Source organism: Streptomyces sp. NPDC002386 (assembly GCF_053593175.1).
The window spans coordinates 1-110,908 of record NZ_JBSFBX010000013.1 but is presented as its reverse complement, the minus strand read 5'-3'; the positions used below and the strand labels follow the sequence as shown (position 1 = coordinate 110,908).

At 72.0% G+C, this 110,908-nt stretch carries 105 protein-coding genes and 4 pseudogenes (1 of these 109 cut by a window edge); 53 read left to right on the top strand and 56 right to left on the bottom strand.

Features of this window, described 5'->3' with window-relative positions:
* The 3 genes in view from ACWCPN_RS25255 to ACWCPN_RS25245 are tightly spaced (at most 56 nt apart) and all read left to right on the top strand, a layout consistent with a single transcriptional unit that may run on beyond the window.
* Nucleotides 1-1,360, top strand: the 3' portion of a protein-coding gene (locus tag ACWCPN_RS25255; protein ID WP_451210220.1) for a phytoene desaturase family protein. It extends 260 nt beyond the left edge of the window; 1,360 of the gene's 1,620 nt are visible here — the last part of the coding sequence; the start codon falls outside the window, past its left edge; its stop codon occupies nt 1,358-1,360.
* A 56-nt stretch (nt 1,361-1,416) separates the two neighbouring features.
* Nucleotides 1,417-1,872: a hypothetical protein gene (locus ACWCPN_RS25250; RefSeq protein ID WP_199209285.1), complete on the top strand. Its 456-nt coding sequence runs from the start codon at nt 1,417-1,419 to the stop codon at nt 1,870-1,872.
* Nucleotides 1,869-2,771 carry an SDR family oxidoreductase gene (locus ACWCPN_RS25245; protein WP_451210217.1) on the top strand — a complete coding sequence of 301 codons (903 nt, stop codon included), beginning with the start codon at nt 1,869-1,871 and terminating at the stop codon, nt 2,769-2,771. The genes ACWCPN_RS25250 and ACWCPN_RS25245 overlap by 4 nt, the downstream gene beginning before the upstream one ends.
* A gap of 105 nt (nt 2,772-2,876) precedes the next feature.
* On the opposite strand, the gene ACWCPN_RS25240 is transcribed toward ACWCPN_RS25245, so the two are convergent.
* Complete coding sequence (locus ACWCPN_RS25240; protein WP_451210214.1) at nt 2,877-4,160, bottom strand: glycosyltransferase; 1,284 nt, start codon at nt 4,158-4,160, stop codon at nt 2,877-2,879.
* A gap of 219 nt (nt 4,161-4,379) precedes the next feature.
* The gene (locus tag ACWCPN_RS25235) at nt 4,380-5,573 is read right to left on the bottom strand and encodes a cytochrome P450 (RefSeq protein WP_451210211.1); all 1,194 of its coding nucleotides are present in this window, start codon (nt 5,571-5,573) and stop codon (nt 4,380-4,382) included.
* A gap of 237 nt (nt 5,574-5,810) precedes the next feature.
* On the opposite strand from ACWCPN_RS25235, the gene ACWCPN_RS25230 reads away from it, so the two are divergent.
* The 9 genes from ACWCPN_RS25230 to ACWCPN_RS25190 all read left to right on the top strand — a co-directional run bounded on the left by ACWCPN_RS25230 (nt 5,811) and on the right by ACWCPN_RS25190 (nt 13,266).
* Entirely contained in the window at nt 5,811-7,271 is a 1,461-nt protein-coding gene (locus ACWCPN_RS25230) for an MFS transporter (protein WP_451210208.1), read from the top strand.
* Nucleotides 7,272-7,393: 122 nt separating this feature from the next.
* Nucleotides 7,394-7,627, top strand: a complete 234-nt coding sequence (locus tag ACWCPN_RS25225; RefSeq protein ID WP_199209281.1) for a hypervirulence associated TUDOR domain-containing protein — start codon at nt 7,394-7,396, stop codon at nt 7,625-7,627.
* Nucleotides 7,628-7,661: 34 nt separating this feature from the next.
* The gene (locus tag ACWCPN_RS25220) at nt 7,662-8,150 is read left to right on the top strand and encodes an MSMEG_6728 family protein (protein WP_451210205.1); all 489 of its coding nucleotides are present in this window, start codon (nt 7,662-7,664) and stop codon (nt 8,148-8,150) included.
* Nucleotides 8,151-8,214: 64 nt separating this feature from the next.
* The gene (locus tag ACWCPN_RS25215; RefSeq protein ID WP_451210541.1) at nt 8,215-9,036 is read left to right on the top strand and encodes an oxygenase MpaB family protein; all 822 of its coding nucleotides are present in this window, start codon (nt 8,215-8,217) and stop codon (nt 9,034-9,036) included.
* A gap of 209 nt (nt 9,037-9,245) precedes the next feature.
* A complete protein-coding gene (locus tag ACWCPN_RS25210; protein ID WP_451210202.1) occupies nt 9,246-10,841 on the top strand; it encodes a PP2C family protein-serine/threonine phosphatase in 1,596 nt (531 codons plus the stop codon).
* The gene (locus tag ACWCPN_RS25205; protein WP_451210200.1) at nt 10,838-11,935 is read left to right on the top strand and encodes a cobalamin B12-binding domain-containing protein; all 1,098 of its coding nucleotides are present in this window, start codon (nt 10,838-10,840) and stop codon (nt 11,933-11,935) included. The genes ACWCPN_RS25210 and ACWCPN_RS25205 overlap by 4 nt, the downstream gene beginning before the upstream one ends.
* On the top strand, nt 11,932-12,324 hold the full coding sequence (locus tag ACWCPN_RS25200) for an STAS domain-containing protein (protein WP_365128406.1): 393 nt from the start codon (nt 11,932-11,934) through the stop codon (nt 12,322-12,324). The genes ACWCPN_RS25205 and ACWCPN_RS25200 overlap by 4 nt, the downstream gene beginning before the upstream one ends.
* 44 nt (nt 12,325-12,368) lie before the next feature.
* Entirely contained in the window at nt 12,369-12,728 is a 360-nt protein-coding gene (locus ACWCPN_RS25195) for an STAS domain-containing protein (RefSeq protein ID WP_365128408.1), read from the top strand.
* Between the two features lie 64 nt (nt 12,729-12,792).
* The gene (locus ACWCPN_RS25190; protein ID WP_451210197.1) at nt 12,793-13,266 is read left to right on the top strand and encodes an ATP-binding protein; all 474 of its coding nucleotides are present in this window, start codon (nt 12,793-12,795) and stop codon (nt 13,264-13,266) included.
* A gap of 177 nt (nt 13,267-13,443) precedes the next feature.
* Here the strand turns inward: ACWCPN_RS25190 and ACWCPN_RS25185 are convergent, their stop codons facing one another.
* From ACWCPN_RS25185 to ACWCPN_RS25175, 3 genes are all read right to left on the bottom strand, one after another.
* A complete protein-coding gene (locus tag ACWCPN_RS25185) occupies nt 13,444-14,289 on the bottom strand; it encodes a DUF1206 domain-containing protein (RefSeq protein WP_451210194.1) in 846 nt (281 codons plus the stop codon).
* An 88-nt stretch (nt 14,290-14,377) separates the two neighbouring features.
* Nucleotides 14,378-15,598 (bottom strand): phospholipase D-like domain-containing protein, encoded by a 1,221-nt coding sequence (locus ACWCPN_RS25180; RefSeq protein WP_451210191.1) that lies wholly within the window; start codon nt 15,596-15,598, stop codon nt 14,378-14,380.
* A gap of 144 nt (nt 15,599-15,742) precedes the next feature.
* Complete coding sequence (locus tag ACWCPN_RS25175; protein WP_451210188.1) at nt 15,743-16,156, bottom strand: SRPBCC family protein; 414 nt, start codon at nt 16,154-16,156, stop codon at nt 15,743-15,745.
* 259 nt (nt 16,157-16,415) lie between these two features.
* Between ACWCPN_RS25175 and ACWCPN_RS25170 the strand changes: the two genes are divergently transcribed.
* Entirely contained in the window at nt 16,416-18,140 is a 1,725-nt protein-coding gene (locus tag ACWCPN_RS25170; protein WP_451210185.1) for an LCP family protein, read from the top strand.
* 104 nt (nt 18,141-18,244) lie between these two features.
* Nucleotides 18,245-18,937 carry a GAF and ANTAR domain-containing protein gene (locus ACWCPN_RS25165; protein WP_392294639.1) on the top strand — a complete coding sequence of 231 codons (693 nt, stop codon included), beginning with the start codon at nt 18,245-18,247 and terminating at the stop codon, nt 18,935-18,937.
* On the opposite strand, the gene ACWCPN_RS25160 is transcribed toward ACWCPN_RS25165, so the two are convergent.
* From ACWCPN_RS25160 to ACWCPN_RS25145, 4 genes are all read right to left on the bottom strand, one after another.
* Nucleotides 18,882-19,535, bottom strand: coding sequence for an ATP-binding protein (locus ACWCPN_RS25160; RefSeq protein ID WP_451210182.1), 654 nt, complete (start codon nt 19,533-19,535; stop codon nt 18,882-18,884). The genes ACWCPN_RS25165 and ACWCPN_RS25160 overlap by 56 nt on opposite strands.
* Nucleotides 19,536-19,657: 122 nt before the next feature.
* Nucleotides 19,658-20,542, bottom strand: a complete 885-nt coding sequence (locus ACWCPN_RS25155; protein WP_451210179.1) for a CAP domain-containing protein — start codon at nt 20,540-20,542, stop codon at nt 19,658-19,660.
* Nucleotides 20,543-21,004: 462 nt separating this feature from the next.
* Complete coding sequence (locus tag ACWCPN_RS25150) at nt 21,005-21,292, bottom strand: DUF1905 domain-containing protein (RefSeq protein ID WP_365128422.1); 288 nt, start codon at nt 21,290-21,292, stop codon at nt 21,005-21,007.
* Between the two features lie 95 nt (nt 21,293-21,387).
* Nucleotides 21,388-22,692 (bottom strand): MFS transporter, encoded by a 1,305-nt coding sequence (locus ACWCPN_RS25145; RefSeq protein WP_451210176.1) that lies wholly within the window; start codon nt 22,690-22,692, stop codon nt 21,388-21,390.
* A 57-nt stretch (nt 22,693-22,749) separates the two neighbouring features.
* Here ACWCPN_RS25145 and ACWCPN_RS25140 point away from each other — a divergent pair, with 57 nt between their 5' ends.
* Nucleotides 22,750-23,733 carry an ArsR family transcriptional regulator gene (locus ACWCPN_RS25140; RefSeq protein WP_451210173.1) on the top strand — a complete coding sequence of 328 codons (984 nt, stop codon included), beginning with the start codon at nt 22,750-22,752 and terminating at the stop codon, nt 23,731-23,733.
* Between the two features lie 25 nt (nt 23,734-23,758).
* On the opposite strand, the gene gap is transcribed toward ACWCPN_RS25140, so the two are convergent.
* The 3 genes from gap to ACWCPN_RS25125 form a co-directional block, all read right to left on the bottom strand.
* Nucleotides 23,759-24,757, bottom strand: a complete 999-nt coding sequence (gap, locus tag ACWCPN_RS25135) for a type I glyceraldehyde-3-phosphate dehydrogenase (RefSeq protein ID WP_199209268.1) — start codon at nt 24,755-24,757, stop codon at nt 23,759-23,761.
* A gap of 101 nt (nt 24,758-24,858) precedes the next feature.
* Nucleotides 24,859-25,821, bottom strand: a complete 963-nt coding sequence (locus tag ACWCPN_RS25130; RefSeq protein ID WP_392294643.1) for a GlxA family transcriptional regulator — start codon at nt 25,819-25,821, stop codon at nt 24,859-24,861.
* An 86-nt stretch (nt 25,822-25,907) separates the two neighbouring features.
* Nucleotides 25,908-26,063 (bottom strand): DUF6131 family protein, encoded by a 156-nt coding sequence (locus ACWCPN_RS25125; RefSeq protein WP_451210168.1) that lies wholly within the window; start codon nt 26,061-26,063, stop codon nt 25,908-25,910.
* 28 nt (nt 26,064-26,091) lie between these two features.
* On the opposite strand from ACWCPN_RS25125, the pseudogene ACWCPN_RS25120 reads away from it, so the two are divergent.
* From ACWCPN_RS25120 to ACWCPN_RS25105, 4 genes and pseudogenes are all read left to right on the top strand, one after another.
* Nucleotides 26,092-27,270 (top strand): annotated as a pseudogene (locus tag ACWCPN_RS25120) (arabinofuranosidase catalytic domain-containing protein).
* 242 nt (nt 27,271-27,512) lie between these two features.
* Nucleotides 27,513-28,643, top strand: a complete 1,131-nt coding sequence (locus ACWCPN_RS25115; protein ID WP_392294826.1) for a S8 family peptidase — start codon at nt 27,513-27,515, stop codon at nt 28,641-28,643.
* Between the two features lie 295 nt (nt 28,644-28,938).
* Nucleotides 28,939-29,541, top strand: a complete 603-nt coding sequence (locus ACWCPN_RS25110) for a lamin tail domain-containing protein (protein WP_451210165.1) — start codon at nt 28,939-28,941, stop codon at nt 29,539-29,541.
* 150 nt (nt 29,542-29,691) lie between these two features.
* On the top strand, nt 29,692-30,717 hold the full coding sequence (locus ACWCPN_RS25105; RefSeq protein WP_451210162.1) for a hypothetical protein: 1,026 nt from the start codon (nt 29,692-29,694) through the stop codon (nt 30,715-30,717).
* A gap of 52 nt (nt 30,718-30,769) precedes the next feature.
* Here ACWCPN_RS25105 and ACWCPN_RS25100 read toward each other — a convergent pair whose 3' ends face one another.
* Nucleotides 30,770-31,924 carry a glutathione-independent formaldehyde dehydrogenase gene (locus tag ACWCPN_RS25100; protein WP_451210159.1) on the bottom strand — a complete coding sequence of 385 codons (1,155 nt, stop codon included), beginning with the start codon at nt 31,922-31,924 and terminating at the stop codon, nt 30,770-30,772.
* Nucleotides 31,925-32,186: 262 nt separating this feature from the next.
* Between ACWCPN_RS25100 and ACWCPN_RS25095 the strand changes: the two genes are divergently transcribed.
* Complete coding sequence (locus tag ACWCPN_RS25095) at nt 32,187-33,083, top strand: restriction endonuclease (RefSeq protein ID WP_451210156.1); 897 nt, start codon at nt 32,187-32,189, stop codon at nt 33,081-33,083.
* Between the two features lie 47 nt (nt 33,084-33,130).
* On the opposite strand, the gene ACWCPN_RS25090 is transcribed toward ACWCPN_RS25095, so the two are convergent.
* Nucleotides 33,131-33,346: a hypothetical protein gene (locus tag ACWCPN_RS25090; RefSeq protein ID WP_351663698.1), complete on the bottom strand. Its 216-nt coding sequence runs from the start codon at nt 33,344-33,346 to the stop codon at nt 33,131-33,133.
* 521 nt (nt 33,347-33,867) lie between these two features.
* Here ACWCPN_RS25090 and ACWCPN_RS25085 point away from each other — a divergent pair.
* Together ACWCPN_RS25085 and lpdA are read left to right on the top strand one after the other, a co-directional pair.
* The gene (locus ACWCPN_RS25085) at nt 33,868-36,087 is read left to right on the top strand and encodes an FUSC family protein (protein ID WP_451210152.1); all 2,220 of its coding nucleotides are present in this window, start codon (nt 33,868-33,870) and stop codon (nt 36,085-36,087) included.
* Between the two features lie 143 nt (nt 36,088-36,230).
* Nucleotides 36,231-37,643 carry a dihydrolipoyl dehydrogenase gene (gene lpdA, locus ACWCPN_RS25080; RefSeq protein ID WP_451210149.1) on the top strand — a complete coding sequence of 471 codons (1,413 nt, stop codon included), beginning with the start codon at nt 36,231-36,233 and terminating at the stop codon, nt 37,641-37,643.
* Between the two features lie 55 nt (nt 37,644-37,698).
* On the opposite strand, the gene ACWCPN_RS25075 is transcribed toward lpdA, so the two are convergent.
* The gene (locus tag ACWCPN_RS25075) at nt 37,699-40,047 is read right to left on the bottom strand and encodes a GH92 family glycosyl hydrolase (protein ID WP_451210146.1); all 2,349 of its coding nucleotides are present in this window, start codon (nt 40,045-40,047) and stop codon (nt 37,699-37,701) included.
* A 289-nt stretch (nt 40,048-40,336) separates the two neighbouring features.
* Here ACWCPN_RS25075 and rox point away from each other — a divergent pair, with 289 nt between their 5' ends.
* A complete protein-coding gene (gene rox / locus ACWCPN_RS25070) occupies nt 40,337-41,764 on the top strand; it encodes a rifampin monooxygenase (RefSeq protein WP_451210143.1) in 1,428 nt (475 codons plus the stop codon).
* Here the strand turns inward: rox and ACWCPN_RS25065 are convergent.
* Nucleotides 41,757-42,473 (bottom strand): DinB family protein, encoded by a 717-nt coding sequence (locus ACWCPN_RS25065; protein ID WP_451210141.1) that lies wholly within the window; start codon nt 42,471-42,473, stop codon nt 41,757-41,759. The genes rox and ACWCPN_RS25065 overlap by 8 nt on opposite strands.
* 138 nt (nt 42,474-42,611) lie before the next feature.
* Nucleotides 42,612-43,094: pseudogene (locus ACWCPN_RS25060) on the bottom strand (YhjD/YihY/BrkB family envelope integrity protein); the annotation flags it as partial.
* 194 nt (nt 43,095-43,288) lie between these two features.
* Here ACWCPN_RS25060 and ctaD point away from each other — a divergent pair.
* Both ctaD and ACWCPN_RS25050 read left to right on the top strand, forming a co-directional pair.
* Entirely contained in the window at nt 43,289-45,019 is a 1,731-nt protein-coding gene (gene ctaD, locus ACWCPN_RS25055; RefSeq protein ID WP_451210138.1) for an aa3-type cytochrome oxidase subunit I, read from the top strand.
* Nucleotides 45,016-45,393 carry a hypothetical protein gene (locus tag ACWCPN_RS25050; protein ID WP_365128454.1) on the top strand — a complete coding sequence of 126 codons (378 nt, stop codon included), beginning with the start codon at nt 45,016-45,018 and terminating at the stop codon, nt 45,391-45,393. The genes ctaD and ACWCPN_RS25050 overlap by 4 nt, the downstream gene beginning before the upstream one ends.
* A 52-nt stretch (nt 45,394-45,445) precedes the next feature.
* Here the strand turns inward: ACWCPN_RS25050 and ACWCPN_RS25045 are convergent, their stop codons facing one another.
* The 5 genes from ACWCPN_RS25045 to ACWCPN_RS25025 form a co-directional block, all read right to left on the bottom strand.
* On the bottom strand, nt 45,446-45,841 hold the full coding sequence (locus ACWCPN_RS25045; RefSeq protein WP_451210135.1) for a GNAT family N-acetyltransferase: 396 nt from the start codon (nt 45,839-45,841) through the stop codon (nt 45,446-45,448).
* Between the two features lie 43 nt (nt 45,842-45,884).
* Nucleotides 45,885-47,339, bottom strand: a complete 1,455-nt coding sequence (locus ACWCPN_RS25040; protein WP_451210132.1) for an FAD-dependent oxidoreductase — start codon at nt 47,337-47,339, stop codon at nt 45,885-45,887.
* A 32-nt stretch (nt 47,340-47,371) separates the two neighbouring features.
* Complete coding sequence (locus tag ACWCPN_RS25035; protein WP_451210128.1) at nt 47,372-48,526, bottom strand: MAB_1171c family putative transporter; 1,155 nt, start codon at nt 48,524-48,526, stop codon at nt 47,372-47,374.
* Between the two features lie 76 nt (nt 48,527-48,602).
* Nucleotides 48,603-49,778 (bottom strand): MAB_1171c family putative transporter, encoded by a 1,176-nt coding sequence (locus tag ACWCPN_RS25030; protein ID WP_451210125.1) that lies wholly within the window; start codon nt 49,776-49,778, stop codon nt 48,603-48,605.
* Entirely contained in the window at nt 49,775-50,335 is a 561-nt protein-coding gene (locus ACWCPN_RS25025) for a hypothetical protein (RefSeq protein WP_451210123.1), read from the bottom strand. The genes ACWCPN_RS25030 and ACWCPN_RS25025 overlap by 4 nt, the downstream gene beginning before the upstream one ends.
* Before the next feature lie 679 nt (nt 50,336-51,014).
* On the opposite strand from ACWCPN_RS25025, the gene ACWCPN_RS25020 reads away from it, so the two are divergent.
* Together ACWCPN_RS25020 and ACWCPN_RS25015 are read left to right on the top strand one after the other, a co-directional pair.
* On the top strand, nt 51,015-52,298 hold the full coding sequence (locus ACWCPN_RS25020; RefSeq protein WP_451210537.1) for a phosphatase PAP2 family protein: 1,284 nt from the start codon (nt 51,015-51,017) through the stop codon (nt 52,296-52,298).
* A gap of 145 nt (nt 52,299-52,443) precedes the next feature.
* Entirely contained in the window at nt 52,444-52,614 is a 171-nt protein-coding gene (locus tag ACWCPN_RS25015) for a hydrophobic protein (protein WP_199209256.1), read from the top strand.
* Nucleotides 52,615-52,715: 101 nt separating this feature from the next.
* On the opposite strand, the gene ACWCPN_RS25010 is transcribed toward ACWCPN_RS25015, so the two are convergent.
* Nucleotides 52,716-53,348, bottom strand: coding sequence for a glyoxalase (locus tag ACWCPN_RS25010; protein WP_451210120.1), 633 nt, complete (start codon nt 53,346-53,348; stop codon nt 52,716-52,718).
* Between the two features lie 182 nt (nt 53,349-53,530).
* Here ACWCPN_RS25010 and ACWCPN_RS25005 point away from each other — a divergent pair, with 182 nt between their 5' ends.
* Complete coding sequence (locus ACWCPN_RS25005) at nt 53,531-54,778, top strand: NAD(P)/FAD-dependent oxidoreductase (protein WP_451210117.1); 1,248 nt, start codon at nt 53,531-53,533, stop codon at nt 54,776-54,778.
* Between the two features lie 14 nt (nt 54,779-54,792).
* On the opposite strand, the gene ACWCPN_RS25000 is transcribed toward ACWCPN_RS25005, so the two are convergent.
* Entirely contained in the window at nt 54,793-56,289 is a 1,497-nt protein-coding gene (locus ACWCPN_RS25000; protein ID WP_451210114.1) for a cryptochrome/photolyase family protein, read from the bottom strand.
* A 984-nt stretch (nt 56,290-57,273) separates the two neighbouring features.
* Complete coding sequence (locus tag ACWCPN_RS24995; protein ID WP_451210111.1) at nt 57,274-57,690, bottom strand: hypothetical protein; 417 nt, start codon at nt 57,688-57,690, stop codon at nt 57,274-57,276.
* Nucleotides 57,691-57,977: 287 nt separating this feature from the next.
* On the opposite strand from ACWCPN_RS24995, the gene ACWCPN_RS24990 reads away from it, so the two are divergent.
* On the top strand, nt 57,978-58,823 hold the full coding sequence (locus ACWCPN_RS24990; RefSeq protein ID WP_451210109.1) for an RNA polymerase sigma factor SigF: 846 nt from the start codon (nt 57,978-57,980) through the stop codon (nt 58,821-58,823).
* Nucleotides 58,824-58,907: 84 nt separating this feature from the next.
* Here ACWCPN_RS24990 and ACWCPN_RS24985 read toward each other — a convergent pair.
* The 4 genes and pseudogenes from ACWCPN_RS24985 to ACWCPN_RS24970 all read right to left on the bottom strand — a co-directional run bounded on the left by ACWCPN_RS24985 (nt 58,908) and on the right by ACWCPN_RS24970 (nt 61,065).
* Nucleotides 58,908-59,004: pseudogene (locus ACWCPN_RS24985) on the bottom strand.
* Between the two features lie 139 nt (nt 59,005-59,143).
* Entirely contained in the window at nt 59,144-59,557 is a 414-nt protein-coding gene (locus ACWCPN_RS24980) for a cytidine deaminase family protein (protein ID WP_451210106.1), read from the bottom strand.
* A 113-nt stretch (nt 59,558-59,670) separates the two neighbouring features.
* Nucleotides 59,671-60,402 (bottom strand): dienelactone hydrolase family protein, encoded by a 732-nt coding sequence (locus tag ACWCPN_RS24975; protein WP_451210103.1) that lies wholly within the window; start codon nt 60,400-60,402, stop codon nt 59,671-59,673.
* Nucleotides 60,403-60,678: 276 nt separating this feature from the next.
* Nucleotides 60,679-61,065, bottom strand: a complete 387-nt coding sequence (locus ACWCPN_RS24970; RefSeq protein WP_451210100.1) for a VOC family protein — start codon at nt 61,063-61,065, stop codon at nt 60,679-60,681.
* 71 nt (nt 61,066-61,136) lie between these two features.
* Here ACWCPN_RS24970 and ACWCPN_RS24965 point away from each other — a divergent pair, with 71 nt between their 5' ends.
* Complete coding sequence (locus tag ACWCPN_RS24965; protein ID WP_451210098.1) at nt 61,137-62,087, top strand: helix-turn-helix transcriptional regulator; 951 nt, start codon at nt 61,137-61,139, stop codon at nt 62,085-62,087.
* A 141-nt stretch (nt 62,088-62,228) separates the two neighbouring features.
* On the opposite strand, the gene ACWCPN_RS24960 is transcribed toward ACWCPN_RS24965, so the two are convergent.
* The 5 genes from ACWCPN_RS24960 to ACWCPN_RS24940 form a co-directional block, all read right to left on the bottom strand.
* Nucleotides 62,229-63,440 (bottom strand): PP2C family protein-serine/threonine phosphatase, encoded by a 1,212-nt coding sequence (locus ACWCPN_RS24960; RefSeq protein WP_451210534.1) that lies wholly within the window; start codon nt 63,438-63,440, stop codon nt 62,229-62,231.
* Between the two features lie 107 nt (nt 63,441-63,547).
* Nucleotides 63,548-64,669, bottom strand: coding sequence for an aminotransferase class V-fold PLP-dependent enzyme (locus ACWCPN_RS24955; protein ID WP_451210095.1), 1,122 nt, complete (start codon nt 64,667-64,669; stop codon nt 63,548-63,550).
* A 237-nt stretch (nt 64,670-64,906) separates the two neighbouring features.
* Nucleotides 64,907-66,640: a SpoIIE family protein phosphatase gene (locus ACWCPN_RS24950; protein WP_451210092.1), complete on the bottom strand. Its 1,734-nt coding sequence runs from the start codon at nt 66,638-66,640 to the stop codon at nt 64,907-64,909.
* Between the two features lie 187 nt (nt 66,641-66,827).
* A complete protein-coding gene (locus tag ACWCPN_RS24945) occupies nt 66,828-67,664 on the bottom strand; it encodes a hypothetical protein (protein WP_451210090.1) in 837 nt (278 codons plus the stop codon).
* A 155-nt stretch (nt 67,665-67,819) separates the two neighbouring features.
* Nucleotides 67,820-68,860, bottom strand: coding sequence for a GlxA family transcriptional regulator (locus ACWCPN_RS24940; RefSeq protein ID WP_451210087.1), 1,041 nt, complete (start codon nt 68,858-68,860; stop codon nt 67,820-67,822).
* 130 nt (nt 68,861-68,990) lie between these two features.
* Between ACWCPN_RS24940 and ACWCPN_RS24935 the strand changes: the two genes are divergently transcribed.
* Nucleotides 68,991-69,914, top strand: coding sequence for an NADP-dependent oxidoreductase (locus ACWCPN_RS24935; RefSeq protein ID WP_451210084.1), 924 nt, complete (start codon nt 68,991-68,993; stop codon nt 69,912-69,914).
* Nucleotides 69,915-69,969: 55 nt separating this feature from the next.
* Here ACWCPN_RS24935 and ACWCPN_RS24930 read toward each other — a convergent pair.
* Nucleotides 69,970-70,066, bottom strand: a pseudogene (locus ACWCPN_RS24930).
* Nucleotides 70,067-70,297: 231 nt separating this feature from the next.
* Between ACWCPN_RS24930 and denD the strand changes: the two are divergent.
* From denD to ACWCPN_RS24905, 5 genes are all read left to right on the top strand, one after another.
* The gene (denD, locus tag ACWCPN_RS24925) at nt 70,298-71,302 is read left to right on the top strand and encodes a D-erythronate dehydrogenase (protein ID WP_451210081.1); all 1,005 of its coding nucleotides are present in this window, start codon (nt 70,298-70,300) and stop codon (nt 71,300-71,302) included.
* 92 nt (nt 71,303-71,394) lie between these two features.
* Nucleotides 71,395-71,952 (top strand): DinB family protein, encoded by a 558-nt coding sequence (locus ACWCPN_RS24920; protein WP_451210079.1) that lies wholly within the window; start codon nt 71,395-71,397, stop codon nt 71,950-71,952.
* Nucleotides 71,953-72,068: 116 nt separating this feature from the next.
* Nucleotides 72,069-72,572 (top strand): DUF1877 family protein, encoded by a 504-nt coding sequence (locus tag ACWCPN_RS24915; protein ID WP_451210076.1) that lies wholly within the window; start codon nt 72,069-72,071, stop codon nt 72,570-72,572.
* A gap of 419 nt (nt 72,573-72,991) precedes the next feature.
* Nucleotides 72,992-73,513 carry a transglycosylase SLT domain-containing protein gene (locus ACWCPN_RS24910; RefSeq protein WP_365128496.1) on the top strand — a complete coding sequence of 174 codons (522 nt, stop codon included), beginning with the start codon at nt 72,992-72,994 and terminating at the stop codon, nt 73,511-73,513.
* 153 nt (nt 73,514-73,666) lie between these two features.
* Nucleotides 73,667-74,050, top strand: a complete 384-nt coding sequence (locus tag ACWCPN_RS24905) for a VOC family protein (protein WP_451210072.1) — start codon at nt 73,667-73,669, stop codon at nt 74,048-74,050.
* A 69-nt stretch (nt 74,051-74,119) separates the two neighbouring features.
* On the opposite strand, the gene ACWCPN_RS24900 is transcribed toward ACWCPN_RS24905, so the two are convergent.
* Nucleotides 74,120-74,947, bottom strand: coding sequence for a maleylpyruvate isomerase family mycothiol-dependent enzyme (locus tag ACWCPN_RS24900; protein WP_451210069.1), 828 nt, complete (start codon nt 74,945-74,947; stop codon nt 74,120-74,122).
* Between the two features lie 186 nt (nt 74,948-75,133).
* Here ACWCPN_RS24900 and ACWCPN_RS24895 point away from each other — a divergent pair, with 186 nt between their 5' ends.
* Nucleotides 75,134-75,688 carry a GNAT family N-acetyltransferase gene (locus ACWCPN_RS24895; protein ID WP_451210066.1) on the top strand — a complete coding sequence of 185 codons (555 nt, stop codon included), beginning with the start codon at nt 75,134-75,136 and terminating at the stop codon, nt 75,686-75,688.
* Between the two features lie 53 nt (nt 75,689-75,741).
* Here ACWCPN_RS24895 and ACWCPN_RS24890 read toward each other — a convergent pair whose 3' ends face one another.
* The 3 genes from ACWCPN_RS24890 to ACWCPN_RS24880 form a co-directional block, all read right to left on the bottom strand.
* On the bottom strand, nt 75,742-76,782 hold the full coding sequence (locus ACWCPN_RS24890) for a vWA domain-containing protein (protein ID WP_451210063.1): 1,041 nt from the start codon (nt 76,780-76,782) through the stop codon (nt 75,742-75,744).
* A 126-nt stretch (nt 76,783-76,908) separates the two neighbouring features.
* On the bottom strand, nt 76,909-77,301 hold the full coding sequence (locus tag ACWCPN_RS24885; RefSeq protein WP_451210060.1) for a thiol-disulfide oxidoreductase DCC family protein: 393 nt from the start codon (nt 77,299-77,301) through the stop codon (nt 76,909-76,911).
* 46 nt (nt 77,302-77,347) lie between these two features.
* Nucleotides 77,348-77,593, bottom strand: a complete 246-nt coding sequence (locus ACWCPN_RS24880; protein WP_451210057.1) for a DUF5133 domain-containing protein — start codon at nt 77,591-77,593, stop codon at nt 77,348-77,350.
* A 366-nt stretch (nt 77,594-77,959) separates the two neighbouring features.
* Here ACWCPN_RS24880 and ACWCPN_RS24875 point away from each other — a divergent pair, with 366 nt between their 5' ends.
* Nucleotides 77,960-78,898 carry a L,D-transpeptidase gene (locus ACWCPN_RS24875; RefSeq protein WP_451210531.1) on the top strand — a complete coding sequence of 313 codons (939 nt, stop codon included), beginning with the start codon at nt 77,960-77,962 and terminating at the stop codon, nt 78,896-78,898.
* Between the two features lie 129 nt (nt 78,899-79,027).
* On the opposite strand, the gene ACWCPN_RS24870 is transcribed toward ACWCPN_RS24875, so the two are convergent.
* A complete protein-coding gene (locus ACWCPN_RS24870; RefSeq protein WP_365128505.1) occupies nt 79,028-79,306 on the bottom strand; it encodes a GlsB/YeaQ/YmgE family stress response membrane protein in 279 nt (92 codons plus the stop codon).
* A 350-nt stretch (nt 79,307-79,656) separates the two neighbouring features.
* On the opposite strand from ACWCPN_RS24870, the gene ACWCPN_RS24865 reads away from it, so the two are divergent.
* Complete coding sequence (locus ACWCPN_RS24865) at nt 79,657-79,992, top strand: STAS domain-containing protein (RefSeq protein WP_451210053.1); 336 nt, start codon at nt 79,657-79,659, stop codon at nt 79,990-79,992.
* A gap of 250 nt (nt 79,993-80,242) precedes the next feature.
* Here ACWCPN_RS24865 and ACWCPN_RS24860 read toward each other — a convergent pair whose 3' ends face one another.
* The 8 genes from ACWCPN_RS24860 to ACWCPN_RS24825 all read right to left on the bottom strand — a co-directional run bounded on the left by ACWCPN_RS24860 (nt 80,243) and on the right by ACWCPN_RS24825 (nt 87,548).
* Complete coding sequence (locus tag ACWCPN_RS24860; protein WP_451210050.1) at nt 80,243-81,586, bottom strand: MFS transporter; 1,344 nt, start codon at nt 81,584-81,586, stop codon at nt 80,243-80,245.
* Nucleotides 81,583-82,248, bottom strand: coding sequence for an ArsR/SmtB family transcription factor (locus ACWCPN_RS24855; RefSeq protein ID WP_451210047.1), 666 nt, complete (start codon nt 82,246-82,248; stop codon nt 81,583-81,585). Before ACWCPN_RS24855 ends, ACWCPN_RS24860 begins: the two co-directional genes overlap by 4 nt.
* A 296-nt stretch (nt 82,249-82,544) precedes the next feature.
* Nucleotides 82,545-82,772: a hypothetical protein gene (locus tag ACWCPN_RS24850; protein WP_451210044.1), complete on the bottom strand. Its 228-nt coding sequence runs from the start codon at nt 82,770-82,772 to the stop codon at nt 82,545-82,547.
* A gap of 271 nt (nt 82,773-83,043) precedes the next feature.
* Complete coding sequence (locus ACWCPN_RS24845) at nt 83,044-83,688, bottom strand: hypothetical protein (RefSeq protein ID WP_451210041.1); 645 nt, start codon at nt 83,686-83,688, stop codon at nt 83,044-83,046.
* A complete protein-coding gene (locus tag ACWCPN_RS24840; protein WP_451210038.1) occupies nt 83,685-85,031 on the bottom strand; it encodes a DUF58 domain-containing protein in 1,347 nt (448 codons plus the stop codon). Before ACWCPN_RS24840 ends, ACWCPN_RS24845 begins: the two co-directional genes overlap by 4 nt.
* Complete coding sequence (locus tag ACWCPN_RS24835) at nt 85,028-86,035, bottom strand: AAA family ATPase (RefSeq protein ID WP_451210035.1); 1,008 nt, start codon at nt 86,033-86,035, stop codon at nt 85,028-85,030. The genes ACWCPN_RS24840 and ACWCPN_RS24835 overlap by 4 nt, the downstream gene beginning before the upstream one ends.
* A 65-nt stretch (nt 86,036-86,100) precedes the next feature.
* The gene (locus ACWCPN_RS24830; RefSeq protein WP_451210032.1) at nt 86,101-86,598 is read right to left on the bottom strand and encodes a hypothetical protein; all 498 of its coding nucleotides are present in this window, start codon (nt 86,596-86,598) and stop codon (nt 86,101-86,103) included.
* Nucleotides 86,599-86,633: 35 nt separating this feature from the next.
* Nucleotides 86,634-87,548 carry a DUF4129 domain-containing protein gene (locus tag ACWCPN_RS24825; RefSeq protein WP_451210528.1) on the bottom strand — a complete coding sequence of 305 codons (915 nt, stop codon included), beginning with the start codon at nt 87,546-87,548 and terminating at the stop codon, nt 86,634-86,636.
* Nucleotides 87,549-88,339: 791 nt separating this feature from the next.
* On the opposite strand from ACWCPN_RS24825, the gene ACWCPN_RS24820 reads away from it, so the two are divergent.
* Nucleotides 88,340-89,413, top strand: coding sequence for a zinc-binding dehydrogenase (locus ACWCPN_RS24820; protein WP_451210029.1), 1,074 nt, complete (start codon nt 88,340-88,342; stop codon nt 89,411-89,413).
* An 81-nt stretch (nt 89,414-89,494) separates the two neighbouring features.
* On the opposite strand, the gene ACWCPN_RS24815 is transcribed toward ACWCPN_RS24820, so the two are convergent.
* Nucleotides 89,495-90,040, bottom strand: a complete 546-nt coding sequence (locus ACWCPN_RS24815; protein ID WP_451210026.1) for a hypothetical protein — start codon at nt 90,038-90,040, stop codon at nt 89,495-89,497.
* A 141-nt stretch (nt 90,041-90,181) separates the two neighbouring features.
* Between ACWCPN_RS24815 and ku the strand changes: the two genes are divergently transcribed.
* From ku to ACWCPN_RS24790, 5 genes are all read left to right on the top strand, one after another.
* A complete protein-coding gene (gene ku, locus ACWCPN_RS24810; RefSeq protein ID WP_451210023.1) occupies nt 90,182-91,150 on the top strand; it encodes a non-homologous end joining protein Ku in 969 nt (322 codons plus the stop codon).
* 292 nt (nt 91,151-91,442) lie between these two features.
* On the top strand, nt 91,443-92,612 hold the full coding sequence (locus ACWCPN_RS24805) for a sensor histidine kinase (protein WP_451210019.1): 1,170 nt from the start codon (nt 91,443-91,445) through the stop codon (nt 92,610-92,612).
* The gene (locus ACWCPN_RS24800; RefSeq protein ID WP_451210016.1) at nt 92,609-93,268 is read left to right on the top strand and encodes a response regulator; all 660 of its coding nucleotides are present in this window, start codon (nt 92,609-92,611) and stop codon (nt 93,266-93,268) included. Before ACWCPN_RS24805 ends, ACWCPN_RS24800 begins: the two co-directional genes overlap by 4 nt.
* A 200-nt stretch (nt 93,269-93,468) precedes the next feature.
* A complete protein-coding gene (locus tag ACWCPN_RS24795) occupies nt 93,469-94,107 on the top strand; it encodes a GOLPH3/VPS74 family protein (RefSeq protein ID WP_451210013.1) in 639 nt (212 codons plus the stop codon).
* 20 nt (nt 94,108-94,127) lie between these two features.
* On the top strand, nt 94,128-95,840 hold the full coding sequence (locus tag ACWCPN_RS24790) for a carboxylesterase/lipase family protein (protein ID WP_451210010.1): 1,713 nt from the start codon (nt 94,128-94,130) through the stop codon (nt 95,838-95,840).
* A gap of 280 nt (nt 95,841-96,120) precedes the next feature.
* Here the strand turns inward: ACWCPN_RS24790 and ACWCPN_RS24785 are convergent, their stop codons facing one another.
* Complete coding sequence (locus ACWCPN_RS24785; protein ID WP_392294697.1) at nt 96,121-96,444, bottom strand: UBP-type zinc finger domain-containing protein; 324 nt, start codon at nt 96,442-96,444, stop codon at nt 96,121-96,123.
* Nucleotides 96,445-96,617: 173 nt separating this feature from the next.
* Here ACWCPN_RS24785 and ACWCPN_RS24780 point away from each other — a divergent pair, with 173 nt between their 5' ends.
* Together ACWCPN_RS24780 and ACWCPN_RS24775 are read left to right on the top strand one after the other, a co-directional pair.
* Nucleotides 96,618-97,568 (top strand): phosphotransferase family protein, encoded by a 951-nt coding sequence (locus ACWCPN_RS24780; protein ID WP_451210007.1) that lies wholly within the window; start codon nt 96,618-96,620, stop codon nt 97,566-97,568.
* A gap of 231 nt (nt 97,569-97,799) precedes the next feature.
* Entirely contained in the window at nt 97,800-98,213 is a 414-nt protein-coding gene (locus ACWCPN_RS24775; RefSeq protein WP_451210004.1) for a hypothetical protein, read from the top strand.
* Here ACWCPN_RS24775 and ACWCPN_RS24770 read toward each other — a convergent pair.
* Nucleotides 98,200-101,469 carry a TIM-barrel domain-containing protein gene (locus ACWCPN_RS24770; protein WP_451210001.1) on the bottom strand — a complete coding sequence of 1,090 codons (3,270 nt, stop codon included), beginning with the start codon at nt 101,467-101,469 and terminating at the stop codon, nt 98,200-98,202. The genes ACWCPN_RS24775 and ACWCPN_RS24770 overlap by 14 nt on opposite strands.
* Nucleotides 101,470-101,747: 278 nt before the next feature.
* Here ACWCPN_RS24770 and ACWCPN_RS24765 point away from each other — a divergent pair, with 278 nt between their 5' ends.
* Complete coding sequence (locus ACWCPN_RS24765; RefSeq protein WP_392294701.1) at nt 101,748-102,041, top strand: hypothetical protein; 294 nt, start codon at nt 101,748-101,750, stop codon at nt 102,039-102,041.
* Nucleotides 102,042-102,087: 46 nt separating this feature from the next.
* Here the strand turns inward: ACWCPN_RS24765 and ACWCPN_RS24760 are convergent, their stop codons facing one another.
* Nucleotides 102,088-102,960, bottom strand: coding sequence for an AraC family transcriptional regulator (locus ACWCPN_RS24760; protein ID WP_451209997.1), 873 nt, complete (start codon nt 102,958-102,960; stop codon nt 102,088-102,090).
* 154 nt (nt 102,961-103,114) lie between these two features.
* Between ACWCPN_RS24760 and ACWCPN_RS24755 the strand changes: the two genes are divergently transcribed.
* The 3 genes from ACWCPN_RS24755 to ACWCPN_RS24745 are packed head-to-tail and all read left to right on the top strand — an operon-like array spanning nt 103,115 to nt 106,226.
* Nucleotides 103,115-103,855: a VOC family protein gene (locus ACWCPN_RS24755; RefSeq protein ID WP_451209994.1), complete on the top strand. Its 741-nt coding sequence runs from the start codon at nt 103,115-103,117 to the stop codon at nt 103,853-103,855.
* Nucleotides 103,798-105,537: an MFS transporter gene (locus ACWCPN_RS24750; RefSeq protein WP_451209991.1), complete on the top strand. Its 1,740-nt coding sequence runs from the start codon at nt 103,798-103,800 to the stop codon at nt 105,535-105,537. The genes ACWCPN_RS24755 and ACWCPN_RS24750 overlap by 58 nt, the downstream gene beginning before the upstream one ends.
* 32 nt (nt 105,538-105,569) lie before the next feature.
* Nucleotides 105,570-106,226 carry an HD domain-containing protein gene (locus ACWCPN_RS24745; protein WP_199209209.1) on the top strand — a complete coding sequence of 219 codons (657 nt, stop codon included), beginning with the start codon at nt 105,570-105,572 and terminating at the stop codon, nt 106,224-106,226.
* 85 nt (nt 106,227-106,311) lie between these two features.
* Here the strand turns inward: ACWCPN_RS24745 and ACWCPN_RS24740 are convergent, their stop codons facing one another.
* The 3 genes from ACWCPN_RS24740 to ACWCPN_RS24730 form a co-directional block, all read right to left on the bottom strand.
* Nucleotides 106,312-106,767 (bottom strand): hypothetical protein, encoded by a 456-nt coding sequence (locus tag ACWCPN_RS24740; protein WP_451209987.1) that lies wholly within the window; start codon nt 106,765-106,767, stop codon nt 106,312-106,314.
* Between the two features lie 326 nt (nt 106,768-107,093).
* A complete protein-coding gene (locus ACWCPN_RS24735) occupies nt 107,094-107,495 on the bottom strand; it encodes a VOC family protein (RefSeq protein ID WP_451209984.1) in 402 nt (133 codons plus the stop codon).
* Between the two features lie 53 nt (nt 107,496-107,548).
* Nucleotides 107,549-107,908, bottom strand: a complete 360-nt coding sequence (locus ACWCPN_RS24730; protein ID WP_392294713.1) for an excisionase — start codon at nt 107,906-107,908, stop codon at nt 107,549-107,551.
* A 68-nt stretch (nt 107,909-107,976) separates the two neighbouring features.
* On the opposite strand from ACWCPN_RS24730, the gene ACWCPN_RS24725 reads away from it, so the two are divergent.
* Complete coding sequence (locus ACWCPN_RS24725) at nt 107,977-108,957, top strand: Clp protease N-terminal domain-containing protein (protein WP_451209981.1); 981 nt, start codon at nt 107,977-107,979, stop codon at nt 108,955-108,957.
* 9 nt (nt 108,958-108,966) lie between these two features.
* Here the strand turns inward: ACWCPN_RS24725 and ACWCPN_RS24720 are convergent, their stop codons facing one another.
* Nucleotides 108,967-110,055, bottom strand: a complete 1,089-nt coding sequence (locus ACWCPN_RS24720; RefSeq protein ID WP_451210525.1) for a MerR family transcriptional regulator — start codon at nt 110,053-110,055, stop codon at nt 108,967-108,969.
* A gap of 190 nt (nt 110,056-110,245) precedes the next feature.
* On the opposite strand from ACWCPN_RS24720, the gene ACWCPN_RS24715 reads away from it, so the two are divergent.
* Nucleotides 110,246-110,779: a hypothetical protein gene (locus ACWCPN_RS24715; RefSeq protein ID WP_451209977.1), complete on the top strand. Its 534-nt coding sequence runs from the start codon at nt 110,246-110,248 to the stop codon at nt 110,777-110,779.
* Nucleotides 110,780-110,908 lie beyond the last annotated feature (129 nt).

The window sequence follows — 110,908 nt, the reverse complement described above, 5'->3', positions numbered from 1 at the left end:
CGCCCATCCGCTCACCGACGGCGGATGCGCGGTGCTGCACCGGCGGACCGACGACACCGCGGCCTCCCTCGACACCTTCGCGGACGGCGACGGAGCCGCCTGGCACCGGCTGGTCGAGCTGTGGCGGAAACTGCGCCCCGGTGTGCTGGGCGCCCTGTTCACCCCCTTCCCGCCCGTCAGGTCCCTCGCGAAACTCGCCCTCGACCTGCGCGCCTCGGGCGGCCTGCGCGTGGCGCGCTCCCTGCTCCTGCCGGTGCGCCGCATGGGCGAGGAGGAGTTCCGCGGCGAGGGCGGCCGGCTGCTGCTGGCCGGCAACGCGCTGCACGCCGACCTCGCCCCCGAGTCCGCGGGCAGCGGAGGCTTCGGCTGGCTGATGTCCATGCTGGGACAGACCTACGGCTTCCCCGTGCCGTCGGGCGGATCCGGAGAACTCACCGGCGCGCTCGTGCGCCGGCTGCTCAGCCGTGGGGGAGAGCTGCGCTGCGGGCGGCGCGTCGAGCGGGTGGTCGTACGCGGCGGCCGGGCGGTGGGGGTCCGCACGGCCGACGGACAGGCGCTGCCCGCCCGGCGCGCCGTGCTCGCCGACGTCGCGGTGCCCGCCCTGTACGAGGACCTGGTCGGTCCCGAACACCTGCCCGCTCAGATGCTGGAGGACCTGCGGCGCTTCCAGTGGGACTTCGCCACCTTCAAGGTCGACTGGGCGCTCGACGGCCCGGTGCCGTGGCAGGACGAGCGGGCCGCCGGCGCCGGGACCGTCCACCTGGCCGACGGCATGGACGAGCTGACCCGCTTCGCCGCGCAGATCGCCATGCGCCAGGTGCCCGACCGCCCCTTCTCCCTGTTCGGCCAGATGACCACGGCCGACGCCACCCGTTCCCCCGAGGGCACCGAGGCGGCCTGGGCGTACACGCACATCCCGCACGACATCCGCGCGGACGCCGGCGACGAGGGCATCACCGGGAAGTGGGGCCCCGACGACCAGGAGCGCATGGCGGACCGGGTCGAGCGCCAGGTCGAACGCTTCGCGCCGGGCTTCCGGTCCCGCGTCCGCGCCCGGCGCATCCTGGCCCCGCCCGCCATGGGGTCACTCGACGCCAACCTGTTCGGTGGTGCCATCAACGGCGGCACCACCGCCATGCACCAGCAACTCGTCTTCCGCCCGCTGCCCGGCACCGGACGGCCGGAGACCCCCGTACCGGGTCTCTACCTGGCCTCGGCGGGCGCCCACCCCGGCGGCGGCGTCCACGGAGCGTGCGGGGCGAACGCGGCCCGGGCCGTGCTCCGCGGGGACCGGACCAGGGCCCTGGCCGGCGCCCAGCGGATGCTCGCCCGGCGCGACCGGACCGGCCGCCGGCGCTGACGGCCGGCACCGGCGAACGGCATGACGGCCGGCAACAGCGAACCGCAGGGAGCGGCATGAGCGAACACCACCAGGACGGTCCCGACCTCCGGCACCGGCGCCCGGAAGGTGTCGACGACAAGACGGTCGAGGCCCTCGGATCACTGTCGAAGGCCCTGGAGACGACGGAACGGGCCCGCGGCAGCCTCTACGACTTCCACCAGCTCACCGGCGGCGCGGATCTCGAACTGGACCGTGCGGTCAGCCTGTTGCGGGAGGCCGGGCACCCGGAGTGGGCCGACAAGGTGGAGACGGAGATCCTGGGCCGCAACGTCATCCCCGGCCACTGGACCTTCCAGATCATCGAGGCCTACGACCGGACCTACTACCAGCCCTTCCGGGAGCTCGAGCGCAGCGCCGTCGACGAACTCGCCCAGGGACGGGACCACTTGTACGAGGCGGAGATGAAGGAGGCCCGCCGCACCGCCGGGCACCCGGACCACACGGCCCGCCCGGGAACGGAGGAGCCATGACGCGCCCGGGCGGCAGCCCCCTGCGGGGCCGGGTGGTCGTGGTGACCGGTGCGGCACGCGGCCTGGGCGCCGCGCTCGCCCACGCGGTCGCCCGTCGCGGTGGTGTGCCCGCGCTGCTGGGCCACGAGCCGGCCCTGCTGGCGGAGGTCGCCGGCCGGCTCCCCGGCCCGGCCCTGGCCCACGAGGTCGACGTCACCGACGCCCCCGCGCTGCGGGCCGCCGCCGACGAGGTGCGCCGGCGTCTCGGGCGCCCGTCGGCCGTGATCGCCAACGCCGGTGTCGCCGAGGGCGGCCCCTTCGTCTCCTCGGACCCCGCCGAGTGGCGCCGGGTGATCGAGGTGAACCTCGTCGGCAGCGCCCAGACGGCCCGGGCCTTCCTGCCGGACCTCGTGGACACGGCGGGCTACTACCTGCAGATCGCCTCGCTGGCGTCGATGGGTGCCGCGCCCATGATGAGCGCCTACTGCGCCTCCAAGGCGGGGGTGGAGGCCTTCACCCACTCACTGCGGGCCGAGGTGGCCCACCGCGGGGTCGGCGTGGGCATCGCCTACCTCAACTGGATGGACACGGAGATGATCCGCGACGCCGACCAGCACGCCGTACTGCGGGAACTGCGCGGCCACATGCCGCCGCCCGCCCGCCGGACGTACCGCGCCGACGACGTCGCCGAACGAGTCGTCCGCGGTCTGGAACGACGCCGGACCGCGTTGTACGCGCCGGCCTGGCTGCGGCTCGTCCAGCCGGTGCGGGCCGCCCTGCCCCCGGTGGTCCTGCGGCTGTCCCGCCGCGAGCTGCCCCGTCTGGAGGCGCGCGAACCACTCCGGCACACCGGGCTGCTCGGCGCCGGCGGCGACGCCGACCGCGCCGCGGCCGGGACCGGGCGGCCGGACGCCCGGTGACGACGGCAGGGGGGATGGGACGGGAAGCCGCGCCGGGCCGGTGCCCGCCGGTGCCGGGAGCCGCCGGCGGGTGCCGCGGCGTGGGCCGCGGCACCCGCCGCGAGGTCAGGCCCGGTCGGCGAGCTTGCCGATCAGGTTGACCGCCGTGCCCACGCCGTCCTCCTTGCGGAGCCGTTCGCCGATGGCCGCGGCGCGCTCGCGCAGGTCGTCGCCGACCAGCCGGTCCAGCACACCCACCAGGTGCTCCAGCCCGAACTCCTGGAAGTTCGCGTACCCGCCGACGCCGAGGCGGGCCACCCGCTCGCCCCAGAACGGCTGGTCGCTGAAGACGGTGTAGATCCAGGTGGGCAGCCCGGCCGTCAGGCCGGCGGCCGTGGTGCCGGCCCCGCCGTGGTGCACCACGGCCCGGCAGCGCGGGAACAGCCAGTCGTGGTCGACGGCGCCCACCAGCCGCACGTTCTCCGGCAGGTCGCCGGTCAGGCCGGACAGATCCGACCAGCCCACGCCGACCAGCAGCCGCAGCCCGGTCCGCCCGGCGGCGCTCACGATCAGGTCGACCAGCTTCTGCGGGTCCAGCACCGGCATGCTGCCGAAGCCGAGGAACACCGGCGCCGGGCCGTCCGCGAGCCAGTCGGCCAGCCCGCCGGGGACGACCGCCTCCCCCACCCGTTCGCGCACCGCGTGCGGAAGCCGCCAGAAACCGGTGACCGTGTTCTGCGGCGCCCAGTCGTGCGGGCGCGGGACCACCTGCTCGCTGAACGCCTGGAGTGTCGGCAGGCCCAGGTCCACGGTCCAGGTCAGCGCCGCGCCGGGGGCGGGCGGCAGGCCGAGCGAGGCGCGGAACTCGTTGATGTCGTCCTTCTTGCCCTGCCAGTAGACGTCCTCGGCCACCTGGTGGGTCTGGAGGTGGTACTGCTCGGCCGGAACACCGTCCGGTACCGCCTGCGGGGTCAGCGGCTGCGGGAACTCGTCGGTCATCAGCCACGGCGTCAGGTGTCCGAGGACGACAGGCGTGCCGCGCGACTGGGAGACCGCGAGCGCGTAGTCCTCGGTGTTGACGCCGGTGACCAGGACGTCGGCGCCCTCGGCCGCCGCCAGCACCGCCGCGCCGATGGTGTGCCGTGCCTCCGACAGCATCTTCGTGATGCCCGCGAGGTACGCCTCCACGTTCCCGGCGGCCAGCCAGCGCCTGCCCTCCTCGGAGCGCAGCACCTCGCGGACCTCCAGATCCATCTCGACGAACTCGGCGTCCGTCCCCGCGACCAGGCCGCGGGCGTCGCGGGGCGCGGCGAACACCACCTCGTGACCGGCGTCGATCAGGCCCTGGGTGAGGGCGACGTACGGTTCGAAGTCGCCGCGGCTGCCGGCCGTGGACACACCGATCCTCATGCCGCCACCTCCGTCCGGCGGGATACGGCGGTGGTGCGCCGGGCCGTTGGCTGTTCCATCTGGTACCTCACTTCGTGGGGTGCGGCTTTCGCACGGTTGGCGGATCCGGGGGGTTGCGGGGCGAGGGCGCCCGACGACAGAGGTGGGAGCGCTCCCATCTGCCTCCGGCGCGTGAGCGTGTGCTCGTGACGTCCGTGGGGCCTCACCGGCGGGCTGGAGCTACCAGATGACCGGCAGACTCCTCAGGCCGTAGACGAGGGTGTCGGTGCTGGCGGCGACCTCCTCACGGGGTACGGCGAGCCGCAGTCCGGGCAGGCGGCGGAAGACCGCGCCGATGGCCACCTCGAGTTCCATGCGGACCAGCGGGCCGCCGGGGCAGAAATGCGCACCGTGCCCGAAGGCCAGGTGGTGGCTGTTGTCCCGGTGGATGTCGAAGTCCGTCGCGGCGGCGAACACGGTCTCGTCGTGGTTGGCGCCCGGGATGGAGATGATCACGGCGTCCCCGGCCGCGATGCGGGTGCCGCCGATGGTCAGTTCCCTGGCGGCGACCCGGACAACGTTATCCTGGGCGATCGACCAGTAGCGCAGCAGTTCGTCGACGACCTTCGGCAACAGGCCTGGATCGGCGTGGAGTTCGGCGAGCACGTCGGGCCGGTCCAGCAAGGTGTAGACGCTGAGCGCGATCTGGTTGGCCGTCGTCTCGTGCCCGGCGATGAGCATCAGCCTCACCAGCGCCACCAGGTCCTCGCCGGAGAGCAGGCCGGTGCGGACGTAGTCGACGGTCAGGCGGCTGAGCAGGTCGTCCCGCGGTTCGCCGGCCCGCGCCTCGGCCAGCCGGGCGAGGTACTCGGTGGTGGCGATGAACGCCTCGATCGCCTTCTCCGGTTCCGCCTGGTTGAGTATGGCGCTCGTACTCGCCTTGAATTCGTTCATGTCCTCGTCCGGAACGCCGAAGATCCGGGCGATCACGGTGCAGGGGAGAGGCAGCGAGAAAGCCGCGTGGAAATCCACGGGGCCGGTCGCCCTGGTCATTTCGTCCAGTAACTCGTCCGCCACCGCCTCGATGAGCGGACGGAGGATCTGGGTGCGGTGTGCGGTGAATTCCGGGGCCACCATTTTCCGGTATGTGCCGTGTTCGGGCGGATCCATGCGCCAGAAGGAAACGGCTCTCGGAGGTACCGGGAACAAGAGTCGATTGGGCCAGTTCGGGTGCTGGTCGTCGACGCTCAGCCGGGGTTCGGCGAGGGCTTGGCGCACGTCCGCGTGACGGGCGATCAGCCAGGCGCGCCGCCCGTCCCGGAGCTGGACCTCGCGGGGCGGGCCGTCGCGGTACTCGGCCAGTGCCGGGGGCTGGGACATCGGGCACGTGCGCGGGAGCGGCCACTCCATGGGGGTCGCCTCAGCGTGGATCATGATTCCCTTTCTCGTTGCGCGGTCGGCTTGGATAGCGCTTTCTCGAAGGGTGTCCAGGTGGTTCCCACCCAGCTTGAGCAGGCCCGCTGACGCGGCGCTGACATGGCCGATTTCTTTCCATGGGTCGTATGTCAAGATGCTCTCGGTGGCCTGACTTCCAGAAAACCGCGAATAGCTGTGCACGTGACAACGCATGCCATTTTAAACGTAGTGGGATAAATCCCCGAGGGGGCATTCATGGCAACCGAGGAGTTGTCCGGATCGGAGCTGAGGGAGGCGCCCGCCGCGCCCTCCGCGGAGCCGCCGCGCTGGAGTCCGCTCGTGCTGGTGTCGCTCGGCACCTTCATCACGGTCCTGGACTTCTTCATCGTGAACGTCGCCGTGCCCGACATCCAGAGCGAGCTGCACGCGAGTTCCGTCGCCGTGCAGTTCGTCCTCGCCGGATACGGCCTGCCGCTCGCCACGTTGATGATCACGTCCGGGCGGATGGGCGATCTCTACGGCAGGCGGCGGCTGTTCGTGCTCGGGCTCGCGCTGTTCACCGCCGCGTCCGCGTGTGCCGGTCTGGCCCAGAACCCCGGACAGCTCGTGGCCGCCCGGGTGTTCCAGGGGGTCGCCGCCGCGCTCGTCACCCCGCAGGTGCTGGCTCTGCTCGGCGCGATGTACGAGGGGCGGGCGCGGACGGTCGCGTTCAACGTGTACGGCCTGGCGATCGGCATGGCCGCCGTGTTCGGGCAGCTCATCGGCGGCTCGCTGATCGCGCTCGATCCGGGCGGCCTCGGCTGGCGGGCGATCTTCCTGGTCAACGTGCCCATCGGGCTGGTCGCGGTGGTGCTGGTGCCCCGGCTGGTCCCCGAGTCGCGCGGCGGCGGCGGCCCCGGCCTGGACGTCGTCGGCATGCTCCTGGTCATGCTCGGCCTGGTCGCCGTCGTCCTGCCGCTGACCGAGGGCCGCGAACTGGGCTGGCCGCTGTGGTCGGTGCTCTGCCTCGTCGCGGCGGTGCCGGTACTGGGGGCGTTCGCGCTGCAACAGCACCGCGGCACGGTCCGGGGCGGCTCACCCCTGGTCGACACGACGCTCTTCCGCTCGCGGACGTTCTCCGTCGGTCTGGTGGCCATGATGTTCTACTTCGCCACCATGGGCGCCTGCTTCCTGGTGCTGTCGCTCTATCTCCAGCAGGGACGTGGCATGTCGCCGCTGGGTTCCGGCCTGATGTACCTCCCGATGGGCGCCGGCTTCTTCGGCGCCACCGCCCTCGGCGGCAGGGCCGTGAGCCGGCTGGGCCGGTGGGCCCCGGCGGCCGGTGCCTTCCTGGTCGCCCTCGGCTACGGCGGGCTCGCCCTCCTGGTGCGGGAGATCGGCGCGGGCGGCGAGGCCGCCCTGCTCGCCCTGCCGCTGCTGGTGGCCGGCGTCGGTATGGGCCTGACGATGGCGCCGCTCTCGGCCATGGTCCTCGCTCCGGTGGGTCCCGACCACGCGGCCGCCGCATCCGGCATGCTCACCACCGCCCAGGAGATCGGCGCGACGGTGGGCACGGCCCTGACCGGCAGCATCTTCTTCCGGCTGGTGTCCGACCACTCCGGCCCGGCCACGGCCCCCCACGCCTTCAGCGTCTCCCTGACGGTCCTGGTCGCCTTCGACCTGCTGGTCGTGGCGCTGGTGGGCCTCATGGGGCGGGACAAGGAGGGCGCGGTGTGACCCGGAGCCCGTTTCGTCGCGTTCGTCCCTCAGGTGCGGGGTACACGGGAGCGCGGGGGCGGCGCGGGACCGGCAGGACCCGCGACCACGACCGGGGGGCCGCGACGAAGGGACCGACGACCATGGCCGGCAGCAAGCGACAGGGTTCCGGCAAGGACCTCGCCAAGGGCGACACGGTGGCCTGGAAGAGCCACGGGAGCACCACGGAGGGCGAGGTCGAGCGGAAACTCACCAAGCGCACCGAGGCCGCCGGACGCACGGTGGACGCCTCGCCCGACGACCCGCAGTACGAGGTCCGCAGCGCCAAGTCCGGCAAGCGGGCGGTGCACAAGCCGTCCTCGCTGCGCAAGAAGTGACCGCGGACCACCGCGGGAGGCGAGGACCGCCCCCATGCAGACATTCCTGCCCGATCCCGACTTCCACCGCTCCGCCCTGATCCTGGACCGCAGACGCCTCGGCAAACAGCGTGTCGAGGCGCTCCCAGTCCTGCGCGGCCTGACCGTCCCCGGCTACGGATGGCGCCGGCACCCCGCCGTGCGCATGTGGACCGGATACGAGGAGGCCCTGGTCCGCTACGGCCTGGAGATCTGCCGGGTCTGGCGGGACCGGGGCCACCAGGACAGCTGCGCCGCCTCCCTGGTCGCCGGTCTCGCGGCGGAGCGCCCCGGCGCGCCCGTGCGCGACCAGCAGGCTCTCGCGGCCGCCGGCGAGCTGCCGCCCTGGCTCGGGGACGAGGACTTCCACCGCAGTCACCGCTCCGCGCTCGTCCGCAAGGACCCGGACGCCTACGGCCGGACGTTCCCCGGCGTACCCGACGACCTGCCGTATGTGTGGCCGCGGTCCGACCGGGAACGAGAGGGGGTGTCCGCCGGTGAGTGACGCGGGCGGCCGACGGGAGACGGGAGAAGCCGTGCTGCCGGACCTGCGCGCCCAACTCGGCGCGATGCTCTTCCGCCGGGTGGCGGGCCCCGACGGAGGCGAGATCCGCGCCCGTATCCACGGCACCCCGGGCCCCCGCTGGTTCGGGCCCGACCGGCCCATCCGGACCGTCCACGGCGACGCCTCGATGTTCATCGGCGGAGTGAGCGCCCTCCTGCTGCAGTCCCTGCATCCCCTCGCCATGGCCGCCGTCGACGCCCACTCCGGCTACCGCGGCGATCCGTGGGGCCGGCTGCAGCGCACCAGCGCCTTCCTGGCCGTCACCACCTACGGCACGGCGGCCGACGCGCAGGCGGCCGTCGACCGGGTCCGCGGCATCCACGCACAAGTGCGGGGGCACACCCGGCAGGGTGAGCCCTACCACGCCGCCGACCCCCATCTGCTCGGCTGGGTGCACACCGCCGAGACCGAGTGCTTCCTGCGCGCCCACGAACGCTACGGGGCCCACCGTCTCGACCGGGCGGGCTACGACGGCTACGCCGCGGACACCGCGACGGTCGCCGAGGCCCTCGGGGTGACCGACCCGCCGCGCGACCGCGAGGCCCTGTCCGACCGGCTGGAGCGCTACCGGCCGGAACTCGGGGCCACCCCCGAGGCGCGTGCCGTGGCACGCTTCCTGCTCCTCGAACCGCCCGTTCCGCTCGCCGCGCGCCCCCTGTACGGCGCCCTGGCCGCGAACGCCGTGAACCTCCTGCCGGACTGGGCCCGCGCCCTGCTGCGGCTGCCCCGGGTGCCGCTGGTCGAGGACCTCACGGTGCGCCCGGCCGGTCACCTGCTCACCCGCACCATCCGCTGGGCCATGGCGCCGCCCCCGAAGCCGTCCTGACGGTGGGCGAATGCCTGGGGGCGGCTTGCTTCCGGGCGGTGGATGCGGGACGGTTGCCAAAGGACAACATCCCCTGAGGCAGGAAGGTGGTGGGGCGCGCGGCTCGCGTGCCCCCGCGTGTGTGCGCTTCCCCGAGTTCTTTTGCCGACCCGCGGGACGCCGGCGTCAACGTCGGCGCGACCTGGGGTGATGCCCCCTACCCGGTCCTCGTGATCGACCGGAACGGCGGTCTCGTCGGCCTGAACGCCGCCGCCCGCCGGCTGCTTCCGCACGGGAACGGCGACGGCGAACGGCAGCACCTCGTGCCGTCCTGGCTGTCCGCCGCCCACCGGCGCCTCACCGAGGGAGCGGCCGGCGCTTTCACCGGCCCCCTCACCGGAGAGATCGAGGAACGCCGCTACGAGGCCCATGCCACCCCGTCGGAGGACGGCACCGTGGTGTGGTGGCTCATCGACGACACCGACCGGCGTGTGGCCGAGACCGCCCTGCACAGCTCGCAGGAACGGGTGGCCGTCCTGTCGGCCGTGTCCAGCAGACTGCTGTCCACCCTCAACGTGCCGCGCTGCGCGGAGGCGACCGTCGGCATGGCCGCGGAGCACCTCGCCGAGGCCGCCGTGCTCGTGCTTCCCCCGCAGGGGCGCCGGCACACCCTGACCTACGCCCAGCGGGGCCGGCCCGTCCAGCGGGCCGTGCGGCAGATCGACCCGCGCGCCGTGCACGGCCTGGCGGAGGCCCTGCAGGGGTTCCCGCCGGTCCCGGCCCGGTGGATCGACCCCGACGGCCTCCCGGGCTGGGCGGTCCCGGAGGGCTTCGCCGGGCCGGTCGGCTCGGTGATCGTCACCCCGCTGCCCGGGCACGGCGTCCCCGCCGGTGCCCTCATCCTGCTCCGCTCCGGCACCGAGCGCGTCTTCACCGAGGGCGAGGAGGTCTTCGCCCGGCTGTTCGCCGCCCGGGCCGGAGCCGCGCTGTCCGCGGCCCGCCTGTACACCGAGCAGACCGCCATCACGGCCACGCTGATGCGCGAACTCCTGCCGCCCGCCCTGCACACGGTCGACGGGGTCGAGTACGCCGGGCAGTACCGTCCCGCCGGGGACGAGGAGCGGGTGGGTGGTGACTTCTACGACTTCCACCCCGGCGCCGAGGCCTCCCAGGAGACCCTCGTCGTGCTCGGTGACGTCGCCGGCAAGGGCCTGGACGCGGCCGTGCTGACCGGCAAGATCCGCAACACCCTGCACGCCCTGCTGCCCCTGGCCGGAAACCACGACGAAGTGCTGAGACTGCTGAACGGCGCCCTGCTGACCACTCAGCACACCCGCTTCGCCACCCTGGTGCTGGCCTCCGTGCGCCGCCGTGACGACCGGGTGCACGTACGGCTGACCAGCGCCGGGCACCTGCCGCCGCTGATCGTGCGCCGTGACGGCAGCGTGGAGGAGGTGCCCACCCAGGGCACGCTGGTCGGCGCGCTGCCCGAGATCAGCTCGGTCGGCGCCGAGGCGGTGCTCGGCCCCGGGGAGACCTGCCTGCTGTACACGGACGGCATCACCGAGGCTCGCGGCGGTCCGCTCGGGGACGAGATGTTCGGCGAGCGGCGGCTGCGGCGGACCCTGGCCGAGTGCGCCGGGCTGCCGGCCGAGGCGGTCGTGGAGCGCGTGCAGATGCTCGCCGCCCAGTGGATCGGCGGCGGCCGCCACGACGACATGGCGACCGTCGCCGTCAGCGCCCCGGCGAAGGGTGCCCCGGCGAAGGTCCCGCCGGGAGCCCCGGACCGCGACGGCGCGGGCGAGCGTGAGGGGAGGCGCTGGTGAGCGTTCCCGTACAGGTGAGCCGGATCGAGGACCGGCTCTGGCAGGCCGTCGTGGACGGCGACGAGTACAGCGCGGTCGGCATCGTGCACGGCGCGCTCGCCGAGGGCGTCGTCGACGAGGAGACCCTGCTGCTGGACGTCATCGCCCGGGTCCAGGAGAAGATCGGCACCGAATGGGCCGCCAACCGCATCAGCGTGGCCCAGGAACACGCCGCCACCGCCATCAACGAGCGGGTGGTCGCCGCGCTGGCCCACCGTCAGGACGGCGGCCCGTACGCGGGTGCGTACCGCGGGCGGGTGACGGTCGGCTGCGTGGACGGGGAGTGGCACGCCTTCCCCGCCCGGCTGGTGGCGGAGATACTGCGCCTGCGCGGCTGGCAGGTCGACTACCTCGGCGCGCAGACGCCCACCCCTCACCTCGTCGCCCACCTGCACCGCACCAATCCGCGGGCGGTGCTGCTGTCCGGGTCGATCCCCACCCACCTGCCCACCGCGCACGCGGCCATCACGGCCTGCCAGGCCGTCGGCGTGCCGGTGCTGGCCGGAGGCCGCGCGTTCGGCCCGCAGGGCCGCTACGCGTTCGCGCTCGGAGCGGACCGGTGGGCGGCCGACGCCCGCGGCGCGGCGGCGGCACTGGAGGCCGACCTGCCGCACCCGGACCCGGCCGCCGCCCGGCAGATCGTGGACGACCTGCCGCACCTGGCCGACCAGGAGTACACGATGGTCGCCCAGTCGCGCGGCACGCTCGTCAAGCAGACCCTGCTGGACCTGGAGGACCGTTTCCCCGCGCTGCGCGCGTACAGCGACGAGCAGCGGGAGCGGACCGCCGAGGACATCGCGCACATCGTCGACTTCCTGGCCACGGCGCTCTACGTCGACGACATCGAGGTGTTCACCGGCTTCCTCCTGTGGACCGCCGAGATCCTCGAGGCGCGGAGCGTACCGGCGATCTCCCTGGTCAGCGGCCTGGACGCGCTGTCCGACCGGCTGCGCGACTTCCCGCGTACCATGAAGATGCTCCGTGAGGGCGCCACCGCCCTGCTCGAGCGTGCCCACTCGCCCGCGCACGGACCCGGACCCGACCTGCACGTATGACCCAGCACTCTGCCACCGAATTCAGCCTCACCACGGACAACGCGCCGTCCACCCTGACCGTGCGCGTCGCCGGGGAACTCGACTACGACACCTGCGACGAGCTGGTGGACACCGTGGTCGCCGGTCTCGCCGGCCCTCCGGCCCCCCGCCACGTGCGCCTGGACTTCGCCGCGCTCACGTGGATCGACTCCATGGGACTCTCCGCGCTGCTGATGATCCACCGGCACACCTGTGCGGTCGGCGCCGTACTGCACCTGGACAACCGGCCCGACGCCCTGGAGCGCATGCTGCGTCAGACCAACGTGCTCGGACACCTCACGGCACCCGTCGCGGCGGGCGAACCGGCCCCGCCGAATGAGGGCGGAGTCACCGGGGCGGTGGTCTCGTGACACCGGCCTCGCCTCCCCCCGACCGCGGATGGCAGGATGACGTCATGCGGTGGGGATCCGAGACAACAGTGCAGGTCGCGCGGCACGCGCGCGTCCTGGAGATCAGGGTGCGCGGTGAGATCGACTTCGACGAGTGCGACCTGCTGCGCGCCGCCTGGGCCGAGGCCGACGAGTCCGACGTCCCGACCACCGTGGTGGACCTGTCCGGGGTCACCTTCGGCGACAGCCAGTTGCTCAGTGCCCTCCTCGACGCCCAGCGGCGCCACCGCGCGCGGGGCCGTGAGTTCGTCATCCTCGGCCCGCTGCAGGAGGGACTGGTCCGGCTGCTGACCATCAGCGGCACCCTCGGACACTTCACCATCACCGACTCCCGCGACAGCGCGCTGCGCAGCGACACGTCCTGAGCCGCGGCGCGCCACCGGGAGGGACGGGAAGGATGACGGGAACACCGAGGGGGACGGATTGTCCGTGACGCATCAGAGCGAGGGCGGCCCGGGGCCGCACACGACGGCGGGCCCACAGAACGGCCTGCCCGCAGCCGGGCCGGCCGACGTGCTCCGCTTCAGCGGGACCTGGGCCGAAGGCGCCCTGCGCATCGCCGACGCGCGTGCAGCCGTCCGCACCCTGCTCGCGCGAGCCGGTCACTCACCCACCCAGCGGGCCGGCCAGGACGCGCAGCTTGTGGTCAGCGAGCTGATCACCAACGCGCTGCGCCACGCTCCCGGCCCCTGCGGCATGCTGCTGGAGCTCGCTCCCGGCCGGCACGAGCTGCGCGTCACCGTCTCGGACACCTCCCAGCGCGCTCCCGTCGTGCGGCCCGTGGACGCCGAGCGGATGGGCGGCCGCGGTCTGCACCTCGTGCTGCGGATCTGCGGCCGCCTGCGCGTCACCCGGCACGCCCAGGGCAAACAGGTCTCGGCCACGGTGCCGCTGCCCGGCTAGTGCTGTGGCCGGAAAGGTTCACCGGCTCGCGACGCCCGGCACGGCACCTCGCCGCGTTGTCGCATCACCCGAGTACATCCAGTACGCGGGCCATGCTCCGCCTTGCGATGCACCGCACCGGACGCCGCGAGCATCCCGGCAAACCTTTCCGGCCACAGCACTAGACCGGGGACCCGCTCAGACCTCGCGCCAGCGGGCGTTGCACCAGGAGAAGACGCCGAACGCCGCCAGGCCGAGGGCGATGAGGGCGAGCAGCCACGGACCGGCCGGCAGATCGCGGAACGAACGCAGCGTGTCGTCCATGCCCTTGGCCTTGCCGGGCTGGTGCTGTACCGCGGCGACCAGCGCGAAGACACCGGCGACGGCGAAGACGAGGCCCCGGGCCGTGCCGCCGGCGATCCCGAAGAAGTCGGTGAACCGCCTGGCCTTGTGCGACATCTCCGCGGTCCGCAGGTGCTTGCGGAACTTCTTCATCACCGCCCGGACGGCGATCCACAGTCCGGCGCCCACCACAACGGCCCCGGCGAGACCGACGATCCACTGTCCGCCCGGCCACTTCAGCACGGTGGCGGTGATGTCGTCGGTGTTCCGGTCGGAGGAGCCGCTGCCGCTGCCCTTGTCCCCGGCCGCGTACGACAGGACCGAGAAGGACAGGAAGGCGTAGAACACAGCCCGGGCCGCGGCCATGGCCCGCTTGGACGGCTTCCTCCCGTCCGCGCCCGCGGCGCCGAACGCCGCCTCCGACAGGCGCCACAGCGCCATGCCGGCGAGGGCGATGCCGACGATCCACAGCATCGCCGAGCCGAACGGCTTGGACGCGAGTTCACCGAGCGCGCCACCGCGGTCGGCCTGCTTGCCGCCGCCGTCACCGCCGAACGCTATCTGCAGGGCTATGACGCCCACCAGCAGGTAGATCAGTCCACGGGCGGCGAATCCCGAGCGGGCCGCCGCGGCCATCGCCGTGCTGTCGGCCGCGCGGCGGGCGTGGCCCCGTCCTCGCAGGGCCCATGACTGTGCATCCATACTGCGCCGATTCCCCCCAACCCGGTTTCGACACCTGCCCGGCGGGGCCGCCTGTCCCGCCGCGCCGGGCGGGACAGGACGAACTCCCCTACAGGAACCTGCGGATCGGGGCGACCGAGAGCTCGCGGGCCCGCTGGAGCACCGGCCGGCGCTGCCAGCGCACGGGGTCGACCGGCTCGCCGCGCTTCAGGTCCTCGTCGAAGTCACTGTCCAGGCCGGCGGTGAACTCCTCGTCCAGCACGGCGAGCATGACCTCCTCGTCGTGCTCCATGGAGCGCCGGTTGAAGTTCGTCGAGCCGATCAGCGAGGCGACCGAGTCGACTGTGATGATCTTGGTGTGCAGCATTGTGGGCTGGTACTCGCGGATCTCGACGCCCTCGTCCAGCAGCCGCTGGTAGTGGTGCTGCCCGGCCAGCCGGCAGGCCCGCTGGTCGGTGTGGGGGCCGGGCAGCAGGATCTGCACCTGCACGCCGCGCCGGGCGGTGGCGGCCAGCAGGTCGACGAAGTAGTCGTCGGGCGCGAAGTACGCCGTGGAGAGGCGGAACCGCTCCTGTGCGGACGTCAACACGACCCGGATGAGCGTCTGCATGTCCTGCCAGCCGAAGCTGGCCGACCCCCGGACCACCTGCACGACCGCCTGGCCCGGCTGCTCGTGCTCGACGAAACGGTCCCGCTCGTCGTAGAGGGTGTCATGGCACTCGGCCCAGTTCTGCGCGAAGGCGGCCGCTATGCCGTCCACGGCCGGTCCGCGCACCTCCACGTGGGTGTCCCGCCACTCGCCGGGACCGCGGGCGTCCCCGCACCATTCCTCCGCGATGCCGACGCCGCCGGTGAAGGCGACGGTCTCGTCCACGACCAGGGCCTTGCGGTGACAGCGATGGTTCTGCTTCAGCGGGGACAGCCGCACCGGCTTGCGGAACCAGGCGACCTGGACCCCCGCCTCGTCCATGGCGTCCAGGAGACGCGGCTCGATCTCCTTCGCCCCGAACCCGTCCAGCAGCAGGCGCACCCGCACCCCCGCCCTCGCCCGGTCCGCCAGCGCGTTGGCGAACTCGTGCGCGATCTCGCCGCGCCAGTAGACGAAGGTCATCATGTCGATGGTGTGCCGTGCCGAACGGATCGCCTCGAGCATGGCGGGGAAGATCGCGTCGCCGTTGCGCAGCCGCGTGAGCCGGTTGCCCTCCGTCGCGGCGATGCCGAGCAGCCGCTCCAGCCGTCTTCGCAGCCGCTGCTTGCGGACCTCCGTGTCCTCGGCCACCGTGACACCCGTGTCGGGGTGCCCGTCCTCCTCCGCCGTCCGCTGCAACATGCCCTGCCTCCCCTGTCATGGCCCGCCCCCCTCACCATGGCTTCGGGGCGGGCGCCGGATCCGCCGGGCGTACGTATACCCGCAGGGCGCGGTGCATGCCTTCGGACGGCGTCCGGTGACCGGACACACAGGCCGGCGGCGGGCTCACCCCGCCGTGTTGTCGACGCGCAGCCGTACCTGCTCCTCCAGGCGCCGCAGGCTGTGGTCGAGGGCGTCGTTCACCTGCCGCTCGCCCGGATCGTGGCTCTCGTCGAAGAAGGACAGGTGCACGGTCACCTCGCTGGCGCCGCTTCCGATGCCCGCCACCTGGAGCCAGCCCGCGTAGTCGCCCTGCTCGCGGGTGCCCCACTCGATGCGCATCTGGTCGAGTTCGGCGCGCATGAGGGCCGCCGTGTCCTGGCCGGTGCCGTCCTCGTGGACCGTGACGGCCGGCGGATCCTCGACGCGCACGTGCAGCTCCCGTGGCAGCCAGGCGTCGAGTTGGCCGGCGTTGGCCGCCTGGTCGAAGACATGCTCGGGCTGTGCGGGCATCGTGCGGGAACGCTCGTACTCGGACATCGGGACACCGCCCCTCCGGTCGGAACACGTACCCCGCACGCGTGCCCCTTTCACGCCGGCCGAAAAGCCCCGTTTCGTCCCGGCGCCGGGCAGTTCCGGCAGCCCGTCTTGCCGAGCTCTCACCTGTGAATCGCCCCAGGATCTGTGCCTTTCGCGCCATGGGTTTGTTAGATTTCGCAACCGAAGAAGCCCAGGTGAAGCCCGCTCGTGCACCCGAACGGTCCGGCCTGCCGGGCGCGATCGTTCAGGGGAGTGGAAGATGAGCGACCCGTGGGACGGTCCGGGCGGCCAGGTCACGCGCGGCACGGCCCGGGTGCCCGCGCAGCGCACCGACGAGTCCGGCGCACCGCGGCCCTCCGGCGGCCGCAGCGCCGCCCGCCAGGCGGCACGGGAAGCCGGGCCGCCGCGCGGCGCACGGGCGCGGCGGAGCCGGCCGGTCCGGCGCGGCAGGCGCGCGCTGCGGATCGCCGGAATAGGCCTGTCGCTCGCCGTGCTGGTCACGGCCGGTGCCGGCTGGTGGTTCTACGAACATCTGAACGGCAACATCCACAGCGTCTCGCTCGACGGCAAGGGCGGCACCGAGAAGGCCGACGCGTTCGGCCGCACCCCGATCAACATCCTGGTGATGGGCTCGGACGGCCGCACCAGCAAGGCGGACTGCGAACTCGGCGGCGGCTGCTCGCGCACCGGCGTCCAGGACGGCAGCAACGCGGACGTGCAGATGGTGGTGCACATATCCGCCGACCGTTCCAACGCCACCGTGATGAGCATCCCCCGCGACACCATGACCAAGGTCCCGGCCTGCAAGGACAGCTCGACCGGCCGGTCCACGGGCGGCTACTACGGCCAGATCAACAGCGCGCTGCAGTACGGCCCCGCCTGCCAGGTGGCCACCGTGCACCAGCTCACCGGCATCCCCATCGACCACTTCGTCAAGCTCGACTTCTCCGGCGTGGTCAAGATGTCGGACGCCGTCGGCGGGGTCTCCGTCTGCGTCACGGACGACGTCTACGACACGTACTCGCATCTGAAGCTGTCCGAGGGCGGCCACACCCTCAAGGGTGTCGCGGCCCTGGAGTTCGTCCGCTCCCGGCACGGCTTCGGCGACGGCAGCGACCTCGGACGCACCATCTCCCAGCACATCTTCCTCGGCGCGATGATCCGCAAGTTCAAGAGCGCGGGCACGCTCACCGACCCGGGCGCGGTCTACGACCTCGCGGACGCGGCCACCAAGGCGCTGACCGTGGACGACGGCCTCGGCACCGTGAAGAAGCTGATCGGTCTCGCCACCGACGTGAACAAGGTCCCCACCAAGCGGATGACCTTCACCACCATGCAGACGGGCGCCGACCCGGGCGACAGCAACCGGGTCGTGGTGGGCTCTGGTGCCAAGGCGCTCTTCTCCGCCATCGCGAGCGACCGGTCCCTGACCACCGGTTCGGGCGGGAAGTCCGGGGCGGCCCCGGCGACCGCCGGGGCGAAGGCCACGGCTTCGGCCGTGCCCGCCTCCGAGATCGCCGTCACGGTGGAGAACGGCACCGCGATCACCGGCCGTGCCTCCGCCGTCGCCGCCGCCCTCACCGCCAAGGGCTTCAGCACCGGTACGACCACGGCCAACGCCCCGAGCCCCGCCGCCGGCACCACGCTCACCTACGGCGCGGGCCGCAAGGCCGAGGCGCGGACCGCCGCCAAGGCCCTGGGCCTGCCCGCCTCGCATCTGAAGCAGGGCGGCGGCAGCGGCCTCACCCTGGTCGTCGGCGCCGACTGGCCGAGCGGCACCAGCTGGCCCGGCGGCTCGTCGGCGGCCTCGCCGGCCCCGGCCGACGCCAAGGCCGCCGTCTCCAACGCCCACGCCCAGACCGCCGACCAGGCCAAGACCTGCGCCAAGGTCAGTCCCTACAAGACGGTCAGCCTCAACGGCGTGCCCATGACACCGGCGCAGGCGTACGCCGCCGCGCGCGGCAAACCCGACTCCGACGACTGAGCCGTCGCTCAGGACCGCCGCGCCCGGGCCGGAGCCGGAGGCGCGGAGCCCGCCGTGGCGGCGCTACTGTTGATCGAACCGGTGAGCGAGACGGGTGGTGGCGAATGGAGTGGCGGGAGTACGCGGAGGCGATGGCCCGGCTCGCCAGGGACCTGCTGGAGCAGGACTCGGTACAGGCGACGCTGGACGCGATCTCCGCCGCGGCGGTGGAACTCGTCGACGGCTGTGAGTCGGCGGGCATCCTCGCGGTGCGCAAGGGCAAGGCGGTCACCCTGTCCGCGACGCACGACATGGTCCGCGAGTGCGACCGGCTCCAGGGCGAGCTGGGGGAGGGGCCCTGCTTCGACCTGGCCCGGCGCAAGAGCGGCGACCGTGTCTACCGCATCCCCGACATGAGTGCGCCGCAGCCCGACTGGGAGAGTTTCGCGGCGGCGGCCCGCGGACTCGGTGTGTGCAGCATGACGGGGGTGCTGCTGTACACGGACCAGGAGGACTTCGGGGCGCTGAACCTGTACAGCTCCCGTCCCGGGGCCTTCGGCAAGGACATCGAGACAGCCGGCTGGCTGCTGGCCTCGCACGCCGCCGTGGCGCTGGCCAGCGCGCGCACCATCGACCAGCTCGAGCACGGGCTGCAGAGCCGGCACGCGATCGGGGAGGCGATGGGCATTCTGCGCGAGCGCCACCGGCTGAGCGAGGAGGACGCCTTCAACGTGTTGCGGCGCATCTCGCAGGAGCACAACGTCAAGCTGCGCGACATCGCCGAGCGGGTACGCGACGACCGTCCGGGGCCGGTCTGACCGGCTCCGCGCCGGGCGCCGTCCGTCCGGGCGGGGATCCGTCGCGTCTCGGTGGCGGGCCGTTCGGCGGATCCGCCCGGGTCCGATCGCCCGGCGCCCGGCGCAGCGGATCCGGGTCCGCCGGACCCGCGGGGCCGCGCGCGCCGGGCAGCAGGAGCGACACGTCGACGTGCTTGCCCTCGTCCCGTGCCGTCACGGACAGCGTGTGGCTGATCGCCTTGACGATCTCGAGCCCGTGGCCGCCGATCCGCTGACCGTCGTGGGACCGGACCTCGGGCATCCGGTGGGAGGAGTCCCACACCGAGATGCTGAGACGGTCGCCGTCGGGTGACACCTCCAGACCGAGCCCGCAGGGCCCCGACGTGTGCCGTACGACGTTCGTGATCAGCTCGCTGACCACCAGTTGCGCGTCCTGCACCACGCGGTCGGGGACGGGGATGCGGCCGGTGGCACGGACACGGTCCAGGAAGCGCTCCGCCGCTGCGCGGGCCTGGGCGGCGCTGATGGCACCGCTGTCCCAGGTGTTGTTCCATCGCAGCGAGGCGTCCCCGTTTCGTTCCGGCTCATCCGACGCCTTCTGCCTAAGCGGGATGGCCATGAAACTGCCTCGGTTGTCACTGGGTAGCTGATCTGAACCAGTCGGCTACCCAGAAGCCGGACCCGTAGCCGCCTTCCGGCCCACCAGTTGCGGACGAGCCGGTCACCGGCCCGGACGGCCCTCTACCGGGCGGTTCCGAAGTCCTGGGTCCAGTAGCTGTCGGGCTGCGCGAGGCCGACGCCGATCTCCTTGAACGCGCAGTTGAGGATGTTGGCCCGGTGGCCGGGGCTGGACATCCAGCCGGCCATGACCTCCTCCGCCGTGGAGTAGCCGTAGGCGACGTTCTCGCCGTAGGAGCTCCAGGAGTAGCCGGCGCCGGTGATCCGGTCGCCGGGGGAGGAACCGTCGGATCCGGTGTGCGACATGTTCTGGTGCGCGGCCATGTCCGCGCTGTGCTCCTGGGCGGCCTTGGTGAGGGTCGCGTTCAGGGTCAGGGGGGAGCAACCGACCTTGCCGCGCTCGGCGTTGACCAGTTCCACGATGCGGGCGGTGACGCCGGAGGCGGTGGCGGCGGGCTTCGGGGTGCTCGGGGCGGTGGTGGCCGCGGGCGCGGTGGGGCTCGAGGTGGTGCGGGGAGCCGTGGTGGCGGGCTTCGGTGCGGTCCGGGGCGTGGTCGCGGTGGGCCGGGGAGTGCCGGGGGAGACCTTCACGATGTGCCGGTGCGCGTGCCGGTGCTTGTGCCTGAGCTTGTGCTTCGGCTTGGGCGGCGTCTCCGAGGGGGTGCTCGGGGCCGTGGCGGTCGGTGCGGTCGTCTCGGGTGCGGTCGCGCTCGGCAGTCGCGTCGGCAGCCAGCTCGGCGCGACGCCACCGTCACCGTGCCAGTAGCCCTGCCCGTAGTCGGCGTACCGGCTCTGGGCGGCCGCGTCCTGGGCCGCGACGGGGCGGTCCGCTCCGCCGTCCGGCCACTCGCCGCAGGCCATGGCTATGGACGGCACTCCGACGGCGCTCACGGCGACCGCAGCGATGATCACCCGCCGGTAATGCTGCTTCTTGCGATGCTCTCCCATTGCGTGACCTCACTCGCTGGTCGTTGCGCGCCCCGGTGTCGCCGGCGCGCCGCGGACTCCGCTCCCGGCCTGCGGGAACGCCTTGCGGATCGTCATTCTTAGGAAGCCTTCACATGGCATGCAAAGAGGCCGTCGTACTACCGCGCCTAGTAGTGGGGGACGGTCCTTGCCAAGGGTGAGCGAGCGTGCAGGCCCGGCCGGAGGGGGCCGCGCCCACCGCTGCCGCTCCGTCAGAAACCGTCCTGCGCAGTGCGGGCGGGATGCGTGGCCGGCCGGCTGGCACGCCGTCCGGCCGGGCCTGATCCACTCCCGTACCAAGACGGACAAATCCCATATGTCACCGGAGGGGCATCTACTAAGCGACCCGCTCATGTCGCGGGTGTGCTGTGACTGATGTCACGGAACCCTGGATTCCGGTTGCCTCCCGGGGTGCCCGCGGCCCGGCGGTGGCCGGTCCGGCGGTCAGAGGCGCACGGTCATCCGCACGGTCACGTCGTCACCCGCCGACAGGCCCTGCGGCGCACGCACCGCCTTCTTCAGCGGGAGCAGATAGCCGCCGTCCTTCGGGAAGAGCGATGTGGAGAAGTCGCTGCCGCCGATCCGGGCGTCGACCGGGACGACGCCCCAGCCGTACGTGGCCGCCGAGGCGATCTGCCGGATGTCGGCGGACTCCTCCTCGGGCACGGCCACGAAGTAGAACGGGGACGGGCCACGCCACTCGATCACCCGGCCGGCGAAGACAAGTTCCATGCGGGTGGCTCCAGTTCACCGAAGAGGGCGCGGATCGCGCTCAGCGTACCCGCCGGGAGGCGCCTCGCCGCCCTCCGCCGGCCCGGCCCGGTGCGTCAGACCGGTTCACCTCGCCAGGCGCCGTCCCGCCCGGCCCAGCGCACGGCCGGTGCCACGCAGAGGCCGGCGAGGGCGAACGCCGCACCGAGCACCGCCCACCCGACGGTGCCGTGGGCGATCGCGGTGACCGTGACCAGCGCCGGTCCCGCCATCATCCCCGCCGACGCGCCCGTGCCGAACACTCCCTGGTAGACGCCGTGCGCACGGGCGTCGGCGAGTTCGTAGCCCAGGGTCCAGCCGCCCGCCGCCGACAGCACCTCGGCGAACACCTGCACCACCGCCCCCGCCGTCAGCGACAGCACCGCCCACACCGGGGAGAGGCCCGCGGACAGGGCGTACACCGCGCAGGCCGCCGCGAGCAGCAGCCCCGACCAGCCCATCGCCCGTACCGCCGTGGGCACTTGGGAGGCACGCCGGGCGACCCGCACCTGCAGCAGGGCCACCAGCACACAGTTGACGATCATCAGCAGGGCCGCCGTCCAGCGCGGTGCCGTGGTGCGCTGCACGATCCACAGCGGCAGCCCCACCTCTGCCAGCGTGTACTGCACCACCAGCACCGCGTTGAGCACCGTCACCGTCAGGAAGGGCAGGTCGCGCACCGCCCGCCAGCGGTCGCCCGCCGGAGCGCCGGCCGCCGGGACCGCACGTTCACGCGCGTGCGGCGCCGGCGGCAGCCGGGGCAGCAGCAGCGCCGGACCCGCGAAGGACAGCGCGTTCAACGCGATCACCGTCAGATAGGCGCCTCGCGTGTCCACCTGCAGAGCGACCGCGCCCAGCGCGCCGCCCACGCCCATCCCGACGTTCGTCACCATCCGCAGGTACGCCCGCGCCTCCACCCGCGTCGCCGGCGGCAGCACCTCCGCGTACAGCGCGCCCTGCACCCCACGGCTCGCCATCTGCAGCCCCGTCGAGCAGATCACCGCGACGAGGAACGCCGCGTAGGAACCCACGAGAACGTAAGACGCCGTGGCGATCCCCGTGCCGCCCCACAGCCAGGAGCCGACCCGCCGGGCGCCCCACCGGTCCGCCGCCCGTCCCGCGGGCACCCCCGCGGCCACGCCCACCAGGCCCGCCACCGTCATCCCGAGCCCGACCGAAGTCGCCTCCAGGCCGACGATACGCGTGAAGTACAGGACGCCCAGGGGGAAGTACAGCCCGTTGCCCAGGGAGTTGACGGCGGTCAGCACGGTGGCGAGGCGCAGCACCGGGTCGGCCGGCAGCAGCCCGCCCGCCCGGGTCGCCCGCCCCGCCCGCGAACCGCCTTCCTGGTCAACGGCCTTGCGAAGTGGTGTGGTGGTCATGCCCGACAGCCAACCCCGTCCGCGTCCCGGTCCGACAATGATTTAGCGTGGCGCTCAATGATCGAGTTCCGCTTCGCCGTCGGCGACCTGGCCACCACCTCCTTCGCCTACTCCCCGCTGCAGGAGGCGGTGTTCTCGCTGCGCTGTCTGCACGACCCCGCGCGCTACCCCCACCACCGGCCGTGGCTGCGCCGCATCCGCCCGCGCCTGGAGCACCTGGACCGCGAACTGCTCACCGTGCTGGTCGCCCCGTGGCTGTGGGTGCCCGACTTCCTCACTCCGCGCCCGGCGCGGGCCCGGCCGGTCTTCGCGCACGAACTCGACGAGGTCCGCCGTACCCCACCGGAGGTCGTCGCCGCTGACTTCCGGGCCACCTACCGAGCCGCGGACACCCTGCCCCCGCTCGTCGCGCGGGGCCTGGCCGACCCGGCGGCCTTCCTGGTCCGGCTCACCGAAGCCCTCGACGCGTACTGGCGTACCTGTCTCGCCGACGCGTGGTGGCCGCGCACGCAGAGCATCATGGAGGCCGATCTCGCCCACCGGGCGCGCGTGCTGGCGGAACAGGGCGCGGCCGCGCTGTTCGCCGGGCTCGACCAACGGCTCGTGTGGACCGGCGGCCAGCTGCGGCTGAACCGCGAGGGCGACACCGCTCCCTGGCCGTCGGCCGACATCCGCATCGCGGGACGCGGCATGGTGCTGATGCCGACCCTCTTCGCGCGCGGCGCCCAGACGATGATCGACGCGTCCCGCCCGCCGCTCCTCGTCTATCCGGCGCGCGGCCGCGCCACCCTCTCCGAGACGCCGCCCCCGGTCACCGACCGCGCCCTGGTCCGGCTCCTCGGCCGGCCCCGCGCCCGGTTGCTGTGCCTGCTGGCCGAACCGGCCTCCACGACCGAACTCGCCCACCGTCTGGACGTCACCCCGGGCGCCGTCAGCCAGCACCTGGCCGTCCTCTACGACGCGGGACTGCTCAGCCGCACCCGCAGCGGCCGCACCGTCCGCTACCAGCGCACGACCCTGGGGGACGCGCTGTGCCGGTAGCGGACGGCGCGGCCGGGCCGTCCGGTCAGCCGGCGGCGAGCAGTTCGAGCGTGTCGATCACACGGTTGGAGAAGCCCCACTCGTTGTCGTACCAGGCGACCACCTTCACGTGACGCCCGTCGACCCGGGTGAGGGCCGAGTCGAAGATCGACGAGGCCGGGTTGCCCGTGATGTCGGACGACACCAGCGGGTCCTCCGAGTACTCCAGGACGCCGGCCAGCGGCCCCTCGGCCGCGGCCCGGTATGCCGCCAGCACGTCGTCGCGCGTCACGTCGCGCGCGACGGTCGTGTTCAGTTCGACGATCGAGCCCACCGGAACCGGCACCCGGATCGAGTCGCCCGACAGCTTGCCGTCGAGGTTCGGCAGCACCAGGCCGATGGCCTTGGCGGCGCCCGTCGTGGTCGGCACGATGTTGACGCCCGCGGCGCGGGCCCGGCGGGCGTCGCGGTGCGGACCGTCCTGCAGGTTCTGCTCCTGCGTGTAGGCGTGCACCGTCGTCATGAATCCGTGCTCGATCCCCGCGAGGTCGTCGAGCACCGCGGCCAGCGGGGCGAGCGCGTTGGTCGTGCAGGAGGCGTTCGAGACGATCGTGTGCCGGGCCGGGTCGTAGGTGTCGGTGTTCACCCCGAACGCGAGGGTGACGTCCGCTCCGTCCGACGGCGCGCTGACCAGCACCTTGCGCGCTCCCGCCGCCACATGGGCCTGGGCCGCCTTGGCCGAGGTGAAACGGCCGGTCGCCTCCAGCACGATGTCGACGCCGAGTTCGCCCCACGGCAGCCGCTCCGGCTCACGCTCGGCCAGCACCTTGATGCGGCGGCCGTCGACGACGAGGGTGTCACCGTCGGCGGTCACCGGCCGGCCGAGCCGGCCGGCCGTCGTGTCGAAGGCGAGCAGCCGCGCCAGCGTGGCGGGCTCGGTGAGGTCGTTGACGGCCACGACCTCCAGGTCGCTGCCACGCTCCAGCAGGGCGCGCAGCACATTGCGGCCGATGCGGCCGAAACCGTTGATGGCGATACGAGTCATGAGTGGTCCCTTCGCTCGCCAACCAGGTTCGCGGGCGAGAGCGGCCGCTGACAGAGGCGGGATCGCCACAGTTCGCAAGGATCGCGCCAGCGTGCGGCGGGCTACTCGCCGCGCGTGAAGGTGCGCCGGTACTCGCTCGGGGTGGTCCCGAGCACCTGCTGGAAGTGCAGCCGCAGATTCGCGCCCGTGCCGAGACCCACGTCGGCGGCGATCTGCTCGACGCTCCGCTCCGAGCGTTCCAGCAGCTCCCGCGCCACGTCGACACGGGCCCGCATCACCCACTGCATCGGCGTGTAGCCGGTGTCCTCGACGAACCGGCGCGAGAACGTGCGCGGCGACACGGCCGCGTGCTGTGCGAGCACCTCCAGGGTGAGCGCCCGGTCGAGCCGGTGCAGCGCCCATTCCCGGGTCGCCGCGAACCGCTCGCCGAGCGGCTCGGGCACGCTGCGCGGCACGTACTGCGCCTGGCCCCCGCTGCGGTAGGGCGCCGCGACCAGGCGCCGGGCCGCGTGGTTAGCCGGGGCCACCCCGAGATCGCGGCGCAGGATGTGCAGGCACAGGTCGATGCCGGAGGCGGCACCGGCCGACGTCAGCACGCTCCCCTCGTCCACGAAGAGCACGTTCTCGTCGACCCGGACGAGGGGGTGCCGCGCCGCCAGAGCGCGGGTGTAGTGCCAGTGCGTCGTGGCTCGCCGGCCGTCCAGCAGACCTGTCGCGGCGAGCGCGAAGGCCCCCGTCGAGATCGCGGCCAGCCGCGCGCCCGCGTCGTGGGCGGCGAGCAGTGCGTCGACGACGGCCCGGGGCGGGTCCTCGCGGTCCGGAAAGCGGTATCCGGGGATGAAGACGCTCTCGGCCCACCCGAGCGCTTCGAGGCCGTGGGCGACGTGATACGACAGACCGTCACCACCCGTCACCAGACCGGGCGCGGCTCCGCACACCCGCACCTCGTACGGCATGCTCGCCCGGGTCGCGAACACCTGTGCCGGGATGCCGACGTCCAGCGGTTTCGCACCCTCGAGGACGAGCACGGCGACACGGTGCGGATGCGGAGCTGAGGCGGACACGGTCAGCAGGTTACGCGGGCCCCGGTACACCGAGGACCGGCGTGTCCGGCACCGCGGCCGGACGGCCGGTCCGCGACCCTGCCCTCCTACCAGTAGTGCCGGCGCCCCGCGACCGCGTGCCCCATGGAGCCGAGGATCCACAGCACCGCGCCGATCACCACGAGGATGATGCCGATGGTCCACAGGATGGAGATCCCTGTGAGGAAGCCGATGACGAGCAGGATGACTCCGAGGGCGATCATGACGTGCCTCCTGTCGAAGTAACACTCCATGTGTCCGTGTGCCCCGAAGCGAGGTGTCAAGCCACCCTCTGAAGCAACAATTCAGGACAGATCCAAAACTTTAAATAAGTCTGAAGCAACAAATCTTGACGTCATCGACCGCGCTTCGTACGTTCCGCAACGGCCGCGACGAAAGACGAACTCGGCTGACACTCCACCTTGCTGGCAGCACGTCCCGTCCTTCGAGGAGCAGACGATGCGCGGAGAGAGATCAGCAGTCACCGGACCCGGGCCCGCACAGGGACACGGACCGGGAACCGACGTCACGACCGGCACCGGTCCCAGGCCGCCGCGGCGCCCCCGCGCACGCGTGCGGTCCCTGCTGGCCGTCCTGGCGCTGGTGCTCGGCGCCCTGGCCGGCCTGAGCGGGCCGGCCGAGGCCGCCGGCTCGCTGCCCTGCGACATCTACGGCGGGGCCGGCACCCCGTGCGTCGCCGCGCACAGCACGGTCCGCGCGCTCTACGGCGCTTACAACGGCCCCCTGTACCGGGTCACCCGCGCCTCGGACGGCGCCGCCACCGACATCGGACTGCTGTCGGCGGGCGGCTACGCGGACGCCGGCCGCCAGGACACCTTCTGCGGCGGAACGACCTGCCGCATCACCAGGATCTACGACCAGACCCCCCGCCACAACGACCTCACCCCGGGACCCGCCGGAACCGCCGGCATGGGAGCGGACCGCGGGGCGGACGCCGGTGAGATCGCGGTCACCGCGGGCGGCCACAAGGTCTACGGCGTGTGGATCTCACCCGGCGTCGGTTACCGCTACACCGGCGTGGCCTCCGGAGTCGCCGTGAACGGACAGCCCGAGGGCGCCTACATGGTGGCCAGCGGCACCCACGTCGGCTCGGCCTGCTGCTTCGACTAGGGCAACGCCGAGAGCACGCCCGCCGACACCGGCAACGGCCACATGGACGCGGTCAGCATCGCGACCACGTGCTACTTCGCGCCGTGCACCGGCTCGGGGCCGTGGGTCGAGGCGGACCTGGAGAACGGCATGTTCCAGGGCCCGGCTGCAGATCTGGGATTGCAATGGATCGGCGGCACAGAGGTTCCGGCTGACCTGAGTGCACATCGTGTGCAGAAAAGGTCACAAAGGCTCCTCCGGTGTTGTTTTTTGCTTTCAATCACTGCCTGGAGCTGCGGCTATACCCATGGGTTCCAGTGAGGGTGAGGGGATCTGGTGGAGGTGTGTGCGGGAGCGGGCTCCGTCCCGCACACACAGGGTTGATCTGTGCGTGACAACTGGGCACGCTCCGAGACGCACCGGCTCTTCGTCGCCGGTGCGTCCCCCCACTCAACCCCCCACATACGACGAGGAGATCCCTCTTGACGACCCATCAGCACCGCATGGGGAAGGCAAGGATCGCCACCGCGATCGCCTCCGTGACGGCCGTCGTCGGCACCGCCATGGCCGTGTCGCCCGCCGCCCACGCCGAACGCCCCGCCGAGGGCACGGTCTACGGGCTGCACGCCCGGGGAGCGGTCGCCGGCAGCTACATCGTCCTGCTGGACAAGAAGGCGTCACAGGCGCGCAAGGCGGACCTGGCGGAACAGTACGGCGGTGAGATCGGCCGCACCTACGGATCGGCGGTCAACGGGTTCTCGGCCACGAGCCTCACCGAGACCGAGGCCAAGCGGCTGGCCGCGGATCCCGGAGTCTCCACCGTGGTCCAGAACAAGAAGTTCCACATAACCGCCACCCAGGACAACCCGCCGTCCTGGGGTCTGGACCGGATCGACCAGGCCGACACGGCCGGCGACCACAAGTACACCTACCCGGACAAGGGCGGGGAGGGGGTGACCGCGTACGTCATCGACACCGGCGTGCGCATCAGCCACAAGGACTTCGCGGGCCGCGCCTCCTACGGCTTCGACGCCGTCGACAACGACGACAGCGCCGACGACGGCAACGGCCACGGCACCCACGTCGCCGGGACCATCGCCGGTACCGCCCACGGCGTCGCCAAGAAGGCCAAGATCGTCGCCGTCAGAGTCCTCGACAACAACGGTTCCGGCACCACCGAACAGGTCGTGGCCGGCATCGACTGGGTGACGAAGAACCACAAGGGCCCCTCCGTCGCCAACATGAGCCTCGGCGGCGGCGCCGACCCGGCCCTGGACGCGGCGGTCGGCAAGGCCATCGCCGCAGGTGTCACGTTCGCGGTCGCGGCCGGCAACGAGTCCACCGACGCCAAGAACAGCTCGCCCGCGCGGGTGCCCGAGGCCCTCACCGTCGCCTCCAGCACGAACACCGACGCGCAGTCCGACTTCTCCAACTTCGGTTCCCTCGTCGACCTGTACGCACCGGGATCGGACATCACCTCGGACTGGAACGACAGCGACGAGGGCACCAAGACGATCTCCGGCACCTCCATGGCGACCCCCCACGTCACCGGTGCCGCCGCCGTCTACCTCGCCGGCCACCCGGACGCCACACCGGCTCAGGTCGCCACCGGCCTGACCGGCGGGGCGACCGCCGACAAGATCACCGGCGCCGGCAGCGGAACGCCCAACAAGCTGCTGAAGGTGACCGAGTAACGAGACCGTCAGCGGCCCGGCGACCCCACTCGCCGGGCCGCTGACTGTTACTCACTTTCGGGTGAGGCCGGTGCGGTGGTTTCGGGGGCCACGTACCGGACGACTTCCTCACATGTCTCATTCACCGCATTAATGGACATTGCATCCGAGAGTCACGGAAATGTGCGTGAATGGTAACGGACCTCGTGTGTCCGCCGGCGGCGCGTCCCGCGGCCTGCACGGTGTGCCTGTGCGGCCGCCCGGCCGCCACCCGCACAACCCTGAGAAGGGGGACACCTTGTCCGCTTCTGTCTTCGTGACCGCACGTAGTGTCGCTGCCGCCACCGTCGCCGCGGCGGCCGTCGTGGGCGCGGCGGCACTGCCGGCCTCGGCTGCCGATCACGGCCGTTACCAGCGCGCACAGGTCGTCATCAGCGCCGTACAGCACGGCTCCCACGTCCGCGACGCCCGCGCCCTCAACAGAGAGTGGGTCGAGATCACCAACGAGGGCCGCCGCGACGTCAACCTGAACGGCTGGACGCTGTCCGACGCCGACGGTCACACGTACGTCTTCCGCTACTACCGGCTCGAGGGCCACGAGACGGTCCGCGTCCACACCGGTATGGGCCGGGACCGCTTCGGCGACGTCTACCAGGACCGCGGCCGCCAGGTGTGGGACAACAACGACACGGCGACCCTGCGCGACAGCCGCGGCCGCTACATCGACTCCGCCTCCTGGGGCAACGACCGCCACGGCCGCTGGGGCGGCGGCTACCGCGACCACCGCGGCGACGACCGCCGCGGCCGCTGGGACGACCGTCGTTACGACGACCGCGACCACCGCGGTGACCGCCGCCACGACGACCGCGACCACCGCGGTGACCGCCGCGACGGCGGCTGGCACGGCGACCACCGCTGATCCGGCACTGCGCACCGACTGACCCGCGGCGCGTCACTCACCCGAAGTGACGCGCCGCGGGCGCTTTTTCGCCGGATGCCCGGCGAATCGCCTTATTGCCCCCGCGGGTCCGGTTCCAGCACACTGCGTGGTGACCAGGGGGAGGGGTTCATGTCCAGTGCTGCGGACGAACTGCGGCTCCGATTCGAGGATTTCATCACGGAGCAGCGCCGGCTGGCCCGTGCCGTCGCCGGGGATGAACGGGTGCCTGACCAACTGGTTCAGGCGCAGCAACTGTTGGAAGTCGCCAGGGACTTGCTCGCACGAGCCGACGGTGTCCTCCAGTCGGACGTCGAACTCGACGACACGGTCGAAGCCGAAGCCGCGTTCACGTGTCTTGCCCTGCTCGTGCCCGAGGTTCTGACGTCCGTGGGATACAAGGATCCGCCTCCCCCCACCTTCGCGGACATCCTGTCCGACCTCGAAGAGGCCAGGGACCACCTGGTGCGTCCCGGATCCGATGAGGCCAGGGTCGACGCCCTGCGGAGTCTCGACGACATCATCACACTCGTCGAGCGGGCCGCCGACGCGGTCCTGGCCAGTCGCCCGCCCGGTCTGTGGAAGATCCGTCTCGACGGGGCAATCAGAGTGTCGCGCGCGCTCATCCCGCACGTGGCCACGACCACTGCCATCGTCTTGGCCTCCGGCGTTACGGGCGGCCAGTTCGCGGCCGCCGTGTCGACGGTCGGAACCTCGCTGGCGGCCCTCCTGCTGCCGACGTCCAAAGATCTCAGGGAGCTGTTCGAACCACCGGACCAGCACCTGCTGCTCGCGGCCGAGCACAGGAGAGCGGTGCGGGCGGCTCTGGACGAGAGAGATCGCCTGCTCGCCAAGTCCACTGGCAGGAACAGCGTCCACTTTCGGTGGGCGGAGCAGGCACAGGCCACCGCCCGCCTCCACTTGCGGATGCTGTCGAATATCCCGGGCGAGGACACGACACAACTGGATGCGGCCGTCGCGGAATTCGGCCGACCCCGGCGCCTGCGCCGGCGGCAGACAGTGCGCTGCGACGAGCCGCCCCCGGCGGTGGGCCGGAATGCAGCTGAGGACGAGCAGCCGAGGGCGCCGGACAACTCGGCTCTGCATCGCCGCCCGCGCGATCCCCGGCCAGGCGGAACCGGCATAGGCGGACTGTGACCCGACCCGCAGGGTCCGGGCGCCGGCGTCGGCGTCCGGACCCTGAGTCACGTCATGCCGCGAGCGCGTGGCCCGGGTGCAGGACGACCTTCGTGTAGCCCTCGATCCGCTTGTCGAACTTCTCGTACGCCCCGGGCGCGTCCTCCAGCGGCAGCTCGTGCGACACCACGAAGCTGGGCTTGGCCCGCCCGGCGATGATCATGTCGCGCAACTGGCGGTTGTACCGCTTCACGTTGCACTGACCGGTGCCCATCTGCTGGCCCTTCTCGAACATCCGGCCGATGGAGACCAGCAACTGGCCGTGCTTGGCGTGCTCGTCGGGACCGCCCGGGTCGGACGGCACGTACAGGCCGGGCACGCCGAGCATGCCGGTGGGCCGTACCGTCTCGACGAGGGTGTTGAGGACGACGGCGGGCTCCTCGTGGCTGACGTCCTTGTGGGACGTGGCCTGGTAGCCGACGGCGTCCACGCCCTTGTCGGTGCCCTCGCCCCCGGTCTGTTCCTTGATCTGCCCGGCCGGGTCGCCCGTGGTGAAGTCGATGGGGATGGCCCCGATCTCCGCCGCCTTGGCGAGCCGCTCGGGCACCCGGTCCACCGAGAAGACCTTGGACGCGCCGCGCAGCAGTGCCGAGTAGGCGGCCATCAGGCCGACGGGACCGGCACCGAACACGGCCACGGACTCACCGGGCGACACCTGCGCCAGTTCGCAGCCGTGGTACCCGGTCGGGAAGATGTCGGCGAGCAGCACGAAGTCCGTCTCGAACTCCTCACCCGGCGGCAGCTTCAGGCAGTTGAAGTCGGCGAAGGGGACCCGCAGCCGCTCCGCCTGGCCACCCAGGTAGGGGCCCATCGCGACGTAGCCGTACGCTCCGCCCGCGAACCCGGGGTTCACCGTCAGGCAGAACCCGGTCTTCCCGGCGAGGCAGTTCTTGCAGAACCCGCAGGCCACGTTGAACGGCATCACGACCCGGTCGCCCTGGGACAGCGAGGCCACGCCGCTGCCGACCTCCTCGACGATGCCGAGGTTCTCGTGGCCGAAGACGATGCCGGCCTCCGCGGCCGTACGGCCCTCGTACATGTGCAGGTCGGACCCGCAGATCGCGGTCGACGTGACCCGTACGATCACGTCGTTCGGGTGCTGGATCTGCGGATCGTCGACGTCCCTCACCGTCACGTTGAACGGCTTCTCATAGACGACGGCTTTCACCTTCGGTCACCTCCGCGTCGAACGCCGGACGGCGGCAACGACGGGCCGCTCCGGAGGGCACCCGGGCAAAGGCGGGCCTGCGGCCGCGCCCCGCGGGCCCGGCGGAGTCCTCGCCGCGCTGCTGAACACTTCCAGCAAACGCCTGCCGGGCCCGATGCGCAAAGGCACGCCCCGGTGATCCCCGACCACCGTTGAAGCCGACGATCTTGGGCACGCTAAGCCAGGTGATCTTCGTCGTCGTCCTCCCGGAGGGAAGCCCCGCATGACCGTCCCCGCGCGCCCTTTTCGTCCCGTCGACCGTGACCGGCGTCGTTTCGATCTGCGGAAGACCGCCATGTTCTTCGTCCTGCTCGCGATCATCCTGTGCGTGATGTCCTTCGTGGCCCGTACCGCGGTCGGCATCGCCGAGCGCCGTCCGCTCTGGGCCTTCGCACTGGCCATGGTGAGCCTCGCGACGGTGCTCATGGGCAGGTCCCGGTGGCGGCGCCTGTCCGTCGCGAGATGCGCGCGCCGCGCCACCGAGACCCTGGAGGCGGCGGCCGAGAGGGCGTCCGACACGCTGCGCGCCCCGGTCCCGGCTCCGGCCGTGGTCGCGGCCCCGGCCGAGCCGATGGCGGCGGAGGTGACGGCCGCCGCGGCGCCGACCGCACCGGTCGGAGTGCCGAGCGAGGCCGACGGCCCCGGCCCGGAAGCCACCTGCCCCGGCAGCGGGCTGCTCGGGCTCGGTGGCGAGGAGGCGACCGTCCCCCTCGGCGACGTGGTCGATCACGCCGAGCTCGACCCCGACGCCTTCGAGCAGGCGATAGCCGACCTGTGCGTACGTGACCACTGCCGGGAGGTGGAAGTGGTGGGCGGTGCGGGCGACTTGGGCGCGGACGTCATAGGGGTCACCCCGGACGGCCGGCGCGTGGTCATCCAGTGCAAGCGCTACTGCGACAGCAACAAGGTCGGCTCGCAGGACATGCAGCGCTTCGGCGGTACCTGCTACACCGTCCACGAGGCCGACGTAGCGGTGGTCGTCACGACGAGCGATTTCACGGCACCGGCCCTCGAGTACGCCCAGCAGTGCGGGATCCTGTGCGTCAACGGCGAGGAGCTGAGCGCCTGGACCGACGGCACCGGACCCTGCCCCTGGGAGCTCGTGGAACCCGTGGCCTGAGGAGCGGCGCCCGGGCCCGTCCGGGTGCGGGGTGCCAGGGGCCCCTGCTAGTCGGTTCCGGACTCCAGGACGCGACGGGCCGCCTCGGCCTCCGCGGCCGGCGGGGACAGCTCGTCGAGGGTGTCGAGTTCGGTGTCCGCCTCCAGCTCCCGTTCCCAGGCCGCCGCGAGCCGCTCCTGCTCCTCTCGGGGTCTGGCGGCCACGGCCTCCCGGTGCTCCGGGTCCAGGGCCGCGAGGAAACGTCCCACCGGGTCCGTCGGCATACCGTGCTCCTTGTTCGCCGGGAAGGGGCAGCTCGCGCTCCAGCATGGCCAACGGCTCCCGCGCGGGCCGTCCGACACGGCCCGCGACCACCCTGATGGCCCCGCCGCCCCGCCCTCCCCTCTGGCGGGCCCCGCACGGAGCCCCTGCGGCGGCGGCCCGGCCCGCGGCCTCCTGCGGACCACGATCCGACCGGTGACACAGGCGACGCCCTCGGTGCGGGTGTCGAGCCCGGTACCGAGGAACGCGTTCATGTCCGCCCGTGGTCCGTGAGCGACCGGGACGCCGGTGCCCCGGACGGATACCGGCACGTCGGCGTCCGGCAGCACGGTCCGGCCGACCGGCCCGGCCGCGGCCATGATCTCGCGCGGAGCGCGGTGGCTGACGCGCGATGACGGCCACCCGATCGGAACGACACCTGTTTCCGCCCGCGTCCACTTCCCGGCCGCCGCACCGCCGGCTCCCCGCGGGCACCCTGACCGCTGAGCGTGCCGGGTGCCCGACGGTGCGGGATTCTGTAGACGTGTGTGGTGCCCCCGCCGCCCGGATCCCCGCGGCCTACGCCGCTTCGGGCCGCCGAGCGGTACGCGTGACGCTGGTCGCCTCGGCCGGGTTCTTCCTCTTCCGCTACGGTCTCGGCCTCCCCGTCGCGGCGACGTACGCGCTGTTCTCCGCCGTGGCGCTGGGCGGCCTGTCCAGGATCCCCGGCACCGGACGGCAGCGGGCCGCGACGGGACTGCGCGCGCTGCCGCTGTGCTGGCTGCTGGTGATCGTCGGCACCTGTCTGTCGGTGCGGACCTGGAGCGCCGTCGCCGGCATGCTGATCGTGGGCTTCGCCCTGGCGTTCGCGGCCGTGGGCGGTCCCCGCCCGGCCGGCGCGGCTCCCGGCCTGCAACTGCTCTACATCCTGCCCTCCTTCCCGCCGTACGACCCCGGCTCGCTCGGTGAACGCCTGATCGGTACGACCACGGGTCTGGTCCTGCTCATCGCCGCCGAGGCGCTCCTCCTCCCGGAGCCCGCGCCGCCGTCGTACCGGCAGCGGGCCGCCCACGCCGCAGGGACCGCGGCCCACTGCGCGACCCTGCTGGCCGCACCCCCGTACGCCCTGAGCGGCACGGACAGCGAGACCGCCCGGGAAGCCGGCGCCGCGCTGCGGCCCCTGGCCGTGCCGGAGGCGGAACGCCCCGCCGGACCGGGGCTGCGCGACCGCGCCCTCGCCCACACCGGCCTGGCCACCCGGACCCTGCTCAGCCGGCTGGCACTGCTGACCACGCCACCCGGCGACGACCAGGGCCCCCGGGCCACCGCGGTGCTGCGCGCGGTGGCGGGCCTGTCCACCGGGACCGCGAACAGTCTCGGATCGGGGCCGGCGCCGGTGGCCGCCTACGAGGAACTGGCCGCGGCCCGGGCCCACCTGGCGGCCACGTCCGCCGGACCCGCGCCCGCCGGTCCCGCGTTCGTCGGGGCCGCCACCGCGGCCGGTGCACGTCCTCCGGTCCTCCCGCCCGCCGTGCTGCGCAGGCACGCCGCCGTACTGGAGATCGCCGACGCCGCGCTGGCCATGGCCACGGCGGCCGACCTCGCGGTACGGGGCCGGCGGGCATCGGTGCCGGTGCCGCAGGGCCGCTTCTGGTACGCCACGAGCCGGGCCCCGGTGCTGTGGTGGCACCGGATCCGCGGCCACGCCGGGCGCCGGTCGGTGTTCTTCCAGAACGCGGTCCGCATCGCCCTGGCCCTGACCGCGGCCCGGCTCATCGCGGGCGTGGACACGTTGCCCCACGGATTCTGGGCGATGCTGGCCACGCTCACCCTCACCCGGACCACCATGGACGAGACCTGGAGCACCATCCGCCGGGCGCTCGGGGGCACCCTGGCCGGGGCGTTGCTGACCGCCGGACTGCTGACCCTGGTGGGCGCCCACACCGAGATCTACGCCGCCGTGCTCCCGCTGTGGATGCTCCTCGCCTTCACCCTGGGCCCGGTCAAGGGGGTCGGCTGGGCACAGGGCCTGTTCACGGTGCTCGTGGCCCTGGTCTTCGCCCAGCTCGCGCCACCGACCTGGCGGCTGGCCGAGGTCCGCCTGCTGGACGTGCTGGTCGGCAGCGTGATCGGCGCGGTGTTCGGCCTGCTCGCCTGGCCCCGCGGCGCCCATGACGAGCTGCGCCACGCGGCGGCGGAACTCCTGCGCAGGGCGGCCGAGATCGTGGTGGCGACCAGCGCCGACGTCGCGGCCGGCGGCCCGGTGGCCGCCGCGCCGCTCGCGGTGTCCGGCCACCGCTCGCTGCACCGGGCGGTCATCCTCGCGGAGTCCGCGTACGCCCAGTTCCAGAGCGAGCCGACGCTCTTCGGGGGGCGGCGGAGAGGGGCGGCGCTGCCCACGGTGGACTGGCAGGCCGCGCTCATCGCCGGACACCACACCCTCTGGGGATCCGAACGGCTGCTGGAACCGCCGCCCGCCACGCTGGGGCCGGACGCCGCCGAGTCCGCCGCCGGACTCGGGGACCGGGTGGCCGGGCGGATGCTGCTCGTCTCGGCGGCACTCGACCCCGGGTGCGACACCCCGGCCGCACCCGTGCCCCGCCTCGACCTCGCGGGATTCACCACGGAGCCGCCCGGCGCACCGCGGCTGTACTACGCGACCGTCTCCTGGCTGAGCGCCCTGATGACCGACCTGGCCCGCATCCCGCGCGCCGGTCCCGCACCCGAGCCCGCGACGATGACGGCGGCACGGACCGGCGACTAGCGGAATCCGCCCGTGCCGCGTTACGGCGGCGGCCGGTCAGGAAAGAAGCGCTTGCGGGAGCCGGCCGGGCGCATGGATGATCCATTCGAGGCCGGTCACCCACATCCGGTCGCCGACATCGTTCCACTGGAAGGGAAACCCCCATGCCCGAGCTGGACGAACGCTTCGACGTAGTGGTCCTCGGAGCGGGACCCGGCGGCTACGTCGCCGCCGTCCGCGCCGCCCAGTTGGGCAAGCGCGTCGCCGTCGTCGAGGAGAAGTACTGGGGCGGTGTCTGCCTGAACGTGGGATGCATCCCGAGCAAGGCGCTGCTGCGCAACGCCGAGCTGGCGCACATCTTCACCCGCGAGGCGAAGACCTTCGGCATCAAGGTCGACGGGCAGGTGACCTTCGACTTCGCAGAGGCCTTCCGCCGCAGCCGCAAGGTCGCCGACGGCCGCGTCAAGGGCGTCCACTACTTGATGAAGAAGAACGGGATCACGGAGTTCGACGGCCGCGGCACCTTCCTCGACCCGAACACGCTGGAGGTGGCGGGCTACGACGGCTCGACACGCACCATCGGCTTCGACCACTGCGTCATCGCCACCGGCGCCACGCCCAAGCTGCTCCCCGGCACCCGCCGCACCTCCCGGGTGGTGACCTACGAGGAGCAGATCCTCGCCGAGGAGCTGCCGGAGTCGATCGTGATCGCGGGCGCCGGGGCGATCGGCGTGGAGTTCGCGTACGTCCTGCACAACTACGGCGTGAAGGTCACCATCGTCGAGTTCCTGGACCGCATGACCCCGCTCGAGGACGCCGAGGTGTCCGCCGAACTCGCCCGCCAGTACCGCAGGCTGGGCATCGACGTGCTGACCTCCACGCGGGTCGACGCCATCGACGAGTCGGGTCCGCGGGTGCGGGTCACCGTCACCGCCAAGGACGGATCGCAGCAGGTCCTGGAGGCCGACAAGGTCCTGCAGGCGATCGGCTTCGCCCCGAACATCGAGGGCTACGGCCTGGACAAGACCGGCGTACAGGTCACCGAGCGCGGCGCGATCGACGTCGACGGGCGCTGCCGCACCTCCGTTCCGCACATCTTCGCCATCGGTGACGTCACCGCCAAGCTGATGCTCGCGCACGCCGCCGAGGCGATGGGCATCGTCGCCGCCGAGACCCTCGCCGACGCGGAGACCATGGAACTCGACTACGCGATGATCCCGCGCGCGACCTACTGCCAGCCCCAGGTCGCCAGCTTCGGCTACACCGAGGCCCAGGCCCGCGAGCTCGGTCACGACGTGAAGGTCGCCAAGTTCCCCTTCACCGCGAACGGCAAGTCGCACGGCCTCGGCGACGCCACGGGCTTCGTGAAGCTGATCAGCGACGCCAAGTACGGCGAGCTGCTCGGCGGTCACCTGATCGGCCCGGACGTCACCGAGCTGCTGCCCGAACTGACTCTGGCCCAGCAGTGGGACCTGACGGTCCATGAGGTGGCGCGCAACGTGCACGCCCACCCGACCCTGGGCGAGGCCGTCAAGGAGGCCGTGCACGGCCTGGCCGGCCACATGATCAACATGTGAGAGCGGGCCCGTGGCCACGATCACGGGATCGTGGCCACGGCCGCCGCATGAGCGGTCAGTTCAGCGCCGGGGGCCCGTCATGGGCGCCGGTCCCCCACGCGGAGGGCTCGGCACCGACCGTGAACGCCAGCGTCCGCATCCCGCGCAGCTCACGCGTCGTCACATAGGTGCGGCCGTACGGGGCGCCGTCGATGCGCGCCGACTGGATGTAGCGGCTGCCGTCGGAGGTGCCGGGTGCCGTCACGGTGAGCGAGCCGCGCGGGTAGTAGTGGCGGTCCAGCGTGAGGTCGACGCGCTCGAAGACGGGCGTGGACAGGCCCCAGGTGTCGTAGCCGGGCTGCACCGGGAAGACTCCGATCGACGAGAGCACGTTCCACGCGGACATGGTGCCGAGGTCGTCGTTGCCGGTCATGCCGGTCGGGGTGTCCGTGAAGAGGGTCAGCGCGGCATGCACCACATCGGTGGTCTTCCACGGCCGGCCGGTCGAGAGGTAGGTGTACGGGGCGATGAGGTCGGGCTCGTTCTGCGGGTTGTACTTGTCCGCGTTGTAGTAGTCGTACGGGCCGTTCACCCAGACCTCGCGCGCGGTCTTCGCGGGGTCCTCGACCAGCTTGTCGTAGGCGAAGAACGCGTCCAGCCGCTCGTTCGCCGCCTGCTTGCCGCCGATCAGGCCGACCATGCCCGGCAGGTCCTGCGGCACCAGCCACTGGTACTGCCACGACGTGCCCTCGTGGAACCCCTCGCTCTGCGCCGGATCGGCCGGCCCGGTGAAGGCGCCGGAGGCGTCGCGCGCACGGAAGAACCCGGTCGAGGAGTCGAAGATCCGGCGGTAGTTCTGGGCCCGGGCCGCGTAACGCGCGGCGTCCGCGTCATGGCCGAGGTCGCGGGCCATCTCGGCGAGCATCGCGTCCGACAGGGCGTACTCCAGCGTCGCCGAGGCGCCGTGGTCGTAGTCCGAGTCGCCCGGCTTCACGTGCGGGCGGCCCTTGACGTAGGGCGCGAAACCGTCCGCGACGTACTCCGTGTTGGCCTCGCGGCCCACCGCGGGCGAGTCGGCGGGCGGCACCCCGTCGGCGTTCTTCCGCAGGGCGCGGTAGGCCCGGTCCTCGTACCCCTTGAGCAGGCCCTGCTGGTAGGCGTTGGTGAGGAACGGGGTGACCGGGTCGCCGGTCATGATGTTCGTCTCGACCGTGCCGTAGCCCCACTTGGGCAGCCAGCCGCTCTCCTCGTCGATCCGGATCACCGATATCGCCATGTCCCGCGCCTCACGCGGTGCGAGCAGGGACAGCAACTGCGACTGGGTGCGATAGGTGTCCCACAGCGACCAGTTCTGGTAATACGTGAAGTCCCGGGCGCGGTGGATCTTCTGGTCCCAGCCGGTGTACCGGCCGTCGGTGTCGCTGCCGATGTTGGGGGCCAGGAAGGACCGGTACAGCGACGAGTAGAAGGTGCGCCGCAGGGTCTCGCCGCCGCCCCGCACGCGTACGTCGTCCAGCCGGTCCTCCCAGGCGCGCCGGGCGGCGGCGCGCACCTGCTGGAACGAACGGCCGCCCTCGGCACGGAGGTTGAGCGCGGCGCCGTGGGCGTCCACGTACGACAGGGCGGTCGTGGCCTCGACGGTCCGGTCCTTGCTCGTGTCGAAGCGGACGTACGCGCCGTCCCGGCCGCTCTTCGAACCGTCGCTGACCGTGGAGCCGTCCCAGGTGCCGAACGCGGTGAACGGGCGGTCGAACCGGGTGACGGTGTACACCGTGTACGGCTTGGTGTCCTGGCAGAACCCGCTGCCGGTGATCGCCGTGCGCACGGTGTGGTCGTCGAGGACCTCGACCTTGGTGGACAGCGTCCGGTGCAGCGACTGGCCCGCGTTGAGCAGGACGTTGGCCTTGTCGGTGGCGGGGAACGTGTAGCGCTGCACACCGGTGCGCGCGGTGGCCGTCAGCTCGGCGTCGATGCCGGTCTTCAGCCCGACCTTGTAGTAGCCGGGGCTCGCCTGCTCCGTGTCGTGGCTGAACTCGGCCTGGTACTCGGCGTAGTCGGTCGTTGTGACGTCGCCGGTGGTCGGCAGGACGGGCAGATCGCCGCCCAGGCCGCAGCCGACGCCGGAGAGATGGACGAGCGAGAAGCCCCGGATGTGGTTCTGGGCGTAGTCGTAACCGGTGTTGTGTCCGGTGTCGGGGGACAGTTGCACCATTCCGAACGGGACGGCCGCGCCCGGGTAGGTGTTTCCCTCGTTCTGGGTGCCGATGAACGGATTGACGAGGTCGGTCAGTCGGCCGGCCGGTGCGGCGGCCGCCTGGGCCGTGGGCGCGGCGAGGGCGGCGCCGATCAGCGCGGCCGCCGCGACCACCGTGCCCGCGCCGCGTAGGCGTCGGCTCCAACTCGTGCGCGGATGAGTCCCACTCATGGGCGCGTACGCCTCCCGGGGCTAGACAACGTTGTCAAATCGCACAGCGCGCCCATTCTTTGTGCTTTACGTGTACGCGTCAAGAGTATCGACGGAAGGTGGGATCGCGGCCCGCGCTTCCAGGACCCGGAGGGAACGCCGGCGGCGGACGGCCACAAGGAAAGGCAAGGAGGTCATACCACTCCTTGCCACTCTCAACGTATAGCGCACCGGGGGCCTTGCGGCAAGGCCCCCGTCCTGCCGCAGAATTCCCGACCGAAAGCAGGAGCCGCGGAGACAGGGGGACTTGATGACCGACGTGATCATCGTGGGCGGCGGCCCGACCGGCCTGATGCTGGCCGCCGAACTACGGCTGCACGATGTGCGGGTGCTCGTACTGGAGAAGGAACCGGAGCCGGCCGCCTTCGTCCGCGCGCTGGGTCTGCACGTGCGCAGCATCGAGGTGATGGACCAGCGCGGCCTGCTGGAGCGGTTCCTCGCCCACGGCCGGAAGTTCGAGACCGGAGGCTTCTTCGCCGGCCTGGGCACCTCCTGGCCCGACCGTCTGGACACCGCCCACTCCTACGTCCTCGGCATCCCGCAGACCGAGACCGAGCGCCTGCTCAACGCGCACGCCGTCGACGCGGGCGCCGAGATCCGGCGCGGCCGGGAACTGGTCGGACTGGCCCAGGGCGACGACGGGGTGACCGCCGAACTCGCCGACGGCACACGGCTGCGCTCGCGCTATCTCGTGGGCTGCGACGGCGGCCGCAGCACGGTGCGCAGGCTGCTCGGCGTCGGCTTCCCCGGCGAGCCCGCCAGGGTCGAGACCCTGCTGGGCGAGATGGAGATCGGGGTGTCGCCGCAGGAGCTGGCCGCCAAGGTGGCCGAGGTCCGCAGAACCCAGACACGGTTCGGTGCGATGCCCCTCGGGGACGGGGCGTACCGCGTCGTCGTACCCGCCGACGGGGTGGCCGAGGACCGCTCGGTACCGCCGGTCCTCGAGGACTTCAGACGGCAGCTGCGCCGGTTCGCCGGCACCGACTTCGGCGTGCACTCACCGCGCAGGCTCTCCCGCTTCGGCGACGCCACCCGGCTGGCCGAGCGCTACCGCACCGGCCGGGTGCTGCTGGCGGGCGACGCCGCGCACATCCACCCGCCGACCGGGGGACAGGGCCTCAACCTCGGTATCCAGGACGCCTTCAACCTCGGCTGGAAGCTCGCGGCCGAGGTGAACGGCTGGGCCCCGGAAGGGCTGCTGGACAGTTACCACACCGAACGGCACCCGGTGGCAGCCCAGGTACTGGACAACACCCGTGCGCAGATGGAGCTGATGTCCACCGAGCCGGGCGCCCGGGCGGTCCGCCGGCTGATGTCGGAACTGATGGACTTCGAGGAGGTCAACCGGCACCTGATCGAGAAGATCACCGCGATCGGGATCCGCTACGACTTCGGCGACGGACATCGGCTGCTCGGCCGGCGACTGCGGGACGTACGACTGGAGCGGGGGCGCCTGTACGCGCGGATGCACGCGGGGCGCGGACTGCTGCTGGACCGGACCGGACGGCTGTCGGTCGCCGGCTGGGCGGACCGGGTCGACCATGTCGTCGATGCCGCCGAGGAACTCGACGTCCCCGCGGTGCTGCTGCGGCCCGACGGTCACGTGGCCTGGGTCGGCGAGGACCAGCGGGATCTGGCCGGAAGGCTGCCCGACTGGTTCGGCGCCCCCGTCAACTGACGCCCGGCCCCGGGGTGGTCGAGCGGTTCCGCCAGAGGTCGCGGAGCAGCGCCACCTCCGCCATGTGGTGGATGAACTCGAGGTTGCCGCCCCACAGCACCTCGAAGAACGGGCTGTCCGGGTCGGAGCCGTACGGGTACCGCGAGAGGCCGACCGTGTCGAGCTGCTCGTCGGTCAGGGCTCCCACGTCGGCGCGCCAGCGGTCCATCAGCGCCCAGAACCGCTCGACCGCCGGAGCGGCACGGGGGCTGAAGTCCACCAGCAGCACCGGGTCCCGCCGCCGTTCACCGAAGGTCCACTCCCACTGGCCCGCGAAGCAGAAGTGCAGGTGACCCAGCCGCCAGGCGATCGTGGTGACCGGGCTCGCCTCGGGCGCCGGGGGGCCGGTGTGCGCGAGGACCTCCCGGACCCGCTCGGCACTCACTCCCCAGTCGTCGGCGATCTTCGCGACGGACATGCCCCCGGCGGCCTGCCGCGCGACCTCGGCGTACTCACTCGCCGGGATCTGCGGGGCACCCCGGTCCAGCACCCAGTCGCCCGGCCCGAACGCCCGGGGCGTCACCGCCTCGCCCCGGCGCCGAACCGACCAGCAGCCGGGGACCGGCTCCCACAGGTACTCCTCGTCGCCGAGCCCGCCCAGCCGCACCTCGGCCATCTCCCTGGCGCAGTCGAACTGGTCGAGCAGCAGGCCCAGCCGATCGCTCCGCATGCCCCGGTCCCCTTCCCGCCCGCGGATGAAGGCTGTTCCCGCGTGCCCCCGTAGTCCGGGGCCGCGCGGGCGACAGGCGTGCCCCAGTGTTGGGCCTCGGGGTGAGAACGGCAACGAGATTTCGTGGACGAGTCACGTTCAGGACCGGGAGGCGCCGCTGCCGGGGAGCGGGCCGGTGGCCTGCGCCTCGTGGAGTTCGGCGGTGAACTGCGCGCCGGCGAGCAGCGCGAGGTCGGACAGCCAGAGCCAGATGAGGAAGACGACGATGCCGGCGAGGGACCCGTACAGCCGGCTGTAGGTGCCCAGCACATCGGCCTACAGGGCGAAGCCGGCCGAGGCGGTCAGCCACAGCGCGGCGGCCAGCGCCCCGCCGGGCAGGCTGTGGCGGCTTCGGCGTGCCGGTTCGGGCCCGGTGTGGAAGACCACGACGACCAGCACCGCCACCAGACAGAGCAGCAGGGGCCGGCGGGCGATGCCCCGGACGAGCTGCGCGGTGCCGCCCAGGCGCAGCAGGCGGCCGAGGAGTTCGGCGACGGGCCCGGAAAGCATCAGCACCAGGGCGCTGACGACGAGCAGAGCCAGCAGGACCAGGGCGGTCGCCACGATGGCCCCCCGTTGACCAGGTGCGATGCCCGGGGCCCCGCGCGGACCCGGCGTTCTCACGGCAACGCGCGTACAGCGGACATACTCCCTTAGAGGGCGAATGTCATCCCATTGGCCGCGTATCCGGCCGGTCAAGGCGATTTCCACGTTTGTCACGGCGAGGATGGGGGCCGACTGACAACGCGACCGCGACATCGGGAGACATCCAACCTGTGAGCATCCTCAACGAACCTCCCGGAGCAGCGGCAGCAGAGGACTCCTACGAGAACGAGCTGCCGGTCAGGCGCAAGCAGCCCGGCAATGTGGTGGTCAGATGGCTGACCACCACCGACCACAAGACGATCGGCACGCTCTATCTGTCGACGTCGTTCCTGTTCTTCCTGTTCGGCGGGGTGATGGCGCTGATCATCCGGGCCGAGCTGGCCCGGCCCGGCCTGCAGATCGTCTCCAACGAGCAGTACAACCAGCTCTTCACGATGCACGGCACCGTGATGCTGCTGATGTTCGCCACCCCGCTGTTCGCCGGGTTCACCAACTGGATCATGCCGCTGCAGATCGGCGCGCCCGACGTGGCCTTCCCGCGGCTGAACATGTTCGCCTACTGGCTGTACCTGTTCGGCTCGCTCATCGCGGTGGGCGGTTTCCTCACCCCGCAGGGCGCGGCCGACTTCGGCTGGTTCGCCTACAGCCCGCTGTCGGACGCGGTCCGGTCGCCGGGCCTGGGCGCGAACCTGTGGATCCTCGGTCTGTCCTTCTCCGGCTTCGGCACCATCCTCGGCGCGGTCAACTTCATCACCACGATCATCTGCATGCGCGCTCCGGGCATGACCATGTTCCGCATGCCGATCTTCACCTGGAACGTGCTGCTGACCGCCGTCCTGGTCCTGTTCGCCTTCCCGGTCCTGGCGGCGGCGCTGTTCGCCCTGGCCGCGGACCGCATCTTCGGCGCCCATGTGTACGACCCGGCCAACGGCGGCCCGATCCTTTGGCAGCACCTCTTCTGGTTCTTCGGCCATCCCGAGGTGTACATCATCGCCCTGCCGTTCTTCGGGATCGTCACCGAGATCCTCCCGGTGTTCTCCCGCAAGCCCGTCTTCGGCTACATGGGCCTGGTCGCCGCGACCATCGCGATCGCCGGTCTGTCCGTGACGGTGTGGGCCCACCACATGTACGTCACGGGGGCGGTACTGCTCCCCTTCTTCTCCTTCATGACCTTCCTGATCGCCGTGCCGACCGGTGTGAAGTTCTTCAACTGGATCGGCACCATGTGGAAGGGCTCCCTGTCCTTCGAGACGCCGATGCTGTGGGCGACGGGCTTTCTCGTCACGTTCCTCTTCGGCGGTCTGACCGGCGTCATCCTGGCCTCACCGCCCATGGACTTCCACGTGTCCGACTCCTACTTCGTGGTGGCGCACTTCCACTACGTGGTGTTCGGCACGGTCGTCTTCGCGATGTTCGCCGGCTTCCACTTCTGGTGGCCGAAGTTCACGGGCAAGATGCTGGACGAGCGGCTGGGGAAGATCACCTTCTGGACGCTGTTCGTCGGCTTCCACGGCACCTTCCTGGTCCAGCACTGGCTGGGTGCCGAGGGCATGCCGCGCCGGTACGCCGACTACCTGGCGGCCGACGGCTTCACCGCCCTGAACACGGTTTCGAGCATCGGCTCGTTCCTGCTGGGCCTGTCGATGCTGCCGTTCCTCTACAACGTCTGGAAGACGGCCAGGTACGGCAAGCCGGTCGGGGTCGACGACCCGTGGGGCTACGGCCGGTCACTGGAGTGGGCGACGTCCTGCCCGCCGCCGCGGCACAACTTCTACACCCTGCCCCGGATCCGCAGCGAGTCCCCGGCCTTCGACCTGCACCACCCCGAGGTGGCCCAGCTCGAACACGAGGCCAACGTCGGCCGGCGTGACGCGGTCGAGCCAGAGGGCGGCCAGAGGTGACAACGCCGAACCGTCCTGGCGCCCCCCGGGGCGGCCAGGACGGCTCGCTCGCCAACGAGGTCGAGGGCTACCTGCTCCTGCACGCGGAGCTGGAGCAGGCCCGGCGTGAGGCCGAGGCGCTCTGCGCGCGCCTGCCGTGGCTCACCACCGGCCAGGCCGAGGACGTCACCCGGCACTACACCGAGCAGCGCCTCGACCTGACGCGCCAGGCGCTTCAGGTCACGGTCGACCGTGCCAAACGCCTGCGCGGCGAATACGAGGCCCGCTACCGGGAGCTGCGCCGCATGCTGTTCCGACGCCACACCATGGCCGCCTGCTTCATCCTCACCTGCACCGGCACGGCCAACACCCTGGCGTGGTACGCGACCCGCTGACCCGCCACCGGGGGCAACGGACCGCCTTGGGCAAGCCCCCCCGTCCGCCCGGCTACAGGGCGATGAGTCCCGCCGCCGTCTCCCTGAAACCACAGGCACTCAGGTAGAACGGGCGCAGCGGGCCCTCGAAGCCGGCGTGGAGCCACGCGCACTTCGCGGCCCGGGCCTGCCGGGCCGCGAACGCGACGAGTTCGGTGCCGACCCCTCTGCCGCGCCGGCGCCGAGCCACGACGGTGTCGAGCAGGAAGGCGTGGGCCCCGCCGTCCCAGACGACGTTGACGAAGCCGACCAGGTCGCCGTTCTCCCGCGCACAGACCCAGCCGAGACTGTGACGTTCGAGTCTGGCCCGCCAGTCGGTGCGGGTCACCGGGTGACCGAAGCCGTCTGCGTGCAGTGCGTCCAGGGAGTCGTTGTCCAGGTCGCCCCGCCACTCGTATGCGATCGTCATGCGCCGGCCGTACGGCCGGCCGGGAACTCCGGGCGCCGTCGGGTCATGAGGTGTGACTGGGCCGGGGCGTGGGCGGCCGGTGTGCGGCGCCGGTGAGCCGGTCGAGTATCCGCTGCTCCGAGGGCTGCAACGGGGGTTCGAGCGTCCGGGGGAGGGCCGGCCCGGTCAGGGCCGCGAACAGGGCCCGGGGCCGCAGCGCGCGGGTGGCGGGCGCGGTGAGACTGGTGACGTCCCACAGTGCCGACGCCGCCTCGTAGGTGCCGGTCGCGGCGCGGGTCAGCCGGTTCGTGTACCAGGCCGCGACGCGGTCGGCGGCTCCCGGCTGCGCGCCCACGACGCCCGGGTAGAGGACGTCCACCCCGACGGCGGTCGACCAGGCCGTGTCGACATGGCGGGCCGCACCGCGCAGGACGCGCCGGGAGAGGCCGGCGCCGGTGAGGCCGTGCCGCTGGAGTTCCCGGGCCAGCACCTGGGCGCCGAGCGCCGCCACCGACATGCCCTGTCCGTAGGCCGGGTTGAAGGTCGCCAGTGCGTCACCGAGGACGATCAGGCGTTCGGGCCACCGGTCCGCCTTCTCGAAGTACCGGCGGTTGTTGTCGGTGCTGTGGCCCCGGCTGACCGCCACGTCGGTGAGCGGTTCGGCACCGGAGATGAGGTGGCCGATGATCGGGTGCGGCAGGTCGAGGGCGTAACGCAGGAAGCCCTCGGCGTCCCGGGGCGGCTCCCCGCCCCGGGTGCCGGCCGCGCTGACCATCCACCGGTCGCCCTCGATGGGCAGGACCATGGCGCTGCGGCCGGGGCGCCCGTCGTAGGGGTTCGCCTGCACCAAGGTCAGCGGGAACGATTCGGCACCCGGCGGGATCCGGTAGATCCGGGTGGCGTTGGTGAGCCCGGAGTCGATCTTCTTCTCCTCGACGCCGGCGATCCCGATTCCGGCCAGCCAGGCGAGGCTGCCCGAACCGCGGCCGCTGGCGTCCACGACGAGGTCCGCCTCCAGTTCGCGGCCCAGTCCGGGGTCCGCCCCCGGACCGAGACGGACGCCGCGGACGTGCCGTGCGTCGCCGAGGAACCCCTCGACGGAGGCCTGGTGGACGGACACGTTGGCCCGGGTCTCGAGGAGGATCTGCCGCAGCACCCAGTCGGTCAGCGCACGGGTGCAGGTGATCATGTGCGGGCCGCTGCGCTTCCAGCGGTGGAACCATCCGCCGTCCGGAGTGAGGGCCAGCATCCCGTTGCCGAGCGCGATCTCGTGCGCCCCCGCCTGCAGCAGGCGGTCGCGCACGCTCACCGGGAACAGCGCCTCCATCGCGGACAGCCCGCCGGCCATCAGCAGATGGGCGTGCCGGCCCTGGGGGACACCACGCCGGTTCTCGGGGCCCTGGGGCAGCTCGTCCCGGTCGAGCACATGGACCCGCAGCGCGGGTTCCGCCAGGGACAGCGCTGCTGCTGCCACCAGTCCGGCCGTGCCGGCTCCGATCACGACGGCTTTGTGCGGCAACGGGTGCTCCTCGTAATGGTCGTGGGACTGCGTCACTGGGTGCCTATTCGCTCCGGCGCCGCCTTGCGGAGGCGGTGCACGGTGTTCGCCAGCTCAACCAGATCGATGGTGATGCGGAACTTCTCCGGAGGGTCGGCGGGGCCGGCGCCCTCGCCCGACGCACGCCGTAACCCGTCCATGATCATCGCTTCCTCCGAGGCGGCACGTGCCCGGTCCTGCCGCTCGCCGCGCTGGACGGCCGCCGCGTACGCGCTACGGCCGACCCGCTGGTCGAAGTGGGCGGTGAGCTGCAGCAGGGCGTCGCGGATGTTCGCCTCCAGCAGGTAGAGGCGGTTGCTCGGCAGTTGCCACCACAACTGCCACCAGGTCGGCTCCGCCCTCGGCGCCGTCGCCACGTCCTTCACCGCCGGCCACAGGGGCTTCAGCGCGCGGTAGGTGGCCAGGCTCTGCCGCTCCGCCGCGGCGGCGGACGCGAGGCGCGGCAGCACGAAGCCGGCGGAGTAGATCAGGGCACCGAGAGCGGCGGCGGGGGGCGCCACGGTGGTCGACAGGACGTCCAGGTCGTACCCGAGCCAGCGCGCGGCGACCGCGGTCACCTTCGTGAGGGTGAACCCCAGGGAGTCGACCAGGAGGCCCGCGAGGATCAGTCTGAGACCGATCCGGAGCAGGCCGGTGACCTCGTCGCGCGCCCATTTCAGGCAGACGGCGCTCAGCACGATGGTGCTCGTCAGGTGCCCCACGAGGTAGAGAGCGATCATCTCCCTCATGTACGGGGTGTTCGCGTAGTAGGTGTCCAGATCGGTGAGCCGCTCCGTGCGCGCGTCCGCCAGGGCGAACAGCACGACGATGGCGACGACGAGCGTTCCGTAGACCGCGACCGTCATCCGGACCATGCGCCGTATCCGCTCCGGGGGCCCGCCTCTCCAGTGGATCAGCAGGATGATCAGCGAGCAGCTGAAGGCGGAGATCGAGCCGTACGTGAGCGGGGCGCCGATGTTGGGGACGCCGGTGGCGTGGTTGACCGCCGCGAGGGTCACCGGCGCCGACCAGACGAAGCAGACGGCGGCGAGGAACGTGGTGGCCCGGGTGGCGACGGTCAGGGGCGAGCGGGGAGTCGTGCGTGGTCGGCGAAGCAGCATGGCGGCCAGGGCCAGAAGGACAGCCGCCGTATACACGACAAGACTCATGGGGTGGGGGACTCCGTTCAGGTCCTCTTGCTGCGTGGGGGGATGGGTGAGAGCGGGGGGACGGGGGCGGTCGTCGTCACACGCGCGGCCGGGCCGGTCCGGCCCGGCCGGCGACGTGGGCGGTGGCCCGCGCCACGCGTGCGGATCTCTTGAGTGCGTCGGCGATCAGGACCAGGGCCTCGGAGTCGCGGGGGTGCGAGAGCCGGGTGGGTGCGCCGACGGGTTCCAGTACGGGCTGGGTACTTCGCTGCGCCGCCGCCGCTATGGTGGCGGCCCACGCCGCGGAGACGGCCCGCTCCCGGTCGCCCGTCCTCGTGAGCTCCGCGTCGTGGACCTCGTCGAAGAGCCGTGTGTCGAAGAGCGTCTCCAGCGCGTGGAGGCCGTTGAGGATGGTGCTCCGGCGCCAGGTGCCCCACAGGAAGGGGGAGCGGGGCCGCTCCACCCGCAGGGCACGGTCGCGCAGGACCGGGTCCAGCGCGGCGTCGAGGGACGACAGGCGGAAGAAGTCCCGCCACGCCGACAGGTGGTAGCCGGCCATCGGCAGCAGCACCCCGGCCACCGTCAGCAGCGCCCCCAGGCCGGCGCAGACGGGCGGTACGGACGTAGCGAGCACCGACCAGTCCCGGCCCGACCACCGCGCGGCGACGGCGATCAGCTTCGAGACGCTGTACCCGGCGGTGATCACGGTGCCGGTGCCTATCGTCAGCAGACTGGCCCGCAGCCAGGGCCGCTCGCGTACCTCCGCCTCGAAGGCCCAGCGCAGCGACCACAGGGCACTGACCGTCACGGCCGTCAGGTGCGCGACCAGGTACAGGACGACCATCTCCGCGATCCAGGGTGTCGTCGCGTAGTACGTGTCGAAGTCGGTGCGCCGTTCGCGCGGTGCCGTGCCCAGCGCGAACAGGACGGCGATACCGGCGAGAACGGCCGCGTAGCCCCACATCCAGCGCCGCGTCGTCCGTCGTACGGTCGGGCCGCCACGCCAGCAGGCGATCAGGATCAGCAGCGAGGCGCTGTACGCGGTGATCGAGACGTAGGTGAGCGGGGCGGCCAGGTTGGGCACGCCGCTGACCCGGTTGATCACCCCGACCGAGGGGGGCGCCCCGAAGAGGAAGCACAGTGACGCGAACGCCAGCACCCCGTTGATGGCGCGCTGGGAGAGTTCGCCGCGATGCCGGATCAGATCCGGCAGCTTGGCCAGGAGCCCGACCCAGAGCAGACCGCAGCTGACGTAGTTTATCGCCCCGCTCATTTCCGGTTTCCCCGATAGTTGAGAGCATCGGCGATGCGGCGGGCCGTCTCCCCGGTGATCACGTCCCGCTCCATCAGCGCCCGCATCTGCTGGCCGATCCGGATCCCGAACAACTCGGCCTCTTTCTCGGGATCGTCGTCGAAGCGGGAACGCGCGGCAGCCGGCTGGGCGCCGTGCTCGTGCCCTGATTCCAGGGGGCCGCAGCCACCGTCGGCCCGCTGCTCCGCGGCGAAGCCCTCCCGCTGCCGCATGTGCCACAACTCGTGACCCAGTATCTGCGCCTGGTGCCAGATCTCGGCGCCCTGCTCGATGATGACGTCGTCCCTGTCCGTACGCTCCAGCCACATTCCCGTCGCCTTGAACTCCCGGGGGATGGGCACGCGGTGCACCTCCAGCCTCCGGTCGCCGCGCCACTGCCGTGCGGACTCGACCAGGGCCGCGAACAGGTCCTCGGCGGTCAGGATCGCTCCGTCGCCGGGTGCGCCCCCGCCCGCGCCGGTGGTGGCCCGCAGCCTCTCCCTGATGGGGTCGATGAGGGTGGCGGCGAGCTGACGCATCTCCCTGTCGCGCCTGCGCAGCCTGTGCCACCGGCGAAGCCGGGCCGGTGAACTCATCGGCGGTCCAGGGCGATCGGGGACGCCGCCGGGCCCGGGGCCACGGCGGGGCCGTGCGGGGCGGCGGGGATCGGGGGCGTGCCGCGTACGCCGCTCGACTCGCGACGTCCGTGGGCATGCTGAAGGAGTTCCGGGGCTCCGGCCATTCGGACGCCGGCGTCGTCTGCTGCCACCGAGTCTTCTCCCGGGCGCGTAGCTTTGGATCAGGGAACGTGCCTGACGTGAGGGTATCCATAAGGTCCCGCGGCTGCCCGCCGGTGTCAGCATCTACCGCGCCATCCACTGCTTCCACTGCCCCATTCATCAGGCGCAGTTGACACTCCGTGATGTCACCGTCGGGATCACCACGTGGAGTGACCGGCCCGGCCCGCACCGGACCCCGGCCCCAGCTCGGCCACTTATCGCTCAAATCCACCCGCACCCCTCCGATAGCATGATCCGGCCCAGGACGAGCACGTTCGACGCCCGTTCCGCACCGGAAGAACATGCCATCCGGCACGAATAGCGACCCACTTACCTGAAAACCAACAAATCGGCCAAAAAGTTGATACCTATAACATCGCGGGTGTTTACGCGAATAAACAGCAGAGTCAAGTCCGTTCCGTGGCGTGAACCCCGGACGATCCTGTGGGTCACGGCGGGCGTGGTGACCCTCGGATTCCTCGTCGCGCTGGAGATCGCGGCACGCCACTACGGACTGGCGGGACCGATCACCAATCAGGCGCGAGAGGTGATATTCCCGCCCAAATCGGGCTTCCTGCTGTACGCCAGCATGGCGCTGATGATGGTCGTGCTCACCTGGCGGCAGCGGATCATCGCGGTGTGCGCCGCGATCGGCATCGACGCCGTCATCCTGCTGGTGCGATGGGCGGCGGGCGCCGATCTGACCGAGGGGCATCCCTTCGGCAACGGCGCGCTGTGGGTGCTCCTCGGCTGTGCGGTCGTCGCGGTCACGCGCCGCACCGGCCCCGAACGTGTCCTGCTGCTGAAGGGCGTCGGACTGGGTCTGCTGCTCGTGGCCGGCCGCAAGACGGGCGACACCTGGCTGGTCATCACGTCGAAGACCCGCCCGACGGTGCTCGACCAGTACGTGGCCACCGCCGACCACGCGCTCGGCGACCCGTCCTGGGTGGTGGGCCGGCTCGTCCGGGCCACGGGGCCGATCGGCGCCCACGCGCTCGACTACGTCTACGCCCAGCTCGCGGTCGCCGCCGTGGTCGTCACGATGTACCAGCTCCGCAACGTGGCGGCCGAACGCCGCTTCCCGCGCCACCACCTGGTGCGCACCTTCCTGGTGATCGGCCTCCTCGGACCCGCCGTCTACATGGTCTTCCCGGTGGTGGGACCGGTCTTCGCCTACGGTGCCGACGGCGGGCACTGGGCGGTGGCCGACCTGTGGCCGGACACCGCGACCGCGGTCACCGGCCCGCACCACATGGCGTTCGACGGCATCACCCCGCGCAACTGCATGCCCAGCCTGCACACCGCCTGGGCCACCGCCATCTTCCTCCACTCCCGCAAGGGCCCCCGCCTCTTGCGCTTCGCCGGTACCTTCTGGCTGATCGCCACGCTGACCGCGACCCTGGGATTCGGCTACCACTACGGCGCCGATCTCATCGCCGGCGTCGTGTTCACGCTCACCATCGAAGCGGCCCTGCGCTCGCTGGAGCGCGGCTGGGACCGCACGGGTACCCGGATCGTCGTCCACGGCACGACCGTCTTCGCCGCGCTTCTGGTCTCCTACCGCTACCTGCCGGTCGAAATGGCCCGGTATCCATGGGTCTCCGGACCGCTGCTCGTCCTGGCGATGGCCTCGGTGATCCACGGATACGTACGCACCACCAGACTCTGGGACCCGGCCCCGGTACCGGTCCCGAAGCCGGAACCGCAACCCGAACCGGCGTGAGCCCGCTGGAGGCGGCCCCGTCGCCCATCGCCCGCGGAAACGGCGCGACATGCGCACGTGCCCTTCATTCCCTTGAAAAAACCAGCAAATTCGTGCGCTTGTAAAGGTGAACCAAGGGCATTCGGTGGCCAGGAGGTTGATAACTATGGTTCCCCTGCTTCTGGTTCTTCTGCTGGCCCTGATTCTCTTCGGCGCGGGTTTCGCCCTGAAGGCACTGTGGTGGATCGCGGTGATCGTTCTCGTCGTATGGCTGCTGGGCTTCGTGGTCCGGCCCGCGGGCAGCGGCGGCCGCAAGGGTCGCTGGTACCGCTGGTAACAAGCATCCCGACGCATAGAACACGCCACGCCTGAACCGTGGAAGGGGCCCGGCCGCAACGGCCGGGCCCCTGGTGTGTGTGCGGGCGGAGGGAGCTCTCCTCACGCGGTGGCCGTCAGCGGGGCGGACGCTTCCCAGACGAATCCGTCGGGGTCGCTGAACGGGCCTGCGGTGCCGGAGAGCACGAGCCGGTGGGATCCGGTGCCGTCGGCGGGCAGTCCCGCGTCCTTGGCGAGCGCGCGGCGCTTGTACAGGGCGAGCTTGACTGACTCCGGTCCGGCGGCGAACTCGACGTACGTGCCACCGAAGCTCTTGCCGACCGTGAGGCCCCGTTCGAGGTAGAACCGCTTGCTGGCCTTCACGTCCTCGACGCCCAGCAGGAGCACGAGCTGGTCGAAGGCGCGGGTGGCCGGCCCGGTGTCCTTCTTCGCCGACGTGGCGATCTTCCAGATCGTGCCGTCCGGGGCCTGGACGACACCGCCATACCCCCACAGCGACTTCGAGGCGGGCTTGAGGGTGGTGGCGCCGGCGTCGACGGCCGCCCCGATGAGGGCGTCGACGTCGCCCGGCTGGGCCGCCACGAGCGACAGAGTGAAGCCGCGGAAGCCGCTCGTGGGCTCCTCACAGGCGCGCAGCCGTACCCGCGAGGAGTCGAGCCCGAAGGCGGTGGCGTAGAAACGGGCGGCGGCCGCGGCGTCGGCCACCTCGAGGGTGACGGAGTCGAAGGAGGTCATGCCTCGACAGTAGGCAAGGACCGGGTGCCAGGGCTTCTCGAAAACTGACCGATGTGCTTCGACGGCGTCCGCCGCGCACCGCCGTGCGGGCGGAACGGGTGCCACCGCGAACTCGGGTGGGCGCGCCGCGAGGTCTGCCGCGTCTTTCGGGGTACAGGTGTCCGGGGCGAAGGAAGGGGACCATGATGACTCGGCCCAGCGGGGAGCCGGACACCGTCGTCGTCGGCGCGGGGCTGGCCGGCCTCGCCTGCGCACTGGACCTGTGCCACGCCGGTCGGCGTGTCGCGCTCCTGGAGGCGTCCGACGGCGTGGGCGGCCGCATGCGCACGGACCGGCGGGACGGATTCCTGCTGGACCGGGGCTTCCAGGTGTTCAACACCTCCTACCCCCAGGTGAAGCGACGCCTCGACCTGAGGAGTCTGCGGCTGCGTCCGTTCACCCCCGGCGTCGTCGCGCACACCTCGAACGGCCCCGTCCGCCTGGCCGACCCGACCCGCCGGCCCAAGGACGCCGCGGCGCTGCTGCCCGGGCGGGTCCTGCCGGCCCGCGACCTCGCGGCCCTCGGGGCACTCACCGCTCGGGACACCCTGCTGCCGGCCGGCGCCCTCAAGCGGGGCGCGGACCGTTCCACCGCCGAGACCCTGTCCCGCGCCGGAGTCTCGGCGCAGACCGTGAACGAGATCCTGCGGCCGTTCCTCTCCGGTGTGTTCCTGGAGGACGAACTGGAGACGTCCGGCCGGTTCTTCCACCTGGTCTGGCGCAGCATGGCCCGCGGGACGCTCTGTCTTCCCACCGACGGTATCGGCGCCGTACCCGCCCGACTCGCCCGTGACCTGCCCGACGGCGTGCTGCGGCTGGAGACCCCGGTCACCGCGGTCACCCCCACCGGGGTGCTCCTCGCGGACGGCGGCGAGCTGCCCGCCACGTCCGTCGTCGTGGCGACCGACGCCGTCACGGCGGCCCGCCTGCTGCCCGGTTCGGCCGCGCCGGACAGCCGCACGGTCACCACCTACTACCACGCCGCCGAGCGATCCCCGCTGGCCGAGCCGACCCTGGTGGTGGACAGCAGCGGAGCGGTGCTCAACACCTGCGTCCTGACCGAGGTGGTACCCGCGTACGCGCCGCCCGGCACCGCGCTGATCTCCACCTCCGTGCTGGGACCCGACCGCCCGGAGGCGGGCCGAGCCGTACTGCGGCGCCTGGCCGAGCTCTACGGCACCGACACCGGCGAGTGGCGGCAGGTCGCCGCGTACACCGTGGAGGGAGCCCTGCCCGCGATGCGGCCGCCGTGGCCGTTGAGCCGCACGACGCGCTTCGCTCCGGGCCGGTACGTCTGCGGGGACCACCGGGCCACCGGTTCCGTGCAGGGTGCGCTGGCGTCGGGAACGCGGGCCGCCCGTGAGGTGCTGAGCGACCTCACGCGCGCGTGACCGGCGCGCCGTACTCAGGGAGGCGAGTCGCCCCGCGCGCGTTCCTGCCGGCGTACCTCGGCCAGATCGGCGAGCCGGTCCAGCTGCCGCACGGGCTGTGAGATCCGCTGGTTGTGGCTGAGCCGTTCCCGGTGCCGGTCCAGGAAGGCCCAGTACCCGGCGGTGTAGGGGCAGGCGTGCTCACCGGTCCGCTCGCCCGGCCGGTAGCGGCAGGGTCCGCACAGATCGCTCATGCGGTTCACGTACGAACCGCCCGAGGTGTAGGGCTTCGTCGTCATCCGGCCGCCGTCGGCGTACTGGGACATGCCGACGACGTTGGGCACCATGACCCAGTCGTAGCCGTCCACGAAGCAGCGGTGGAACCAGTCCGTGACCGCGGCGGGGTCCCAGCCGCGCTGCAGCGCATGGCTGCCGAGGATCATCAGCCGGGGAATGTGGTGGGTCCACCCCGTGTCCCGTACCTGCTCCAGGACGGTGTGCAGACAGCGTGCCTCAAGAGCGTCGGCGTCCAGCTCGTTCCACCACTCCGGCAGCGGGGCGGTGTGGCGCAGGACGTTCGAGTCACGGTAGTCCTCGCCGAAGTACCAGTAGAGCTGCCACACGTACTCGCGCCAGCCTGCGATCTGCCGGACGAACCCCTCCACGCTGCTGAGCGGCGCCCGGCCGGCGTGCCACTCCGCCTCGGCCCGTTCGACGCACTCGGCCGGGTCGAGCAGGCCCAGGTTGAGCGAGGAGGAGAGCAAACTGTGACTCATCACCGGGTCGGCGGCGAGCATGGCGTCCTCGTAGGGACCGAAAGTGCCGAGCCGGTGGGAGAGAAACCGTTTGAGGGCGGCCCGGGCCTCGGCACGGGTCGCCGGGAACAAGCGGGGGCCGTCACGCCCGACGAAGGACACGTCACCGTCCTTCTCCCAGCGGTCGAGGTCGTGGCGGACCTCGTCGTCGATCTCGTCCTCCCGGGGACGGTAGGGCGCCGGAACCTGGAGGGACGGTTCGTCGCGGGGCGGCGGCTGCCGGTTGTCGTGGTCGTAGTTCCACTGGCCGCCGACAGGGGCGTCGCCGTCCATGAGCAGGTCGTGTCCCCGGCGCACCCACCGGTAGAAGTTCTCCTGCCGCAGACGTTTTCCGCCGTGCCCGTCCGCCCACGTCGCGAAGTCCTCCATGGGGACCAGGAAGCCCCGCGCGGGGCCCACGGTGACCTGGGGGAGTGAGCGCACCAGCCGTGCGGCCGCGTAGGACGTCGGGTGATGGACGGTCACGGGCCGGTCGCCCGCCGCGCGCTCCAGTCCCTCCCGGTAGGTGTCGGCCCGTACGTAGGCCGCCCGGTCGCCGAGCTCGGCCGCGCGGTGACGCATGGCGGAGAGCACCAGGTGCGCCTTGGCCCGGTGGAAGCGCCGGCGCCGGAACACCGACCGTGCTTCGATCATCAGCAGCGGTGTGTCCCGACCGGGGCCGTCGTCGCCGGGGGTGAGGAAGTGCGGCCCGAGCTGGTCGCCGAAGAGCCAGTGCACGGCGTGTCCCCGTTCAGCCGCGGTCGTGGCAGCGGGCGTGCGGTGCGTACCGGCCGTCGTCGTGCATGAGTGTCTCCCGTCGAAGGCATGGGGTCGAAGCCGTGGACCGCTGTCGACCGGTCACGGCCGGGCGGCGGCGGACGACCGTCCACCAGACACTTTCCGGGGCAGCCGGGCGCCGGATGCACAGGGCGCGACACGCCCCTCGATCGGGGCCACCAGGCGGCCGAAGGGGCGGCTCTCTCCACCCCGGGGTGCGGTGCGGCCGGTGGAGACCGCGACCCGTGCCTTCGGTCTTTTCCCCCTGCTCTCCACCCCCGCTCCGATCCGCCTCCAACCGCCCCCTACCTAGCGTTGGTCCGTGGGCCGGTTCCGTCCGGCCGAGGCTCGGGGAAGCCGGGCGCGGCAGACGCACCGCCCGGCGGGGCGCCCCCTGGCGGGCGGAATACGAGGGAAGGGACGGGCAGCCATGACAGGGACGACGGCAGAACACGAACGAGGCTGCCCCTGCTCGCCCGGATCCAGTCCCCGCTGCTGCTCGCCCTGACCGCCGTGGTCACCGCCGCCCACGCCCGCCGGTTCCGCATCCGCCACGGTCTCGCGCTGTTCGGCGGGCCCGAGCGGTGACGCGGGAGGTCAGCCCGTGGCGGTGAGGGCGAGAGCGGTGAGGATGAGGGCGTACGCGGTCACGGTGAGCGCGGCCCGGGCCAGGCGCACCCCGCTCACCACACGCCGTTGCGGAGGCGGCGCGAAGCTGCAACAGGGCTTCGGACGATGCCAGTTGGGGGACTCCAGCCAGTAGGAACCCAGGAGTCGGGATGTGCCGGTGGTGAAGGGGTGCTCGTCATACACGTGCGGGCAAACGGCCCCGGGGTACGGCGAGTTGCGGCGGTGGACGCGGTCGGCATCAGACCGTGATCTCGCATAGCTCAGCGGCATCTGCCAGCGGACCGCACCGGTCTGGAGCTTTCCGCGTGCCATCCCTTACCGGGTGAAGCCGGCCTCCCGGTCGGCGGCGGCGATCTGGTCGTGGAACCGCGTGTGGACCCAATGGCGCCTGCCGAGGATGTTCACTTCCCCCCAGCGGCCGGTGACCGGGCCGAGCCGGGTGTCCCGCGGCATGGTCCCGGCCAGCCGCTGCGGGTTCGCGCCGCCGGACATCTTGCTGCTGTCCAGTACGTAGATGGCGTCCTTGGTGACGACCACGCACCGGTACGTGTTGGTCAGCATCGTCAGACCGGTGAGGTAGGTGATGACGAAGAAGCCGAAGTTGGGCGCGCTCTGGCAGATGAACGCCTGCCGGATCTCACTGCCGGCGGGCAGGAACGGCGCTGCGCGCTGCACGAGATCCGGCCGCGGCTCGGGGCCGCGTCGGCCGGTCTCGTCAAGTCGGTCGGTCATGGGCGGTCCCTTCCCTGTGGCTCGGGTCAGCATTCCACGCGCTGCTGACCTCCCGCGAGCCTGAGCGGGTCCGCACCCGACCGCTGTCTTCCGCACCCGGCCGGCGGAGTCGGAGCCCGCCGTTCCGGCGCCCCGACGCACGGCATGCCACCGGTTCCGCAAATTGGTGCGAGTGGCAGGCGTGGGTGCAGGATGAGGGGGTACGCGCTGCGTCATCGGCCGTCGACCACTGAACAGCAGCGGTGGTGAAGACAACAGTGGCGGTCCGGAGATCTGGGAGGGGAAGCATGACGTCCACGAGCATGGTGGCAAGAGGTACGCGGACGGCGGAGCTGCCGGAGGTCGCCGACCCCTCCCGGGTGGCCCCCAGGGACGCCCGCGAGCTGTCGAGGTTGTTCTTCCACCAGTTGGCGGTGCTGGAAGAGGGCACACCCGAGTACCAGTACGCCCGCAACACGTTGATCGAGATGAACATGTCCCTCGTCCGCTTCGCGGCCGGCCGGTTCCGCAGCCGGGGCGCGGAGGAGATGGAGGACATCGTCCAGGTCGGCATGATCGGCCTCATCAAGGCGATCGACCGGTTCGAGCTCTCCCGGGAGGCGGAGTTCACCTCGTTCGCCATTCCGTACATCGTGGGTGAGATCAAGCGGTTCTTCCGCGACACCACCTGGGCCGTGCACGTGCCCCGGCGCCTGCAGGAGGCCCGGGTGCAGCTGGCCCGCGCGACGGAGGAACTGCAGAGCCGCCTGGGCCGCATGCCGTCGGCCAAGGAGCTGTCGGAGCTGATGAGCCTGTCCGAGGAAGAGGTGCGCGAGGCCCGGCTGGCCGCGAACGGCTACAACTCCTCCTCCCTCGACGCCACGATCAACGGCAGTGCGGACGGTGAAGCCGCGCTGGAGGACTTCATCGGCACCGAGGACGCGGCCCTGGGGCTGGTGGAGGACTTCCACGCCCTGGCCCCGCTGATCGCCGGGCTCAGTGAGCGGGACCGGCAGATCATCCACATGCGGTTCGTGGAGGAGCTCACGCAGGCCCAGATCGGTGAGCGCCTGGGGGTCTCGCAGATGCACGTCTCGCGCCTGCTCTCCCGGACCCTCGCCCGGCTGCGCGAGGGCATGCTCACCAACCACTGACCTCTCGCCCCGCGCGTACCGGAGGCCCGTCACCTGTGTGACGGGCCTCCGGCGTGTCTGTTTCCGCCGGACGGCTGTGCGCTGCGGAGAGGGCAGGATTCGAACCTGCGTGGACCTCCGAGGAGGCCCGACCGTGAGGCGAGCTCGCTGGTCCCCGATCAACCACTCCGGGCACCTCTCCCTGCGTCCGGCCGGGGCGTCGTTCCCGTGCCGTTCACGAGTACGAGACTGCCGGAGACCGCTGACGGGAAGCTGACGCGGCCCCGGCACCCGTCGTCGCGGGCACGCGATCCGCGTCGTTCACCCGGCGCCGCGCCGGCTCACTCGCCGTCGAGCTGGTGGTCGGCCCAGACGTAGGTCTCCGGCAGCAGATCCGGGACGGGAACCGCCCGGACGCCGTCACCGTGGGCGACCACGACCCGGAGCGTGGGGAAGTAGTCGAGCAGAACCTGACGGCAGCGGCCGCACGGAGGGACGACCCCTCGGTCCCGGTCGCCCACGGCCACGATGCTCTCCAGCTCGTACGCCCCCTGGGCGGCGGCCGCGCCGATGACGACCAGCTCGGCGCAGGGGCCCCCGGTGAAGTGATAGGCGTTGACCGCGGTGATGATCCGGCCGTCCCGGGCTCGGGCCGCGGCCGCCATGGTGTGGTTGTCGCCCCGGCAGCGCGTGGCGGCGACCTGTGCCGCGGCCTGGACGAGTTCGTGGTCCACGGGGTGGTCCTGCGTGGTCATCTGCTCCGCCTTCTTCCGGTGTCAAGTGACCCTGACCCGCATGACGCGGCCGCGCAAGCCGATATCCGCGGCGGGCTCCGATCGGCGCGCACGCGTCTTTGACCCCGGCGGCGTCAGTTCAGGTGCCGGGCGAAGAACCGCAGGGAACTGTCCAGTTCGGTCGCGGGGAGGTCTCCGTGCTTGCCGGGGTTGGCGTGCAGCGTCTTGTCCGCCGACGCCAGGGCGTCGAACAAGGCCAGGCCCGCCGCCCTTGGCACCCGCTCGTCGTCCCACTGCAGCAGGAACTCCACCGGGACGGTGATGCGTGCGGCGACCTCCGCCGATGCCGACGCGCCGCCCAGGCCCAGCACCGCCGCACGGACCCGGGGCTCGGCGGCGACGAAGGGGACTCCCAGCCCGCAGCCCAGCGACACACCCCAGTAGCCCACCGGACCGCGACCGACGTACGCGAGCTCCTGGACCGCGTCCAGTACCGCCCGCCATTCCGGCACGGTCTGACGGGCCACCAGGGCGTGGAAGCCGGCGATCAGCGGGCCCAGTTCCTCGCCCGATTCGACACGTGCCTGATTCTCGGTCGCGAGCCGGTCGTACTCCGCGTGTCTGGGCCGGTCGCCGTGGCCGGGCGCGTCGATCGCCACCACGGCGTAACCGCACTCGGTCACCAGGCGGCGTGCCAGGGCCGTGGGGCCGGGGGCCTTCTTGTGCCGGCCGCCGCCGTGTCCGATCAGGACCAGTGGACGCGTCTGTGTGGCGTCCTCCGGAGTCCACAGCACGCCGGGGATCTCACCGAGGTGGAAGATTCGTTCGGTGACGCCGTCGGACGACGTCTCGGAAGTGAAGCGCATGGCGTTGGCCTTTCGGAATGCCTTACGCGGGCACTCCCAGGACCGTGCGAGAGAGGGAGTCCCGACCTGTCGAAGCGTTGATCGGTCTCACCTCCTCGGTTCGCAGTGGCGCACGACGGCGCCGAATTTATCACGAGGTCGTCACCCACATCGCGCAACGACACGGCGAGCGTGAAGTGCCCGCGACAGACGGAACCCGGCTCACCGGCACCCGGCTCACCGGCACGCGGCACGGCGAGGCCGCCGGACGCGATGCCGGTGAGTCACCGGCGCGGGTCAGACCAGGGTCGTGATGCAGAACGGATGACCGGCCGGGTCCAGCAGCACGCGCCAGCGTTCCGGCTGCGGCTGGAAGCCGGGCTTGGTGGCGCCCATGTCGAGCAGGCGCTTCTCGGCGATGTCCAGGTCGTCGACGCCCAGTTCGATGTGGGCCTGCTTCTCCTGGGCGGGGTCCGGCCAGGTCGGCGGGCGGTAGTCGGCCAGGCGGTTGAAGCCTAGGCCGGTCGAGCCCTCCCTGCCGAGCAGGATGAAGTCGTCGCTGGAGTAGAGGACCGACATGCCGAGCGACTCGCCGTAGAAGCGGGCCATTTCGGCGGGGTCGGCGCAGTCGAAGGTGACGGCGGCGTAGCGGAACGCGGGTGCGGAAGTGGTGTCCGTGCTCATGGAGGGAACGCTAGGACGTGACCCGGACAGTTCCGGTCCTGGTTGTGGCGTGGTGTGGAAAACTTCCCCGGGTGATCAGCTCCTCCGCCCGCCTGCTGCGGCTGCTGTCGCTGCTGTCCTCCCGGCCGTCGTGGACCTGCGTCGAACTGGCCGAGCGCATGGAGGTCACGGACCGCACGGTCCGCCGGGACGTCGCCCGGCTGCGCGAGCTCGGCTACAGCGTCGACTCCGAGGCCGGTCCCTGGGGCGGCTACCGTCTCCGTGCGGGTTCTCAGGTGCCGCCGCTGATCCTCGACGACGAGGAGGCGCTGGCCGTCGCGGCCGGTCTGCGGGAGGCGGCCCAGAGCGACGCGGCGGGCGGTGACCAGGCCGCGCTCTCGGCCCTGCTGAAGCTGCGTCAGGTGCTGCCCCGGCGGATCGCGGAGCGGCTCGGTGACCTGGACGACGCCTTCGTCAGCCTTCCCACGGCCGACGGGCCGCGGATCGCGACGGGCCTGTTGCTGGAGTTGGCGGTCGCCTGCCGGCGGGGAGAGCGGGCCCGGCTGTCCTACGTCGACGCGCAGGGGAGGGCGACGCTCCGCGACGTCGACCCGTACCGTCTCGTGTGCACCGGCCGCCGCTGGTACTTCGTCGCGCGGGACGTGGAGCGCGGCGAGTGGCGCACGTTCCGGGCCGACCGGGTGGACCGGCTGCAGCCCACCGGCCGTCCGGCGGACCTCTCCGACCCGCCCGACGCGGCACGCCTGGTCTCCCGCAACATCGCGAACGGCCCCTACCCGCTCTCGGCGACCGTCCGTCTCCCCCTCCCGATGGACGCGGCGCTGAGGCTCGTCCCCGCGACGATCGGCACCCACCGCCCCGACGGCCCCGACGCGACCCTGGTCGACATAGGCGGCCCCGACCCGGACGGCCTCGCCCGGTACCTCCTCGGCCTCGGCACACCGCTCCGGGTCCTCGCGCCGGACGCCGTGCGCCAGGCCCTGCTCGACCGCACCCGCCGCCTCATGGAGGCCCAGGAGTGACGCGTCGCCGCCGTCGCCCCGGTCGGGGCGAGGACGCCGTCGGGCTGGAAGTGCGCCGGCTGGCGGCGTGGCAGCTCGGCCTCGTCGATGACGTGGGCGCGGCAGGCAGACTGCGCGGCGGCGAAGTAGCCAGCCGTGCCGTCAGCGGGAGTTGGTGTTGGAGCCGCCGCAGGTGGTGCGCAGTCCCGAGTGACTTCCGTGCCAGTCCAGCACCAGGGTGGTGGCGTCGTCCGCCAGGCTCCCCCCGTACGCGTCGACGGCCGCCGTGGTCAGGGTCCGGACCACCTCGCGAGGGTGTTCGTCGCCGGTGTCCTTGATGAGGGCGGGCAGATCGATCGCGGCGGCCTCGCGGTCCAGCATGCCGTCGGTGATCAGCACCAGGCGATCACCCGGCTCGAGGTGGAACCGCTGCACCTCGTAGGCGACCGGAGCGGGCACCCCGAACGGCAGGTTCACCTTCAGCGGCAGTTCCTCGACCCGCCCGTCGCGCAGCCGCAGCGGCCAGGGGTGGCCGGCGTTCACCAGCTCGACGGCGCCGGAGTCCAGCTCGACGCGCAGCAGCTGGCCGGTCGTCATGCCGCGGCCGGCGGTCATGATCGCGTGGTGCGCCGCGTTCGCCTGGTCGAACAGGCCGCGGCCGGTGCGGCGAGCCCCGCGCAGGGCGTTGACGGTCAGCGTGGCCAGCAGCGCCGACGCCGTGTCGTGACCCATCGCGTCCGTGATCGACACGTGGAGAACGTCCTGGTCGAGGGCGTAGTCGTAGGTGTCGCCACCGATGTCGTCGGCCGGTGCCAGACCGCCCGCCAGGGTGAACTGGGCCGCTTCGCAGCAGGGCGCCGAGGGCAGGAGCTGGTGCTGGATCTCCGCAGCCAGACTCATGGCGGTGGTACGCCGCCCCGAGTGGTAGAGGTCGGTGAAGCGCCGGTCGGTCACCACGATGTACGCGAGGGCGTGCGCCGCCCGCGCCACCGCCTCGCGGACCGTGTCGTCCACCTGCGGCACCACCATCTCCAGCACGCCGATGCAGTCGCCGCGGTTCGTCACGGGGGCCACCAGCCGGTAGCCGGCCCCGCCGTCGTCCTCCTGGTGCAGCCGCTGGGAGCGCAGTACCAGGTCGTAGACGCTGCCCGCCAGCTCCATCCGCTCCGGCTCGCCGCGGCCCTGGGCCGCCGTGCCGGCTCTGGGCAGCCGTACCGCTTCCCGGCCCAGCATGTCCACGAGCAGGAAGGACACCTGTGCCGCCGAATACCGTTTCTCCAGGTTTCGGGCCACCACGTCCACCGACTCCACCGGTGCGGCGTCCTCCGCCGCCCGCAACACCTCGTCCAGGCCCAAGCCGTCCTCGTCGAACACACCCACCTCCCCGTTCCTCTTCTCCGTGTGCCCCGCGGCCCGGCCCGGATGCGCGGGCCCGGTGACACCGGCCCGGCCCGGGTGCCCGTCACCGGGCCGGGCCGGTGTCACGAGCGCCGGCCGGGCAGTGCCGAGAGCGCGGCGGCGAGGTGCTCGGACACCTCGGGCGGGGTCGAGGCGTGCGGGGAGAGCCGAAGGGAGTTCTCCCGGGCGGTCAGCGCGATGCCCTCGGCGTGCAGCGCCTTCGCGACCTGCGCCGGTTCGTGACCCGGAATGGTGAAGGAGAGGATGCCCGCACGCCGGGCGGGGTCGGCGGGGGACAGGACCCGGCCGCCGTGCCGGCGGACCACTTCGGTTAGTTCGGCGATCCGCGTGGCGATGGCCGCCTCGATCGCCGGCACGGTGTGCCGCTCGACGAGGTCCAGCGCGGCGGCGAACGCCGCGGCCGTCACGGGACTGAGATTCGTGACGGACCACCGCCGCGCGTCGGGGGCGGGTGAATGCTCCGCGCCGTCGAACACGCCCGCTTCCGTCACACCCGTCCAGCCGGTCAGGACGGGCTCCAGCATGTGCAGGGCCCGGTCGGACAGGGTCGCGAAGCCCGTGGCCCAGCCGGCGCGCAGCCACTTCTGGCCGCCCGCGACCACCACGTCGGCCGCCTCCCAGACCATGTCGGTCACGCCGAACGCCTGGATCGCGTCCACGACGAGCAGCCGGTTTGGCCCGATCGCCTCGCGCAGCGCCGCCAGATCGGCGCGGAAACCGGTGCGGAAGTCGACGGCGCTGACGGACACCGCGACCACGTCGTCGGTGAGGGCGGCGCGGACCAGGTCGGCGGTGACCCCTTCGCCGGGGCCCGGGTCGAGCCACCGAGGCGTGGCCCGGCCCAGCTCGGCGGTGCGCCGCCACGGATAGTGGTTCGCCGGGAAGTCGGTGCGGGGCACGAGGACCACACCCTCCCGGACCCCGAGGGCCGCGTGGAACAGACCGGTGGACGCGTTGGGCAGCAGCACGGTGTGCTCGGCGTCGCTCCCCGCCAGCCGGGCGGCGGCCGTGCGTGCCGTCTCCTCCGCGCGCATCAGGTCGTCCACGGTGGTGTGGCCCGCCTGCGCGGACTCGCTCATCGCGCGCGTGGTGGCGGCCACGACGTCGCGCGAGGGCGGCCCGAACCGCGCGAAGTCGAGGTAGCCGGCGGGGGTGTCGAAATGGGCGGCGTAGGAGGTGAGCACGGGATCCTTTCACGGCGGGCTCGGCAGTACGGGCGGGACCGGTGGGTGCGACGGCGCGGGCGGCGGGTGCCCAGGGCGGGGCGGTACCGCGATCCGGCCGGTGACCTCGGGTTCACCCGTCACCCTCGTGCGCGCCCCCGCCCGCTCGCACGGTACGCGCCGCGTGCCGCCCCGGCGGCCCCGGGGTGCCGCCTCCGCGCCGGTGCGGCCACGGGGGCCGCTCCGCACCGCCCTCGGCTACGAGTGGTGCGCGGGGGGACCCGGCGGTGTGCGCAGGGCGAGAAGGGCGACGTCGTCGAGACCCGGCGGGCGCACGCGCCGCAGGAGCCGGTCGGTGAAGGAGGTCAGCGGCCGGTGGGCCAGGGCCGCGGCGTGCTGGCGCAGCTCGTCCAGGCCCTCGTCGAGGGTGCGGCCGGGCGCTTCGATGAGTCCGTCGGTGTAGAGCAGGAGGGTGCTGTCCGGCGGCAGCGTGATCGTGGCGTCGGGCCGGTCGGTGGCGGTTCCGGTACCGAGCAGGATTCCGTGCCCGTCGGTGAGGTATTCGGTCAGGCCGTCGTGGGTGATGAGCAGCGGCGGGGGATGACCGGCGTTCGTCCAGGACAGTTCCCAGCGGCCGTCGCCGGTACGGGTCAGCCGGGCGAAGATGAGGGTGGCCATCGCGACGTCGGTGATGGGCATGATCGCCTCGTCCAGCCGGTCCACGATCCTGCTGGGCGGTTTCTGCTGGGACCAGGCGTACGCGCGGAGCATGTTGCGCAGCTGGGCCATGCCGGCGGCGGCCTCCAGATCGTGGCCGACGACGTCGCCGATGGCCAGCGCGGTGGCTCCGTCGGAGAGGGTGAAGGCGTCGTACCAGTCGCCGCCGACCTGCGAGGCGTCCGGTGCGGGCAGATAGCGCACCGTCATCTGCAGGCCGGGCACGCGCGGCATCTGGGGCAGCAGATGGTTCTGCATGGTCTCGGCGATCGCGCGCTGCCGCTGGTAGAGGCGCGCGTTGTCCAGGGCGAGGCCGGCACGCCGGGCGATGTCCTCCAGCAGGGTGAGGTCGGCGACGGTGAAGTCGTCCGGCTGCCCGGCTCGGCCGAGCGTCAGCGCGCCCAGGACGTCCCGGGTGCTGCGGATGGGTGCGATGGCGGCGGAGCGGATGCCGGTGGCGTCGAACAGATGACGCTGCTCGACCGCGATGCCGGAGTCCGGGGCGACACGGTAGGTCTCCGGGCCGGCGAGGGTGGAAGCGATGCCGCGCAGCGCCCTTGACAGGGGCATGAGGGACGTCTCCGGTACCGGCGGCATGGGTCCCTGCAGCTCCTCGTGGTGGATCAGGGCGCCGCCCCCGGCCTGGACCACGGCGGTACGCCACACCTCGTCGCGCTCGGTGATCAGATCGATGACGGCCCAGTCCGCCAGCCGGGGCAGGACCAGGCCCACCAGCCGGCGCAGAGCCTCGTCGACGTCGAGGGTGGAGGTCAGCTGGGTGGTGGTCTCGGCCAGGAGAGCCAGTCGCTCCAGGTCGCTGAGGGTCTCGGCCGCCTCGTCGGGGTGCGGGCCGGCCGGGTGCGGTCGTTCGAGGACGTGGAACACCACGAGCGTGCCGCTCGCGGCGTCCCCGATGTCGTACGGGGTGAGCATCCAGGAGATGGGCAGCAGGGTGCCGTCGGCGTGGGCGAAGTAGTCGGTGGGGCCGTGTGCCGGGTGCCCGGAGTGGAAAGCCTGCCGCATGCCGCACTGAGTGGCGGGCAGCCGCTGCCCCCGTGACCCGCGGTGCAGCAGGTCATGGGCGTCCTGGCCGATCAGATCCTGGGCGTCCCGGCCCAGCAGGCGTCCGGCGCGGGCGTTGACGGCGACGATACGGCCCTGCTCGTCGACGGCGTACGCACCGGCGCCGATGTCCTCCAGTGCGCCGGCCAGCCGGGAGGAGGGCGCCGTCCGGAACCGCTCATGGCGGGTCTCCGTGTTCTCCGGCCGCCCCATGTCCCTCGCCTCCAGGTCATCGGATCGCGAGCCTCCGTGCTGTTCCTGAACGCGCGTGCGAGGCCCCTGCCTGTCTCTTGTACCCCGTGTGCCCCGCTGCTGACGGGAATCCAGCCGTGTATGCCGCTCCGGCGGCCGGAAACCGTGCGTGGCGCACCGGCACACGGAGTGGTTAGGCCCGGGTGGGTCAGGGCCTTTCGCGGAGCTGAAGGACGCCGGCGACGGAGAAGCACAGGGCGCCGGTGAGCGTGCCCCAGTTCGCGATGTCGGCGTTGACGAGGCTGCCGGTGGCGGGGCGGGTGAAGGCGGCGAGGGCGGAGACCATGAACAGGACGGAGCCGAGCTGATTCACGGCGACGATCCACCAGCCGAGACTGCGCGGGTGGGCGCAGGGGCGGCCGCGGTGGCAGATCTCGGCGAAGCCCAGGTGCCCGGAGACCAGGAACAGCACGCAGCCGATCACGTCGGGCACCCAGATCAGCCGGTTGATCTGCTGAACGCTCAGTCCCCGCAGGAAGGAGTCGATCAGGTTGACCGCGAACACCAGCGTGCCGGCGAAGAGGACGAACGCGCTCAGCCAGTCCACCCGCATGGGCTCGTAGCTCCACCACCGCCAGCCGCGCGTCACCAGCCGGCCCTCGGTGTGGACCGGCGCGTTGATCACCTGGAGCAGCGACACATAGCCGCCGGTGTTGAAGAACAGACCACCCGCGAAGTAGACCGAGGCGCACCTGAGCGCGTCGCCGGAGCCGAACTGGGCGATGCCCGCGCCGACCGCGAAGAGGGCTCCGCCGACGACGAAGGCGGTCGCCGCGACGGCGTTGAGCCGGCGCAGCCGGCCCACGGACACGGCGTCCGCGCGGGCCTGACGGCTCGGCGCGGCACCGGGGGGCCGGACGGCGACCGTTCCGCGCCGCCGGGCGGTCCGCGACTCCCACACCACGGTCTCGCCGCCGGGACGGTGCCACGTCCGTCTGGTGACGAAAGGTCCCGCGCCCTCGGCACGCTGCTCCGGCTGCCCCACGCGTCGAGGTTAGACGGCGGGCCGCGCCGGTCGGCGTGCGAAACGCCGACCGGCCGGGGCGGCGGGAACCCACAGGGTGGTGAGCCCTCGGGCCGAGGGCGAGGGGACGCGGGCGAACGCGGCGCCCGTGCGGCCCCACCGGTGCCGCCGAGGAGCTACGACGCCACGAGATCGTTCGGGCTGAAGGCGCGGCGGTAGGCGGCGGGGGAGACCCCGAACGTGGTGCGCATGTGAGTGCGCAGGGAGTTCGCGGAGCCGAAACCGGCCCGGTGCGCGACCAGATCGATGGAGAGGTCGGTGGTCTCCAGCAACTGCTTGGCCAGTTCCAGGCGTTGCGCGGTGAGCCACTGCACCGGGGTCATGCCGACCTCGTCGCGGAACCGCCGGGTGAAGGTGCGCAGGCTCATCCGGGCGTGATCGGCGAGCTGGAGGAGGGACAGCGGCTCGCCGAGGTGCTCCAGCGCCCAGGCCCGGGTGGCGGTGGTGCTGGCGACGGTGGGCTCGGGGACCGGACGGTCGATGTACTGGGCCTGCCCGCCGTCCCGCCACGGCGGTACGACGCACATGCGGGCTGCCCGGTTGGCCAGGGCCGCGCCGTGGTCGCGGCGGACCATGTGCAGGCACAGGTCGACACCGGCGGCCACGCCCGCCGAGGTCAGCACGTCGCCGTCGTCGACGAACAGCACCTCCTCGTCCACCCTGACCTTCGGGTAGGCGCGGCGGAACTCCGGCGCCAGGTTCCAGTGCGTGGTGGCCGGCCGGCCGTCGAGCAGCCCGGCCGCGGCCAGGACGTAGGAGCCGGTGCAGATCGACACCAGCCGGGTGCCGGGCCGGATGCGGGCGATGGCCGCCGTCACCTCCGGCGGCAGCGGCCCGCCCCGGCCCAGTTCGGGCATGGCATGCGTCGGCGGGACGATCACGGTGTCCGCGGCGGCCAGGGCCTCGGGTCCGGCCGCGGGCTGCACGGTGAATCCCGCGTCGCTGAGCACCGGCGCACCGTCGGCGGTGCAGACGGTGACGTCGTAGACCGGACGGCCCTCGGCGTCCTCCACACTGCCGAACACGCGGGAGGGGATACCCAGTTCGAAGGGCGGAACGCCGGGCAGCGCGAGCACGGCGATCCGGTGCCGGCGCGGCGGGGCCTCCACCGCCCGGTCCGGTGTGCCCGTCGTCTCCGATGTCCGCGTCTCACCCATGGCCAGATCCTGTCACATAGTGGCCGGACGGCCAACACCGCGGCGGGCCCGGCTGCCGGATCGTGGACTGCGTCGCGCCGGGGAGGTCCCGGTGACGTGCGGATTCGATACGGAAGACGAGGCAGTCAGCATGCGTGCGGTGGTCGTGGAGCAGTGGGGCGGACCCGAGAACCTGGTCGAGCGTGAGGTCGAGCGTCCCGAGCCGGGACTGAACGAGGTCCTGGTGCGGGTGCACGCGGCCGGAGTGAACCCGGTGGACTGGAAGACCCGCGCCGGCGGAGCCCTCATCGAGTGGGGGACCGTTCCCGCGGTCGGCTGGGACGTGTCCGGCACCGTCGAGGCCGTCGGACCGGGCGTGGGGATGTGGCGTCCCGGGGACGAGGTCTTCGGAATGCCGCTGTTCCCGCGCCAGGCGGGGGCCTATGCCGAATACGTGGTGGCACCGGCCCGGCACTTCGCCCCCAAGCCGGCGAGCCTCTCACACGTGGAGGCGGCCGCCCTGCCGCTCGCCGCGCTGACCGCCTGGCAGGCCCTGGTGGACACGGCCGATGTGCGCCCGGGCGAGCGGGTGCTGGTGCACGCGGCGGGCGGCGGCGTCGGCCATTTCGCGGTGCAGATCGCCAAGGCTCGTGGTGCCTACGTCATCGGCACCGCCGGTGCCGCCAAGCACGACCTGGTCCGTTCGCTGGGCGCGGACGAGGTGATCGACTACCGCGCGGTGCGGTTCGAGGACGTCGTGAGCGACGTCGACGTGGTGCTCGACGGGCTGGGCGGCGAGACGGCCGAGCGCTCGGTGAAGGTGCTCCGGCCGGGCGGCCGGCTGATCACTCTGCCCGGCCCCGACGACGTACCCGCGACCCGGGACGGGGTCCGGGCGGTCTGGATGCTGGTGGAGCCCGACCACCTGGGTCTGCGCGAGATCGCCGCCCTGGCGGAGCGGGGCGCTCTCAAGCCCGTGGTGGAGGCGGTCCTGCCGCTGGCGGATGCCGCGAAGGCCCACGAGACCGGCGAGCGCGGCCGGACCGCGGGCAAGATCGTCCTGTCGGTGGTCTGATGCCCGGCGTCCCGTTCGCCGGGGCGTCTGCCGGGTCGGCCGGGGTGGGGCCCTGTGGCGGAGAGGGCAGGATTCGAACCTGCGTGGACCCGCGCGGGGCCCGACCATGAGCGTGCTCGCGGTCCCCGATCAACCACTCCGGGCACCTCTCCTCGTTCCCGGCCCGGTGCGCTCCCGGCCCGTTCACGTGAACAAGACTGGCAGGACCCCCTGACGGGCCGCTGATCCGCCCCTGACGCGGACACGTCCGGCAAGCACGCCCGACCTCACCGGCCGTGCCCGGGCGTCCCCCTGCCCCGCATCCTTCCCAGTGGGAGGTTTGGCCCGGCGAGACCCTGTGAAGAGTCTCGACCGGCCGGGCTCACCGCCGAGGGAGGGACCACATGAGGGTCGTTGTCACGGGCGCCTACGGATTCCTGGGAAGCCGGCTGGCCGGCGAGCTGCTTCGGACCCGGACGCTCGCGGGCGTTCCGATCACACGGCTGGTGCTCGCCGACCGCGTCGTGCCACCGCCCGACTCCCTACTGGGATCCGACCCGCTCGTGGACGTCGTGCACGGCGAGCTGACCGACCGGCTCGGTGAGGTGTTCGCCGAGCCGGTCGACGTGCTGTTCCATCTCGCCGCCGCGGTGTCCGCCGAGTGCGAGGCCGACGTCGATCTGGGCATGCGCGCCAACGTGGACACCACCCGCGCCCTGCTCGACGCCGCCCGTGCCCAGTCGGCCGCGGGCGGCCCGAGCGTGCGCGTGGTGTTCTCCAGCAGTGTCGCCGTCTACGGCTCCCATCCGGAGACGCCCCTGCCCGCGGTGGTCAGCGAGTCGACCCTGCCCACGCCGCGGTCGAGTTACGGGACGCAGAAACTCGTCTGCGAGCACCTGATCGCGGACTGCACCCGCCACGGCTTCCTCGACGGCCGCGTCGCGCGTCTGCCGACCGTCGCGATCAGGCCGGGCAGACCCAACGCGGCCGCCTCCGGCTTCCTGTCCGGCATCATCCGCGAACCCCTCGCCGGACTTCCCGCGACCTGCCCGGTGAACCCCGAACTGCGGGCGGCCCTGTCCTCGCCACGCCGCGCCGTCGCGGGGCTCCTCCGCATCGCCGAGGCCGAACGCGGCGCGGGGCCCGGCCGGCTCCACGGCCCGCTGCCGGTCAACCTCCCCGCGCTCACGGTGTCGGTGGCCCAGATGCTCGCCACACTGCGGCAGTTGGCCGGTGACGCCGTCGCCGACCTGGTGACGATCGAGCCGGACCCGGCCGTCGAGGCCATGGTGGGTTCCTGGCCCGCCGTGTTCGACAACCGGCGCGCCGCGGCGCTGGGTCTGGAACCCGACCCCGACTTCACCTCCCTCGTGCGGGACCACCTGGCCGACCGCACCGGCACCCCCTGACCGAAAAGTGTCCGCAAACGTCGGCGACTGCCCTCGGAACGCATCCGAAACTCAGTGGCGGACCGGGGCCGCCGGTCAGCACCATGCAACGCATGAGTGATCAACCCGCACGATGGACCCAGGCAACCGTCTACCCCGACATGTGGACCGACCCGGACGACGACCCCCGGGACAACGGCAACAGTCCGGACGGCGAACTCGCCACCCTGCAGGATTTCCTGACGAACTACCGTATGACCCTGCGGATGAAGTGCGAGGGGCTGGACGCGGAACAACTGGCCCGCAGGTCGGTCCCGCCGTCGACGATGTCGCTGCTCGGCCTGCTCCGCCACCTCGCCGAGGTGGAAAGGGACTGGCGCAACTGGCTCGGCGACGGCGAACCGCTGCCGAAACTGTACGGCGAGAGGGACGCGGACTTCCTCGGAGCCGTCGCCGAGCAGGGCCTGGTCGACGCGGCCCACGCCGACCTGGAACGCGAACAGACCGCGACCGACGCGGCGCTCGCCGGGTACGCGGATCTGGGCGAACGCGTAGGCAGGGACGGGATCGCCGTCCGGGAGCTGCTGGTGCACAGGATCGACGAGTACGCCCGTCACTGCGGACACGCCGACCTGCTGCGCGAGTGCGTCGACGGACGAGTCGGCCAGTGACCCGGTGGCGGTGACGCGTTGACCCGGCGACGACGCACAGGGTGCGGTCAGAGCCTCGGGATACCCTCCGCAGCTGACGGCCCGGGCACGCCGGGCCGCAGGTGGGGAGGGGTGCTGTGAGCTTCCACATGCATCTGCGCGCCGTTCCGGACTCCGAGGTCCGGCTCGAGTACGCCTGGCTGCACGCGTTCATGGGCGCCGCCTGGGACTGGGACGTCCATCAGGCCGAGCACCGGGCCGGAGTCGCGGAGTCCATCGAGAAGGACTTCAGCGCGGTGAACGACCTGTGCGAGGCGGGCCGTGAGCTGACTGAGGGACGGAACGGGGTATGGGAGCTGCCCGTCTTCGGCGGGGACGTGATCAGCGATCCCGCCGACGGGCAACCGCCCTTCGTCCGTCTGTCCCCGCAGGCGGTGCGCCGGGCGGCGGCCTTCCTCCGTGACGTCCCCTTCGACGTGCTCTGGGGCACGGCCGGCCCCGGGCTGCACGCCTCGTTCGGTCCCGGCTGGGCGGAGGCGGACGTGAGGGGGATGTACGCCCGGCACCACGCGGCCCTGAGCGCCTTCTACCAGCGCGCCGCGACGGCCGGCGAGGCAATCGTCAAGGCGTTCTGGTACTGAATCCTCCCCTTTCCCGATGCCTGGACCCGCTCCTCTGTGAGTGCGAGGGGGCGTCGGCATGGCTCGCACCGGGCCGGTTCGAACCGCCGATTCGCGCGAAAAGGGGTGATGCGGCCCATAGGAGCCATGTCACGTCCTAAGCGGGTTCGTAGAAGCGGTCCGGGGCGGGCGGGTGCCTTGGGCGGCGGGAAGTCCGATATGCGACATGTCTACGCTCTTGGGTAGTAGGTCACACTCTTGCGCGGTTTCGGCGAGCCGCTAAACATGTTGGTCGTTGCCCCGGACGCCACGGGGCGACCGGGCGATCACCACCGGGCACGCCCCGCTGCGCAGCGCAGCACGGGCCCTGGTTCCGAAGCCCGCATCGTGACCGGCACCCGGCCGGCGCCTACCAGACGTCCCCCAGGAGTTCCTTTCACATGACCGCGATCACCGCCAACCGCCGCCTTGCCCGCCTGCGCACTCTCGCTCTGACCGGCATCGCCACGACCGGCGCCGCGACCGTGGCCCTCACGCTGATGCCGGCCTCCGCGCAGGCCGCCGAGGCACCGAAGAGCGCCCACAGCGTCTCCGCGTCCTCGCGCGACAGCCACGCCGACGCCAAGGGCTCCACGGGCAGCGCCGGGAACCTCGACGGCTGGATCAAGAAGTCGCTGGCCATCATGAAGGAGAAGGGCATCCCGGGCAGCTACGAGGGCCTGCACCGCAACATCATGCGCGAGTCCAGCGGCAACCCCAACGCCCAGAACAACTGGGACGTCAACGCGCAGAACGGCATCCCGTCCAAGGGCCTGCTCCAGGTGATCGAGCCCACCTTCAAGGCCTACCACGTCGAGGGCACCCCCAATAACATCACCGACCCGGTCGCGAACATCACGGCTGCCGCCAACTACGCCGCTGACCGCTACGGTTCCATCGACAACGTCGACTCCGCGTACTGAGCACCGCTGACGGGCCCAGTCGCCCGGCAACGGGTGTGAAGTCGACCATCGCCCGGCGGTGCCGCCGAGTCCTCCGGCCGGGCGCGACTTCCGTCGCGGACGCCGGAACGGATTCCGGCGCCGCGGCCAGACGGTCCCCCTACACTGGCGCGCATGGCATGCCGCATCAGTGAGCTGGTCCTCGACGCCGCGGATCCCGAGCGGCTCGCCGCGTTCTGGAGCGAGGTGCTCGGCTACGTGGAACTGGGCCGGGAAGACGACGGAAGCATCGAGATCGGGCCGCCCGACGCAGGCTTCGGAGGCCCACAGCCCACCCTCGTCCTCAGCCCCAGCCAAGACCCGCGGACCGGCAAGCTGCCACTGCACATCGACGTGAGCGCGACCGACCGCGACCAGGACGCCGAGCTGGAGCGCTTGCTCGCGCTCGGCGCCGAGCCGGCCGCCGTCGGTCAGACCGGCGCCGAGAGCTGGCACGTACTCGCCGACCCGGAGGGCAACGAATTCTGCCTCCTGCGCAAGCGGATCCAGCCCCTCTGACTCCGTGAGATCCGGCGCCGCGCCGCGTGCCCCGCACCGGCGTCCGGGTCCAGATCCTCGGGACGCGGCTCAGGGCGCCGTGAACAGCGTGGGGAAACGGGGTCCGAGCCAGGGCCGACGGCCCCAGGCGAGGACCTGCCCGCGGGCGATGGCCCGCCACGGACCGACCCGGCCGAGTGCGATGAGCAGGAAGGCGACGGGGTCGAGCAGGATGGTGCAGTCCACCTTCTGCGACGACGTGCCCGGGGTCACCCGCACCGCACCGTCGGCCAGTGACACGCAGAACGTCTCACCCCCACGCAGCCGGATCCGGTAGCGGGCCTCGAGCCCGGCCGTGGCATCGGGATCGGCGACCCGCGGCATGACCGAGAGCATGAACGGCATGCACAGGCTCACCCGGGACGGGTCGACCATGTGCGGACGCTTCAGGGCGCGAGCCAGGTCGTATCCATGGCCGAGCATGTGCGTGAGCAGGTAGGACGCGAGAACGGACCGGCTCATCGGGCCCAGGGGAGTGGCCGGCGCCTGGTCGTCGGCCGCGGAGCGCGGCAGCGCGTCCAGGAACCTCTCGCACTGCTCCGTGATCATCGCAGCGAGCGGCTCCGCCCGGCGCTCCGCGAAGACGGTGAGGGACTCCGCGTTGGCGGCGGCGAGGCTCTGCGGCGTTCCGTCACCGTAGGGGCGCTCCCGCCCGGCCGCCAGGTCGGCCATCAGCTCGTTCGCCACGGCAAGATGCGCGGCGACCTCGCCCACGGTCCACTCCGACCCGGGCACGGCGAGCGCGGTGTCGCCCGCGCTCCGCACCAGCGCGGCTATCTCCTCGGCGGTGCCCAAGATCGCCTGCCGCAGTCCCTCGGGCAAGGTCCACGACCCGTCCTGCCGTTCCGTACCGTGCACGTAGCTCGCTCCACTCGACACCCGCCGGCATGTGGGCGGAGCTGGTACCCAACCAGACCCGCCGACCCACGACAAGTCCCCTCCCCTCCCCTGCCCCGGTCCTGGTGGGCGGCGGTCCCGGCCGCATAACCGGGACGATCGTCCATGGGTTTGCCGCCGACCGGCCCGGGCGGATAAGAAGATCGCATGCTGAGGGGCGACAAGGTCGGGCTCAGGGCCCGGCACGAGGACGACATCCCGGTCCTGCGGGCCGAGCTCTACGACGACGTGGTGAACGCATCGAGGGCGGAAGGCGGGCCCTGGCGGCCGATCACTCCCGGCTCGAAGGACCCGCGGCTCGTGGTGGACGACACGCAGCAGGGCAGCGTGCAGTTCTCCGTGGTGGAGCTGGAGGGCGGCACGCTGGTCGGCACCGCGACACTGTGGGGCATCGACAATCACAACCGGTCCGCGCACATCGGCCTGGGGCTGCTGCCGGCCTGCCGCGGCAAGGGCTACGGCACCGACGTGGTCGCCGTGTTGTCCCACTACGGCATCGTCGTGCGCGGTCTGCAGCAGCTGCAGATCGAGACGTTGTCGGACAACACGGCGATGCTGCGCTCCGCCGAACGCAACGGCTTCGTCCGCGAGGGGGTGCTGCGTTCCTCGGCCTGGGTGATGGGCGAGTTCCTGGACCAGGTGCTGCTCGGACTCCTCGCCCAGGACTGGAAGCCGGACTCCACGGACCGGCCCGCGGTCTGACGAGGCTCGCAAAGCGGCCGGGCCGGGGCTGCCGTCACCTGAGCCGGACGGACTCAGAGCATCAGCAGCAGGCGCGTGTTCGGTACGAGCTTGCGGTTCACGCTGGTGCTCTGCACGAAGATCGTGTAGTCGTCGTTGTGGTCCGGCTTGACGCGGATCTCGACGTCCGGCAGGCCGAGCAGGGCTCGGGCCTCGGGCCCGGTGTACACCCGGTCCGTCTTCTTCTCCAGTACGGCGATCTGCTTCTGCGCCTGGATCTTCTCCGACTTGCTGAGCTGGTAGAAGGCGCCACCGGTGCGGTAGCCGTGCCCGCACTCGAGGACCCACTCCCGGATCCCCGCTTCGCGGGCGACCGGGATCAGCTGGTACTCAGACGGCTTCACCGGGGTGAGGCCGGCCGCCTTGATCGTCTTCCTGTTGACCGTCTGCGCACCCGTGGAGAACACCGACCGCGATCCCCGGATGCCCTGGGAGCGCCCCACCATGAAGTTCTCGGTGGCCTGCTGGATGACCTGTCCGGCCTCCTCGAGGCCCTGTGTGCTCGTGGCGTCCCAGATGGCTATGTTGTCCTTCGGGAAACCGCACTGCATGGCCTCGCGCTTGCCCATCTGGTCGGGCACGAGGACGGCGAGCGTCCAGTTGTCCTGCTGCGTCCGCATCATCTCGGCCACGGCCTGGACCAGTTCACGCGGATCCCTGGAGAAGGCGTCCGGGCAGCGATGGCTCGCGTTCTCCTGCCCGTCGGTGAGAACGAACGTCAGGAAGCTGTGGTCGCCGTACAGTTGGGCCGTCTGCGCCAGCTCCCGCTGTGACTTCAGGGCGGCCGCCAGCAGAGCCGTCATCCCCCCGACCCGGTAGAGCTGCTTCAGCGACGGCATCCGGAGCACGTCCTTGTCGTAGATGACGCACTCCACCTTGTCCGCGAAGACGTACACCGTGACGCGGGTCTCCTGGTCCAGTTCCCTGGAGCGGCGGGCGAGGTAGGCGATCTGCTGATCGGCGACGTCGACGACCTTGCGGCTCAGGTGCGACATGGACGAACTGGCATCCAGCACAAGCGCGACGTGGTTGATGTAGTTCTGGTTTCCGGACATGGCGGCTCCCCCTCGTTCCGACTTGATGCCCCTACCGTCTCACCCGCCACTGACAATCGGACTTGACGCCCGGATCGGGATAAACGGACCAGTCGGCCAGGGAATCTCTCGCCGCCTCGTTACCGCTCAGCTCTCACCCGGCCGCCGGCCGGTGGGGAGGGAACAGGCCGGCGTGCTGCCGGGCAGCCGGTGGCGGTTGCGGGCGACGGCGCGGTAGACGCCGTGGGCGATCCAGCGTGCCGGTGCCGTTCGCAGAACGGCACCCACGACGGCCCAGCCGCCGCGCGCGCTCGACAGCAGTTCGGCGACCGCCTGTGCGCCGCCGTACACCGTTCCGTCGGGGGTGATCCACAGAACCTCGTATGCGGCCCGCTCCTGGGTCACGCCCAGTGCGTCCAGGTCGGCCCGCTGCCGGGCCGCGATGTCGCACCGCGGTCCGATCCACCTCTGTGCGAGGTTCACGCAGGCCGTGCAGAAGCCGCAGTCACGGTCGTACACCAGCACCGGTCGCGTTCGCATGACCTCCATGATGCGCGCTCGCGGTGCCGTCCGGCGGACGTGCAGGTCAGGCGGCCAGCGACTGGGCCCTCTTCCTGATCGCGCGGCGGTCGGCCCGCAACTGCTCCAGGAGGGCGTCGGCGGCGACGAGGGCCTCGTCCACCGACTCGGTGCCGGTGAGGACGCACAGCGTGCCGGAAGTGTCCTCCAGCTCTCGGCTCGAGTGGCCGGTGGGCTGCAGGTCATGGCGGAAGCGCGCGTCGGCGAAGCGGGCCAGCACGGCACGCAGTTCCTTCTCCGCAGGCAACAGCACAGCGACAACCTCTCTCGAAAACGGACCGTCACCCGGTGCCCGTACCAGCCGTGTGCGCACACTCACCCGGCGGCGCCACGTTCGAGGGCAAGCGGTTCCTTGCCCTCGGGGGGTCGTCTGCCCCCGAAGGGTCACCGTATGCACTACTTCCGGCACGCCCTGTCGACGACACCCTGAACTCACCCCGTGTCCAGCGGTCGTTGGCCCGCGAGTTTTGGAACACGCTTTACGCGATACACGCAACTGTGGCCCGCGCCCGCACTGTCTGACAGGGCGTTGGGCCTGTCAGGGCCGAATGACGAGAGAGTGGGGCAGGTCGTGGGACGGGGCAAGGGCGGCATAGGGATCGCGGTCGTGACGGGTGCGATGCTGATGGGCGTGAGCGCCTGTGGCGGAAACGGCAGTGACAAGGCCGGCGGGGACGACGCGAAGGCGCCCGGCAAGCAGAGCGCGAGCGCCTCTCCGTCACCGACGAAGCCCAAGGGGCCGCCGATGCTGCTGGAGACGATCACTCCGCAGACGGGGTCCACGGTCGGCGTGGCCATGCCGATCTCGGTGGTCTTCACGAACCCGGTGGCTCAGAAGGCGCGGGCCACGGTGGAGAAGCACATGAAGGTGAGTGCCTCGCAGCCGGTGGCCGGCGCCTGGCACTGGTTCGGCGACAAGCGTGCCGACTGGCGACCGAAGACGTACTGGCCGTCCGGCACGAAGGTGAAGATCGATGCCGACATGCAGGGCGTCAGCAACGGCAACGGCCGCTACGGCGTGCACGGCTACACGCACAGCTTCACGGTCGGCGACGATGTACGCGCGGATGTGTCGGTGACCGGTCACACCATGAAGGTGACCAGGAACGACAAACTGGTGCGCACCCTGTCGATCAACGCGGGCAGTCCCCAGTACCCGACGTGGAACGGCACGATGGCCGTCATCGACAAGCAGGAGAAGGTCCACATGACCTCCTGCAGCGTCGGCATCAGCTGTGACAAGGGAAGTGCCAACTACTACGACCTGACGCTGCCGTGGGACGTCCACCTCACCCAGTCGGGCACGTACGTGCACTATTCGACCGGTGACCCCAACCCGGGCAGCGGCAGCGCGCGCGGCTCGCACGGCTGCGTCCACCTGTCGATGTCGGACGCCAAGTGGTTCTACGGCCAGGTCAAGCAGGGCGACCCGGTCACCATCACCGGCTCGTCCCGTGCCAAGGCCCCGGCGGACAACGGCTACGCCGACTTCAACCTGGGCTGGGACCAGTGGCTCACGGGCAGCGCGTCCGGTGAGGGGACGACCGCGACCCTGTGAGGCACCGCGGGCGAAGCGGTGTCCGCCGTCGAGAGCAACGCTCCACCGCCCGCGCCAATGGCACCGAACGGCGATCGGCTCCCTCCCGTCCTGGGAGGGAGCCGATTCGCTGTGTCCGGCCGAGCGGTGTCACGCGTGTCGGTGCGAGCGCCGGTTGCCGGTGACGAGGCGGTACAGCACGAGCAGGATGAGGGAGCCGACGACCGCCGCGATCCAGGTCGAGAGGTCGAAGAATCCGTCGATGGAGTCGACCCCGAAGATGACCTTGCCGAGCCAGCCGCCCAGCAGACCGCCGACGATGCCGATGAGCATGGTGACGATGATGCCCCCGGGGTCCTTGCCCGGCATCAGTGCCTTGGCGATGGCGCCGGCGAGCAGGCCGATGATGATCCAAGCGATGATGCCCATGTACGTCTCCGCTTCGTCGCATAAAGAACTTGTTAGTTCATCGTGTGTTCCGTATGCGTCCGAACAAACGTCCTCGATGTGCATGAGCTCGTCGTGGTTCCGGCCTGCCCGGAACAGAGGCGTGACGGGGTGTCTCCCGAAGCGGGCGTGGATGTGACACCCTTCCAGGACAGCCAGCCTGGTCTGGTGGGAGACCCCGCGCCGCCGTACGGCGACCGAAACCGAGTGGCCGATGGATGGTGCGGGTGGTCTCGCTCGGCTGTGAGCGGTCCGAACCGCGCGCTTGACGGCCTACTTCCGGCAGTGGGAGCCGACCGTGATGGGCTTTGATCCCGAACGGTGGATCGACCATGCCGTCCTTCGACGTACACGTCAGCAATCAACGCAACCGCACCATGATCACTGTGGCGGGCGAACTGGACTTCGACACCTGCCCGAGGATCACCCGGGTCACCGACACCATGAGCATCCGTGACCGCGTCCTCTGTCTGGACCTGGCCGGTGTGTCGTTCATGGACGCCAGCGGCCTGGGCCTGCTGCAGAGCCTGCTCCAGGACACCGAGGCGGAAGGCGGAACACTGGAACTGTCCGGCCTCCAGGACCAGCCGCGCCGCGTCCTGGAACTCACCGGCACCGACGCCCGACGCCACGTACGCGCCGGGCCCGGTACCACGCTCGGGTCGTGAGGCCGGGCCGGGCGTCGTGGTCAAGTCACCCGCTCCCGGGCCGCGTTGTGGCGGCGGGAGGGTCCGGTGGTCACGGCGTCCCGGCCGGGGTCGCCGGCGGCCTGCGCCGAGACAGGCGCTGCGGTCCTACTCGACGGCCGCTTCCGGCTCCCGCCCGAGGTGACGCAGTGTCGTGTGGATGTCAGGGGCCTGGAATCGGACAGGTGGGAGGGGGAGGGCAGCCGGGTGCTCGCCCTCTCTCCCGTGATCGTCACGTCGTGAGATTCGCACTGCCCGGATGAACGGATTCCTCGGATGGCCGGTCCTGGGCGTCTCGCCCACCCGCGCGATCCATCTCGCGCCATTCCGGCCGCAGCCCTGTCAGGTTCGTCGTGAGGAAGTACGCGGCCCCGCCGGCCAGCAGCACGGGCGCGAGTCCGAGGGAGGCCACCGCGGTCCCGGTGATCAGTCCGCCGAGGGGGATACCGGCCCAGGCCAGAGAGTCACCCAGTGCGCTGACTCGGCCCAGCATCCGGCGCGGCACCCGTTCAAGGAGGACGGCACCCAGCACCGGGTTCAGGAATCCGGCCCCGAAACCACTGACGGCGAACACCGCCAGTACCGCTCCCATGGGCGCACCGGAGGCGAGGATCAGGAATCTCGGCGCCCCGGCCAGCAGGAACCCGGTGAAGAACACCACCCGGCGCCGCAGCCGGTGCGCGGCCAACGCGGCGATCAGACTCCCCGCGACCGCCGCGGCCCCCATCACGCTGCCCGTCAGGCCGATCGCAGCCGGACCGTTGCCGGACTCCTTCGCCCAGACGGGCATGAGCACCGTGCTGAAGCCCGCGTCCAGCAGGTTGGTGATCCCGACCATCACGATGACGCTCAGCAGCAACGGTTCGCCACGCAGGAAGGTGAAGCCCTCGCCGAATCGGCGCCAGTAACCCCCTCCGGTCTCCCCGTCCTGGTCGGCCCGGGAACCGGATTCGTCGACCGCATGCCCCATCCCATGAGGCAGCGCCACTCCGATGATCACTGATCCGAGAGCGAAGCAGACCGCGTTGACGACAAGTCCTGTCAGCGGGCCGAGCAACGCCACGAGGGCCCCGCCGGCCGCCGGGCCCATGGTGGATGCGAGCCGCTCGATCACACCGGACAGACCGGTGGCCCGCTCCAGCGGGACGCCGCCGCGCTCGGCCGCCTCCGGGACCATGACCTCCTTGGCCAGGTCGCCGGGGCCGCGCACAGCGCCGATCAGCGCGACCAGGGCCAGCAGCAGTGGAAAGGACAGCAGGTCCAAGGCGTGGAGCGAGGGGACTGCCGCGGCGGCGGTTGCGCTGGCCAGATCAGTGGTCCAGGAAACGGCCCGCGGGCCGATCCGGTCCACCAGCGGCCCGGTGAACGCCTTGACCGCGACGTAGGGGGTCATCTCGCAGAAGGCGACCAGTCCGGTTTGTGTGGCGCTGCCGGTCGTGACGAGCACGAACCAGGGCAACGCGACGGCGGAGACCCGAGTCCCCGTCAGGGACACGGCCATGGCCGCCAGGACCCCGCTCAGCGGGCGTAACGACCGTTCACGGGGTATGCCGCCGCCGGGGGTGCCCTCCGTCATGACGGCTCCGTTCCGGTCGCCTTCCGAGGACCGGCAGGGGCCGCCGACGCGGCGGACGTGTCCGGTTCAGGCAGCAGATGCGCGATGACGGTGACCCGCTCGGCTCCCTCCGGCGCCGTGACCGCGGACTCCGGGGTGTCTCTCCGGTAGCGGGCGACGACGGCCCGCAACTCCAGGCGCAGGGCAGCGGTCTCCTCAGGCGTGAGCCGCAGGGCCCAGTCGCTCATCTCGAAGGTGCCCCGCCACGCGCGGGGCATCGTCTGCAGCTCGTTGACTGCTCGCTGCGCGCGCAAGGTGTAGGTGGCGGCCACGGATTGCAGGTAGGCCAGTGCCGCCTCGGGCTCCCGCTCGGCCAGTTCCGGGTCGTTGAGCTCCGTCATCTGGTGCAACGAGCGCCACCAGCGCTCTCGCGCGTTGCCGCGTTCCGTGTCTTCCTCGACGAAACCGGCCGCGCCGAGCTGGCGCAGGTGGTAACTGGCCGTGCCGGAGTTCACGCCGAGCCGCTCCGCGAGGCGGGTGGCGGTCGACGGGCCGTGCTTCCGCAACAGCCCGACCAGTTGTACCCGCACCGGGTGCGCCAGGGCGCGCAGGCCCTTGGCGTCGAGAACGATCGAGTCCGCCTCGATCTCCGGGCCATCCGGCCCCATACCTGTGTCCGTCATGTCGCGCACTCTAGACCCCGAAGAGTTCTTCGCAAAGACTCCTTCGCGAAGAACTCTTCGGGGTTCTGCTGGGCGGGGGTGTCGAGCGTCCTCTGACCTCGCAACTCTTGTGCAGAACTGTGTAATTCACGTGGATGTCGCAGAAGTGGTGCTCACCGCATCGCGATGCCGAGATGGGCCGAGATGTCAGGAAGCCGCCGAAACGCGAAGCTCGCTGACGTCCGCGGCGGGGGAGTACTCACCAACCGCGTCGAATGCGACTCGAACCGCGTCCCAGGCTCCCCGGGACGGGCAGCTCACTTACTGTCGCCGGGTATCACCTGGTGCTCGTCCCGGTGTGCCCCGCAGGGCGTGCCGAACAGGTCGGCCCGGCAGGCGCCGGGGCCCTCGTAGGCGTGATGCCCGATCGTGCCGACGTCGATGGCGGTCTGCCCGGCCAGCGGAGGCGGAGTCGGCTGACGTTGACGGGTCTCGAGAGCCTCCAGACGGCCCACGATCTCGTGCCGAGACACCCGACCCCTCATGGCTTGCGCTCCTTCGCTCTGACCTCGACGCCTTACACCGGCCCCAGTTCGTGGGGCACAGCGGTCAAGCCTTGCAGTGATATACGAGGATCTTCCCCCAGGAGTAGGGGAGCACGCTTCGCGTGAGCGGTGCGTCCGTGCTCCACTCGCCGACCACCGGCAACGAGGTCGCGCCGGGCAGCGCCTTGCACCCACACGGTCGGCCCGCTCCCGTTCGTCAGGTACCTGACCGATCATGGAGCCATGGTGTCGAGCATCGTCGCCCACCGGGTCAAGTTGACCGCCGGCGCATGGGCGATCGGCCGCTGACACGGCTGCGTGTCCTGCTGCGACGGGTGCGCAGCGCCAGTAGCAGGCACACCGTGGTCGCGGCGATGGCGAGTGAGGCGGGCAGGCGTGCCCATGAGGTGCCCGCGATGGGTGCCTGTGCGGCCAGCAGTACCACTGCGGTTGCGGCGGCGGCCGCCAGTGCGGGTGTCGCCTGCGGGCGGCCGGGCGGGGCGGTGATGCCGGCCGTCCACGCGTCGGTGACGAGCAGGTAGGCGAGCAGCAGGGCGGCGATGCAGACGGCCAGCCAGAGCGCGGGCCCGGTGGTCGAGGCGACCGCGATCGCCGCGGCGGGCAGCACGGTGGTCCTGTGGCGGGCCACGAGGGTCCGCCAGTGCGTGGAGGTCTGGACCGGGCGCGCGTCGACCATCGGAGCGGCCCACCACGCGGCCGTCGCAGCCCCCAGGACCAGCATCTTGACCGGCACTGCTGCGTGCAGGGCGGCCGGGGGGTCGCAGGCGGCGACGGCCAGGGCCGTTCCGAGCAGGCGGTCGGTGATGCGGGAGGTGAGACGTACGAGGACCAGGACGGCTCGGCTCGCGGCCGGGCGCGAGCCCGACCGCGCGGTCCGGGTGGGGATGGTGGTCATCGCGTCCCCCCGTGAATGCGGGTGCGCAGCAGCGGCGCAAGGGCGAGGTCGAGGGTCTCGCCGGGCCGGTGTGCGACGACCGCGACGCCGCGCTCCACCAAGGCGAAGCGCATGGCGTCGCGGTCGGCCCGCCACAGCCGCAGCGCGAGTTCGCCTTCGGTGTCGCCAGGTTCCAGGACCGGCTCGCCACTGGGGATCTCGACCACGACCATCGGGTTGGCCCGTCCGCCCACCTGGTGCAGGATGTCGAAGATCCGCTGGTCGGTCAGCGGCGTGATGACGTACACCAGCGCTCCTTCGGGCAACGCGGGCGGGGGGAGCAGGCTGAGGCCCTCCGTGCGGTACCCACGGTCCTTGCGGACCTCCAGCACACTCTCGACGACGCGGTAGAAGTACCCCTGTCCGTTGCCCGGTTGCAGCCAGCGGGTCGCGCCACCGACCGACACCACGCCGACCCGGTCGTGGGTGCGCAGGTAGGCGCGGACCAGTCCGGCAGCGGCCCGGAAGGTCTCGTCGAGCGAGGACGTGCCGGTGACCGGGTCGACCACGTCGGACAGCACGTCCAGCAGCACCACGGTGTCGGCGGCGCGCTCCGCGGCGAACTGGTGGACCTGCAAGGTGCCGCGGCGGGTCGTGGCCGGCCAGTGGATCCGCCGCTGCCGTTCGCCACGCACGTACGGGTGCACGCCGGTGACCTCGACGCCCTCACCGCGCTGCCTGGCGGTGTGCTCGCCGAGCCGTTGCGGCAGCCGGACCGGGATGGGCGTGAGGCCGGCGTGCTCGGGCAGCGGGAAGACGGCGACCTCACCGAGTTCCGCCCGGACGGTGCGCCGGGCCAGTCCGCCGCCGTCATAGATGTCGACGTCCACCGTGCCGAGCGTCCAGCGGCCCCAACGCCGCGCGGTCAGGACGAGATCGACGCGGTGCGCGCCGACCGCGAGGTGGTCGAGCCGGACCCCGTGACCGAGGGTGACGCCGGGGTCCAGACGGCCGGCCTCACCGTCGTACGACACCGTGATCCGCACCTTCACCTGCTCGCCTTCGAAGCATCTGCGCGGCTCCACCTCGGCCTCGGCCGTCACCGCCGCCGGGCGCTGCCCGCTCGGCAGGGCCAGCGCGAGCAGAACCAGGGGCGCGGCGGCCAGGGCGAGTACCCAGGCGTGCCCGGTGATCAGCGCGGCGGTCAGCGCGACGACGGCCAACGTCCCCAGCCGGAGGGCGCGTTCACTTGCACGCCAGCCGGGTGGCGGCGGTGGTGAGGGTTGCGCGGTCACGTCGTCGGCCCCGTTCAGGGCCCGTCGGACGGCGGCGGTCCCTCTGTCGGTCGGCACGGGCTCCGTCATGATGCGATCGGCGTGCGCGGCAAGGTCTGCGGGGCGTGCACGGACTGCACGATCTCGCGCATCACGTCGTCGCCGTCGATCTGCCGGACCCACAGCTCGGGTTTGAGGGTGACGCGGTGTGCGAGGGCCGGCACGGCCACGGACTTGACGTCCTCCGGGGTCACGTAGTCCCGCAGGTCCAGGACCGCACGGGCGCGGGCGAGCTGTACCAGGGCCAGACCGCCGCGCGGCGATGCCCCTACCTGGACATGCGGGTGGTTCCGGGTGGCTCGGACCAGCGCGACGGCGTACTCCAGCAGGTCGTCGTCCACCTCGACGCTTTCGACGGCGGCCCGCATGGCCTGCACCTCGCCGGGACCGCTGAGCGTGCGCAGCACGGCCTCGGGCGCCGCCCGATCGACACGCGCGCGCAGCATGCCCACCTCCTCCGACGCCTCCGGATAGCCCATACGAACCCGCAGCAGGAACCGATCGAGCTGGGCTTCGGGCAGCGAGTAAGTGCCTTCGTACTCGATGGGGTTGGCGGTGGCGACGACCACGAAGGGCTTCGGCAGCGGCCTGGTGTTCCCGTCGACGGACACCTGGGACTCGGCCATCGCCTCCAGCAGCGCGGCCTGGGTCTTGGGCGGGGTGCGGTTGATCTCGTCAGCGAGCAGCAGGTGGGTGAAGACCGGTCCGGGCCGGAAGACCATGTCGGCGGTCCGTTGGTCGTAGAACGGAGCTCCGGTGACGTCGGAGGGCAGCAGGTCCGGGGTGAACTGGACACGGTGGAAGTCCAGGCCGAGCGTGGTGGCGAAGGAGCGTGCCAGCAGCGTCTTCCCGAGTCCCGGCAGGTCTTCGATGAGGACGTGGCCGCCGGCGAGGATGCCGAGCATCACCAGCGCCAGCGGCTCCGCCTTGCCGACCACGGCCGTGCCGATCTCTTCGAGCACGGACGCGGCCCTTTCGCCCGCCTGCCGGGGAGTCAAGGTGGTTGCGTCCGGTATGGGTTGCGCGCTGGTCACGTCGGTTCCTCACAAGGCGGGGGTCGGGATGCGCGGGCTGGGGACGGCGGCCGCAGCGCCATCGGTCACAGGGCTTCCAGGCGGTCGAGCAGTGAGCGCAGGACGGCTTCGGGGAGAGTGGGTCGCGGAGTGGTCGCCTCGGGATCGACCCACGGCCACAGCTCAGCCCCGATCAGCGCCCGGGCCCGCTGCGGGTTCCGGTACAACGCCACGCCGTGCCGTTCGGCCAGCCGGGCAGCGAACAGCCGCTGCAACTGGGGCCGCAGGAGGGTATCGAGGTGTGCCTGGCCATCGGTCGACAGGGACTTGGCCACGATGCGCCGCCACCCGCCGAGTACCGGGGCGCGGCTGTCCAGCAAGCGCACCTGCCTGCGGTAGCCGCTGTCCTGGGCGGCGGCACCCGCGGCGTGGCGAGCCAGGGCGAGCGCGACTGCGGTGACGAGGGCGAGTCCGCTGGCGGCCGCGGCGGCACCGTCGGCCAGGGCAAGCAGTACTTCGGCCGCGACTGCGGCGGTGCCCAGCACAGCCAGCGAGTGACGTGGCGAACCGGGCTTCGACAGCACGGAATCGGCGATGGCCCGGATCCCGGCACGCGTCCTCACGAGGCGCCCGTCACGGCTTCGTGTCGGGACATCTGCGAGCGCAGTCCGTCGGCGATCTCGGCGAGCGCGGCCGCGGCCCGGTCGCGATGGCTGTCGCCCATCGGGTGCGTGGAGTAACGGGCCTCCCGGAACAGCGCGGTGAGCACGGCGGCGGCTGTCCCCGTCGACAGGCCGCCGGTGACGGCCCGCTCCAGAAGATCCTGCGGGCTGTCCGAGGCGCGCCGGGTCACGCCGGAGTCGGCGAGCGACTCCTCCATGGCGGCATAGCAGGCGATGACGGCTGGGCGGGCGTCGGTCCCGTCCAGCAGAGCACGGCGCCCGGAGTCAACGGCCTTGGCCAAGCGCTCCTGCTCGTCGTCGAGCGTCGCGTACGTTGCCGGGCCATCGGGCAACGGCGGTCGGGTCAGATGCCGCCACAGGTGCAGCCCGGCGATCACGACGACCACGACGAGCAGGGCGATGCCCAGACCGAGCAGGACGCGCGTCAGCCCGAAGTGCATGCTGTGGCCGATGTGCCCGGCATGCCGTGCAGGAGGCGCGGTAGGTACCGGGTCTCGCCGCGGGCTGGGAAGTGGCAACGGCTCGTGGCCGCTCCTGTGTTCGGCCCCGTGTCCGCTGGACGGCCCGAACTGGTGCAGGGCCATGACGAGCAGCGGGACCACCAGCGACGCGCCCAGCAGGACACGACTCACGCTGTCGACCACCCGCTGTTCCACCGCATTGAGTTCCCGGGCGGCGGCGACCTGCTCCCGGTACTTCTCCCGCAGGGCCAAGCCGCCGACGAGTGACGTCAGGGCGAGGCCGAACACGATGACGGAATTGCCGCCGAGCGGACCGCGGCCCTTGGCCAACAGGCCCGTGTCGGGGCGCAGCAACAGCGCTCCCAGGGCCACTCCGCCCACCACCAGCACGGCCAACGCGGCCGGCGCGGTACCGATCGTGCCCTGCCTAGGTCGCCCGCCCCCCGTACGCTCCCGCCCCACCGCCACACCCCTCCCGTGTGATCGGCAGCTTCGCACAACGGTCGTCGGCGCACCAACTGGGGTCACCGGTGCGGCGGTCCGGGGCGCCTCCCCGCGCTCGCCTGCCGGCGAAGCCGCACAGGCCGTCAGCTCGGTGGAGGCCGGTCAAGAGGGCAGACCTCCTCCGTGGCTCTGGAGGGGGCTGCTCTCGGCGTCGGCGCTCAGCAACGCACGTCCACTTCCGTGACCTTGCTGCGGCCGTCCAGGGGCCGCTGACCCCATGCCGGGTGCCGCTGCATCGAGAAGTCTGCCTGCCTCGGGCCTCATTGTGACGCCAGTTCGACTCTGCGCCCGCGATGACCTGCCGTTCGGCCGACCTGTGCAACTCGCTGTGGCCGACCTCTTAGCGGCACACCGTGGGCACCGCTCGTGGAGACCAGCCATCCTTTCGAACACCATCGAGATGTGACACTTCTGGGGGCCGTTGACCGAGGCCGGCAGTGCCGCGATCCGGTGCTGGGGCACCGACCGCGGCCCTTTCGCGGCCGGCGTGTGCGCAGGAAGCGTGGAGCGCGCGGCGCACCGTGGCGAAGCGGCCGCTTCGGCACATCGGTCTGAGCCGAGCGTAATGAGATGACGGATGGGGTGAGGAAAAGGCTTGTCGCTATGCGGTGACCGAGGACAGGAGTCGTCGTGGCGGGCAAGCGGGACTTTTGGGACGCCGACATAGAATTCCTCGCATGAACGGTCTGATGACGGCTGCTGTGCTCACCGGCCACGGAGGCCTCGACAAGCTGGAGATCCGTCGCGACTGGCCGGTGCCCGTACCGGAGCCGCATCAGGTGCAGGTCCGGGTCACGGCCGCGGCGGTGAACAACACGGACATCTGGACGAGGGAGGGGGCCTATGGCAGCCCCGACGATCCGAACGCCGTGTCCGGGTGGCTGGGGCCGATCGACTGCCCGCGGATCCAGGGGGGCGACATCGCGGGCGTGGTCAGCGCCCTCGGCCCGGGGGTCCCGCCGGACATGCTGGGACGGCGCGTCCTGGTCGACCCCGGCCTCTACCGTGACAGCAGTGCCGACAAGCCGCCGGTCGGGTTCTTGGGCAGCGAGGCCGACGGCGGATTCGGCGAGTTCGTCGTCGTTGACGCAGACCATGCGCACGATATGACCGGTAGTCCCCTGACGGACGAACAGTTGGCCTGTCTGCCCGTGGCCTACGGCACCGCCACCGCAATGCTCGACCGTGCCGGGGTGCTCCCCGGGGAACGGCTGCTGGTCACGGGCGCCTCCGGCGGCGTGGGACTGGCTCTCGTTCAGCTGGCGTCCGCACGAGGCTCCGAGGTGGTAGCCGTCACGAGTGCGGCCAACGCCGAGGCGGTACGGGAATCCGGAGCCGCGCACGTCCTGCTGCGGGATGCGGAGGATCTGGCCGCGCAGGTGAGGGCCCTCGCCCCGGACGGCCTCGACGCGGTGGCCGATGTCGTCGGTGGCCCACTCATCGGCACGCTCATGCCTACGCTGCGGGACGACGGCCGCTGGGTGATCGCAGGGGCTGTGGCCGGCAGAGTCGTGGAGTTCGACCTGCGCCGGCTCTACCTGCACAACATCACGCTGATCGGTTCCTCGATGCACACACGGGCGCACTTCGCCGCCCTGGCCGAAGCGGCACGAGCCGGGGTTCTGGCCCCTCGCATCGCCGCGCGCTTCCCGCTGACCTCTCTGCATGACGCACAGCAGGCGTTCGCCAGGACCCGTGAGGCCGGGAAGATCGTCATCACCTTGACCGAACCGAGCGGCGATCACCGGTAGTGGCTCCTGGTACGTGCCGGGACGACCTTGGTGGCTCGGCGTCCGCCGCGGAGTGCCGGAGGCGGGCCGCCGGTCCCGGGATCAGTCCTCCGGCTCCTCGTCCTCGCCGGCCGTGTCCCCGATGGCGACCCGCAGATCGTGCATGCCCTGCATGGTGTCGATGAGGGCTTCCTCCGCCCCGCTCAGGGCCCGCCTGGTCCCTCCGACGTCGCCCCGGTCGGCGTGGAGCTGGGCGCTGAGGGCGTACAGGGCCGTCATCGCGGCCGCGAAGGACGCCTCCCGCCCCGGCGGCGTCTCGTCCGCTTCGGACTCCGAGACCTGAATGGCGGTGCGCTGCAGTCTGTTCGTCAGAATGTTGACGGCACGGCCCGGATCATGGCCCAGATGCTCCGCCCAGCCGAGCATCGTGTCGAGGACGTCCTCGATCTCCCCTTCCTCCGACAGACGCGTCGCGGCCGTGATCTCCCACTCCGCCTTGGCCAGCAGATGGCCCAGCAGCCGCAGGCGATCGGATTCCTGCGGCTCCTCGCGCCGCGCTTCTGGATCCGCCGTCGGTTCGGCTCCCAGAGCGCTCAGCGCCGCATTGATCTGTTCAGCACTCACCGGACGCTCGCTCTTGATGGTCACGCTCTCAGCTTCACCCCTCCAAGGCGTCGTCGCCCGCCCATACACCCGGTGGGAGCATCACCGGCCCGGCCCCGGTGGGGTGCGGGCCGGATGCGGCATCCCTAGGCTGATGGTGCTCGGGGCTACAGCGGAGGTGTGGGCATGCCCCGAACCATCTGGTCCGGTGCCATCTCGTTCGGTCTGGTCACCGTGCCGATCAACGTGGTCAGCGCGACCGAGGACCACTCGATCCGGTTCCACCAGTTCCACACCACGGACATGGGGCGGGTCCGCTACCGCAAGATCTGCGAGCTCGAGGACCGGGAGGTCTCCCAGGACGAGATCGGCAAGGGCTACGAGCTGACGAAGACGCAGGTCATCCCCATCACGGAGGAGGACCTGCGCAATCTCCCGCTGCCGACGGCGAAGGCGATCGAGATCGACGCCTTCGTACCGCTCGCCTCGATCGACCCGATCCGGATCGGCGAGGGCTACTACCTTCAGCCGGCCGGGAAGGTCGCGGCCAAGCCGTACAAGCTGCTCGCCCAGGCGCTCGGCCGCTCCTCCAAGGTGGCGGTCGCGAAGTACGCGTGGTCCGGCCGGGAACGGCTCGGCCTGCTCCGGGTGAAGGGCGACGTCCTGGTACTCCACGCCATGCGCTGGCCCGACGAGATCCGCTCCCCGAAGGAACTGCTTCCGCCGCCCGTCGAGGTGTCGGACGAGGAGATCGAGGGTGCGCTCGCGCTGATGGAGACCATGACGCGCGAGGATCTGGAGGGGGAGGAGTTCCAGGATCGCTACACCGAGGCCATGGCGCGGATCATCGAGGCGAAGCGGGAGGAGAAGCCGCTGCCCGAGGTGCCGGAGCCGGAAGCGCCGGCCCAGGTGCTCGACCTGATGGCGGCGCTGAGCGAGTCGGTGCAGAAGGCGAAGGCCTCCCGCGGTGAGGAGGCCGGCCCCGCCGAGGTGCACCGGCTGCCCGAGCCGAAGAAGACGCCGGCCGCCAAGAAGCAGCCGGCGGGGAAGCAGCCGGCCAAGAAGGCCGCGGCGAAGAAGGCGACCGCGAAAAAGGCGACCGCGAAGGAGGCGGCCCCGAAGAGGACGGCCTCACGACGGCCGCGAAGCGCGTAGCCGGGCGCTGTCAGGCCGGGGACGTTCCCGGACGTGCCATCCCGGGGTGCAGTGCCTTCAGGCCTCGCGGCCACGCCGTCTCCGGGTCGGCGTCGTGGGGAAAGGTCACGGGCCTCGGCGGTCTCCAGGGCCTCGGCCGTCTCGGTGAGGAGTTGCGCGATCGGCTCCACCTCGACCGCGTGCTTGTCGGGGGGAGAGATTCGCGCTCATGCCGGAGTCCGCGGCCCATCTGCGCGGCGTGGGGGAACGCCGGATTGGCGGCGCTGCCCGCGCGGCTGGATATCGTCGGGATGTGGACAGCGGGATCAGGCAGCCGTTCGAGGCGTCAGCGGGCGGGTCGCGGGGCGAGCTGCCGTCAGGGGTGGCCCGGGCGTTGTGGTGGGGCCCGGCCGCTCTGGTGCTGACCGTCGTCGGCACGTCGGTGCTCGTGGCCGGTACGGGGCGCGGCTGGCGACTGCCCGCGGCGCTGGCCCTGGTCCTGGCACAGGCCTGCGCCCTGCGGTGGCAGGTGCGCGCGCCGGTCCGCGTGCTGGCGGTGAACGCGGCGTTGGGCCTCACGGTCTGGGCGCTGCTGCCCGCGGTGTCCTTGACGGGGGCGCTGCTGGCGGCGCAGGTGACGCTGTGCGTGCTGTCGGCCACCAGACCGCGGCGGGTGTCGCTGGGGGCCCTGGCGGCGATGTGCGTGCCCGCGCCGCTGGCGTTCGGGGCGGGCGGAGCCGGCGGGGCGGCGCTCTATCTGCTGACGGTGGCCCTGGCGTGGATGACGGGGCAGTGGCGCCGGGCGCAGCAGGCTCGCGTGAGGGCGGAGGCACGCCGGGCCGTGGTCGAGGAGCGCGCCCGGATCGCGCGGGAGGTGCACGACGTCGTGGCGCACACCCTGTCGGTGATGGTCGTTCAGGCGGGCGCCGCCGACGACGTGTTCACCGAGCGGCCCGACCAGGCCCGTCAGGCGCTGCGGGCCATCGAGACGGGCGCCCGCTCGGCCCTCGGTGAACTGCGCCTGCTGCTGCGGGCGTTCCGGCCCGAGACGGGGGAGGACGAACCCGGGAAGCCGCCGGGACAGCGGCCCTCGCTCGCACGCCTGGAAGAGTTGGCCGACACTGTGCGTGCCACGGGGATGACCGTGCGCGTGTACCGCGAGGGCACCCTGGACGGGCTGCCGGCCGCGGTGGACCTGGCGGCCTACCGGATCGTCCAGGAGGCCCTGACCAACACGCTGCGCCACGCGGCGGGCGCTGACGAGGTGAGGGTGCGGATGACTGCCGTGGAGGAGAGCCTGGAGGTCACGGTGGTCGACAACGGCCGTGGGCGGCAGGCGGGTTCGGCTTCGGCCGGGTCCGGACGTGGTCTGGTCGGGATGGAGGAGCGGGCGCGGCTCGTGGGCGGTACGCTGCGCGCCGGTCCGTCGCCCGAGGGCGGGTTCGAGGTGGCGGCGCGGCTGCCGGTAGGGGGCGTGTCATGACGCTGCGTGTGGTGGTGGCCGACGACCAGGCCCTGGTCCGAACCGGATTCCGCATGATCATCGACGCCCGGGACGACCTCGAGGTGACCGGTGAGGCGTCCGACGGTCAGGAGGCGGTGCGGCTGACACGGGAACTGTCACCCGACGTCGTGCTCATGGACGTACGCATGCCCGTCGTCGACGGCATCGAGGCGACCCGGCGGATCGTGGAGGGCGGCAGCCGGGCCCGGGTTCTGGTGCTGACGACCTGGGACGTGGACGCGCACGTGGTCGCCGCGCTGCGGGCCGGGGCGAGCGGCTTCCTGTTGAAGGACATGCGCCCCGCCGAACTCGTCGACGCGATCCGCCTCACCGCGCGCGGGGACGCCCTGCTGGCCCCGGCCGTACTGAGCCGTGTCCTGGACCGGTACCTGCGCACCACACCCGACCCGGCGCCCCCGCCCTCCCTGCGGGATCTGTCCGGCCGCGAGCGTGAGGTGCTCGCCCTGATCGGGCAGGCGCTGTCGAACGCGGAGATCGCCGCGCGGCTGGGCCTGGCGGAGGCGACCGTCAAGAACCATGTCACCGCCGTGCTGCGCAAACTGGGCCTGCGCGACCGGGTCCAGGCCGTCGTCGCCGCCTACGACCACGGCCTCGTACGACCGCGCCGGCCCTGACGGCCCGCAGCCCCGGGGCCCCGCGACGCTCGTCTCCTCGGGACGATCCCGCCATGCAGCTGTCCACATGGCGCTCACCTCGTCACGAGGCCCCTGTCCTCCTCAGGTAGGAGACCGGGCCGCGATCCTCCCGCGGTCCCAGTGCCGGACCGCTCCCACGGCCGATCCGCCGGCCGTGTCGGCGGCCGTAGCGTCGACATGTGATCGACGACCTGCCCTCTCTGATGTATCTGCTCGCCCACGACGATGCGGCCGAAGGCCCCTACGACCGTCCCCGCACACAGCTTCTGGTCCGTGCCGCCGCCTTGGTCGACCTCGCGATGCGCGGCCGTCTGGGGGAGGAGGACGGCACGGTCACCGTGTCCGGTACCGAGCCGACCGGCGACCCCGTCCTGGACGGCGTGCTGCGCGAGGCGGCCGCCCCGCACGGCTGGCGGCACCTCATGCGCGTCGACCGCAAGCGGACCCTGACGCGAGTGGAGGACCGGCTCGCCGCGGCGGGAGTCCTCGGCGTGACGGAGCCCCGCACCCCCTTCGGCACCCGACGGCTGACCGTGACGGACCGCGCCGTGCCCACCGCGCTGCGCGCCCGCGTGTCCGCCGCGCTCCACGGGGACGGACCCGTGGGGGCGATCCCCACCGCCGATGCCGCTCTGCTGGCGCTCGCCGCGGCGGGCGGCGTCCGCACGGTCCTCTCCCGGCAGGACCGCAAGACCTACCGAACCCGCATCGACGCCTGCACGGGGACCCTCGCCGCTCTCGCGCCCGGCCTCGAGAAGGCGGTACGCGCGCTGCCGACCACCATGATCGCCGCACAGGGCGGCATGGGCGGGAGCTGACCCGCCCGGAGGGGGAGACGATGACCAAGCACCGCGTCCTGACCCTGGGCTGCGTCCTCACCGCCGTCCTCGCGACGGCCTGGTCCGCCGCGGCACCACCGACACCGGCCGCCCCGATCACACCGGCCGCCGCCACGGCGCCGCAGCGCTCGCGGCCCGCCGCCACGACGCGGCCGGTCCGGCCCGATGCCACGACGCGGCCGGTCCGGCCCGATGCCGCCACGACACGGCGGGCCCGGCCCGATGCCGCCACGGAGCGCTCCCGGCACTCCGACACGACGGTCCGCACCCACTACGGTCCGGTGCGGGGTGCCGCGCACGACGGCTACCGCACCTTCGAAGGCATCCCGTACGCGGCACCCCCGGTCGGCAGGCTGCGCTGGGCACCGCCCCATCGCGCCGCGCACTGGCCCGGGGCGAGGGACGCGACCCGGCCCGCGAGCGCCTGCCCGCAGCCGGCCGGCGAGGTGCCCGGCGGCAGCACCGACGAGGACTGTCTCCACCTGAACGTCACCACGCCCGACGGCGCCCGGCCGTCCCGCCCCAGGCCGGTGATCGTATGGCTGCACGGCGGCGGCTTCACCACCGGAGCGGGCAGCTCCTACGACGCCCGCCGCATGGCCACCCGCGGCGACGTCGTGGTCGTCACCGTCAACTACCGCCTCGGAGCCCTCGGTTTCCTCGCACACGGCGACCTGCCGGGCTCCGGCACCTTCGGCCTGGCGGACCAGCAGGCGGCGCTGCGCTGGGTCCGCGCCGAGATCGGCGCCTTCGGCGGCGACGCGCACAACGTGACACTGGCCGGCGAGTCGGCGGGCGGGTACAGCGTCTGCGCCCAGCTCGCCTCGCCCGCCGCAGCGGGCCTCTTCGACCGGGCGATCATCGGCAGCGGTCCGTGCACCGGCCGCCCGGACCGGCCCTTCGCGCCCTCCTCCGTCCCCCTGTCCGCGGCGCGCGCCACGGGGGCGGACTTCGCGGTCCGGGCCGGCTGCGGCTCGGACCGTGACGTCATGGCCTGCCTGCGCCGCCGCGACGTCTCGCGTCTCCTCGCAGCCCAGGACACCGACCAGCAACCGGCTGACACCACCCCGCTGCTGCCCCGGGACCCGGCGGCGGCGATCGCCGCCGACCGCTTTCACCACGTCCCCGTGCTGATCGGCAACAACCATGACGAGGGCAACGGCTGGGCCGCCGGAATCATCCAGTCCGGTCATCCCGTGACTCCCGGCACCTGGCCCGACATCGCGGCCGCGTTCTTCCCGGGCCCGGCGCAGGCGAAGGCGATCGTCCGCGCATATCCGGTGCACCGCACCGACGGCGGTCCGGTGTTCGGCGCCGTCATCGGCGACGCTGACTTCGCCTGTCCGACCGTGCGCGCCGAGAACCTTCTCGCCGCCCACGTCCCCGTCTGGAGCTACGAGTTCGCCGACGAACACGCTCCGCCGCTCACCCCGGGCACACCCCCGTTCCCGCTCGGCGCGCCGCACGGGAGCGAACTGCCCTACCTGTTCGACCTGGGCGGCCGACCCCGCGACCTCAGCCCGGCACAGCACCGGCTGGCGGACACCATGGTCGACTACTGGACGCGCTTCGCCCGCACCGCCGATCCGAACAGCCCGTCGTCGCCGGCCTGGCCCCGGCGGACGGTGCTCTCCCTGGCACCGGACCGCATCGTCCCCACCGGCACGGCGCGCTCCCGCCACCACTGCGCGTTCTGGGACTCCCTCGGGTGACCACGGAGCAGACCGCGTCGGTACCCGCCGCCCCGGCGTCCCGGCCCGGACAGCCGGGGCGCGCTACGCTCCGACGCCCCGACGCAGGGCGTGCGCCTCAGGGACGACGGACTCCTCGTCTGCGACGACGGCCCGCCGGCGGCCGCAGCGACACTCTTCTGACGGGGGACGGCGGCCGGTACCCGACCAGCCGGTCTCGACCGCCGTCGACGCTCCCCGCACCCTCGCTCAGCCGGCGCGATCATCGGCACGGGGCTTGTGCGAATCGCCTCCCGCCGCGTCACGGGGCTCCCGCGGGCTCCAGGTACACCTCGTCGACGTAGCACCAGGCCCACACCTCTCCCGGCTCCGTGGAGCGGGCGAGAGGGTGCCCGGTCGATTCGTGATGAGCGGTGGCGTGGGCACCCGGCGAGCTGTCGCAGCATCCCATGTGCCCGCAGGTCAGACAGAGCCGCAGACGCCCTCCGCCGTGTCCTCGCGCCTCGCACTCCAGGCACACACCGCTCCGGGGCACCGGCGCCGGAGCGGAACTCGCTTCCGCCGCGTGCGCGCAGGCGCGCCCCTCCGGACGGCCACCGTCCGGTCGCACCACCCAGCTCGTCATGGGCGTCCCTCTTCGCTGCTGATCGCCAATGCTTTCGTCACCTCTGCTTCGCACGCCCTCGGGCAACCGGATGCGGCCTGATCGGGAGAGCCGTCCGACGGGGCCGGCTGATCGCCCCGGGATCGGCTCGATGGAGGTGCAGGGGGCCGGGGTGACAGGATGTACTACGCCCCATGGCCGAATACCTCCAACGGCACACCGACGACTGGCTCGCGTACTTCGCCGCGCGAGGCCATCCAGCCCCGCGGCCTCTGGCCGCGGGTGTCGAAGGCGCCGTCTACCGGCTGGGTGAGGGCTTGGTCGCCAAGGTGTGGAGCGGGCGCCCGCCGGTCGGCCCGGACCTGATGCGGCAGGTCTACGCGGACATCGCCCGGCATCCGCTGCCGTTCGCCACCCCGCGGATTCTCGCTGGTGAGGAGCGCGACGGCGTGTTCGTCACCTACGAGCGCGAACTCTCCGGGTCGCCGCTGCGCGCCGACGCCGGGCACACGCCGCCGGCACGGGACCTGCCCGCGCGGGAGAGCGAGGCCCTGCTCATCGTGCTGCGCGGCCTGGCATCCGTGCCGGCCTCGCCGGCGATGCGGCGACTGATCGTCCAGGGCGACGACCGCCCGCTGTGGGACGGCCACACGCGCTTCCCCGACGCGCTCGCCGCACTGGTCGAGCGTGCCGCCCGCCGCCACGGGGACGTGCTCGCGGCGGCGGTGCCCGGGCTGGCCGCGACCGTCGAGCTGATCGCCGGGACGTTGCGGGCCCTGCCGGCCACGCCCGTCACCGCTGTCCACGGCGACCTGGTCCCGCCCAACATCCACGTCGACGACACCGGGCTCCCGGTGGCGGTCCTGGACTTCGGCTTCTTCACCACGGCCGGCGATCCGGCGTTCGAGGCAGCGGTGACGGCGGCGGTCTGGGACATGTACGGGCCGGACGCGGAGCACCACACGGCCGAACTCACCAGCCTGTTCGCCGCGGCACTGGGCCATGACCAGAAGACGCTGGCGCTGTACCAGGCCGCCTACGCCCTGACCACCTACGACCTGTTCAGCACGGACGGCAGCGACGGCCACTTCCAGTGGTGCGCGGCCCTGCTGAACCGCGACTTGGCCGTCGAGCACGGTGCTTGACGCCCGATCAGCGGACTCGGGGTGTTCCGGGCAGACCGCTCCGGCCCTCCGCCGCCCGGAGCCGACCCCGCCAGGACCCGGATGGAGCGCCCGGCCGCGGCGAGTGCGGGCATCGGCGCCGGTCGGAGGGCCTGGGTGCGGGCGGTGTGGGATCGCACCGGCGGGGGCACTGGGATGCTGCGGTGTCTCGCCCGAGGTGAAGAGAGACCCGCCCGAGGTGTGGGAGGGCACATGGACGTGCTGGCCCGGCTGGACCGATATCAGCGGCGGCACCGGTGGGCGGGCGTGCCGCTCGCCGTCGTGTACAAGTTCTTCGACGACCAGGCCACGTACCTCGCCGCACTGCTGACGTACTACGGCTTCGTCTCCCTGTTTCCGCTGCTGCTGCTCCTCGTCGCCATCCTCAGTGGTGCCCTGCACGGCAACCCGCGGCTGCAGCATTCCGAAGATCTCCGTCCGCTTCGGCGAGCCTCCGCCGCCTGCCATCGGCGACAAAGGCCCTCCCTGACCCGTGGGCGTTCGCACGGCACCCGCCGGTGTGCGGGCGTGGTGCGGTCGCCCGCGGAGCGGCACGCACGCGCCGCTCCGCGGGCGGCCGCGCACGCGGCCGTCCGTGCCGTCCTGCCGGGTCCTACCGGTAGGTGACGGTGAGGGGCGTGTGCACGCTGCGCCGGGGGAGGGTGACGGTCAGTCTCCCGGTGCCGATGTCCCAGTGGTAGGCGTCGGGGGAGAGCCTCACACCGTCGGCGGCCACCTCGGCGGGTGCCTCGCCCCCCAGGAACGTCAGTGTCCACCTGCGCTCGGAGACCTGGCCCGGGTAGGACCCCTTCACCGGACTGATCGACACGGTGTGGTGCGATCCGGCCTGCCGGTACCGGATCCTCGTCGTGGCGCTCTTCGGCGCGGTGGCGCCGTCGTCCTCGTAGAGGCTGTACGAGCCCGGCGCGCCGGTGGAGACGGTCAGGGTGACGTCGGTCAGGGCGGTGTGGTCGCCGTGCGGGACGTCGTGCGTGCGGGTGGGCAGGACACCGCCGGCCCTGACGAACACCGGCATCGAGTCGAGTTCTGTGGTGATGTCGTGCGTGGCTCCGCCGGAGTAGGTCTTGCCGGTGAAGTAGTCCGTCCACCGGCCGGGCGGGAACCACACGGACGTGGTGGCGGAGTCACCCGGCGTGGTCGCGGGGGCGACCAGCACGTCGGAGCCGTAGAAGTACTCGCTGTTCGCGACGGCGTACGCCTGCGGCTCGTCCGGGTACTCGAGGTAGGTGGGGCGGACGATCGGCACGCCGGTGCGGTGCGCCTCCTCGGCGAGCGAGTAGGTGTAAGGCACCAGGTTCTCGCGGAGGTTGAGGAACCTGTCGGCCGACCGGCGCGCCGCCGCGCCGTACTGCCAGGGCAGCCGGTCGCTGTGATTGCTGTGCAGGCGGTCGATCGGCTGGAACGCGCCGAACTGCACCCATCGTGCGTACAGGTCGTCGGGCAGCTTGTACGTGGTGCGCAGCTTGCCGCCGTCCACGTACGTCTCCGAACCGCCCAGTCCCGTCGTGTCGTTGTGGCCGCCGATGTCGTGCGTGATGGCGGCCATCCCGGTCGCGGCGGACTCGCCCGGCGTGTAGCCGACCTCCTGCCGCAGCACGCCCCACGTGGAGGACGTGTCGCCGGTGAAGTGGACGGTCGTGCGCTTGTCCGCCCAGGGCCCGGTCGGCAGGGCCTGTTGGCCGCTGTAGCCGCCGGCCTGCAGTGAGCCGTAGGCCCGGGAAAGGACGAAGCCCCGGTCGTCGGGGCGCGCGGCGGCGTACTGCTGGTTGATCCACGCGTCCGGGGTCACGCCCGGCATCGAGGACCGCGACGCGTCGCAGCACCAGTCCAGCCACCAGAAGTCGTTGCCCTGCTGATCCATCGTGCGGTGCAGGTCCATGTACGCCTTGAGCTGGTCGGGGTCGCCGAAGTCGAAGGTGTGGCAGTTGTCCTGGACGCCCGCGCCCGAGGCGCAGCCTCCCTTTGCCAGCTTGCCCTTGGCCGTGGCCTGCGCCTGGGCGAACTGGGGGTCGGAGGCGAGGATGCCGGGATGCACGTTGAGCGTGTTGTGCAGTCCCTGGGCTGCCGACCAGTCGAAGAAGCCCTCGGGATCGGGGAACTTGGCGGGATCCATCTCCCAGCCGCTCCAGTTGTTCACGGCCTTGAAGTCCGTGTCGGTGACCAGGACGTCCAGCGGTACGCCCTCGGCTCGGAACGCCGGCAGGATCTCGTCCCGGTAGTCGGCCGCGGTGCGGTCGATGTACTCGGAGTACCAGACACCGTAGGCCCACTGAGGCAGCAGCGCGGGCGGCCCGGTCAAGGCGGCCAGGTCCGCCAGCGCCTGCTTGTAGTCGTGTCCGAAGCCGAAGACGTAGCCGTCCTGGTAGGGGGCGCCGCCGTGATCGGGCCGCCGCGTGACCTTCCGCGTCGCGGCGTCGTACAGGGCCGACGGCGTGTCGTCCAGGAGATACCACCCGTCCTTGTTGAGCAGCCCGGGCGTGGTCACGACGGGCGAACCGCCGCTCACTCCGTCCAGGCCCCGGCGGTACCCGCCGAGTGCGACGTGCGGCGGCGGGGCCGGCGCATCCTGGCCGGTTACGGAGACGGTGTCCGCGTTGACGTGACAGCCGGCCGTGTCCGGGCAGCCGAGGGTGATGTCGTCCGCGCCCGCCTCCAGGGTCACGGGTACGGAGGCCGTCTGCCAGTCGTCCCAGTCCTTCGTCGCCGGGAACGTCAGGGTGCCGGTGGTGCCGCCCGCGCTGACGGTGGCGGTGCGGCTCTCGTGCCGGCCGTCGCCTCCCGTGCCGTTGGCGTACCGGACCCGGAGGGTGTAGACGCCGTCGGCGGGCACGCCGACCAGATGCGTCGACAGGCTCGCGCCCCGGTCGAGTTCGCCGACGAAGCCGGGACCCGCGTATCCCGCGTGGTCCGTGGCGCTCACCGCGGTACCCCCGATCCGCCCGGCCTCCGCCTCACAGCTCACGCCGAAACGGCAGTCCGGGATCGCGGTGGCCGAGGGCGGCGGATAGGGGTCGCCGGGCCGTACGAGCGCCACGCTGTCCAGGTTCACGTCACCGGAATCCGAGGCGGTCCGGGTCAGGGCGACGGTGTGGTGCCCTGTGCCGAGCTGAAGGCCGGCGCGGACCAGGCCCCATGTGTCCCAGTCGGTCGTGGTCGGCAGAGTCACCGTCTGCCGCGCGCCGCCGTCCACGGTCAGGGTGAGCGTGCGGGGCTCGGTCCGGCCGTCACCGCCGCGGGAGTTGGCGTACCTCAGGCCCAGTTGGTAGGTCCCGGACGTGCTGACATCGATGTCAGCGGACACCGAGGCGCCCGTGCCTTCGAAGCCCGCCGCGAAACCGGTCCCGGTGTGGCCACTGTGGTCGGAGGCCACGGAGACCCCGCTGAGCCGCAGGCTCTCGGCTTCGCACAACGCGCCGGGCGTACAGGTCAGACGGTGCCACGGGGTGGCCGTCACCGGTGTGCTGCCGGCCCTCAGGTGCACGGAGAGGTTCTGGGCGTCGAACGGTCCGGAGCCGACCCGGTAGCGCAGTGTCATGGCGCTCGTCCTGATGGAGAGCCAGCCGTCCGAGGCCGTGGTGGTGTAGGCCGCCGGTGTGAACCCGCCGCGGCCGATCGCGTTGAACGTCGGTGCGTCGGTGAACTGCTGATCTCCCGCGTACTCGGTGCGGATCAGGGTCGGCGAGAGGATCTGGAAGCGGGCGTCCCCTGACGTGACGGTCGGTATGTGAGCACGGGTCGCGCCTGCGGCCGCCTCCGCACCCGTGTTGGTCAGTGCCGTCGCGAGGGTCGTGACGAGGGCAACGGCCCCGCCCACCAGCCGGTGTACCGATCGGGGGCGGGTACTCGTCCTTGGGACTGGCATACGCAACTCCGTTCTCCTGTCGACCGGGTGGCTCATCCGCCCCCGCGCACGTCGTGGTTCCGGCGACGCTGGGCAGGGCGGGTCCGTCTCCCGGAGGGCGCGGTGCTGAAGTGCCCATGGCATGCGGCCTCTTCGGAACGAGCCGCCTTCTCTTTCAACGATGTAAATCCCGCACCCAGCATGAGAGCACGCCGCTTCACGGGGTGTCCATAAGGCCGTGGGACGACCCGGTGCCCGTGGGCGCGCTGAACGTCGTCCGACGGGGTACACGGGCCGGCATGGCATCCACAACCGATCTCATGTCCCTGCGGGCCGTGCGACAACTGCGCCGGGTTCGCGCCTTCTACGCGATGGGCGCCCTGCTGTGGGCCGCATCGACCGCCTGGACGAGCTGGCATTCGCCCGGGACCCGGCAGATGTGGGTATCCGCCCTCCTCCTCGCCATCTTCGCCGGCCTCCTGGCCGCGACCACCCTGTGGCTGCAACGCTTCCGGGCCGAGAGCACGGCGGCCGCCCCCAAGCACCACGCCGCCTCGGGGAGGGCGAGCGGACCTCGGCACGCGCACGCCTGACCCGCCGTGCGCCGAGTGGCCGGTCACCGGGCGCCCGGTGACCGGATCAGGCCATGGTGCGGGTGACCGGGATCCACAGCTGCGCGTCCGACCACGTCGGGTCGTCCTCGGACGGGCGCGTGCGCAGGATCTCCGGACCCGGCCGGTACTCGTACGGGTTGGACGGGATCCACTGGGCGGCGACGGCGCCCCACATCCGCTGCAACGCCTCCGGGAACGGACCGGTGTTGTCGAACACGGCCCAGGTGCCCGCCGGGCAGTCCAGCACGTCCAGGCCCTCGGGCAACTCCGCGGCAGAGGTCACCACGGCGTGGTAGTAGTCGAGTTCGCTGCCCTCCTCGAAACCCTCCGACAGACGTACGGTCGCTGACACCACGCCCTCGGGGTCCTGGTCCGAGAGGCCGGCGATCCGCAGCATCGTCTCCGGCGAGATGCTCCGGACGTGCTCGGCGATGTGCGGGTTGACGCCCTGGTGGATCAGCGGCACCCGGGCCTTCCTGCCGACGACCCGGAATGCGTCCTTGGCCACGATGCGGTACCGCATGGTGCTGTTCCCTTCGACGGTGAGACGGAAGGAGAGCCGGGGCTGCGAGTTCAGCGCCGCGCCGGTACGCCTCGCCTCGCCGGGACCGACGCCGTGCATGGCACGGAACGCCCGGGCGAAGGCCTCGCCCGAGGTGTAGCCGTAGCGGACCCCGATCTCCAGCAAGGTGGGCCTGCCCGCCAGCACTTCGGCGCCCGCGACCGTGAGCCGCCGGCGCCGGACGTACTCCGACAGCGCCATCCCCGCCAGCGACGAGAACAGCCGCCGGAAGTGGTACTCCGACGTGAGCGTGATCCGGGCCAGCGCGGACACCTCGATGCGCTGGTCGAGGTGCCCCTCGATGTGCTCCATGGCCTGGTTGAGCCGATCCAGCAACCCCGGCCTCCCTCCCTTTGACCACCAACGTTAGGAAGGGCCAAGCCTGCCCCACCCGACAGGCTGTGCCCGCTCCGGTCGGGTGCGGCAGCCCCTCCCGGATCCGCGGACGTCGTCGCGGAGCGGGTCGGGGTGGGTGCATAGGATCGCCGGCATGGCACTGCGACCCGTTCAGGTGAACATGAAGGCCCGCGACGGCTCGGCGGTCGGCCGGTTCTGGGCGGAGGCGCTCGGCTGGACTGCCTACAGCCCCGGCGTGACGACGTACGTCGGACCCGGCGGCGGCCTCGTCTGGCCGGATCCGGTCGCCGTCTGCATCGACATCGTTCCCGTCCCCGAGCCCAGGACGAGGGCCAAGAACCGAACGCACCTCGATCTCGCCACCACCTCCGCGGCGCACCAGGCGGAACTGGTCGCGCGTCTGGAGGCTCTCGGCGCGACGCCCGTCCACGTGGGTCAGGGCGACGTGCCGTGGACGGTCCTCGCCGACCCCGAGGGCAACGAGTTCTGCGTGCTGGAGCCCCGGGAGGTCTACCGGGACACCGGGCCGATCGCCGCTGTGGTGGTCGACTGCGCCGATCCTCGGGCCATGGCCCGCTTCTGGGGTGAGGCGACGGACTGGACCTTGCACGACGTGACCGACGACAACGCGGTGCTGCGGTCCGCCAGGGGCACCGGCCCGTACCTCGAGTTCATCCGCACACCCGGCGCGAAGACCGTGCCGGACCGCGTCCATCTCGACCTGCTGCCGTACCCCGGTGACGACAAGGAGGCGGAGGTGGCCAGGCTGCGTGCCCTCGGAGCCCGCGACCTCGACGTCGGCCAGGGCGACGTTCCGTGGACGTGCCTGGCCGACCCGGAGGGCCACGAATTCTGCGTCCTCGCCCTGTCCTGACCGTCCTGAATCCGCTGGGGGGCGTCTCCCCGATCTTCGCGGGTCCGCGACGCGCCGCGGAACTGATCGCCGCACGGGTCGGACAAGGGGTGGCGGCGGCCCTGCTGGTCCCGGCGACACTGGGCCTGCTCAGCTCCGCCTACCCGGCGGGCGCGGAGCGCGACCGGGCCGTGGCCGTGTGGGGCACCACCGGAGCGGTCGGGCTCGCCCTCGGCGTCACGGCGGGCGGAGGCATCCTCGCGGTGGCGTCGTGGCAGTGGATCTACTGGATCAACCTTCCCATCGTGGCGGTCTGTCTCCTCGCCGCCGGGAACGCGCTCCGTGCGACCACGGCCGGGGAGCGGGCCCCCATCGCGGTCGCGGCCACCCTCTCGGCCTGCACCGCGGTCGTGGCCGTCGTGCTGGCCTTCACGGAGCTCTCCCGCGCCCGGCCCGCCCTCCCCGTCGTGGCCACCGCCCTGGCGGTCACCGTCCTGGCGGGCGGGCTCCTCGCGTTCAGCCAGAAGAGGCGCAGGCCGCTGGCGCCCCGGGCACTGCTCGGCGTGCGGACCCTGCGAACGGCCTGCCTGGTCGCGGCGCTGTACATGGCGAGTTTCGGCGCCGAGTTCTACCTCGTCACCCTGTACCTCCAGGAGGTGCGGGACTACAGCGCGCTCGCCGCCGGCATGGCCTTCCTGCCCCTGGCCGGGACCATCACCGTCGGCAACACGGTGGCCGGCCGGCTCGCCGGCCGGGTGCCGCTGAGGCGGCTGCTGTCCATGGCCTTCCTCACCGGTGCGGCCGGTCTCCTGGTGCTCGCACTGGCCGTCGGCGCCGAGGGCGGGTACGTGCCGGGCATCCTGCCGGGGCTGCTGCTGAGCGGACTCGGCCAGGGCATGGCGTTCACCGCCATGTTCATCACCGGAACGCGCGACCTCCCACAGGCGAGCAACGCCACCGGGAGTGCCCTGGTGACCACGGCGCCGACGGCCGGGGACTTCGTGCTGGCCTTCTGCGTCACCGCCGTCATCGCGGCGGCGGCCGCGCCGTCGGTGCTGATCCTCCTCAACCGCACAGGGCGACAGCCCGACTCTCCCACCCACCGAGAACAGCCGCTGCTCTCCGTGCAGCAGGACCAGCAGGGCCAGGCCGATGGAGCCGCCGGTGTACTGGAATCGCTGCACGCCCCCGGCGCGCTGCCGGACACCGTACGTGTCGCGTCCTCCGGCGATCCCGCGGTGATCGAGCGGATGGCCGAGGTCACGGCGGTCGCCAACCTTCCCGAACAGCGCGACGCCGACCGCGGCCGCTGTCTGCGGGCGCTCCTCGACATCTACGGCATGCTTCCCGTCCAGGCGCGGGACCGTGCGTCCTTACCCGAGACCACCGTGATCGCTCCCGAACGGGAGGGGCGCATCCTGGCCGAGAGCCTCGGCGTCCTGCCCGGAAAAGCCCCAGGCCAAGCGGATGCCGGTGGCCGGCGGCCTGCTCGTGGGCCTCGACGAGTGGCTGCCCTCGCGGGCGGACCGACTGGTCGTCGTCGACGGAGTCGTGGCCGTTCCTGGCGCTCTCCTACATCGTGGTCGTCAACCGTCGTCAGCACCGGAGCGAGCGTCCTGCGTGGCCGTCGACCGCATCCCGCCCTCTGGGTGACGACACTGGTCCTCATCGCCAGCGTCCTCCTGCAGTACCTCAGCCTCTGACCAGCGCACGCGACCCCCTTCAAGGAGTTCCCATGCCCCACGACGACCTCCCGCTGCTCGCCGAGTCGGTGAAGCAGCCCGACGGCACCCCCGAAAGGCTGCGCCGCCAGATCGAGTTCATCATCGAGGTTGACCGGCTCAAGGACGTCTTCCGGCAGAGCCCGCTGCTGGCCGCGCAGCGCAAGGAGAACGACGCCGAGCACTCGTGGCACCTCGCCCTGATGACCCTGGTGCTCGCGGAGTACGCGGACGAGCCCATCGACACGAGCAAGGTCCTCGCCCTCGTCGTCCTGCACGACCTGGTGGAGATCTACGCCGGAGACACCTTCCTGTACGACTCGGCGGCCGCCGCCGACCAGGACGTCCGCGAACAACAGGCGGCGGACAAGCTCTTCGCGCTCCTGCCGCCCGACCAGCGCGACCACTTCCGGTCCCTGTGGGACGAGTTCGAGGAACGCGTCACGCCCGAGGCGCGATTCGCGAAGGCCATGGACCGGCTCCAGCCGCTGCTCCTCAACTACGGCAACCGCGGCGGGACCTGGCGCACACCGGGAGTCACCGAGGCGGACGTGCTCGCCCGGAAGTCGGTGATCCAGGATGCCTCCGCGGATCTCTGGCGTTACGCACAGGACCTGATCCGCACCGGTGCCGACAACGGCTGGGTGCCCCGCGCCGAACCGGGCGCCTGACGGCGGGGCTCGACGGCGGCCACCCGGTCGGGGAGGGCCGCGCCGACGCCGCCGTCGAGGCCCGCCGTCCTCGGCCGGGGGACGCTCACTTCCCTCCCGTCACCCGCGCCGGCGCGGTCCGTTCGGTGTGCGCCCCGCCCGAGGGTGGCGCCTGGGCGGCCGCCCGCCTGGCTCCCAGCCAGGTGAGGAACGCGAGGACGAACAGGCCCTCGACGATCAGGGAAAGCGGGCCGTACGGCGGCTCCCAGCCGGGCTCGTAGTAGCCGTCCGGCAGACCGACGGTACGCGACAGCCCGAATCCGACGATCATGCCGAGGCTGACGGCCGCTCCCGTCAGCCACGCTGTCATGGAGCGTTTCCCGGTCACGAGCGTGGCGGCCACGACGAGCATGACGCCACCGCCCACGGCGAAGAGCACCCCCATGTAGAACTTCTCCTCCAGGTGGTCCGGGACGAGGAGCGCGTGCAACACGGCGTTGCCGACCGCACAGCACGCTCCCAGTCCGCGCAGAGCGATGTCGGTGACGGAGATGGAGTTCATGACGACTCCGGATGGGCACCGTCGGACGTGGGCCAGGCGCGGCCTCAACCTCCCCGGGTGCAGGGGGCCGAGGACGCTTGACGGAACACGCGGACCGGCCCCAACGCATTCGTACAGGCGGGATGGGAAGGGCCGTTCCGCACACGCACAGGGGTGGGTACGGTGCGCTCCGGCCATGAGCCCTCCGGTCGGGCTCTGATCGGAGTCACTCCCTGGGGGACTGCCTCCGGCGAAGTAGGTACGGGAGCGGCGCGCCGGGGGATTGCCTCCGCCGGTCTTCTTCGTCACACGTGCCGGCTCCGGCAGGGGTGACGGCGGGCGTCCGGCTACGCGGCGGGATCTCCGGCGGGGGGAGTGGCCCACTCGACGAGCTGGATGACGATGCCGTTGGGGTCGGTCAGCTGGAACAGCCGCTCACCCCAGGGCTCCTCGCGCAGCGGCATGGTGACGGGCGCGCCGGCAGTGCGCAGCCGCCGTTCCTGGGCCTCGATGTCGGTGACCGTGAGAGCGAGGATCAGGCCGGTGGCGTGACGGTCGCGCTGCTCGGCCGGCAGCGCCTCGATGCCCTGGCGCAGCAGCACGATGTCGGCGGCCGCGTCGTCACGGGTCAGGGACGCGAAGCCGTCGGCGGCCATGGCCCGCCGGTATCCGAGGTGGGTGCACAGGAAGTCGCTGGACGCGTCCACGTCGGCCACGGTGAGGGACACGGTGAAGGCGGTGACGTTCAAGCGGGCTCCTGGGGGTCCTACGGGGTGCGGAGGGGTGGTGCCGCCCGCGCCGGTCACTTGCGCTCCAGCGCGGCCAGCCGCAGTTCGAGCTGGTCGACCCGGTGACGTAGCAGGGTGACCTGGGCTTCCAGGCTGACCTCCCGTTCCGCTCTGCGTTGAATGCGCGGTGACGAGGCGGCCCGCTCGATCACCGCCTCCAGCTGGACCAGGCGCTGGGGCCCGTTCGGGCCGTCCACCAGCCGGGACCGGATCTCGCCGTTGCGGTACCAGGACCGCAGGGCCGAGCGGGACACGCCGGTCTCGGCTTCCGCCCTGGCCAGCGTGACCCAGGGTGTCTCGTCCAGCTGCTCGAACAGCTCCAGCTCGCTCTGCCAGCGCGCGAGCCGGTCCTCCCAGTCCGACGGTGTCTCCATCACACCCTCCCTTCCACACGGTGACCCTATCAATAACAGTGTATTGACAGGGCTGAGACCCTAAAGGCATGTCATTCGAGAGGTTCACGGTGAAAGCCCGCAAGGTGGTCGTCACGGCTCAGGAGGAGGCGAGGCAGCTCAAGCACGCCCACATCGGCACGGAGCACCTCCTGCTGGCGCTGCTCGAGGTACCGGACAGCGTCGCGGTGAAGGTCCTGCACCAGCTCGGGTACGACAAGGAGACGGCGCGCGCCGACATCGCCGCGGTGGTCGAGCCCGGCACGGAGGAGCTGAGCGGCCACATCCCGTTCGCGCCGCGCGCGAAGAAGACGCTGGAACTCGCCCTGCGCGAGGCGCAGCAGCTGCACCACAAGAACATCGGTACGGAACACATCCTGCTCGCCCTCGTCCGGGAGGGGGAGGGCGTCGGCGCGCAGGTGCTCGCCGCACGGATCGATCCGATCAGCAGGATCCGCGCCGCGGTGCTGGCGGCACTGGAGGGGTCGCAGGATCTCGGGACCGGGCCGTGGCCGGCCGGCACACCCGCCACCGAGGACACCGTCTCCACCGCCAGCGCGCTGGCCGGTGGCGCGCCGGTCGGCAGCCATCACCTGCTGGAGGCGATGCTGCGGACGGAGAACAGCATGGCGGCCAGGGTGCTGCGCGATCTCGGCGTCGACCCCGACACGGTCGCAGCCAAGATCGACGAACTGGATCCGGAGACGACGGCCGACGCGAACCCGGAGGAAGCGGCCGCGCGCAGGATGGAGATCCGGCTGGTCGACGACGAGGTGCACCTGATCCTCCGGGACCCGGCGACGGTCGCGATCGCCAAGCGGGTCACGGAGCTGGCCGACGGACCGGTCGCGGGCGTCGGGCCGGTCGCCGGCATGTTCGTCCCGCTCTGGCGGTCGACCAGCCAACTGCTGTCGCAGATCCAGCGGATGCTCGAACCGGAACCCGAGGAGGAGGACGGGTCCGCCGCGGGCAAGGTGGCCAAGGCCGTGCGCACGGTCCTCGCGCCCCGGCTCCGCCGGCGAACCGGCTGATCGGGGGGTTCAGGCCACGAGCAGGCGGAGGCCGAGTTCCGCCGCGTCGAGGTCGACCAGGTCGCGGTTGCGCTCGGCCCACCGGCCCGAGGAGAGGTCGGCGCGGAGCCTGGTCACCGCCCGCTGCTCGGCCTGCGGCCCGACTCTGGTCCACACGGACACCGCTCGGCGCACGTGCTCGACCAGGTAGGCCTCGGGCCGGCGCCAGTGGGCCTCGAAGAAGCCGTCGGCGCAGTCCCATGGGATGAGCACCGGCTCCAGGCGGGCCCCGATCGCGCGGGCCAGCTGATCCACCGAGGGCCGGCCCGCGACGAGTTCGCCGACCTCGGGCAGGTAGTCGCGGGTGAGCCAGAACCGGTGACGCCATCCGGCGTCACTCGCGTCGTGCGTGAACACCACCACGCGGCGGGCCACTCGCCGCATCTCGCGCAGCCCGGCGATCGGGTCCTGCCAGTGGTGAACGGTACTGAAGGCCATCGCGGCGTCGAAGGACCGGTCCTCGAACGGGAGGCTCTCCGCGGCGGCGGCCACGCAGGGCGCCGCGCCTGCGGGACGCTGCGCCCGCATGACCGCCGACGGTTCCACCGCGGTCACGTCGCGGTCCGGGGGTTCGTAGGAGCCGGTGCCGGCGCCGACGTTCAGCACCGTTCGGGCGTCCCCGAGCGCAGCCCAGACCCGCTCGGCGATCCGCGGCTCGGTGCGTCGCGTCGCTGGGTACGCGGACCCGATGGTGTCGTACAACTGCGCCCCGAACAATCTGAGTTGGTCCTCCGATGTGGTCCTGATCCCCATTGCCCGTGCCTCCAGTTCCCGGTCGATGGCCGTCACCATGGCGGCAGCGCGGTCACGCTGTTCCAGCAGCAGGCCGCGCAGCCGGTGCAGGTGCGCGACCGCGTCGGTGTCCGGGTCGTCGACCAACTCCGCGATCTCGCGCAGTCCGAAGCCCAGCCGCCGGTAGACGAGCACCTCCCGCAGCCGCTCGACGTCGCCCGCCGAGTAGGCCCGGTATCCCACCGAGGTCCGCGCGGACGGCCGCACCAGGCCGATCTCGTCGTAGTGATGCAGCGTGCGGACGCTCACGCGGGCCAGCTCGGCCACACGTCCCACAGTCAGGTGTTCCTCCACGCCACCGACGATGCGGCATGACGCCACGTGAGGGTCAAGCGCCGGTACGCCCGCGTGCGGCTGATTTCCCCCGTCCGGCATCCGGCATCCGGCTTCCGTGCCACAGTGTTCAGCAGGCGACTTGGCCGTCGCGGGCGGAAGCGGCTCTCAGGAGGGGGATCACATGGCTTCGGAGGCAATCCCGTCCCAGGGGCGCCCGGTGCGTGATCTCGTCCGCGAGGTGGTCATCGAGCTGGCACCGGACGAACTTCCGCTGCTGGAAGGGATCTTGGCGCTCGATGACGCCGCAGCCGTCCGGCGTCTCGAGGGTCGAGGGCAGCGCCGGGAACCGCTGGGCTTCGGCATGGGAGAGATCGCCGTGCTGGTCACTCCGGTGGTCTGGCTGGCCCTGGACCAGGCGGCCCGGCGCATCGGCGACATCGCCATGCAACGTGCGTCGAGGGAGTCGGCCGGTGTGCTGAGACGGCTCCTGAACAGAAGCCGGCCGCCGGTCGTGGTGCCCCCGCTCACCCGTGCACAGCTGGCCGAGGTACGGCGGCTGGTGCTGGAGACCGCCGAGCAGCGCGGTCTCGCCGCCACGCAGGCCTCGGAGGTCGCGAACGCGGTGGTGGCCGGGCTGGTCCTGGCCGATCCGGCCTCCTCGGACGACGGCGGCCCGGCCTCTCCCGCCGTCACCGGTTCCACCCCCGGGAACTAGGTCGTGTCCGCAAAGTCACGCCTGCGTCGCGGCGCCCGGCACGCACCGGACGCCGCAACGCCCGCCCTGCGGGCGAACGACGCGACAATTCCAGATAGGATAAGCGTCGGGTTGGGGAAGAGATTGATT

Bases quoted from the DNA above. Each gene is read 5' to 3' on its own strand.
- ACWCPN_RS24855 (WP_451210047.1), bottom strand. From the start codon at position 82,248: ATGACGGACACAGGTATGGGGCCGGATGGCCCGGAGATCGAGGCGGAC.
- ACWCPN_RS25105 (WP_451210162.1), top strand. From the start codon at position 29,692: ATGTCCAGTGCTGCGGACGAACTGCGGCTCCGATTCGAGGATTTCATC.
- ACWCPN_RS25155 (WP_451210179.1), bottom strand. From the start codon at position 20,542: ATGGGAGAGCATCGCAAGAAGCAGCATTACCGGCGGGTGATCATCGCT.
- ACWCPN_RS24950 (WP_451210092.1), bottom strand. From the start codon at position 66,640: ATGGGGCGGCCGGAGAACACGGAGACCCGCCATGAGCGGTTCCGGACG.
- ACWCPN_RS24920 (WP_451210079.1), top strand. From the start codon at position 71,395: ATGAGTGATCAACCCGCACGATGGACCCAGGCAACCGTCTACCCCGAC.
- ACWCPN_RS25095 (WP_451210156.1), top strand. From the start codon at position 32,187: ATGACCGTCCCCGCGCGCCCTTTTCGTCCCGTCGACCGTGACCGGCGT.
- ACWCPN_RS25035 (WP_451210128.1), bottom strand. From the start codon at position 48,526: ATGAGTCTTGTCGTGTATACGGCGGCTGTCCTTCTGGCCCTGGCCGCC.
- ACWCPN_RS25170 (WP_451210185.1), top strand. From the start codon at position 16,416: ATGAGCGACCCGTGGGACGGTCCGGGCGGCCAGGTCACGCGCGGCACG.
- lpdA (WP_451210149.1), top strand. From the start codon at position 36,231: ATGCCCGAGCTGGACGAACGCTTCGACGTAGTGGTCCTCGGAGCGGGA.
- ACWCPN_RS24910 (WP_365128496.1), top strand. From the start codon at position 72,992: ATGACCGCGATCACCGCCAACCGCCGCCTTGCCCGCCTGCGCACTCTC.
- ACWCPN_RS25220 (WP_451210205.1), top strand. From the start codon at position 7,662: ATGCAGACATTCCTGCCCGATCCCGACTTCCACCGCTCCGCCCTGATC.
- ACWCPN_RS24895 (WP_451210066.1), top strand. From the start codon at position 75,134: ATGCTGAGGGGCGACAAGGTCGGGCTCAGGGCCCGGCACGAGGACGAC.
- ACWCPN_RS25075 (WP_451210146.1), bottom strand. From the start codon at position 40,047: ATGAGTGGGACTCATCCGCGCACGAGTTGGAGCCGACGCCTACGCGGC.
- ACWCPN_RS24865 (WP_451210053.1), top strand. From the start codon at position 79,657: ATGCCGTCCTTCGACGTACACGTCAGCAATCAACGCAACCGCACCATG.
- ACWCPN_RS25225 (WP_199209281.1), top strand. From the start codon at position 7,394: ATGGCCGGCAGCAAGCGACAGGGTTCCGGCAAGGACCTCGCCAAGGGC.
- ACWCPN_RS24740 (WP_451209987.1), bottom strand. From the start codon at position 106,767: ATGAACTCCATCTCCGTCACCGACATCGCTCTGCGCGGACTGGGAGCG.
- ACWCPN_RS24890 (WP_451210063.1), bottom strand. From the start codon at position 76,782: ATGTCCGGAAACCAGAACTACATCAACCACGTCGCGCTTGTGCTGGAT.
- ACWCPN_RS25045 (WP_451210135.1), bottom strand. From the start codon at position 45,841: ATGACGATCGCATACGAGTGGCGGGGCGACCTGGACAACGACTCCCTG.
- ACWCPN_RS25140 (WP_451210173.1), top strand. From the start codon at position 22,750: ATGATCGAGTTCCGCTTCGCCGTCGGCGACCTGGCCACCACCTCCTTC.
- ACWCPN_RS24775 (WP_451210004.1), top strand. From the start codon at position 97,800: ATGGACGTGCTGGCCCGGCTGGACCGATATCAGCGGCGGCACCGGTGG.
- ACWCPN_RS25230 (WP_451210208.1), top strand. From the start codon at position 5,811: ATGGCAACCGAGGAGTTGTCCGGATCGGAGCTGAGGGAGGCGCCCGCC.
- ACWCPN_RS25240 (WP_451210214.1), bottom strand. From the start codon at position 4,160: ATGAGGATCGGTGTGTCCACGGCCGGCAGCCGCGGCGACTTCGAACCG.
- ACWCPN_RS24885 (WP_451210060.1), bottom strand. From the start codon at position 77,301: ATGCGAACGCGACCGGTGCTGGTGTACGACCGTGACTGCGGCTTCTGC.
- ACWCPN_RS24730 (WP_392294713.1), bottom strand. From the start codon at position 107,908: ATGGAGACACCGTCGGACTGGGAGGACCGGCTCGCGCGCTGGCAGAGC.
- ACWCPN_RS24790 (WP_451210010.1), top strand. From the start codon at position 94,128: ATGACCAAGCACCGCGTCCTGACCCTGGGCTGCGTCCTCACCGCCGTC.
- ACWCPN_RS25245 (WP_451210217.1), top strand. From the start codon at position 1,869: ATGACGCGCCCGGGCGGCAGCCCCCTGCGGGGCCGGGTGGTCGTGGTG.
- ACWCPN_RS24840 (WP_451210038.1), bottom strand. From the start codon at position 85,031: ATGACGGAGCCCGTGCCGACCGACAGAGGGACCGCCGCCGTCCGACGG.
- ACWCPN_RS24800 (WP_451210016.1), top strand. From the start codon at position 92,609: ATGACGCTGCGTGTGGTGGTGGCCGACGACCAGGCCCTGGTCCGAACC.
- ACWCPN_RS25115 (WP_392294826.1), top strand. From the start codon at position 27,513: ATGGCCGTGTCGCCCGCCGCCCACGCCGAACGCCCCGCCGAGGGCACG.
- ACWCPN_RS25250 (WP_199209285.1), top strand. From the start codon at position 1,417: ATGAGCGAACACCACCAGGACGGTCCCGACCTCCGGCACCGGCGCCCG.
- ACWCPN_RS25015 (WP_199209256.1), top strand. From the start codon at position 52,444: ATGGTTCCCCTGCTTCTGGTTCTTCTGCTGGCCCTGATTCTCTTCGGC.
- gap (WP_199209268.1), bottom strand. From the start codon at position 24,757: ATGACTCGTATCGCCATCAACGGTTTCGGCCGCATCGGCCGCAATGTG.
- ACWCPN_RS24770 (WP_451210001.1), bottom strand. From the start codon at position 101,469: ATGCCAGTCCCAAGGACGAGTACCCGCCCCCGATCGGTACACCGGCTG.
- ACWCPN_RS24850 (WP_451210044.1), bottom strand. From the start codon at position 82,772: ATGAGGGGTCGGGTGTCTCGGCACGAGATCGTGGGCCGTCTGGAGGCT.
- ACWCPN_RS25160 (WP_451210182.1), bottom strand. From the start codon at position 19,535: ATGGCCATCCCGCTTAGGCAGAAGGCGTCGGATGAGCCGGAACGAAAC.
- ACWCPN_RS25215 (WP_451210541.1), top strand. From the start codon at position 8,215: ATGCTCTTCCGCCGGGTGGCGGGCCCCGACGGAGGCGAGATCCGCGCC.
- ACWCPN_RS25150 (WP_365128422.1), bottom strand. From the start codon at position 21,292: ATGGAACTTGTCTTCGCCGGCCGGGTGATCGAGTGGCGTGGCCCGTCC.
- ACWCPN_RS24975 (WP_451210103.1), bottom strand. From the start codon at position 60,402: ATGCGCTTCACTTCCGAGACGTCGTCCGACGGCGTCACCGAACGAATC.
- ACWCPN_RS25145 (WP_451210176.1), bottom strand. From the start codon at position 22,692: ATGACCACCACACCACTTCGCAAGGCCGTTGACCAGGAAGGCGGTTCG.
- ACWCPN_RS25175 (WP_451210188.1), bottom strand. From the start codon at position 16,156: ATGTCCGAGTACGAGCGTTCCCGCACGATGCCCGCACAGCCCGAGCAT.
- ACWCPN_RS24905 (WP_451210072.1), top strand. From the start codon at position 73,667: ATGGCATGCCGCATCAGTGAGCTGGTCCTCGACGCCGCGGATCCCGAG.
- ACWCPN_RS24860 (WP_451210050.1), bottom strand. From the start codon at position 81,586: ATGACGGAGGGCACCCCCGGCGGCGGCATACCCCGTGAACGGTCGTTA.
- denD (WP_451210081.1), top strand. From the start codon at position 70,298: ATGAGGGTCGTTGTCACGGGCGCCTACGGATTCCTGGGAAGCCGGCTG.
- ACWCPN_RS25200 (WP_365128406.1), top strand. From the start codon at position 11,932: ATGACCCAGCACTCTGCCACCGAATTCAGCCTCACCACGGACAACGCG.
- ACWCPN_RS24995 (WP_451210111.1), bottom strand. From the start codon at position 57,690: ATGACCGACCGACTTGACGAGACCGGCCGACGCGGCCCCGAGCCGCGG.
- ACWCPN_RS24820 (WP_451210029.1), top strand. From the start codon at position 88,340: ATGAACGGTCTGATGACGGCTGCTGTGCTCACCGGCCACGGAGGCCTC.
- ACWCPN_RS25165 (WP_392294639.1), top strand. From the start codon at position 18,245: ATGGAGTGGCGGGAGTACGCGGAGGCGATGGCCCGGCTCGCCAGGGAC.
- ACWCPN_RS25005 (WP_451210117.1), top strand. From the start codon at position 53,531: ATGATGACTCGGCCCAGCGGGGAGCCGGACACCGTCGTCGTCGGCGCG.
- ACWCPN_RS24780 (WP_451210007.1), top strand. From the start codon at position 96,618: ATGGCCGAATACCTCCAACGGCACACCGACGACTGGCTCGCGTACTTC.
- ACWCPN_RS24845 (WP_451210041.1), bottom strand. From the start codon at position 83,688: ATGACCACCATCCCCACCCGGACCGCGCGGTCGGGCTCGCGCCCGGCC.
- ACWCPN_RS25030 (WP_451210125.1), bottom strand. From the start codon at position 49,778: ATGAGCGGGGCGATAAACTACGTCAGCTGCGGTCTGCTCTGGGTCGGG.
- ACWCPN_RS25125 (WP_451210168.1), bottom strand. From the start codon at position 26,063: ATGATCGCCCTCGGAGTCATCCTGCTCGTCATCGGCTTCCTCACAGGG.
- ACWCPN_RS24870 (WP_365128505.1), bottom strand. From the start codon at position 79,306: ATGGGCATCATCGCTTGGATCATCATCGGCCTGCTCGCCGGCGCCATC.
- ACWCPN_RS24765 (WP_392294701.1), top strand. From the start codon at position 101,748: ATGGCATCCACAACCGATCTCATGTCCCTGCGGGCCGTGCGACAACTG.
- ACWCPN_RS24875 (WP_451210531.1), top strand. From the start codon at position 77,960: ATGCTGATGGGCGTGAGCGCCTGTGGCGGAAACGGCAGTGACAAGGCC.
- ACWCPN_RS25235 (WP_451210211.1), bottom strand. From the start codon at position 5,573: ATGATCCACGCTGAGGCGACCCCCATGGAGTGGCCGCTCCCGCGCACG.
- ACWCPN_RS24785 (WP_392294697.1), bottom strand. From the start codon at position 96,444: ATGACGAGCTGGGTGGTGCGACCGGACGGTGGCCGTCCGGAGGGGCGC.
- ACWCPN_RS24715 (WP_451209977.1), top strand. From the start codon at position 110,246: ATGGCTTCGGAGGCAATCCCGTCCCAGGGGCGCCCGGTGCGTGATCTC.
- ACWCPN_RS24745 (WP_199209209.1), top strand. From the start codon at position 105,570: ATGCCCCACGACGACCTCCCGCTGCTCGCCGAGTCGGTGAAGCAGCCC.
- ACWCPN_RS25180 (WP_451210191.1), bottom strand. From the start codon at position 15,598: ATGTTGCAGCGGACGGCGGAGGAGGACGGGCACCCCGACACGGGTGTC.
- rox (WP_451210143.1), top strand. From the start codon at position 40,337: ATGACCGACGTGATCATCGTGGGCGGCGGCCCGACCGGCCTGATGCTG.
- ACWCPN_RS25025 (WP_451210123.1), bottom strand. From the start codon at position 50,335: ATGCGTCAGCTCGCCGCCACCCTCATCGACCCCATCAGGGAGAGGCTG.
- ACWCPN_RS25065 (WP_451210141.1), bottom strand. From the start codon at position 42,473: ATGCGGAGCGATCGGCTGGGCCTGCTGCTCGACCAGTTCGACTGCGCC.
- ACWCPN_RS24755 (WP_451209994.1), top strand. From the start codon at position 103,115: ATGGCACTGCGACCCGTTCAGGTGAACATGAAGGCCCGCGACGGCTCG.
- ACWCPN_RS24940 (WP_451210087.1), bottom strand. From the start codon at position 68,860: ATGGGTGAGACGCGGACATCGGAGACGACGGGCACACCGGACCGGGCG.
- ACWCPN_RS25195 (WP_365128408.1), top strand. From the start codon at position 12,369: ATGCGGTGGGGATCCGAGACAACAGTGCAGGTCGCGCGGCACGCGCGC.
- ACWCPN_RS25090 (WP_351663698.1), bottom strand. From the start codon at position 33,346: ATGCCGACGGACCCGGTGGGACGTTTCCTCGCGGCCCTGGACCCGGAG.
- ACWCPN_RS24980 (WP_451210106.1), bottom strand. From the start codon at position 59,557: ATGACCACGCAGGACCACCCCGTGGACCACGAACTCGTCCAGGCCGCG.
- ACWCPN_RS25185 (WP_451210194.1), bottom strand. From the start codon at position 14,289: ATGGATGCACAGTCATGGGCCCTGCGAGGACGGGGCCACGCCCGCCGC.
- ACWCPN_RS24935 (WP_451210084.1), top strand. From the start codon at position 68,991: ATGCGTGCGGTGGTCGTGGAGCAGTGGGGCGGACCCGAGAACCTGGTC.
- ACWCPN_RS24970 (WP_451210100.1), bottom strand. From the start codon at position 61,065: ATGAGCACGGACACCACTTCCGCACCCGCGTTCCGCTACGCCGCCGTC.
- ACWCPN_RS25010 (WP_451210120.1), bottom strand. From the start codon at position 53,348: ATGACCTCCTTCGACTCCGTCACCCTCGAGGTGGCCGACGCCGCGGCC.
- ACWCPN_RS24725 (WP_451209981.1), top strand. From the start codon at position 107,977: ATGTCATTCGAGAGGTTCACGGTGAAAGCCCGCAAGGTGGTCGTCACG.
- ACWCPN_RS24990 (WP_451210109.1), top strand. From the start codon at position 57,978: ATGACGTCCACGAGCATGGTGGCAAGAGGTACGCGGACGGCGGAGCTG.
- ku (WP_451210023.1), top strand. From the start codon at position 90,182: ATGCCCCGAACCATCTGGTCCGGTGCCATCTCGTTCGGTCTGGTCACC.